Below are 115,343 nucleotides of genomic sequence, written 5' to 3'. Positions count from 1 at the left end.
GCGCCAAGCCCCACCTCCGCGCCCAGGCTGGTGCTCAGCGCGAGTTTGCCCTCTTCGCCGGGGTCGACCGCGCTGCCCGAGGCCCCGGTGGTGTAAAGCGTGAGGTGGCGCGCTGTGAGCCAGAGGCGGCGCGGGGTGGCGGCTACGCGCAACGAGGCGTCGACGAGGAGCTGGTCGCCGGTGGGCGCGCCCTCGCTGTGGGTCTGGTAGCTGACCTGCGCGCCAAGGCGCGCGTCGCGATCAAAGAGGCGGAGGCGCGTGTGCGCGCCCAGCGCCGCGCCTGGCGAGACGTGGTCGGGGAGGCTCAAGAGGTCGCCGGCGTCGCGGTAGGCCCGCGCCCAGGCGCGCACCTCCAGCGAGGTCTGCGCCGCCGGAAGCGCGCGCTGCACCGTCATATACGCGCTCTGGCGCGGCGAGGCCCCGAAGAGGTTGAAGATCGAGGCGGCGTCGAAGATGGGGAGGCGGTGGTCGAGGCCGAGCGAAAAGGTGGTGGTTTTGCCGGCGGCCACCGACCCCTGCATCAGCGCGCGATCAAAGGCCCGGGCCGGGCCGTGAAAGGTCAGGAGGGTGCTGAGGTTGAGCGCGCGCGCCGGTTTGATAAAGGCGCTCATGCCGAAGCGGTGTTCGATCTGCCGGGCGTCGGGAGATCCCCAGCCCTCGGGCGCCGCGCTCTTTCGGGAGGTTCGGGATGCGGCGAGCTCCACGCGGTGGTGGCGGCGGTGGCGCAGGCCCACGGCCGCGCCCATGAGCGTGGCCTGCGCACGCGAGACGTAAGGATCGTTAAGCGGCACGCCCTGCACATCGAAGGTGGCCGGGTCGAATGGACCCAGGCGGTGGTCGACCTTACGGCCCGCCCAGGCGCGCAGGGTCTGGCGGGTGGGGCCCTCGCCAAGCTCAACTTCGGCGCTGAGCCCGTCGAGGTCGACCACGCCCAGCGCCGAGCCGGCCCAGTGGCGGCCGGCGCGAAGCTGCAGCGCCTCAAAGGGGCGCCAGTCCACGTAGGCCAGATCCAGGGTCAGGTCGTTGAAGCGGTCCAGCGCGCGTGGATCGTCGCGCAGCGCGGGCGCGAGCGCCGCGTCGCTAAAATATCGAAAGCTCAGCCGGGCGTTGAGCCGGCCGCTGCGGTCGCCCATCAGGTCGTGGGCGCTTAAGTGCAGGGCCTGGGTCCAGGTGCGGGAGGCCTCCCAGCGGCGGTCGGCGCGCAGGTGCTGGGTGGCGCGGGCGCGCGACTGGGTGCGCACCTGGTAGGTGGTGGCGTGGGCGTCGGCGGGCGCAGTGAGGATGTGGACGCCGGCGGTCGCCAGAAGTGTGGCGATCCAGAGCAGCGTGTGGGTCGCTCGGAGTGGGGCGGTGGTCGGCCAGCGCCATCGAAGTTGTCGACCTGGCACCACGGCGGGCTCTCGACGACAGGGGGGAAGGGCAAAAATCAACACTTCGGGGTGTAGTGAATCGGGGCGCGCTGTGCAATTACTTCAAGGGTATGAAATTTTTTCATAGTATGAAGGGAGGTCCGGATGCGAAGCTGCCGAGGACCGAGCCCGGGATCGCCGCCTGCGCGAGCCACCGATCGGCAGGAGGGCGCCGGCGGTGGGGGAGACTTCCGCGCGTGGTACGAATCTTGCGACCTCCTAAAGCTGTGCTAGAGCTGCCACCGCGATGTTTGACGTGATGCAACGATGAGAGAAGCCATGCCGAAGAGAACACACACCAGATGTCCGCGCAAAGCGCAGGGCTTTACGCTGGTGGAGCTCATGATCGTGGTCGTGATCGTCGGAATGCTCGCCGCGCTGGTGACGCCGACGGTCTCACGCACGATTAAAGAGAACAGCACGCGGGGGCTTAACCGCCAGATTGTGCAGGCCTTTCAGGAGGCCCGGGCCTACGCGATGGGCCGCGGCGAGGTGGTCTTTGTGGCGGTGGAGCGCGGCGGAGGGCCGGGAAGGGTGCAGTTTTTCCGCTCCGAAAACCGCTCACTGACCTGCGCCGAGGGCGTGGTCACCGCGCCCGGTGCTGGCGAGGCGCTCATCGAGATCGACATGAACGCCACCGGGCTGGAGCACGCCATCCTGGGTGCCGACCCGTCCACCGAGGGCACCATCGCCAGGCCGCTGTGCATCTCGCCGGCCGGCCGCGTGCTCGACCGTGACGGGCGTACGCTGAGCAGCGAAGGCGCCTGCCCCGGCTACAACTTCCGCTTCTGGATGGCCAACCCCACTCAGCCCCTGGACGCCGGGGTGAGCGACTGCCCCTCGATGGGCGCCGGCGAAGACGAGCTCTTTGAGTTAAGCGTGCAGCGCCAGCTGGCGAGCTTTTATATGATTCATATTCCCTTCAACGGTCAGGCGCGGGTGATCCAATGATCAAGCTGAGCACAACGAGCGCATCGCCGCGTGGCTTCTCGCTGATCGAGCTCCTGATCGCGATGGTGCTGATGTCGGTGGGAGTGATGGCGACGATCGCCATGCAGTTTATCTCGCTGGGCGGCTACACCGCCTCGCGGGAGGTCACCGGCGCCACCGAGATGGCCCGTCAGGTCGAGGCGCGCCTGCGCGCCGAGGCGATGGCGTGGAACGGCGCGATGGCACCCTCCACCGTCGATGAGGTCTATAACGACGGGCGCGGCTCGGCTTTTCTGGCCGACATCGCCAACGCCGGCGGCGGCTGGGTGCGCCTCTACGACCAGCCTGTCAACCAGCGGATGCGCCCCGATGACGGCGCGGCGCGATTCTGTGTGTTCGGCTCCGCCGAGCAACTTCAGGAAGGCGGCATCGCCCAGCCCTACCTCCAGGTCCGCCTGGCGATCGTCTACCCGGGAGCCAACGGCGCGTTTCCCGGTCAGGACGGCGGCAACCTCAACGGGCGCTGCGATGCGATCGACGCCGGCTTGCTGATCCCGGGCGACGAAGATCTGAAGCTGGAACTCGAAGGCCTGCGCGCGAGCTACTTCGCCAGCGCCATCCGCCCGCGTTGAACCCGATGATGACGCCACATCGACGACTGCGATGTAAGGACACGATGATGAGACACTCCCACCCCCACCGCCTGACCCTGAGCCGCCTGGCCGGTCGTGGCTTCACGCTTGTGGAGCTGATGATCGCCATGACGCTTGTGGGCGGGCTGGTGGCGATGATCTACGGGATGTTCGCCCGCACCTCCGACGCGCTGATCGACGTCGACGCGATGGCCGGCGCCACCGATGAGGCGCGCTTTGCGCTGGAGATGGTGCGTAACGAGCTGCAGTCTGCCGGCAGTCAGGCCACGCCCAACGCGACGGTCGACCCCTGGGTGCGGCCCAACGATTCCCCGATGTTCGGCCTGATCCCATATGAGGGCTGGCAGAACAGCCGGGAGATCTACCAGGGCAACGCCACCCTGCAGGCCATCGCCGCGCGCAACCCGCAGTCGGCGTTCAGCGGCGTGGTGGTGGTCGGCGCCTACGACTTTCCCCAGAGCTTTCTCATCAGCGAGGTGCGCCCGGACGGCGGCCGCGTGGAAAACGTCGAGCGTGGCATGGGGCGGCTCACTCGCATCGATCCTTTTGATGTCTCGGCCGACAGCGCCGTGATCGCCGATGACACCGACCCTCGAGCTCTGGCGCTGACCGAGGCGGCCAGCGCCCGTGGCCTGCGCATCAGTGACCGCCAGGGCTACATGCAATTTGTGCCGGTGCGCCAGGCCAGCATCTCCTCCGGCGCGCTGGAGCTGACCACCGCCGCCATCACCTTCCGCGGCGAAGGGCGCATGACGGGGCTGGAGAGCATCGACGGTGCAGAGAACGATTATGACGCGGCGTTTCTCGACGCGTTCTGGTTTCGCGTACGCGTCGACCCCTTTGATCCGACCAACCTGCAGCTGGTGCGTCACCGCCTCAACTTCGGCCCGCTCATGGCGCTGAACTCGCCGACCCAGACCCAGCTCGAAGGGGTGATCGTGGGCGTCGACGATGCCGAGCGCGAGGCCAACACGCTGGTGATCGCCAACCATGTGGTCGACTTTAGGGTGTGGTTCGACTGTGCCAACGCGTTCGGGGCGCTGGAGCCGACGCCGCTGGCCTCGGAGTGGGAGCCTGCGACCGGCGCCTGTTTGACGCCGCCGGCGATGGGCTCTCAGCCGCATCAGGCGCGCGTGGCGCACCTTCGCCTCTCAATGCGCTCGGAGAACGAGCGCACCAACCGCCCGCATTTTGAGGTCGCCGGCGACGCCGACTGGCTGGGCTTCCAGGAGGTCGAAGGCACCATGCAGACCTACGATGTAGACCCGCGCAACCCCGGGGCAGCCTCGGTGGTGACGGTGCAGTCCAGTGTCGATCTTGCCAACTTCCGTATGCGAGGGCTCTGATGCGACTTCAAGCCAACAATCAACGCGGCGCAGCCCTGGTGGTGGTGCTTCTGGTCATTCTGGTGCTCACCGGCCTGGGAATGGTCGCGCTGGATTCGACCACCGAGGGGGTCTGGCTCTCGGCCAGCCACCGCAGCCGCGCCCAGGCCACTGTCTTCAGTGACGCGGTGGTGCAGTTCGGGCTCTACCGCGCCGGCGCCCGCGCGCCCTCTTACTCCGAGATGCTCAAGGCCCGCGCCGAGGCCGACCTGAGCAGCCTGGGCTCGGAGGACGAGCGTGTCGGGGCGATTCGCCGCGGCGGCTACCAGATATTCAGCCCCGAGGAGAACCCCGGCGGCGGGCAGGCCACGCTTCGCGGGGTGCTGCCCGACGGCAAACTCATCGACTCCGCCTCGACCGGATCGCTGGAGAACGACAGCACCAACCCGGTGAGTTTTCGCTTTATTGTGCGCGATCCCCTCGATGGTCCGCCGGCGCCGGGTTACTCCGGAGAGTTTTGCTTTAAGAAAGTGACGATCGCCTCCGAGGCGATCTTAGGTGATGTGCCCGAGGCCGACACCGACCGCCGGCGCCAGCGCGCGCTCGGCAGGCACAGCACCGAGGCGATGATTGGCCCGATTGATTGTGGTTCGCGCTAACGATTCTTGCCCCTGCGCCCGCGCGTGATGGCGAGTGGATTCGACAATAAAAGCTGCTCGGGGCCCGCAAGGCCCCACAGGCTGAGGTGATGACAATGAACACGAAACGACAACTTCTGGTCAGCGGGCTGGGTCTGGTGATGATCGCCGGCGCCGGCCTGCTGCTCACAAGCTCGCCGCGCGCGGTGCATAGCCAGAGTCCGGTGGAGCTGGGCATCGCCCAGTCACCGGTGGTCACCATCGTGATGGACACCTCCGCCAGCATGCAGTGGACCGAGGAGGGCGAGGGCCGCTACCCGCGGATGAGCATGCCCTCCGGCGATCGCCCCTCCGGTGCGCACAGCGACACCTGGGTGCCGGGCACCCCGCTCAACCTCCCCGGATCGGCGCGTGTGGACGGCTCTCCGGTCAGCGGCACACCCACCACCACGATGGGCCCGTGCATGGTCTGGCACCCCTTCGACGGTGGGGGCAGCGGCCATAAGTGCAACGACTATGTGCGTCCGCCGGCCTGCGGCGATTTCTCGGATTGTGAGGGCTTTGAGAGCGGTAAGGTCACCGACTGGCAGGAAGACGCCCTCGAAGACATGGTCGCCAACCCGAATATGCGCCTGACCGACAGCAACAAACCCCGCCACATCCAGATCAAAGAGATCCTCACCGGCGATATGTACCTGCGCCGGGGATCGGAAGAGCGTGTGGGGCCGGGCTGCTGGTTTGTGCCGCGCTTCCGCGGCGCCTCTCGCGAAGAACAGGTCTGCTGCGGGAGCTTCGACCAGAACAGCTGGTCCTGCAACAACACCGGCGACAGGTTTGAGGGGCTTATCGATCACGATGATCCCCGCCCCCACTATCAGGAAGTCTACAACGAGCAGGAGTCCAACGGTCTGCTCGACGCGATGGGCCGTACCACGATCTTCTCGGTGGCGATGTTCGACGGCTACCGCTTCAACGGTACGTCTTCGGGCGGGTGGGACTACCCGATGAACGACATCGTCACCAATGAGGGGAGCAACGTCGGCGACGGCATCGAGAATCTCGGCTGCTCCAGCCCCCCCTGCTACAACCTGGGGCTCTTCCGCTTCATCGGGCCCACGCGCCTGGCGCTGGGGGCCGACGAGATGGACAACACCTCGGCCTACGTGCAGGAGGCCATCCTCAACGCCGGCCACATCAGTACGCGTAAGGCGTACCTCTCTGGCAGTGTCGATAATGATGGAGGCAAGAAGAAGCGCCCCAAGGGCGCTCAGGGCAACTGGGAGATCCCCATCTTCGACTACCCGCTCAACAGGCAGCCCATCAGCATGGCCAGCCCCTTTGCGGCGGTCTTCCACGACCTCAAGCATTTCTACAGCTACGGGCAGTCCAGCCACGGACCTTTCGAAAATTCCAATACTCCCAGCCCGCTCAACCCCTTCGTCGATGATCGCTACGCGGCCTGTCGCCCCCGCCACGTCGTCTTCTTCACTGACGGCTTCCCCGAGCCGGAAGCTCCCGGTGGTGCGGGTAACGGCATCGGCAGCGAGAGCCTCAACCCGGCCTTCGGTTACGACCCGGCCAAGTACGAGTACGACGTCACTGAGACCGCCATCCTCGACATGATCACCCAGTCCGAGAGTGAGATGCGGGCGGCTAACGACGGTCAGGCGATCGAGGAGCGCTATGCGCCCCGCGTGCACGTGCTGGCGGTCAACCTGGAAGAGGACAGCGAGCGGCGTAAAAACGCCATCAAGAAAGTGGCGACGATGGCCATGCGCGGGGGCACCTGCGCCCAGTATTACCTGCCGCCGGAGATGATTCCGCTGGGCTCGCAGAGCGGCGTGCGCGACAGCGCCGGCAACCGCCCGGCGGGCACCTGCGATCCGGAAGATTTGAGCCAGCCCTGCCTTGTGCCTCAAGAGATGGGCTTTACCTTCCAGCCCCCCGACGGCAGCGCGCCTTTCACCTGCGATCACCCCGCGCTGATCCTCAACAACAACAGCAAAGCCTCCCTGGTGAGCGCATTCCAGCTGATCTTCAACGAGATCGCCGGCTCCTCCGGCCTGGCCGCGCGCACTCGCCCCTCCATCACCAGCTACCTGGACACCGATAGCGAGCAGGGTCAGTACCGCCTATTCTCCGGGATGCAGATCCAGGGCGATAACGTCTTCTGGAAGGGCGTGCTCAACCGCAAGCTCTACGCCTGTGACGGTAGCGAGTCGCTGGTCACCGATGCAGGCACGCTCGACGGGTTGCACGAAGATGTGAACCGGCTGCGTAAGGCCATCGGCGACCCGCTCGATGAGCCGGTGGTGCGGACCGACGTGGAGACCGACCGCCGCCGTGTGTTCACCTCTTTCCCGGCATTCTTGCTCAGCCCGGGTGTGGAAGAGGTCAGCGGTACGGGGCCTGTGCCGGGCTTCTTCCCGATGACCTACGCGCTCAGCCAGGTGCCCACCACCGAAGATGAGTTCGGGGGGACCGGGCTTCTGGCGGCCTCCAACACCGGGCGTGTGGTTGGAACGCGGGTGCGCTTTGAGCACGGCAACCTCCTCAGCGCGTTTGAAGAGGCGACGCAGACCGCCGACGCTTTCTACAACTACTGGGGCGTGCAAGATGATCCGGAGACCGGGGTGACTCGTGAGACGATCATGAACGGGCTGGTCGACGAGTACCGCGGTCGCATCGGGCCGAAGGCCGACCGCGTGCTCGGCGCGATCTACAACTCCAACCCGATCACGGTGGGCCCCCCCGATCTCGATCTTCCCAACGACGGCTACCGCGCCTTCCGCCAGCAGTACGCCGAGCGGCGCACGATGCTCTACGTAAGCACCCTCGATGGGCAGCTGCACGCCATCTACACCGGTGAAGATGAGGTTAAAGGACGCGATCTTCCCGCCTCGCTCTCCACCACCGTCACCGAGCGCGACAACGTGGCTGCTGCAGACCAGCGCGAGGCCTGGGCCTATGTGCCCTTCAGCCTGCACCGCAAGCTGCAGCCCAACCGTCAGCGCGCCGCCCAGCTGATGGATGGCAGCCCGGTGGTCGGCGACATTCGCCTCTGCCACGCCAACCCGGCGCTTAACACCAACCGCCAGGCCTGTGGCGCGTGGACCGGGCAGGTGCCCAAGGCCGCCCAGTGGCGCACCGTGCTCCTGCAGGGCATGGGCGGCGTGGGCGAGGGCTACTTCGCCCTCGATGTCACCCGCACCGGCTCCGGCACCGAGATGCCTGACCCCATCGTGCTCTGGGAGTTCTCCCGTGAATGGGAAGAGCATCAACTCAAAAAGCTCGACACCTGGCGCTACGCCCCCGAAGACATCACCGCCTACGACACCGAACTCGACACCTGCCGCACCGCGCTCGAAGACAGCGTTGTGGGCTCGGTGCTCTGCGGGATCTTCGGCTGCGATGACGGGGACGAAGATGACACCCCCAGCCCCTGGGAGCTCGGCTTCCTGGGCACCTCGGTGAGCGACCCGGCGATGGGCATGGCGGCGATGCGCCTGGGCGACGGCGCCACCGCCGCGCTGCAGCGCCCGATCGCCGTCTTCGGCGCAGGCCTGGCCCCGGATCGCCCCGAGGCGCCGCTCTCCTGCGTGGAAGACATCACCGGCCGCGCCATCTACATCGTGGATCTGCAGACCGGCACGATCATCCGCCGCTTCGTCGAATACCGCACCGAAGACGGGGATATGCAGCGCTTCCCCAGCCAGATGATCGGCTCCCCGGCCCTCTACAGCGACTCTCCCGGTGAGGTTGCCACCCGCGGCTTCATCGGCGACGCCAACGGCCGGATGTTCCGCATCGACATGACCCGCCCCGACCCGCGCGACTGGGAAGTGCAGCTCTTCTTTGACCCGGCCGAGCAGGACTCCCCCTGGATGATCGATCTCAACGCCGAGTACGGCACTGACGTCTTCGGGCCGGCGGCTTACCGCCCGGCGCTCTACATGAATGAGAACCGCAACCTGGTGGTCGTCTACGGCCTGGGCACCCCCGGTGAGACCAGCGAGACCAACACGGTGCAGGCGGTGATCGCGATCGAAGAAGACTTCAAGGTCGTCGAGGTTACCACCGGCGGCGTGCAGCAGACCGTCGACGACATCGTGCCCACACCGCTGTGGCGCTACTTCCTGGAGCCCCGCGAGCGGCTCACCGGTGAGCCGGTGGTCTTTGACGGCGATGTCTTCTTTACGGCCTATGTCGAGGAGGAGGCGGCATGTCTCGCAGGCACCTCGCGCATCTACCGTCTGGAGGGGACGCCCTACGACTACGAGTCCGGCCCGGTCGATGTGGAGGCCAAGGGCGCCTGGACCGAATACGCCGACGGCGGCTCGGGTTCGCTCGACCCCTCGCTCTTTTTGCTCGACACCGGCGATAGCGACGGCGTCCCCCGCTGGTTTGGACCGGCGCAGCCCGCGCTGATTCGGGGCCTCTCCATCACCCTGGGCCCGGTCTGCAACGACGTCATTGATGATGAGGCGCTGGGACAGACGGTGAGTGAGAAGCAGGCCAAGAAGCCGCAGCTGACCTTCACCTCGGTGGGGAACGACAGCAACGGCAACCCGACAACCGGTAACGGTGCGACCAACACCGGCGGCATCGGCGGGTTTAATATCGAGCTTGAGCCGCCGGCGACGCGCTCGGTGCCCTTGAGCTGGACGATCGTGGGGAACTGATGCGACTGCACCTGAGACGACTTCTCATCGCATGTATGTTTCTCCTTGTCGCGGCGGCCTGCCGCGACGAGGAGAAGCAGACCCCCGGCGAGGAGCGCGAGCAGAAGACTTCGCGCGCCTCCGAATCGAAGGTGGAGGCCGAGCCTCGCGAGGTCTTTGGACTTCCGCTGCCTCCGGACTACACCGACCGGCTGGAGATCTCCGAGACGTTGGTCACCGTGCATACGCGCATGACCGTCGAGGAACTCAGCGCGTTTTTCCGCTCGCGCCTGGTCGACTACGAGTACGTCGAGATGTCGGGCAGGGTGCGGGTGTTGCCGCTTCGCCCGCACTCGCCATCGCTGGAGTTCTACACGATCGCCGGCCGCCACGGGCAGCTCGTGATCGACTACCAAGCCGCCCCGGATCTGGCGGCCCGCGAGATCGCCCGGGCGCAAACCCTGGAGGCGATGGCCGAGAAGGACGACGATCTGGCCCGCGCCCTGGAGCACGCCCGCAACAACCCCACGACCAACCGCGGTGAGCGCGCGCCCTGGTTGAGCGCGATGCGCGGCAAGCCCGTGGAGCTGCGCACCTCTGATGGCGAACTCCTGGCCCCGGGCGCGGTCTGGGGAGAGCCCTACACCCCGCCGGCCGGCTCGCCACTCTACGGTGAGCAGAACCGCGAGAACTTCGGCCGACCCTTCGGCGATTGGCGCATGCACTGAGCGCCGGCTCCCTCTATACTCCCCGAACGTCAAAGGTACCGAAGGCCGCAGCTTAACCATCGCCGCGGCCGCGACCGTTGGCCGCGCAGGCCGCGGCCGGGGAGTGAGTCTATGAGATGTGCTGTGCTCGGAGCCCTCGCGCTCCTGATGACGATGATGGTGGGGGCAGGCACCGCTGCGGCCCAGCCGGTCGAGGCGGTGGTCTTTGAGCTTGAAGGCGCCGGCGTCGATCCGGCGCTCTTGAGCAACCTGAGCGCGGTGCTGCGAAACCAGGCCTTGCAGGTCGGGGCCTTTGAGGTGGTCAACGCCACCCCTTTGCAGCGCGAGGAGACCGCGGTGGTGCTGGGCTGTGAGCCCGATGCGCGGACGTGTCTGGAGCAGATGGCCGAGTTTAACGATGCCCGGGTGCTGATCTCGGGCGATGTGCGCCGTCGCGACGGCGGGCTTGTGGTCAGCGTGGCGATCTTTGATCGCCTCCGCAGCGGCGTCGCGATGGAGGTGCAACGCGAGCTTAGCGGCGACGACCCGGTGCTCGCGTTTCGGCGAGAAATCGAAGGGGTTTTTGGCGAAATCGCCGCTGAGATGACGACACACCTGGAGGTTCGCGCGCCCGGGGAGGGCGACGCCATTCGCATCGACGGCGTGATCGTGGGGCATGGCCAGGTCACCCGCCAGGGGCTCCCCGAGGGGCGCTACCGGGTGGAGGTTGAGCGCGCCGGCGCCCGGCCCTATGTCGAAGAAGTTGCGCTGGGCGTGGGCGATCCGGTGATCATCGAGGTGAGCGCGGCTCCTGCGGTGGCGGCCTCCACCGAGCAGCGGGCCGCGGCGACGTCGCCCTCGGTGCAGCCGCAGCTCGGTGGTGCGGGTCCGGTTGCCGAGGAGCGGCCGGAGCGCGGGGTGGCGGCCATCGCGCCGCCGATCGCCCCCCGCAAGCGCTCGCGCCTGGGCGCCTACTCCTCACTGGGCGTGGGAGTGGTGGCGCTGGGCGGCGCCGGCGCGATGGTCGTGTCGATGCGCGGCATCGAGGACGACATCGCCACCGAGAACGCTGCCGGCACCATGACCCCCTCCCGCTACGAGGAGCTTATCGGCCGTGGCGAGAGCTATGAGAGCGCGCAGTGGGTGCTGCTGGGCGTGGGGGCGGGGGCCAGCGCGCTGGGCCTTGGCTGGCTTATTGTCTCATCGGCGCGCGGCGACGATGAGCCCGCGCTGGCGTTGGGCGTGGGGCCGGCCTCAATGTGCGTGCGTGGTCGTTTCTAAGTGTTTGTAAAAGTTCGGCTTTTGGGTGGTGTGGGGCGTGTGCAAGGGCGCAGCGGGCGCTGAGGTGCAAACGACCCTCTCAAAAGATGCAGGCCGGGCGTGGGGCGTTGCGAGTTACCCTCTCAAAAGATGCAGGCCGGGCGTGGGGCGTTGCGAGTTACCCTCTCAAAAGATGCAGGTCGAGCGTGGGGCGTGGCGAGTTACCCGGGGAGGTCGCTGCGCGTCAGGCTTAGATCCAGCGCCCCATCCCGCGCGTCCGGGAAGACGGTCTGCGGGTCGCGCGCCAGCCGTTTGAGCTCTTCGAGCACTTCGGTGGGCGTCTCCAGGCGCGCCAGCGCCTGCGCGTCGACCACCCGGGTGGCCAGCGCTCCGAGCTCCGAGAAAAGCCCCAGGTGCTCCTGCAAAGAACTCTCCTGCGGGCTGACCGCCACCAGCATCAGATACACCGGCGATCCGGCGCGCGCCTGCGTCTCAAAGCCCTCGCGGCGCGTGGCCGCAAACACAAGCGGGCGGTGCACATGCTCACTGCGCGCGTTGACCAGCATCACCCCGTCGATGAGCTCCCGCGAGAAGCCCGGATCGTCGCGCAAGAGCGCATCGACCACCTCCTCACAGTAGGTCTCGGCGCGCTCCTCGCCGAAGTAGCCGACCAACAACGTCTTCAACGCCTCGCGTTCCTCGGGCTCCTCCATCGCCACGCGCACTCGCCGCAACTTAAACGCCTCGGCCAGCCCCTCCTCTTCGGCGGTGACCGGAAGCTGCGCCTCGTCGATGTCCGAGAGAAAGAGAAAGCTCATCGAGTAGTCGGCCAGCGCGTCCAGACGCCCCGGCAGGGCTTCGAGCTCCGGCGACCAGGGCAGGGTGCCGCGGCGCGCGCTCAAGAAGATCAGCAGATCGTGCTCTTCGACGCGGCGCTGCAGCGTCGCCACCAGATCTTCCATGGTATTAAAGCCCACAAAAGACGAGGCGATCTCGGGTTTGATCGTATCAAAACGCCCCCGAATCCGGCGCATCTCATCCTTGAGGCAGAGCCCGGTGAGCAGCGCCCCCATCGCGTTGGTCAGCCGCTTGATGTCGCGCAGCGCGCGGGTGTAGCCCGGGTGGTATTCGATCAGCGGCGGAAAGACGACGATCACCCGCTTGACGGTGTTGATCGGCTGGGTGAGGTGGTTGATGAAGACCTGCTGCTCGGTCTGGGCCAGGAGCTGATCGGTGACCACGCCGAAGTTCGCGCGGCGGGCCTTCGAGCTCGAAAGATCGGGGCCGCTCCAACCCACCACCAGATCGGAGACGCGCCGCTCCATCACCGCGCGCGCGATGCCCGAGGCCAGGTTATGGGCCACCCGCGTCACCGGCACCACCGGCACCTCGGCCGAGGCCCCGTGCACCACCGCCGCCGAGAGCATGCGCTCGGCGCTCGCAATCGCCTGGGCGGTGTCTCCCTCCTCGGGCACAACCGAGAGTGGAAAGACCGGCTCCTCCGAGCCGTGCTCGCGCACCAGAAAGGTAAAGTCGAGCAGCGCCTGGGCGTGCGCGGCGTTGGCCAGGGGCACCAGAAAACGCTGCGGCGCTTCATCTTCGCCACTGCCGCCTTGCTCCTCCTGAGCCAGCGCCATCTTGCGCCCGAAACGCTCGGTGACCATCGGTGAGACAAAACACGTCACCGCGATCATCACGATCGTGCCGTTGAGCACCGCCTCATCAAAAAGCCCCACATCAAAGGCCACCAGCACCACCGCCAGCGTCGCAGCGGCCTGGGCCGCCGAGAGCCCGAAGATCACCATCGCCTCATCGCGGCTGTAGCCGAGCAGCTTCTGCGTGAGCAGCGCGGCGAGCCATTTGGAGAAGAGCGCGGCACCAACCATGGTCGCGGCGACGATGAGGGCGTCCGCCCCGCTGAAGAGCACCCGCACGTCCACCAGCATCCCCACCGAGATCAAAAAGAAGGGAATGAAGAGGGCGTTTCCTACAAACTCAATGCGGTTCATCAGCGTGCTAGACTCGGGGATGAGCCGGTTGAGCGCAAGCCCTGCCATAAACGCCCCGATGATGGCCTCCACCCCGGCAAGCTCCGCCAGAAAGGCCGCCAGAAACACCACCGCCAACACAAAGACGTACTCGACGACCCCCTCACTGCCCACCTTGCGAAAGAACCAGCGTCCCACCCTCGGGATGCTCCAGAAGACCAGCGCCACGTAGATGCCAAGGCCGATCACCAGGGTCAGCCAGAAGTTCATATCCAGTGATCCGCGCGTCGATCCCATCACCACCGCCAGCACCAGAAGCGCGGCGGTGTCGGTGATCACCGTGCCCCCCACCGTGGCTGTGACCGCGTTGGATTTGCTCACCCCCAGCCGGCTTGTCACCGGGTAGGCCAACAGCGTGTGCGAGGCGAACATACTCGCCAGCAGAATCGCCACCATGAACTCCAGCCCCAGAATATACATCCCGGCCAGCGTCCCGATCGTCTGCGGCACCAGAAAGGTCAGCACCCCGAAGACCAGGCTGTGGTTTCGATACTTCGCAAAGCGATTAAGATCGATCTCCAGCCCGGCGGTGAACATAATGTAGAGCAGACCCACCGTGCCCAGGAGCTGGAAGGTGGCGTCGCGCTCCAGGAGCCCCAGGGCGTTGGGCCCGGCGATGACCCCGGCCATCAAGAGTCCGATGATCTCCGGAAGCCGCATCTTTCTCACCGCCAGCGGCGCCACCAGCAGCATCAGCATGACCACCGCAAAGATCAGCACCGGATCGGTAAAGGGGGTCTCAAAGTGGTGGAGAAGATCGTTCATGACATCATCCTCAGGGGCATCCGGGGCAGATCGTAGAGACGCAGACCTCACGTCGAGCGCGCTCGCCAGGCCTTACCCGGGGACGCGTCGCGCCGGTATTGGGCCGTTTTTTCAGGTCTGGGGTCAATCAAGAAGTGCATCGCCGGCCGGCTTTCGAGATAAGGAACATAAGCGGCGGCGCCGGGCCTTTTAGTTCCGCCGGCGCCACCCGGCACAGATGATGAATGGTTCTGGCGAGGATCGCGCGGCACTGCGGCGACTCCCCCGCCGCGAAAGGATGCTATGTCGAAGCGATGGAAGAGCACGGCCGTTTTGATGAGCGTGCTCATAATGATGGCGTGGGTGGAAGCCGCGCACGCCGCCGACGCCGGCGCAGCGATGGTGCTCGCCAGGGGCTCGACCCTCCAGGTGCTGGTGGGCCTGGGGTTTGTGGCCTGCGCCACGCTTCTGGCCTACCTCTCGCCAGGGCTCCTCGGACGTCGAAGCGGCGTGGTCACCGGCGCGCATTATGTGGCCCTGGGGGCGCTCCTGGTGCCCGTGGGCGGGCTGCTCCGTGACGTGGCCCTCCCGGTACTCGAACCGATGATGGCGCTCACCGTGGGGGCAGTGGCGCTCTCGGCGGGGCTTCGCTTAAGCCCGGCCGAGCTTCGCGAGGTCGGCGGGGCGGATCTCAAGCTGGGCGCGGTCATCTCCGCGGTGGGAGCGCTGGTGATGATCGCGCTGCCCATGGCGCTCCTGCGCTGGAGCGCGCCCCCGCAGATCGTCGACGCCTGGTGGCCGGCGCTGGCCGCCCTGGGCGTGCTGGCGCTCACCGCCGACGACGACCAACTCCAACGCCTCACCTCCTCGCTGGGGGTCAACGCCGCGGCGGCCTCGCGCGCCGCACGGCTGACCCGGGTGTGCATGCCGGCAGCTTTGCTCGGGCTGCTGGTCTTTTTCACGTGGCGCCAGGCCCCCGTCGCGGGCCTCCCGCAGAACGCCACCCCGCTGATCGGCCTCGCCATGCATCTGGGCCTGGGAGGGCTTGCCGGGGGTCTGGCCGGCGCACTCCTGCAGGGGCGCCCCGACGATGATCGCATGATCTCGATCGCGCTCGGCGTTGGCGTCACCCTCAGCGCAGTGGCCTGGGCGGCCAACCTCTCGGTGGTCCTGGTCAACGTGATCGCCGGCGTCATTATGGCCGCGATGAGCTCCGAATCGCTGCGGCTGACAAAAGTTCTCGATACGATGAGTGCCCCCCTCTACGTGCTCACCCTCTTTTTTGCCGGCACGTTATGGGCCGGCGGAAGCTCTGCCTGGGTCTGGGGCGCCGCGGCGAGTTTTGTGCTGCTACGTTATGTGGGCCGCATGCTCGGGGAGGTGGCGTATCGCCCCAGGCTGCGCGGACTTCGCCCCGAGCCGGGCACTCACCGCGCGCTCTGGGCGCCGGGCGCGCTGGGCGCGGCCATCGTCATCGACCTGATCCACGCCTTGCCCGCCGAGCCCGCCGTTGCCCCGATGATCTCGGCGCTTGTGCTCGCGCTCTTTCTGGCCGACTTGCTGGCCTGGGTGTTTTTGCGCGGCTGGCTCATTGATATCTCCGAGGTCGACGCCGAGCGTCGCTCGCACTCCCCCTGGGGAAGCTGGCAGGAGGGGCGCTGATGCGAGAGTTTCTGACCCTTACCATTGTGCTCGCGCTGCTCACCCTGGCTCAGCTGGTCTGGCCGGGCGCCACCGCTGCCATGGCCGGCGACGGGCTGGTCGCCGTCGGGCTTATGGTGCTTGTGGCGTTTGCCACCGGTGAGGCGTTTCGTCGGGTGGGGCTCCCCTCGCTGCTCGGCTACATCGGCGCCGGGGTGCTCCTCGGACCGAGCTTCTCCAGCCTGATGCCCGACGCCTACCCCCTGGCGATCATCTCCTCGCGCCTCATCGATGAGCTCGCCGTGGTGCAGCTCCTGGTGGTGGCGCTCATCGGGATGCTCGCCGGCGCGAAGTTGCGCCTGGCCGATCTTCGGGAGCAGGCCCGGCTGGTGGCCCGGATTACCCTGGCGATCGCGCTGGCGGTGATCCCCACCACGGTGATCGCGGTGATGCTCACCACCCGCATCTTCCCCGCGCACCTGGCCATCTTCGCCTCCGAGCCTCTTTCGCAGCAGCTCATCATCGCGCTCTTCTTTGGGGTGCTGGCCTTCGGGCTTAGCCCGACCATCACCGTCGCGTTGATTCAGGAGCTCCGCGCCCGGGGGCCGCTGGCCACCGCGGCGCTGAGCGTGGTGGTGGCCGGTGAGTTTTTGATCTTCGGGTTCTTTGCCGCGCTGATGGCCGGCGCCACCCTGCTCGCCAGCCCCGATCCCGTCACCGGCGGCTCGCTCGCGGGCATGGTGCCGGCGTTGCTCACCGAGCTCGCCCTCTCGCTGGGCCTGGGCCTCGCGCTGGGCGTTGCGATCGCCGCCTACGCCCGCTGGGTGCGCTCCTACCTCTTGTTGATGGTGCTCGCCAGCGGGGTGCTGGCGTACCTGAGCGCGCTGCGGGTCGCCGCCGAGCCGACGCTGATCTTTCTGGTCGCGGGCTTCTTCGTGCAAAACGCCACGCTGCGTGGTCGCGAGCTTGTGCGCGCCCTGGAGCAGGTCGCGCTGCCGGTCTTTGTGATCTACTTCGCCACGGTCGCCGCCGGTCTCGATCTTCGGGCTGCGCCGGCCTATGTGCCGCTGATCCTCGTGCTGGTGGTGGTGCGCCTGGGCGCGCTCTACTTCGCCACGCGCCGGGTCTGCGCGCGGGCGGTCGATACCCGCCAGAGCCTGCATTATCTGCCCACCGCCTTCATCGCGCAGGACGCCGTGGTGCTGGTGCTCGCCGGCGTCGTCGCGGTGAACTTCCCGGCGTGGGGACCGGCGTTTCAGAGCGTGGTGATGGCCACGGTGATCGTCTACTTGAGCCTGGGCCCGATCTTCTTGAAGACTGGCCTGGAGCGCTCCGGAGAGGCCCGCCGCGCCTCCCACGAGCGCCGCGATGAGCGGGTGTTGGGCCTTGAGGAGTTTGAACTTCTCGAACCCACCGACCTCGGGCAACGCCTTGAAGCACCGCGCTTCGACGACGCCTGGCTGCGCGGCCATATCGAAGATCTGCGCAGCGCGCTCATCGATCAGGCCGAGCAGACCTTTCAACAGCCCATCCGCCTGCGACGCGACGGCATCATCGACGCTCTCATCGAGCTGGAGTCGGTGGTCGACGAGCTCATCAAGGGGCTGCGCGAGTGGGATGCCGAGATGCGCCAGCAGACCCCGCCGCCCGAGGCCGGCCCGCGCCTGGAAGCGCTGCGCGGGGTGCAGCGCACCTACCTGGCGCAGGTGGGTCAGGTCTACGAGCGACTGCTGCAGCTGGAGGGTGCCCCCCTGACGCCGGCCTCGGTGGAGGCCTTCCTGAGCGCGGTGCGCGCCATGGAAGACAAACAAACCCTCTACCGCATCGAACGCGAGCCGGCCCTGGAGCAGGTCGAGCCCTCCGACGCCCCCTGGCTTCGCGCGCTCAAGTGGGGGCGGCGAGTGCGCCGTCGGGTGCTGGGCGCGGGCTACCGCAATGTGCCCGTGGGCCGGCTGTGGAGCTACCATATGGAGCTCTCCCTGCCCGTGCAGCTCTTGCGCGTCACCCCGCCGGTAGCTGCCCAGTACGAGGAGCTGTGGCGCGCGTTGTGGCAGCATCTTCGCGAGGTCGACCGTTTTCTGGAGTCGCTGGCCGAGGCGTCTGCCACCGAGCGCGACGCATCGAATCCCCCGGCCGAACCGGACCCAGTGTCGGGCTCGCCCGCCGACGAAACGTCTCCAAACGCCGCGTCGGTCGAGGCCCGGATCGCCGCATTCTATGCGGACTTCTCCGAGAGCCACGCGGAGCTCGCGCACCAGACCCGCCGCAGCGCCGAGGTGGGTTTAAAGGGCTACGGCCAGAGCCTGGAGCAGAGCTACCACGCCTTTGTGCGCGGCGTGGCGCTGGCGGGCACAAGCCAGCTGCCCGCGCTCGTCTACCGCCCCTCATCGCGATTTGCATCGGCGCGCCGCGCTTCAAGCCAACTCGGAGATCGCCTGGCCCGCCAGCACCAGATCATCGAGGGCTACCGCGGGTGGTTGAAACTCGATCATCAGGTCTCGGAGTTTGTGCAGTGGTCCCAGGGCACGCGCCTGGCCGCCGAGCGCGCCGCCCGCCAGACCCTGGGCGCGGGCATGGAGCCTCTGGAGGCGCTGGAGCAGCAGCTCGAAGAGCTCCACGATCGCGCCCGCCGCGCCCCGCTCGACTGGGAGCTGGCGTATACCTCCGAGCTCCGACCGCTCCTCCTTCGCGCCCGGCGCGCCCAGGAGCTCCGGTTGGCCCGCGTGCGTCAGGGCCGCTACACACGCCAACTTCTCGAACTTGTCGAGGCCCGCGTCGAACAGCTCCCGGCCACCATCGCCGTGCTCAGCGCCGACCCCCGGCGAGCCATCGTGGCCGGCGCTCAGCACTACGAGCTGCCGCTGCGCCGCTGGGTCAGCTCCCAGGTCAGCCGCGAGCTCGCGCTGCGCGTGGTCGACTTCAACGAACGCGCCGCCACCCGTCAGGAGGAGCGCCACACCCTGCTCGGCGCCATCGAGCAGCTGCTGGAGTTTCACCTGGTCACCGCCCGACGCCAGCGCACCCGCTCGCCAGGGAATGGCGAGGAGGGCGAGGGCGCCCCGGTCCCGGCGGACCTCGCCGGCGGTGAGGAGGGCGCCGGCGTGCAGGGCATTGAGCGCGCGCTGCGCGCGCTGACCAGCCTGCGCGAGCGCATCAGCCGCGATGAAGAGGAGCTCGTCGCCTGGCTCATCAGCGAGTGGGATCGCCTCATGACCCGCGCCTTTGAACCCATCGAGGAGCGCCGCCTGGGCGAACTTCAGCGCGAGCTCGCGCGCCAGGGCGCCGCATCCTTTGTGGCGCGCGGCGAATCTCTGGCCGGGGAGCTCCTGGAGCCCCTCGCGCGCCACCTGGGCGCCGCGCGCGCCCGCGCAGCGCGATGGTCGGATGAGCTTGGCGAGGAGCTTCGCACCCTGCTGGGCGCCTCGACCTTGCCCGCCGATGATGCCGCCCGCCGCCGCGCCCTGCTGGCCGATGAGCCCGTGGCGCACTCCCGCGCTCCATCGGTCTATCGGCGTCTCTTCGTGCCCAGCCCGCTGGACATCCCCGACTTCTATCGCGAGCGCGGCGTCGAGGAGCAGCTCCTGGCCAGCGCGCGCCGCTGGGCCACCGGCGCCGAAGAAGTTGCGCTGATCCGCGGGCCCCGCGGCAGCGGCAAACGCACCCTGGCCCGCCACCTCGTGCCGGCCCGCATCTACGGCGTCGTCCCGGATCTTCGCGAAGAGAGCGTTGTCACGCTGAGCTTAAGCTCGGTCGCCCGCGAGGAGCCCGCGCTCAGCCGCGCCATCGTCGAAGGGCTCGGCATCCAGGGCGCCGCCACCCGCTCCTTCGATGATCTTCGCCAGTACCTGCAGCGTGGCGAGCTGCGCCGGCGTGTCATCGTCGTCGAAGACGCCCAGCGCCTGGTGCTTCGCACCGAGGTCGGCGTCGCCCTCACCGAGCGCTTCTTCAACCTCGTGGCCGACAGCGCTCAGACGATCTTCTGGGTGTTGCTCATGGATGAGGCCAGCGCCGACTTCGCCGCGTCCCACCTCAACCTCGACCGCGTGGTCACCACCACCGTGAGCCTGCCGCCGGCAGACGGGGCCTGGCTGGAAGCGATGATCCTGGCCCGCCACCGCGTCAGCGGCTTCGGGCTGAGCTTCGAGCCTCAGCCCCGCGGCCGCCTGGAGCGTCTGGCGCGCCTGCAACTCCGCACGCCCGCCCCGGAGCTTGTGCAGCGCGAGTTTTTTGAAGCGCTGGCCGCCCACGCTCGCCATAACCCGCGCGCCGCGCTCCTGTGGTGGCTGCGCGCGGTGCGCCCCGACCCCGGCGACGACGCGCGCCTGCTCGTCTCACCACTTTGCGGCGCACCCCTGCCGGTGCTTGATGCGCTGAGCCTTGAGCAACGTCTGCTCCTGGCCGCAATCACCCTCCACGGCAGCTTAAGCCCGCATCAGGCCCACCTGATCGTGGGGCTCAGCCAGGAGAGCGCCCGCGCCGAGCTCGATGCGCTGCGCCGCAAGGGCTACCTGGAGACCCTGGCCGACAACCCCGACGAGCTGCAGCTTCGCCCCGGCGCCGACGCCGCCATCGCCGACGCGCTGTGCCGCCAGAACCTGATCTAAGGAGCCCGCATGGAACCCACCGAACTCCCCCCGGCCGAGCTCGCCGCGACCTCACCCTCGTGGTTTGCCCTGGCGCTGGTCGTGCTCGCTGCGGCGCTGGTCAGCGTGGGGCTGCGCCGACTCTCCACCTCCGGGGCCGATCGACGGCTTTTACGCTGGCTGCCCCTGGCTCAGGTCGGGGTCTGGTCGCTGGCGTTGATCGTGATCTTGAGCAGCATCGCCCGCCAGGGCATCACCGCCGGACTCCTCCTGGCGCTGGCCGCCCTGGCCGCGCTCATCGTCGCCGCCGCACCTCTGCTTCGCAGCGTCGTCGCCGGGCTGGTGCTCTTTGGCGAAGCCCGCCATCAGGTCGGCGACACCCTGGAGGTTGGCGAGCGCCGCGGCGTCATCGAACACCTGGGCGCGCGCACCCTGCGCCTTCGCGACGCCCGCGGTGAACGCCACGAGATCCCCTACGCCGAGCTCGTCGATCGCCCCTTAACGCACCTCCCTCATGCTGGCGAGGTGCACTGTGAGATGGAGCTGGAGGTCCCGGCAGAGCTGCCGGTGGAGCGTGCCCTGGAGCGCGTGCGCACGCTGGCCTCCCTCACCCCTTACGTCGCCCCTCGCCACCGCCCCGAGGCCTTCCTGGTGGCCCAGGCGGCCCCTGGCGAGCATATTCGCATCCGGGTGCGGGCGCGCGTGGCCTCGGCGGAGCTCGTCGACCACTTCCGCAGCGATCTTCTGCGCCGCCACCGCCAGGCCTTCTCACCCGCCGAGCCCGCCGAACCCCTGCACGCTTGAAAAATCCGAGGCGCCAGAGGCGCCTTCACGTGGATCGCCCCTTAAGGCTCAGCGCCGGGCCATGCTCTGCACATAAAGCCCCGGATCCATGCCGCGAGCCCAGCGCACCAACACCTGCACCGCCCCCTGGTAGGGCGAGTCCTGATCGAGGTTGAGGTGCGTCCACACATCCTCCACCTCACAGATGCGCGTCTCCCCCGACCATTTCACCAGCACATGCTCGCCCTTAACAGGCACACGCAGCGTGTGGTTGGAGCGGGCGCGCTCCACGGTGATCTCGGCATTTTTATCCATGATGACGATCTGGTACATCGCTTCTACTCCGCGCGGGGTTCGGGGCGTTGCCTCCAGGGGCAATTAACGCAAGTATAGGCCAGCCGGCCCCCCTCCCCAAGCCCTTCCGAACCGACCGCTTTTGCCGGTCCACTGCCGACTCGCTGATGATGATTTCCTTCTGGCCTCGCCATAACCCCCTCGTGACGTCGCTCCTGTTTGCGAGCCTCGCGCTGGTCGCGTTTGCGCCTGCGCCGGCCTTCGCCCAGTCCGAGGGGCAGGGCGAGGAGACCCCGCGCCTCAAGACCTTCCCCGAAGATCTGGGTTATGGGGAGCAGCCGGTGCCGGACGACGCTCACTTCAAGCCACTTCAGCAGCACGTCGGCCCGGTCGATGCCCGCGCCGAGAGCAACCCGCTGGCCGGCCGCCTCATCGTCTGGCCCACCGCCACGATCCTCAACGAGGGCGACTGGTCCTACCGCACCGTCGCCTTTGTCGAACATCGCATCGGCTACAGCCCCACGCAGGGCACTGAGCTTCGCATCAGCTCCACCTGGCCCGGCATCAGCCAGTATTACCTGGGGGTGGGCGCGCGTTTTAACCTCGTCGACACCGCGCGCGCCGCGCTGACCTGGGGCCCCTCGGCCCGCTACCGCCGCAGCGGCTTTGACCCCGGCACCCAGGACCTGAGCCTGGGCCTGGAGCTTGTGGCCGACATTCCCTTAAACGATCGCAGCGTCTTCAGCGTGGGCGGCGCGCTCAACCTGGTCGCCGCCTTTGGCTACCGGCCCTACGACCCGAGCACCTGTGAGACCCGCTACGACTTCGGCCGTGGCGAGTGCTACTTCGAGAACACCGAGTACACCTGGGAGTTCCCCTCCGGCGGTCACTGGGGCGCGCTCTTTATGGGCCTCAACATTCACGCCACCGACTACATGGTCTTCAACCTGGAGGCCTTCACCGGCGCGGGCTCCGGCTCGTTTATGGAGCTCAACGATTTCTTCGAGCAGGTCCCCACCTACAGCGATGAGCTGGCCGGATTTACCGATGGCGAGTTGCGCGCCGGGCTGGAGGTCTTCGGGCCGCTGACCCTGGGCGTGGGTACGACCTGGATCTTTGGCAATTTCGCCACCCAGACCTCATTGATGCTCACGAGTTTTATGGGCCAGACGCTGCTTGTTCCCTTCCTCTCCGTCGCCTACCTGGGAGGCCAGTGATGCTCAGCGGTGAGAGTCTTCCAAAAATCGTAAGCGCGATTCCCGGGCCGCAGTCCATCGCGATGGTCGATGAGCTCGCGCGCTCGGAGTGCCCGGCCATCACCGCCCGCCGCGCCCGCCGCGCCGCCGAGACCGGCGTGGGCCAGGACCCCATCGTCTGGAAGCGCGCAAAGGGCGCCAACATCGAAGACGTCGACGGCAACATCTACGTCGACTTCACCGGCGCCTTTGCCGTCGCCGGCATCGGTCACACCCACCCCCGGGTGGTGGAGGCCGCGCAGCGCCAGTCCGAAGAGCTCATCCACGCCATGGGCGACGTCTACCCGAGCGAGGCGAAGATCCGCTTTACGCGTCGCCTGGCCGACGTCGCTCCGGCCGAGCTCACCCACGCCATCCTGGGCCTCTCCGGGGCCAGCGCGGTGGAGGCCGCCCTCAAGACCGCGGCAGTGCACACCGGCCGCCCCGGCGTCATCGCCTTCTGGGGCGGCTACCATGGCTTGAGCTATGGCGCGCTGGGGGCAACGGCTTACCGCGACAACTTCCGCCGCCCCTTCATGTCGCAGCTCAACCCCTGGGTCACACACCTTCCTTACCCCGACACCTACCGCCCGCCTTTTGGCCTGCCCCCCGGCACCGATCCGCAGGCCATCAGCCAGGCGACCATCGCGCACCTGCGCGAGATGCTGCGCGGCCCGGCCAGCGGTGCTGAGATGATCGGCGCCATCCTCATTGAACCCATCCAGGGCCGCGGCGGGGAGATCGAGCCCCCGCCGGGCTTCCTGGCCGCGCTTAAAGAGGTGTGTGAGGAGTTTGGCCTCGTGCTGATCTTCGACGAGATCTACACCGGCTTTGGCCGCACCGGCACGATGTTCGCGTGTGAGCATGAGGGCGTCACCCCCGACATCTTATGCGTCGGCAAAGCGCTGGGCGGCGGCTTCCCCCTCTCGGCGGCCATCGGTCGCCGCGAGGTCATGGACTCCTGGGGCAACTCCTCTGGCGAGTCGGTGCACACCTCCACCTTTTTAGGAAACCCGCTGGGCTGCGCGATGGCCGAGGCCGTGCTCGACGTGCTCATCGAAGAAGACTGGCCCAGGCGTGTGGCACAAAAGGGCAGGGAGGTGCGCACTCGCCTCGAAGCGCTGCAGGCGCGCTTCCCCGAGCGCATCGGCCTTGTGCGCGGCCGCGGGCTGATGCTGGGCCTGGAGCTCATCAAAGACCCCGCGACCCGCGCCCCCGACGGCGCGCTCGGCCTCGGGATCATGGGTTATTGCCGCGACCGCGGCTACCTGGTGCTTCCCTCCGGCCAGCACGGGCACGTGCTCGCGCTCTCTCCGCCCTTCGTGATCACAGATCAGCAGTGGGACGGCCTCTTTGAGGTGCTGGAAGAGGCGCTGGCGCATTTCTGCAGCGCCTGAGATACCCGGGCGCCCCGCGCGCGCGATGAGCCTCAGGAGGCCTTAAGTTGCGCTCGGGCCCGCGCCAGCAGGGGTGAGATCACCAGCGTGGGCAGCGTCTCGTCGGTTTTCGAGAGCAGCTCCGGCGTGGCGCGCGGCGCGCCCCGAAGCTGCGAGGCGTCGATCTTCGACTCCAGGATAAGCTGCTTCTGCGCATCGTCGGCGTCGCTCAACACCAGCCACACAGGCCAGGGGATCGTACGCCGGGTGTCGCTCTCCGGCGGAAGCTCCGTGGTCACAATCCGCGCGGTGGGACGCGTAAGGCGCAGGCGCTCCTTTCCCTGCTCACTCCAGATGAGCGCGTCCCCGTCCCATTGAATGCGCCGCGCCACGCTGACCACCCGCATCGACTGCGCCGTAAAGAAGTTGCGCATCACCACAAAGAGCACCGTCCAGGTCGCGATCACGCTCAGTGAGAGCCACATCGCCGCCACCGGCTCGTTGGCCACCCCGCGGTAGGCGCGCGCGGCGGCGATCAGCACCACCAGCACCCCGCAGGCCAGCCCGGCGACCACCGGGTGCCGCCCGGCAAAGGCCAGCACGGCCCCGAGCACACCCTCGCGCGGGCGTTCCACCGCCACATGGTAGACCAGATCCAGGGGCTCGTTCGTCATGCAGGCTCTCTCGGCTATACGGGCAGGGGGGCAGAAGTTCGCATCAGGGCAGGGCGCGCGCGTCATGGCATCGGGTGGTGGAAGCGCATGGCCAACGCGGTTATCCTCAACCGGTAGCTCCCGACAACCAGCGCGTTCGCCTCACAACATCGCGCGCCCGTTAACCTTGCACCGCATGTGGCGCGGGGCAAGCCTCAAGCCCCCCTCGAAGGATGAGCGACCCGATGAGCACGCAACCTCTCGGCACCCGTATCACCGGCTGCGGCCGCGCCCTGGGCGCGCGCTGCGTCACCAACGCCGAGTTGGCCGCAACGCTGGAGTCCTCCGATGACTGGATCGTCGCGCGCACCGGCATCCGCACCCGCCACTTCATTGAGCCCGGCCAGTCCAACACCTCGCTTGCGCTGGAGGCCTCCCGCGCCGCCCTCGATGATGCGGAACTCGACGCCGGTGAGCTCGACGCCATCGTCTTCGCCACCCTCTCGCCAGACATGGTCTTCCCGGGCAACGGCGTGCTCCTGCAGGAAGCGCTCGGTGTGGCGCCCATCCCGGCGATCGACGTGCGCAATCAGTGCTCGGGTTTCCTCTACGCCCTCTCGGTGGCCCGCGCCTGGATCATAAGCGGCACCTACCGCCGGGTACTCGTGGTCGGCAGCGAGGTTCACTCCACCGGCCTCGACTTAAGCCCGCGGGGGCGAGCGGTCTCGATTCTTTTTGGCGACGGTGCGGGCGCGGTGGTGTTGGAGGCCGTGGACTCCCATGTGCAAAAGGGCGGGGCGCTCGAGCCGGTGCACCTGGGCGCCGACGGTCGCGGCGCTCGCCTGCTCTTCTGCGACCGCCCCGGCGCCGCACACCACCCCAGCATCACCCCCGACGATCTGGAGGCCGGGCGTCACTACGCGCATATGGAAGGCCGCCAGGTCTTTCGCCGCGCCGTCGAACTGCTCAGCGACGAGGTCGCAAGCCTCATCGCACGCTACAACCTCGATCCACAACGCGCGCTGCTCGTGGCCCACCAGTCCAACCGCCGCATCAATGAGCTCGTCGCAGCGCGCACGCACATCCCCGAGGCGCGCGTCCTGCACACCATCGAGCAGTGGGGAAACACCACCGCCGGCAGCATCCCCATGGCCCTCGACCTGGCGCGGCGCGAGGGCCGCATCGCCCCCGGCGACCCCGTCATCATGGCCGCCTTCGGAAGCGGCCTGACCTGGGGCACCGCCCTGATGTGGGGATAATGCTGCCCATAAAAAAAGACGCCCCGATGAAGCATTGGGGCGCCTTAACCTGCTGAACTTAAAATGTTTTCGGGGGCTTCTTAGTTCTCCAGCGAAGTCACGCCCGAGTAGTACACAAGCTCCAGATAAGGCCCCACCCGATCAACGCCCGGAAGCCCCGTCAGGTCTTCACTACACCCCTGATCGACGATCACGCGGTGCATCCCGCGCACAAGCTCCACGCGCCGGGTCGTCTCACTGCCCAGCGCCACCGTCTCGCCAGGGACCACATTGAGAAGGCCCGTCTCAGTCTGCAACCCCAGTGTCAGTGGCGAGCTCAGCTGCAGGCACGCTGCGCTCTCGCGACCCACCTGGCATCCCTCGCTGAGGCGCGCGCTGTAATCGAGCGCCAGATGCGAGGGAATGCTGTAGCCCCGCACCAGATCGATGGTCTCTACCTCCACCACCTCCCCGGCCTGATTCTCGCGCTCCAGGTCGATGGAGATGTTCGCGTACGCGACCTCGCCATCACCGTTGGGCGCGGCAATATCCACAAAGAACTGCACAAAGAGCGGGTTCAAGTCGCTGTTAGGCGTCAGGCGGTTGGCCAGGCGCTCGCTGCCACAGATCTGCCAGTCGCGCTCCTCGGCATCACTCTTCAGCCAGACATCGAAGCATCCCGCTTCCATCGCAGGCTCCACCGAGAGCACCTGCCACTCCCCCCCACTCGGGGGGTAACTCCAGCGCAGCCCCGGCCCGGCGATCCCCGTGGAACAACTTCCCTCATCGACCTCGGCGCTCAGCGCCACCTCCTCAATCGACGACGCCTCCCAGGCGCTCAACTCCACCGCCTCACCGACCGACTCCCAGGAGTAGACCGCTCCCGGGGGAGGCGACAGCGCCTCATTCTGTTCAGCCTCGGTGCACGTGCTCAACTCGCCACTGCACGGCCGGCTGCGCCAGGCACGCCGCTCCGAGAGAGGCGTCTCGGAGTAGTCCGCCCGGAGCACCACCGTGTTCTCACCGGTGGGCACATCGGCCGGCGCATCCACATCCCGATAAAAGGACTTGGTCTCCAGCCCGAAAGGCCACGACACCACCACATCTTCCACCCGGCCATCGGAGGTCCGCAGCATGCTGAGCTGGCATCCCTCCGAGCCGCGTGTTGATAACGATCCGTAGAGCCGCGTCTCCTGGCCGGAGTAGAGCCGCTCGATCGAGATGCTGTTCGTCAGATGCTCGTTGCGCAAAAACTCAGACATGCGCCCGGAGACCAACTCGCAATCGACCGCCAGATCCCCGCGCAACGACTGAACATTGAGCGGCACCACATCGTGCGAGCGGTTGTACACCGTGACCTGCGCCTCTTCCGGCTCCCCGAGCCCCTCAACACTCCGAGGCTCCTGACCACACCCTGCCGCCAGCAGCGTCCCCCCCACCAGCAATGCCGCTGCGACCTTTTTTTGAGTGTTCGGGTGCCTCACAGGCCCGCCTCACGTCGACGCCACCACATCAGCCCCAGGGCCGCCGCAAAGAGGAAGAAGCCCGGGTCGCCCTGCTGCGAGCTGGAGCTGCAGACGCAGCCGGAACCGGCGAGGCTACCGCGAAGCGCCTGCGGTTGGCCCGCGTCATCAACCCCGGCGTCTAAGCCGGCATCGCCGGCATCGCCGCCAGCATCACCGCCCGCATCGTCACCTGCATCACCACCGGCGTCGGGCCCCGGCTCCACCGGAATCTCCACCGGCTCCACCACAACCTCATGCACCTCACGCGGGCTGTTGGCCATGCCATCGCTGACGATGAGCCCGAAGCGGTAGGTCGTCGTCTCACTGAGCGTCTCGGGGAAGGTCACGTTGACCGCGCTCTCCCGATCGGTCTGCGAGATCGTCGGGAAGGGCTGCCCATCCACCAGACTCCACTGGTGGGACTGGATCGCGTCGCCATCCGGATCGCTGGAGCCGGCCCCGTCGAGCAGGATCGTCTCGCCAGCGCTCGCTTCGCTCGGACCTTCAATCAGCGCGACCGGCGGGCGGTTCTCATCGTTGGTGACGAGTACCTCGGTGGTGTCCGGCTCGCTGTCGAGCTCGCCATCGCTGACCACCAGCTCAAAGATCAGCACGACCTCCTCACCGGCCTCAAGCGTCGGCGCCACAAACATCGGGGCGGCCGAGCTGGCGTCATCAAGCTCCACCGTCGGACCGTCGAGCTGCGTCCAGGCAAAGCTCAGCTCATCCTCGTCCGGGTCGCTGCTGGCGGTGCCGTCGAGGGTGACGTCTGCCTCACTGCCCACCGACTGGTCGCTGCCAGCGTCGGCCTCCGGCGCGCGATTCTCCGTGGAGCACGCGCCAGCTTCATCGCAGTAGGCACCTTCGGCGCAATCCTCGTCACTCTCACAGGTGGTGAGGCAGGCGCCGGTATCACAGCGGAAGGGCGCGCAGTCGACGAGCGCACCGGCCGCACAGCCGCCGCTGACACACTGGCCCGCACCCACAAGCTCGGTCTCACTCTGGCAGAAGGGCGCCTGGCAGCTCAGACCGTCGGCGACAGGCTCAAACACGCAGCCTTCCACCGCGTCGCAGCTCCCCACCGTGCAGGGGTTGTTATCATCGCAGGTCACCGGCGCGCCGGCCTGGCAGACGCCGCTCTCGCAGACGCCGCTGGTGCATACATCGCCGGTATCGCAGCTGCTGCCATCGGCCAGCGGCTCACTCTCACAGGCGCCCGTCTCCGGGTTGCACACACCCACGGCGCAGGCGCCGCCTTCGGCGCTGCAGTCCACAACCTCGCCAGCCTCACAGCTACCCGCCTGGCAGGTATCGCCGGTGGTGCAGAGGTTGCCGTCGTCGCAGGAGGTGCCCGTCTGCGGCTGCGTCGGCACACAGGCACGCGCCGCGTTGGAGCAGACCACCCCGCCGTAGCACTGCTCGGTTTCACAGACGCGCGCCTCGCCAGCTTCACACTGGCCGACCGCGTTGCAGGTATCGTTGATCGTGCAGAAGAGCCCGTTATCACACGCCGAACCGGCCGCCTTCGGACTCCAGCTCGTCGTCGACTGCTGCGGATCGCATACGAAACACTCCGCCGAGGGGTTGGTCGCCCCGGAGGGGTAGCAGGTCTCCGAGATCAAGCATCCACTATTGATCGGGTGGGTGCACGCACCGTCCTGACACACATCACCGGTGCAGCTCAGCCCGTCGTCTTCACAGACTTCACCATCCTGCGGCGCAGTCTCATAGACACAACCCTCGATCGGATCGCAGCTATCCTGGGTGCAGGGGTTGCCATCGTTGCAATCGATCTGGGTGCCGGTGCACTGACCGGCCTGGCAGGTCGCCACCGTGCAGGAGTCACCCCCATCACCACAGGCAAGCCCGTCGGCGGCGTTGGACCACCCGCTGGTCGACTGCGCCGGATCGCAGAGCTCACACCCGTTATCCGGGTTGGCATCGCCCTCCGAATAGAACTCCCCGCCGATAAAGCAGTTGTCGCGCCCCGGATACATAAAGATCTGACCACCATTGGCGATCAGCCCATCGTAGGCGCGCGCGCCCACCAGCAGCTCGTCGTTGCCATCGCCGGTCAGATCGTCGATGCCTCGCACCGCGATTCCAAACTCCGAGCCCGCCTGACCCGAGAGAAGCGTCCAGTCCGGGGTGTTACGCAGCCCGTCAGGAGAGCCCAGATAGACCAGCACGCCGCCCTCGGCGACCCCGGCTTCGTTTTGCAGGTTGTAGGCGCCCACGGCCAGGTCGCGGTGGCCATCGTTATTGAAGTCACCGTTGGCGGCGATGCGCTGACCAAAACGTGCGCCGGCGTGCGGAGCGTTGACCGTCCAGACCTGCTGGTAGGCGCTGCTGGCGGTGTCCCACTCATAGATCGAGACCGAGCCGAAGCCACCTCCGCCTCCACCGGCACCGACGACCAGGGCGTCGATGCGACGTCCGTTGATCCGGGTGCCGTTGGGGCTGGGCATGGTATCCAGGCTGACCCCGAAGCTGCTGCCGCTGTTCGGGCCGTTGAGGCGAGTGGGGGGCAGAGCGATCGCGTTGCTGGCGTCATGGTCAAAGATGAACACGGCACCGGTGAAGCCCGAGGGGTAGGGCGTACCCACCGCGAAGCTGTCGCAGGTCGAGGAGGAGCCGCGGGTGTCGGGAAGGGTCTGAACGGTCCACCCCAGGGCGAGCCCCTGAGTGTTTTCCTGGTAGCGAAAGCCCGGCGTCGACTCGTAGATGCCGCTGGCGGCATCGTGGTGGTAGATCTGAACCTCGCCGGCAAGGTTGTATGTGGCATTGTCATTGACAGCGGTTTGGCTGGGAGCTCCCACCAGCAAATCATCCTGACCGTTGCAGTCGTAGTCGCCTACGCTCAGCGAGCGCCCAAGGCCTGCCAGAGTCGGCGACTCTCGAGACCAGACCAGTGGCGAGGGGTTAAGCGCACCCGAGGCGCACTCAAAGGGCCGGAACATCAGCACGCGTCCGAAGCCGCCGTTGTAACCCGGCGAGCCGACCACGAGTTCGTGGCAGCCGTCCTCGTTGGCATCGCCGCTGATCGAGAGCCCGATGCTGAGTTGTTCGTTGGGCGTGTCTCCGACCACCACAAATCCAGCGGTATTTCCAAAGCCGTTGGCGTTGCCCAGGTAGACCAGCGCGCGCCCCTGCAGCGATTGACTTACCGAATAGTTGGACTGGCTGATGGCAATGTCGGCCACGCCATCGCCGTTGACATCTCGGGGCTGACTGATGCTGTCGGCAAAGTTGGAGTTGGGCTGGGTGGAGGAGCCCTCCCAGATCGGCTGGCTCGCCAGAGGGTCGATCGTCAGCGGGTAAACCGCGTCGCGATCATCGACCTCAAACCAGAAGCGGGAATCATCGCTCGCAAGACGGACCGGCACCTCATTATGGCGTGCGTCGTAGGCGATGACTCCCGACCAACGAAAGACCACCTCCCCGTCATGCAGAACTTCCAGGTCGCCCTTATCGCTCTGGTAGGTCTTCATCCGCCCATGGTGAGCGAAATCCACGCGCACCGGACCCTTGCCGCGGGGAGGCTCCGAGAGTGTGGTAAAAAGTTTGAGCCCGGTGGCGCGATGCTCCAGGCTCACGCGCACGCCCCCGGCGTACTCCAGATGGGCCTCGGAGCTATCTTGAAGGCGTCCCTCTACCTTGCCCACATCAACGGTCGTGTCACCTCGGCCCACCCCCGCCAGTGCGAAATGATAGTCCCAGTTCTGGACGATCGGCTTCCCGCTGGCATAGAGCCCCGGCGTCGGCTCGATCGTGATTTCGCCGTCTGACCCGATGGTGACATCGCCAAGGGCCAGTACCGTCGCCTCTAAGCCTGCGGAAGTCGCATCGAAACCCTGAGGCCAGGCCGCTGCCAGTTCCTCGGGGGGGGCCATCGCTTTGAACCGGCTGCTCACCTCGGGGCGGTATGTCTCCCCGGGCGTTCCATACTCATTCTGCGCTTGAACGCGCGTGGTGGTTGCCTCTCCCTCATCACCGCTGCAGGCGCTCACGGCCATAAGCAACGCCATCGCAATCATATGAGCTCGCCTGGGGGCGAGTCTCCGACATGCCTGTACAGATTCTGTCATTGTGTTTTCCATATGTTTGTTGGCCTGCTTTAGATCATCGCGTGTCGACAGTACCTTGAGAACGCTCTATGGGGCTCCGGCTGGCATGAGCTGATTGTGTTTACCGTACGTGAGCACTTGCCGAGCTTCGCCGAGACTACGTAGACTTGATCCGCGCTTCAAATAAGCGCAGTTCGCAGCTATTCGCGGGTAGAGTAGGCCAAACGCATGAGTGCGCAAGAGAAAGTTCCGCTGAAGGCGACGCTTCCAGGCGCTATCCTGCCCGTCGGAGATCTCCTCATTCAGGGGCATTGTGGCACCCCGGAGATCCTCGTCAGAGGGCCGGCCGTCTATCAGCTCGCGCTGATCGCGCAGGACAACTCCGGCTGGCTCTGCATTCTGGGGCCTCCATCTGCGGGCGAACCCCTGCTGGACCCGACGTTACCGATGCATCAGCGCCTCGCCCGACTGCACCATCTGACGTCGCGTAGCCATCATGCCCGGGGGCTGGCTCAACTTCCCGACCTGGGAGTGGCAGTGGCCCTGCGATGGGACGCACGGCGTCGCGAACTCAGCGTGCGCAGAGATGCCTTCGGGCGCGTTCCCCTGGTGCACTCGAAGCACCCGGAGCAGGTGGCTGAGGGGGGCCTTGTCAGTACTCGCCCGGTCTTACTGGCTCCCTTCTCAGCACCTCTTCGGCCACCAGACGCCTGGCACTACTTCTCCCGCGCTCAAGACGCGCCTCTCCGAGACGACTTCTGGCCCGGGGTCCAACGTTTTTTCCCCGGCGAGGAGCGACGCTTTGTCGCGGGAACCTGGGAGACGACGCACAGGCTGTGGAGCCGCAATCGGCACCCGAGGTCGGGGCGCCCGCACGACGACCACGCGGAAGAGCGCTTCGCCCAGCTGCTCGCACATGCTACCCGCGCCGCAATCCGGGAGCCGGGGCCTGTCTTTACGCTGAGCGGTGGCCTCGACTCCACCTCACTGGTCGCGCTGGCTCGTGAGCAGAAGGGCCATCGCAACCTCGCCACGGCCTCGATGGTGTCATCACGCCATCCCGGCTTTGATGAACGCCCTACCATTGAGACCTTGGTTCATCGGTGGCGCACGTCGCATCGCTTCGTCGATATCGGAGCTCCCGAACTCTGGTCGCCGCAACGCGCTAACCCGGGCGTTGAAGACTGGGGACCGGTGGTCGTCTGGGAAGCTCCCTATATGCGCTACTTTTTCGCTACGCTGCGCAAGGGGATGGCCCCAGACACCTGCACCCTCGTCTTCGGGTTCGGGGCCGATCAACTCCTCTTCGCCAACGAACTTCATTACCTGGAGCAGATCGCAGCTCACGCCACTCCGGAACTTCTCCGCTCCCTTCTCCTCCAGGCCGCAACGCGCCGGCGATGGCGTCGGGCCGCTCGCGTACTCGCCGCAAGAACGGGACTTCTCACGCGTTGGCGGGCTCGCTTTCGTCCCGACAGCGACCCACGCCAGGGTCTGCTGGAGGGGTGGAAGTGGGAGGCGTCGATGCGCGCCTTCGAGCGCTACCGCCGGGATCAGGGGGTGCGTCTGGCGTTTCCTTTCCTGCAGCGTGATCTCTGGGAAACGATGCTCGCAAGTTCCCCCGGCGAGCTGCGCCACGGAGGACTTCCCAAAGCGCATTTGCGTAAGATCCTTCACCACCGCGCTCCCGACGCGCTGACCTTCGCCCCCAAAGGTGGACTCTTCGACGAGGTCGTCGCCTGCGGACTCCATCGCCTCTTTGCACCGAGCGCGGCCTGCTCCCTGTCTCAACAGCCACCCTCGCACTCGCCATTCACCGCCGAGCAACGACGTGTCGCTCTGGACTGGCTTCGCCAGGGAGCTCCCCCCGAGAAGCGCTATGAGGCGGCGGTCACACGCTACCTCACCTCGTTCGAATCCTGGCTTCTGACCGTGCAGTAAAGCGCTGACGGTTTGACACGACTTTGCGTTTGGGCCATCCTCCCCGATGCAAATGTGTACGTTTATCTTGCCCACTCACTTTGCCGGCACTCGGCTGGCGCAGTGTAACCCGGTGCCAATAACCGTTGAGAGAAAACGCTTATGTCCCGCAATACATCGACGTCCTGCTCCGATGCCAGGCCTTCTGACCAGGTGTCCGACACACGTCCGCCCTCCGATGCTCCTCGTGCGACGTATCAGCCGCCGCAGTTGCAAGAACTCGGGCAGCTGCGCTCACTTATTCGTGGGTTCAGCGGCCCCGGAAACGACGGCGGCGGAGAAGGCACCGGATTTGGTGATCCCTGAGATCGCCTCATCAGGGTCTGCGACGTTGACCCGCTTGCCCCGCACCGGAGGGTGCATTGCCCCCCCAAGCACTACTCCGACATTTCCGGCCCCGCTGGCTGATCCTGGCCACCACCTCGCTGATCGTCTCGCAAATCATCGGCCTGGCCACTCCCTACCTGATCAAGCTGGCCATCGACGAAGGCATCGCCCGGGCCAACGCCGATCTGCTCTGGACGCTGGGAGCTGCCGGTCTCATCCTCTACACCCTGGGGGCGCTTACCCGCTTCAGCGGCCAGTGGTACGCCACTCTCGCCGGCGAAGACTTCTGGGAGGGCGCCCGCGACGAGGTCTTCCAGCACGTCCAGAAGCTCTCGCTCGCTACCCTCGCCACCCAGCGCACCGGCGAGCTGGTCAGTCGCATCTACAGCGACACCTTTCATATCAAACAGCTCGCCACCTCGGTGCTCCCCGCCATCACCTCGCTTCTGGTCGGCGTGGGCGGCACCGCTGCGATCCTCATCTGGCTCGATCCTCGCCTGGCGCTCCTGGCCGCCATCCCCTTGCCTGTAGGTTGGCTTCTTTTGCACATCTTCCGCCGACGCGTTCGGCCGATGAGCCGGGCGCGTCTGGAGACGATGGCCGCCCTGCACAGTTCGCTTCACGAGGGTCTGGCAGGGATCGCCGACATTCAGGCCCTGGGGGCCCGCGAGATCTTTGCTCGCCGCGTTCGGGACGCCGGCCGCTCTCTCAAAGCTGCCGAGCTCGCCCTGGCCAGCCACCGCGCGCGCCTGGGCCCCGCAGTTGACCTGGCCCTCTCGCTGGTGCTCCTGGCAACGCTCGTCATCGGCGGCCAGTACGTCATTGACGGAAGCCTGAGCGTAGGCACCCTGGTGGTCTTTTATTTTTATGTGGGCCGCTGCTTAGGACCGCTGCGTGGCGTGCCCGGCATCCTCTACGGCTGGCATGGCGCGCGCGCCGCCGCCGAGCGCATCGACGCGCTCCTCGCCATCGAGCCTCGCAAGCCTGCCGAGCCCTCCCAACTCACCCCACGGCCCGGCCCGCTGACCGTGCGCGTCGAGTCGCTGAGCTTTGCCTACCCATCCTCAAACATCGCGGCCTCCTCAACCTCCCCGGGCGTCATCGCGGGTCTCGACCTGGAGATCGCCCCCTCGGAAGCCGTTGCGATCCTCGGGCCGTCCGGAGCCGGCAAGAGCACCACGGGCCGACTTCTCCTCAACCTCTTCGATCCCGAAGAAGGCCGCGTCATCCTCCAGGGCATCGACGCTCGCCAGTGGCCGCTGGCCGAGCTGCGCCGGCGTGTGGGCTATGTGGGCCAGGAGATCTTTTTGTTCGACGGGTCGCTGCGCGATAACCTCTTCATCGCCATGAACCCCGAAGAGCGCCGGCGTGCCGAACCTTACCTCGACGCCATCTTAAAGCTGGCCGGTCTTCAAGACTTTGTGCACGATCACCCCGACGGGCTCGATGCCCCGATGGGCGAGCGTGGCGCGCGGCTTTCCGGCGGCCAGAAGAAGAGGGTGGCGCTGGCTCGTGCTCTACTGCGAGATCCCGACCTGATCATCATCGATCAGATGGCCACCGACCTTGAGGAGTCGCTCAACGCGCGCATCTTCAGTGCGCTGCGTGACCGAAAGCTCACCATGATCTATCTGGGGCACCGCGTGCCGGCAGGCCTCAACCCCGAACACGTCTTCTGGATGGAGGCGGGCTGCCTGCATCCCGGTCCCCCCGATCTCTACCAACCCTGATGCCTCGCGGAGCTTTGCGCCCATGACTTTCACCGACTCCCAGCGTTTTACCGCCCGCGAAGATCTCGTCGTCGAAGCGATCGACGATCAGATCGTCATCCTCGACTTAAACGGCGATCGCTGCTTTGGTCTCAATGCCCAGGGCGTGCTGCTGTGGCAACGCATCCGCGAAGACGCCCCTACGGTCGCCGAGCTCATCGCGCTGCTCCAGCAGACCTACGCCATCGACGTCGAGCGTGCCCGCACAGACCTCCTCGCCTTCTTGAGCGCTCTGCAGAGTGCCGGCCTCCTGCTGGAGCACACCCAGACCTCATGAGCGCCTTGAACCACTACCGCATCTACGACCAGCCCATCGCCTGCGATCGCCCCCTGAACTTCGCACCGATCCCCTCCTCAGAGCGCGAAGATCACACGGGCATCTGGACGATCGAAGAGCGCGATCGCCCTTCAATAGAGGGCGATCGCATCCACGATCTCGAAGATCACCCCGGCGGCGATCGCCTCGAAGTCTTCCAATCCGCAGCAGGGCAGGGCGAGATCACCTACGCCGACTGGCACTTCGCCTTCGATCTTCCCAGCCACCAGATCGCGTACGAGCCCCCCGAGAACTCCGCCTGGGCGCTCGACACTCTGCTGGAACGCATCGTCCTCCCCATCGCGCTGCTCACCACCGATCGCCCCCTGGTCGCCCTCCACGGCAGCGCGCTGCGACTTCCCGACGGCGACACCATCGCCATCATCGGCGACTCCGGCGCCGGCAAGAGCACCACTGCGCTGGGGCTTGTGCGTCGCGGCGCCACACTGCTGGCCGACGATCTGGTGCTCGTCGATGTCGAGCGACGCCTCCTGCTGGCCGGCGCCCCCTCACTCCGACTGGCCCTCCCGCAGGACGCCATCCCCGAGGCCAGCATAAGCCTTCCCACACCCTCGCCCGATCCCAAACGCATCTTCGTACTCCCCGACGCCCCCGCCTCCGGCCGCGCGCTGCCCCTGACCCACCTCTTCAGCCTGGGCGGCGAGCCGCACTCCGATCGTGACTTCGAGCTGACCCAACCCCGCGGCGGACACGCCGCCGCGCTCCTCCTCGACCAGTGTTTTGCCTTCTCCCAGGCCGATCCCGCTGCCGACGAGGCCCGCTTTCGCCGCGCGATGCGCCTGCTGCGCACCTCGCCACTGACCCGCGTGGAGTTTCGCCGCGGCGCAAACACCCTCACCCAGCTCGACGCCATCGCCCACGCCCTGGGCACCAACGCCGAGGCGCACTGATGCCCCTTCGACGCCTCGTCGCCGCCGGCGTCCGCCACGCAGAGGCTTTTGCCCTGGTCGCCGCCGCACACCTTCTTATCGAAACCACCGGCTGGGATCGCGCGCGCGCCGCAAGCGATCGCCTCCTGCCCCGGCGCGGCCGCGATCGCGCCCCCTCACTACCCGAGGCGCATCACGCGCTCGCTATTGCCATCGAGCAAAGCGTTCTTCGCACAAGCCGCCTTATCCCAGGCGCCCGCTGCGCCCCCCGCGCGCTGGCCGCCCGCCACATGCTCGCCAGACGCGGCATCCCCTCAAAGCTCATCGTCGGCCTGCGCCTCAAGCCTCGCCCCGAAGGCCACGCCTGGCTGGAGATCGGCACTCCTCCCGACCTCGTGCGCCTCTTTGCCCGCGATCCCTCCACCTACACCCCCCTGGACGCTCTCACCGGGAAGAGGCCCGCATCGCCCCGATCTCCAACGCCCACGCCATCTTCTGCGTAGCCACTCTATGCCTTGCGATCCTCGATCACCGCTCCACAACGATCCACGCTTGACATCGCAAGACGCCTTTCTATAATCCGCCGTCCGAAGCCCCCCGGTCTGGCCTTTGTCATGCCCGACCACACGCTCCTCGGTGGCTTCCGCAAACGAAATTCGCCGCTCTAAGTTGCCCGTCACCATCCGATGGGGTAAGCAGCCCCGCAGACGGTGATGTCTCCGATATGGTGCAACGCGCCTCTCGTAGGTGCGACAAACAGGTACATGTATGCCCACGATTAACCAACTGGTTCGCAAAGGTCGCAAAAAGATTGTCTCCAAGACGACGGCGCCGGCTCTTAAGAGCTGCCCGCAGAAGCGTGGTGTCTGCACCCGCGTCTACACCACGACTCCCAAGAAGCCGAACTCCGCGCTTCGTAAGGTCGCTCGTGTTCGTCTGACCAACGGTATGGAAGTCACCAGCTACATCCCCGGTGAGGGACACAACCTCCAGGAGCACAGTGTCGTGCTCATCCGTGGCGGTCGTGTCAAAGACTTGCCCGGTGTGCGCTACCACATCGTTCGCGGCACCCTCGACGCCGTCGGCGTCCAGTCCCGCCGTCAGGGCCGCAGCAAGTACGGCACCAAGAAGCCGCGCTAAAACGCCCCGGATTTCTCGCGATTTTTCGCCCGGTGGCTCGCTTTGGCGACCTGTGTCGGGCCTTCGCACCTACGAATTGAGAGCTTAAGTCATGCCAAGAAGAAGAGTGGTCCAGAAGCGCCCGATCCTCCCGGATCCCAAGTTCAACGACAAGCTGATCACCCAGTTTGTCAACGTCATGATGCGCGACGGCAAGAAGTCCACCGCCGAACGCATCATGTACGATACCCTCGATGTCATCGAGTCGAAGACTGGTGGCGAAGATCCCCTCCGCGTCTTCAAGCGCAGCATCGACAACCTGCGTCCGATGGTTGAAGTTCGCTCGCGCCGCGTCGGTGGTTCCACCTACCAGGTGCCCGTCGAAGTCCGCCCCGAGCGCCGCACCGCCCTGGCCATCCGCTGGCTGATCCAGGCCGCGCGTGCCCGCAACGAAAAGACGATGGTCGACAAGCTCACCAACGAGATCCTCGACGCGTCGAACAACCGCGGCACCGCCGTGCGTAACAAAGAGAACGTGCACCGTATGGCCGAGGCCAACCGCGCGTTCGCGCACTACCGCTGGTAATACCCGCGCCGGGCTCCCCCCGACGCGCACATGCTCCATCAGGCGCATCGGACGGTGCCCTCCGAAGACCCGGTGAGGTCCTTATCGCTCCCTTCCGAGCCGATAAGGCCTGACCGGGTCTTCGCGTTTTACTTTCCTTCGGGCTGGAATGATCCACCTTCCAGTCCCGCTCCATCTGCTCTCGCTTCCCCCGAGAACCGGGGACATAAGCGATCCCAACTGCGACCTTCACACAGGCAGGGCGACCGTGGCACGAAGTCTATCTCTCGAAAAGACCCGCAACATCGGCATCATGGCGCATATCGACGCCGGTAAGACCACGACCACCGAGCGCATCCTCTTCTACACAGGGAAGTCGCATAAGATTGGCGAGGTCCACGACGGCGCGGCCGAAATGGACTGGATGGAGCAGGAGCGCGAGCGCGGCATCACCATCACCAGCGCCGCGACCACCTGCTACTGGTCGACCAACGACGTCAAACACCGCATCAACATCATCGACACCCCCGGCCACGTCGACTTCACCATGGAAGTCGAACGTTCGCTGCGCGTGCTCGACGGTGCCATCGCGGTCTTCTGCGGCGTCGGCGGCGTTGAGCCCCAGTCCGAAACGGTCTGGCGCCAGGCCAACCGCTACAAGGTCCCCCGGATCGCCTTCGTCAACAAACTCGACCGCATCGGCGCCGATCTCGATCGCGTCGTGCAGATGATGGTCGATCGCCTCAAAGCCCGCCCGGTGCGCATGCAGATCGCCATCGGTGCCGAAGACGGCTTCCGCGGCGTCATCGATCTCGTCACCATGAGCGCCATCGTCTGGCACGATGAGTCGCTCGGCGCCGAGTACGACATCCTCGAGATCCCCGAAGAACTCAAAGACGAGGCCCAGGCCGCGCGCGAAGAACTTCTGGAGATCTGCGCCGAGCTCGACGAAGAGCTCATGGACAAATACCTCGAAGGTGAAACCCTCACCGAAGACGAGATCCGTCGCGCCGTGCGCAAGGGCACGCTCGCGCTTGAGATCGTGCCGGTCTTCTGCGGCTCGGCCTACAAAAACAAAGGCGTCCAGCCCCTGCTTGACGCCGTCATCCGCTACCTCCCGGCCCCGGTCGATGTCCCGGCGATCGATGGCGTCACCCCCGACGCCTACAAGCGCCTGACCGAAGGTCTCGGCGAGCCCGGCGAAGATGACATGGTGCGCCGCGCGGCCTCCGACGATGAGCCCTTCAGCGCGCTGGCCTTCAAGATCATGAGTGATCCCTACGTGGGCCACCTCACCTACTTCCGCGTCTACTCCGGGGTGCTCTCCAGCGGCAGCTACACTTACAACGCCACCAAAGGTAAGCGTGAGCGCATCGGCCGCATCCTCCTGATGCACGCCAACCGCCGCGAAGAGATCGATGAAGTCCGCGCCGGCGACATCGCCGCCGTCGTCGGCATGCGCAACACCACCACCGGCGACACCTTAAGTGATGAGCATCACCCGGTGGTCCTCGAAGCGATCGACTTCCCCGAGCCGGTCATCGAGATCGCCATCGAACCGCAGACCGTCGCCGACCAGGGCAAGCTCTCCGACAGCCTCCAGAAACTCGCTGTCGAAGATCCCAGCTTCCAGGTCAAAGTCGACGAAGAGACCGGCCAGACGATCATCGCAGGGCAGGGCGAACTTCACCTGGAGATCATCGTCGATCGCCTGCTTCGCGAATTCAAAGTCGGCGCCAACGTCGGTAAACCCCAGGTCGCCTACCGCGAAACAGTCGGAAACACCGTCACCCACCGTGAAAAACTCGAGAAGCAGTCCGGTGGCAAGGGCATGTTCGCCGAGGTCGAGATCAAACTCTCGCCCAACGAGCGCGGCCAGGGCATCACCTTCGAAGAGTCCATTAAGGGCGGGGCCATCCCCAAAGAGTTCTTCGGCGCGATCGAACGCGGCGTGCGTGAAGCCACCGAGGCCGGCGCGATCGCTGGCTACCCCGTCGTCGACATCCACGTTGAGCTCGTCGATGGATCCTTCCACGAGGTCGACTCCAACGAGCTGGCTTTCAAGATCTGCGCGCTCATGGCCGTCAAGTCCGCCATCCGCGATGCCGATCCGCAGCTCCTCGAACCGATGATGAGCGTCGAGGTCGTCACCCCCGAAGAGTTCATGGGTGATGTGATCGGCGATATCAACGCCCGCCGCGGATCGGTCGGTGGCATGGAGCCCCGCGCCGGATCACAGGTGATCAGCGCCCAGGTGCCCCTCTCGGCGATGTTCGGCTACTCCACCGATCTGCGCAGCCGCAGCCAGGGTCGCGCCAGCTACTCGATGCACTTCTCGCACTACGAGATTGTGCCCAGAGCGATCAGCGTAGCCCTGATCAACCGCATGATGGGCATCTACCCGGACTGACCCTTCGATGGGCCGCAAGGGGTGCGGACAAAAGGCGATTTCCACCTTGATCTGTTGACACCCCTACTGTATGGTCCGCACTCCCTGAGCCTGGGCGCCGGGGATTACTACCGCTTACGACGGCCCGAAACGCCGCCAATGACGCGGTGTTACGGGATTTTTGGTTCCCTCAGGTCAAGCCCGCTTGACCCACGGCAGCTGCTGCCGGTGAGGGAGCCTTGAATTTTGCGCTAACCGCTGGGTTTCGCACTTTCTGGCCTGAAGTCCTCAGGTCAGTCGACGAGGTTTGTGACATGGCGAATGAGAAGATTCGAATCAAGCTGAAGGCGTACGACCACAAGCTGCTCGACGCGTCGGCTGCCGACATCGTAGAGACGGCTAAGCGCACCGGTGCGCGCGTTGCGGGGCCCATACCCCTTCCCACGCGCATCAACCGCTGGACGGTCCTGCGTAGCCCCTTCATCGACAAAAAGTCTCGCGAGCAGTTCGAGATGCGCACCCACAAGCGCCTTCTCGACATCCTCGATCCGACGCAGCAGACGCTCGACGCTCTGATGCGCCTGGATCTCGCTGCGGGCGTGGACGTCGAAATCAAGACCTGATCGCGCCTTTGGGTGGGCCTCGGCAGGTCCGCCTTAACGCGATCTTGTACTAAAGCCGGTCTCCTGAACCTCCCTTCGCTCGTTGTGAGCAGGGCGGGGCGGGCGACCATGGACCCACTCTTTCGCCCGTCCGAGCCTTAGTCAGGGCGGCGCAGGAGAAGTTATGAAAATTGAAGTCGTCGATTTGAAGAACAAGGCGACCGGAGAGATCGAGCTCGCTGAGAGCGTGTTCGGTGTTCCGGTTCGTGAGCATTTGTTCTGGGAAGTGGTCAACTGGCAGCGTGCCAAGCGCCGTGCCGGCACCCACCAGACCAAGACCCGCGGCCAGGTCCGCGGCGGTGGTCGCAAGCCCTGGCGCCAGAAAGGCACCGGCCGCGCCCGCCAGGGTACCACCCGCGCGCCCCACTGGGTCGGCGGTGGCACCGTCTTCGGCCCCCAGCCCCGTGACTACGGCTACGCGATGCCCAAGAAGAAGCGTCGCGCCGCCCTCTGCTCCGCGCTCAGCATGAAGTTGGGTAAGGGGCAGCTCAAAGTCGTGGACAACTGGGAACTCCCCCAGATCAAGACCAAGCTCGCCATCGAGACGTTGAGCAACCTGGAAGCGCCCCGCGCCCTGGTTGTCGATGTGACCTCGCGCAATGAAGGCGATAACTCGGTCACCCACAACGATAATCTTCGCCTGTCGGTGCGCAACCTCAAGGAAGCCAAGTACCTGGCTGTTGAGGGCCTCAACGTTGAGGATATCCTGCGTTATGACTACGTGATTCTCTCGCGCAGCGCCGTCGAGCAACTCCAGGAGGCATTGCAGTCATGACCAACCTCTACGACATCATCATTCGCCCGGCGCTCACCGAGAAGACCACCCAGCTGGCTGAACACAACCAGTACGTGTTCCGCGTCGACCGCAAAGCGAACAAGTACCAGATTCGCCAGGCCGTCGAGAAAATCTTCGGCGTCGACGTTGTCAAGGTCAACACTCTGGTGATGCCCAGCAAGCCCAAGCGTGTGGGACGAAGCCTCGGACGCCGCGCCGCCTTCAAAAAGGCGATCGTGACGGTAGCCGACGGTCAGACCATCGACCTGTACGCGCTCGAGGGGACCGAAGCCGGCGGTGAGGTCTAATCGACCCCCGACCCGTTGCTTTGAGTCCAATTGCCAGGATATCGCAATCGCGTTTTAGAAGGCAGGTATAACGATGGCCATGAAAGAGTTTAACCCCACGTCTCCGGGACGGCGCTTCCTGCGTCTTCCGGATTCCAAAGAAGTGATCACCAAGAGCAAGCCTGAGAAGGCACTCACCGAGAAGATTACCCGCTCCGGCGGCCGTAATCAGTCCGGTCACATGACGGTCCGCCACCGCGGCGGCGGCCACAAGCGCCGCTACCGTCAGGTTGACTTCAAGCGCACCAAGACCGGTGTGCCGGCGAAAGTCGCCGCGATCGAGTACGATCCCAACCGCACCGCCTACCTGGCGCTGCTCCACTACGCTGACGGTGAGAAGGCCTACATCATCGCCCCGCAGAAGCTTGCGGTCGGTGACACGGTCGTCTCCAGCGCGCATGCCGACATCAAGCCCGGCAACTCCCTGCGTCTGCGCTACATCCCCACCGGTACGGTCATCCACAACGTGGAACTGCGCCCGGGCAAGGGTGGCCAGATGGCTCGCTCCGCGGGCACCTGGGCCCAGCTGATGGCCAAAGAAGGCAAGTACGCGCTTCTGCGTCTTCCCTCCGGCGAGATCCGCCAGGTCCTGATGACCTGCCGGGCCACCGTGGGCGCGGTCTCCAACCGCGAGCACGAGAACACCTCGCTCGGTAAGGCCGGTCGCACCCGCTGGAAGGGCTTCCGTCCCTCGGTTCGTGGCGTCGCCATGAACCCGGTCGACCACCCCCACGGTGGTGGTGAAGGCCGCACCTCCGGTGGTCGCCACCCGGTGACCCCCTGGGGCCAGAAGACCAAGGGTAAGAAGACGCGCAGCAACAAGCGCACCGACAAGTTCATCGTCAAGCGTCGTAAGTCGCGCAAGTAAACCGCTCGCCCCACGCCGGCGAGTCACTCGCCGGCCGGTCGGGCACACACTGCGCCAAGGAGATAGATCGTGCCACGTTCAGTCAAAAAAGGGCCCTTTGTCGACACCGGGCTTCAGCGTAAAGTCACCCGCGCTCGTGAAACCAGCGACCGCCGTGCGATCAAAACCTGGAGCCGCCGCTCCATGATCGTGCCCGAGTTCATCGGCTTGACTTTTGCCGTCCACAACGGCAAAGAGTTTGTCCCCGTGTTCGTGACCGAGAATATGGTCGGGCATAAGCTCGGTGAGTTCGCGCCTACCCGTACCTTCTACGGGCACGCCGCCGATCGCAAAGCCAAGGGTCGTCGCTAAGCGGGTCGCCGCGGCGGAGTCTCTCCGCCTCGGCCCTCTCTAAGACGCGCTTCCCCGTCACGAGATCAAAGTTTCCCGTCGACCGCTGCCCGCTCTCAAGGGCACAGGCGGCGGCTCATCGAGTTGAGTTTTTGCCATGAGCAAACCAAAACAAAAGACGCATCGTGCGAACCAGGCGTCCGCACAGAACATTCGCATCGCGCCGCGCAAGGCGCGCATCGTCGTCGACCTGGTCCGTAACCGGCCGGTCGAAGAGGCGCTGCAGATCTTGCAATTCACGCCCAAGAAGGCCGCCCCGCTGGTCGCCAACCTCATTGAGTCGGCGATTCACAATGTGATGAACAGCGAACAGCTCGACTGGGACACCGACGATCTGTACGTCGCTCAGGCCTACGTCAACGAAGGCCCCACGCTGCGCCGCTTCATGCCGCGCGCTCAGGGTCGAGCGACCCGGATCAACAAGCGAACCAGTCAAATCACCGTGGTCCTGCAGCCCCGCGTCTAACGCGTCGCCAGGTCCCACACGGTCTCAGGAGGTCGATTTTGGGTCAAAAAGTACATCCTACGGGATTTCGGTTGGGGATCATTCGCCCCTGGAGCTCCAAGTGGTACGAGGAGAAGAACTACGCCAAGTGGCTCCACGAAGATCTCGCGATCAAAAACTACATCAACAAAAACCTCGGCTCGACCGGCATCAGCTCGGTGGACATTGAGCGCCTGGCCAACAAGGTCAAGGTGACCATCCACTCCGCCAAGCCCGGTATCCTTATCGGTAAGCGTGGCGCCGGTATCGAAGGCCTTAAAAACGAACTTCAGAAGAAGACCGAAGGCGAAGTCTTCGTCAACATTCAGGAAGTCCGTAAGGCCGAGCTCGATTCCAAGCTCGTCGCCGAATCCATCGCCCAGCAGCTGGAGCGTCGTGTCAGCTTCCGCCGCGCGATGAAGAAGGCCGTGCAGACCACGATGAAGTTCGGTGCCAAGGGCATCCGCGTCAACGCCGCCGGTCGCCTGGGCGGCGCGGAGATGGGTCGCCGTGAGTGGTACCTCGAAGGTCAGGTCCCGCTTCACACCCTGCGCGCCGATATCGATTACGGCACCGCCGAAGCCAAGACCACCTACGGTATCATCGGTATCAAAGTGTGGATCTACAAAGGCGAAGTTCTCGAACGCTGATGCGTCACTGGACCGCCCTTAAACAGGGCGGTCCGACGCCATAGATGGATATCAAGGAGTCCTACAATGCTTAGTCCCAAGCGCGTCCGGTGGCGTAAGCCACACAAAGGGCGTACCAAAGGCAAGGCCTACCGCGGCAGCACCGTCTCGTTCGGCGAGTACGGCATGATCGCCCTGGAGCCCGGCCGTCTGACCGCCCGTCAGATCGAGGCGGCGCGTATCGCCATGACCCGTCACATTCGCCGTGGTGGGAAAATCTGGATCCGCGTCTTCCCCGACCGCTCCATCACCCGCAAGCCCGCCGAGACCCGAATGGGTAAAGGTAAAGGCTCGCCTGAGATGTGGGTCTCGCTCGTCAAACCGGGCCGAGTCCTCTACGAAATGGACGGTGTGCCTGCTGACATGGCCAAAGAGGCGTTCCGCCTGGCCGGTCACAAGCTCCCGATCAAGACCAAGTTCGTCGTGCGAGGAGAAGTGCTATGAAATCCGCAGAACTGCGTGAAAAGAACGAACAGGAACTGCGTGAACTGGCCGGTCAGCTTCGCGATGACCTCTTCCGTATGCGTCTGAAGCACTACACCGGTCAGCTCCAGCAGACCAGCCAGCTGCGCCAGACGCGTCGCGACATCGCCCGGGTTGAGACTCTCCTTCGTGAGCGTCAGGGCTGATCGCGTCGTCGACGCGTACCAAGTTTAGGAGCAAGAAATGGAAGCGGAACAGCAGGCAACCGAACGCGGCCAGCGCAAAACGCGCGTCGGTCACGTCGTAAGCAACCAGATGGATAAGACGGTCGTCGTCGCCGTCATTCGTCGCTACATGCACCCCAAGTACAAGAAGTACGTCAAAGAGCGTCTCAAGTACAAAGTGCATGATGAGACCAATGACTGTGGCATCGGCGACAAGGTCCTCATTGAAGAGACTCGTCCCATGTCGCGCCACAAGCGCTGGCGAGTTAAGCAAATCATCGAGCGCGCCCCGGCGGTCTAATCCCCCCAGGGAGTACTCTATTGAGCGCCGCCAACCCGGCCCTCTCACACACTGTGCGAGGGCCAGGCGCGGCCTCGACGGACGAGGTAGGTCATGATTCAAATGCAAACCCGACTCGGCGTCGCGGACAACTCCGGCGCGCGTGAAGTCCAGTGCATCAAAGTGCTGGGCGGCTCCAAGCGTCGCTACGCTTCGATCGGCGACACCATCATCGTGTCGGTCAAAGAAGCGCTGCCCAATTCCAAAGTGAAGAAGGGCGACGTCAAGCGCGCTGTCGTCGTGCGTACCAAGAAAGAGATCGCACGTCCCGACGGCACTTACATCCGCTTCGACGACAACGCGGCGGTCATCATCGATAACCAGAATCAGCCGGTGGGCACTCGTATCTTTGGGCCGGTGGCCCGCGAGCTGCGCGCCCGCGAATACATGCGCATCGTCAGCCTGGCGCCCGAAGTCCTCTGAAGGGTTGCCAGCCGGCGTCCCGGCGCGGGAAGAGGGAGATTGAGATGCAGGTAAAGAAAAACGATAAGGTGATCATCCTCACCGGAAAGGATCGCTCGCTTACCGGCGAAGTGATCGCTGTCGATCGCAAGAACGGCAAGGTGAAGGTGGCTCGCCGCAACATGATGGTCAAGCACCGCAAGCCCAACCCCATCACAGGGGAAGCTGGCGCGCGCATTGACATCGAAAACTGGATCGACGCCTCCAACGTCGCGCTCTACAGCGAGAAGAAGGGCGGTGCGATTCGCACCAGCGCTCGCTGGCGTGGCAAGGACGGTGAGCTCTTCACCACCAAGCGCGACGCTGTCGCCAGCTTCGGCGGTGACGAAGGCGCCCAGGTCAAGAAGGTGCGCTACAGCACCAAGACCGAAGAAGTCTTCGAGTAAGATCTTTCACAGCGAGCGTCCCCGAGATCCGGGGGCGCTCGTTGCGCTTGACACATCCGGGCGCGTTCGTTAAGTAGGGCGCCCTCTGTACGGCGATGAAGATCGTCTTCATCGTCTTTTTTGTGTGAGGCGCCAACCTCCGGGGCTCTTCAAGCGCTTCTGCGCTTGCTCCCCGGGTGAGAAAACCGTTTTAGGCTGGTGGTACAGAAACCTGCCAGCGATGGAGAACCCAAAATGGCGTTTTTGGAACAGAAGTACCGTAATGAGATCGTCCCCGCGCTGATGGAGGAGCACACCTTCTCCAACCCGATGAGGGTTCCGCGCATCAAGAAAGTCTCGGTGAACATGGGCCTGGGCGAAGCCGTCCAGAACTCCAAGATCATCGAAGGTGCCGCCGCCGAGATGGCCATCATCACCGGCCAGAAGCCCGTCGTCGCTCGCGCTCGTCGCTCCATTGCGACCTTCAAGCTGCGCGAAGGGATGCCGATCGGCGTCAAAGTCACCCTGCGCGGTGAGCGTATGTGGGAATTTCTTGAGCGCCTGATCTACGTTGCGCTTCCCCGTGTTCGCGACTTCAAGGGCATCAGCCCCAAGTCGTTCGACGGCCACGGAAACTACTCGCTCGGTGTGCGTGAGCAGATCATCTTCCCGGAAATCGACTACGATAAGGTCGACAAGATCCGCGGGATGAACATCACGATCGTCACCAGCGCGGAGAACGACGAAGTGGGCCTGGCTCTGCTGCGCAAGCTGGGCATGCCCTTCCGCAAGTAAGCACTGTGAGCGCGTTGGCCGGCCGAGGCCGCGCGCTCCCAATCGTTTGGTTCGGCCCGACACGCGGAGATACGTGTGGCACGCAAAGCTCTTGTAGAAAAATCGAAGAAGAAGGCGAAGTTCGCCGTGCGCGAGTACAACCGCTGCCCCCGCTGCGGTCGCTCACGGGCGTACCTTCGTAAGTTCGACATGTGCCGGATTTGCTTCCGTGAACTTGCCCTGCGCGGCGAGCTCCCGGGTGTGACGAAGGCCAGTTGGTAAGTTAACCAGAACTCGCGACGAGGGATTCGGCCAAAGGTGGTCGCTTCAACCTCGCCGCACACTTCGGTAAAGGCCTCTCATCCTCACCGCGTCTGCGGGCTTCCACTAAGCCTGCAACCCTGTGAGCGAGAGGAACCGGACCGAACAAGGAGTGATCATGGGAGTGGTGCAAGATCCGGTAGCGGATATGCTCACCCGTATTCGTAACGGCCAGCAGGCCGGTCACGCCACGGTGGAGATGCCCGCCAGCAACCTGAAGTACGCGGTCATCCAGATCCTGGCCGATCGCGGCTACGTCGGCGGCGTGGAGCGCCTCGATGAGGGCCCCCAGGGCAAGCTCGTCGTCACGCTTCGCTACGACAAGGATGAAGTCGGCATGATTCGCTCGCTTAAGCGAGTGAGCAAGCCCTCTCGCCGCGTCTACGTCGGTGTCGGTGAAATCCCCAGCGTGCTCAATGGCCTCGGCCTGGCGGTGCTCTCCACCTCGCGTGGTGTGCTCTCCGACGCCGACGCCCGCGCGGCCAAGGTCGGCGGTGAGCTGCTCTGCACCGTTTACTGAGCCTTTGACCTCGGGAGAATAAAATGAGTCGAATTGGTAAACAGCCGGTAACCATCCCGGAGAAAGTCGACGTCAAACTCGACGGTCACACGATCCTGGTCAAAGGCCCCAAGGGCGAGTTGAGCCGTGAGCTCAGCCAGGAAGTGGAAGTGAAGATCGAAGATGGTGAGATCATCATCTCGCGTCGCGATGAGGGCCGCACCGCCCGCAGCTTCCAGGGCCTTGTGCGCAGCCTGGTCGCCAACATGGTCGAAGGCGTCTCCGAGGGCTACAAGCGCTCGCTGGAGATCAACGGCGTTGGCTACCGTGCCGAACAGCGCGGTCAGTTCATTCGCTTCGACCTGGGCTACAGCCACCCGATCATGTTCGAGCTGCCCGCTTCGGTCAGCGCCACCATCGAGCGTCAGACGCAACTGACGCTGGAGAGCGTGGACAAAGAGCTGCTCGGTCAGGTTGCAGCCAAGATCCGTGGCCTGCGTAAGCCGGAGCCCTACAAGGGCAAGGGCATCAAGTACAGCGACGAAATCATCCGTCGTAAGGCTGGCAAGTCCGGCGCCTAATCGCACCCCCTCGCCTCCGGGCGAAGGGTTCACTGAAGAGGTCTCATCATGCTTAGTAAGAGCGATAAAGCGAGCAACCGGCTTCGCCGCAAGCGTCGCATTCGCAAGAAGATCACGGGTACCGCCGAGCGTCCGCGCCTGACGGTGTTCCGCTCCAACTCCGGCATCTACGCGCAGCTTGTCGATGATATCGACGGCCGCACGCTCGCCGCAGCTGGCAGCAACGATAAAGAGAAGCGCTCGGAGTTGTCCGAGCTCGACAAGACCGCCCAGGCCAAAGAAGTGGGTAAGCTTCTTGCCGCGCGTGCCCTCGAGAAGGGCATCGATCAGGTGGTCTTCGATCGCAACGGATTCATCTACCACGGTCGCATCGCGGCGGTGGCCGAGGGGGCCCGCGAAGCGGGCCTCCAGTTCTGATAGGGAGGCACTGTGGCACAAGGACGACGTAGAAGAAGCGCCGACTCGGATCTCCGTGATCAGGTCGTCGCCATCAGCCGAGTCTCGAAAGTCGTCAAGGGCGGCCGTCGATTCAGCTTTGGCGCGATTGTGGTCGTCGGCGACGGCGACGGTCGCGTTGGGGTTGGACACGGTAAGGCCAATGAGGTCCCCGAGGCGATCCGCAAGGCGAACGAGCAGGCCCGCAAATCCATGATCACCGTGCCGCTTCTCGATGGCACCATTCCCCACGAAGCGCTGGGCCGTTTTAACTCCGGTCGCGTGCTCCTTCGTCCGGCCAGCGCCGGTACCGGTATCATCGCCGGTGGGGCGGTGCGCTACATCCTCGAGCTTGCCGGTGTCGGCAACATCCTCTCCAAGAGCCTGGGCTCCAACAACCCGCACAACGTCGTGCGGGCCACCATGGACGCCCTCAAGCAGCTCAGCGATCCGGATGATTACCGCCGCCGTCTCGGTCAGGATGTCAGCGAAGAAGCCAGCGCCTGATTCGGGTAGAGAGTCCCGCGTGGCGCGATGCAAACCATCGCGCCGCGCGGCCGCTCTCACCCCCACCCATGAGCCGATCGCCGGTGCGCTTGATTTGCACTGTGCGTTCGATATAGGAGCACACCATGGCTCAGCTTAAAGTCACTCTGGTGCGTGGCCTCGCCGGTAAAACCGAGCGTCAGCGCGCCAACGTACATAGCCTGGGACTGCGCAAGATTCGCGACAGCGTGGTCGTTACCGATCATCCCACCACCCGTGGCCAGATCGCCAAGGTCCAGCACCTGGTGACCGTGGAAACGATTGAGGAATAATCATGACTGATCTCACCAACCTTAAAGCCCCCAAAGGGGCGAACCGAAAGCGCAAGCGTGTCGGTCGCGGTCATGGCTCCACCCTCGGCAAAACCGCCGGTAAGGGTCAGAAGGGCCAGAAAGCCCGCAGCGGTGGTTCGGTGCATGCTCGCTTCGAGGGTGGTCAGACTCCGCTCCATCGGCGCCTGCCGAAGGTCGGTTTCTCCAACCCCTTCGAGAAGCACTACACCATCATCAATCTTCAGGACCTTGAGCGCGTCTTTGAGGACGGCGATACCGTCGATCTCGAGTCGTTGCGTTCCAAGGGCCTGGTCAAGCGAAACCTCGACGGCGTGAAGATCCTGGGCAACGGTGAACTGACCAAGAAGCTTTCGGTCAAAGCCACCAAGTTCAGCAAGTCCGCGAAAGCGGCGATCGAAGGCGTCGGGGGCAGCGTAGAGGTTATCTGACGTGGCAGGTAAGTTTCGAGATATACCGAAGATCCCTGAGCTGCGTCGGCGGTTGCTCTTTACGGCGGGGCTCCTGGCGATCTATCGGATCGGCGTGTTCATTACCGTTCCCGGTGTCGACCGAGGGTCGATGTCCGAGATGATGTCGGGCGACGGTGGTGGGCTTCTGGGCCTTGTAAACCTCTTTACCGGCGGCGCGCTGGAGATGATGAGCATCTTCGCGCTCGGGATCATGCCCTACATCTCGTCCTCCATTATCTTTCAGCTGATGCAGGTGGTCGTTCCGGCCATCGAGCGTCTTAAGAAAGAAGGGGAGTCGGGGCGTAAGAAGATCACTCAGTACACCCGCTACGGTACGGTGGTTCTGGGGATCATCCAGGGTTTCGGCATCTCGCTCTACCTGGAGAACATGCACAACTCCAACCCGGAGCTAGGCCTGCTGGTCTCGCCCGGGTGGCCTTTCCGTCTGTTGACTGTGTTGACGCTGACCGCGGGCACGGTGTTTGTGATGTGGCTCGGTGAGCAGATCACTGAGCGGGGTATTGGTAACGGGATCTCGCTTATCATTACCGGCGCGATCATCGCCTCCTTCCCCACCGCGCTCTTCCAGACCTATACGCAGTACACGACCGGCGCGATGAGCACCTTCACGGTGGGTATTCTGCTGGTGGTGGCGATCGGCGTGACGGCCTTCATCGTCTTGATGGAGACCGCGCAGCGTCGCATCCCGCTTCAGTACGCCAAGCGTATGGTCGGGCGTAAGATCTACGGGGGGCAGGCACACCACCTGCCGCTCAAGGTGAACATGGCCGGCGTTATCCCGCCGATCTTCGCCATGTCGCTGCTGATCTTCCCGACCACCATCGCCAGTTACTTCCAGGATCATCCCATCGGTCAGTTCATTCAGACCGTGCTCGTTCCTGGCGACTGGCGCTACAACCTGATCTACGTCGTTCTGATCATCTTCTTCTGCTACTTCTACACGGCCGTCCAGGTGAACCCGATGGACATCGCCGATAACCTGAAGAAGTCCAACGCTTTCGTGCCCGGCATTCGCCCCGGCAAGAAGACTGCGGAGTACATCGATCAGCTTCTGACGCGACTGACCACCGCCGGCGCCATTTACGTGGCTGCGGTCTGCGTCCTGCCTTACTTCCTCATCGATGAGCTCGGCGTGAACTTCTACTTCGGTGGAACCAGCCTGCTCATTCTGGTGGTCGTCGGTCTGGATACGGTCGGTCAGATTGAGAACCATCTCATCACGCGCCACTATGAAGGTTTCGGCGCGCGGCCCGGTTCGGCCGAGGGTAGCTCCCGCATTAAGGGACGTACCCTGGATGAGCCCGAAAACACCTGAGCGCCTCTCGGGGCGTTGCGCTGAACGAACAAACCCACCGCATGCGGTGGGTTTGTTCGCTTGCGCCCCGGTAAAGCGCGCTCATATTGAGCCCTACGAGGAACGTATGTCGAAGAGACGACTTATGATGCTGGGCCCCCCCGGGGCCGGCAAAGGCACCCAGGCCAAGCGGATCGCCACTGAGAAGAGCATCCCGCATATCTCCACCGGCGATATGCTGCGAGAAGCGCGGCGCAAGGGAACGGAGATGGGCAAAGAGGCGGCGCGCTATATGGACGCCGGTCAGCTTGTGCCCGATGAGGTGGTGATCGGCATTGTCCGCGATCGCCTCGACGAGGATGACGCCAGTCAGGGATTTATCCTCGATGGCTTCCCCCGCACCCGTGCTCAGGCCGAGGCCTTGCAGCAGATGGGCATTGAGCTCGATGCGGTGCTCAATATCGTCGTCAGCGATGAGGCCGTGATCGGTCGTCTCGGCGGTCGAATCAGCTGCCCCTCGTGCGGTGCGGTGTATCACGAGATGTTCAACCCGCCGGCCACCCCGGATGTCTGCGATGCCTGCGGATATCAGGGGCTGATCAAGCGTGATGACGATCAGCCGGCGGCGATCAAGAAGCGTCTGGAGGGCTACCACGCTCAGACAGCTCCGCTGATCGCGTTCTATCAAGAGATCGGCGCGCTGGTGGCGATCGATGGCGAGCAGTCGCCGGAAGAGGTCCACGACGCGATCGCGGAAGTGATCGGATAAAGATCAACACTCCTCGCTCCACCCGGATTCTCTCGCCATGTGGCATCTGGAGGATCCGGCGAGAGCAGGGGTGGTGATCATGCGCTGTGTGGGGCTTGACTTCCCACAGGGCACTGTGTATGAAACGCCCCCTTGCCATGCCCCGGTTGCGAGGGTGAAGTGCGCCCGTTGCGGGCATGTTGAGATCATAAGTTCATCATCGAGGAAACGATTCTATGGCGAAAGAAGAAGCCATTGAGGTACAGGGTAAAGTCATCGAGCCACTCCCCAACGCGATGTTTCGTGTTGAGCTGGAGAACGGCCACCAGGTTCTGGCACACATCTCCGGTAAAATGCGTATGCACTTTATCAAGATCTTGCCCGGAGACACGGTGACCGTGGAGCTCTCTCCCTACGATCTTACCCGCGGCCGAATCGTTTACCGCGAGAAATAATTTACGCAGCCGCGCGCTCCGACATCCGGGGTGCGTGTCGCTGGGATTGAAGGCCCATAGACAGGCCACGAAAGGAGTCGACGATGAAGGTACGTCCCTCGGTCAAACCCATGTGTGACAAGTGCAAGATCATCCGCCGCAAAGGCGTGGTTCGCGTGATTTGCGAGAACCCCCGCCACAAGCAACGGCAAGGCTAATCAACATTCGCGACGCCGGGGCCTCCCTTATGTATGAGGCGCTCTTGAGGCGGCGGATTTAAAAGAGTTCGATAGGAGAAAAACGTGGCACGTATTGCTGGTGTTGACCTGCCGCGCCGAAAGCGCGTCGATATCGCCCTGACCTACATCTACGGGATCGGCCACACGCTGGCCAAAGAGATCCTGGAGAAAGCCGAGGTCGATCCGTCCACGAGCACCGATGTGCTCGATGAGCTGGAAGTGCGGCGAATTCGCGAAGTGATCGAGCGTGGCTACCAGGTTGAAGGTGACCTGCGTCGTGAAGTCCAGATGAACATCAAGCGTCTCAAGGATCTGGGCTGCTACCGCGGTCTGCGTCACCGCCGGGGCCTCCCGGTGCGTGGTCAGCGTACCCGCACCAACGCCCGTACCCGCCGTGGCCCGCGCCGCGCGATGGTTCGCAAGAAGCGCTAAACTTTAGAGCGATAAAAGAAACGACGATCGCACCGATTCAGGTGAGCGTCGCGTCGTAGAGATGGCCGCGCGAGCGGCCCTTTACGGCGTTGAGCGGACCGGCGGGCGAAGGAGAATGAGATCATGGCAAAGCCGAAACAACGAACCAAGCGTCGCGTACGCAAGAATGTCCAGAACGGCATCGCGCATATTCACGCGACCTTCAACAACACCATCGTCACCCTGACCGACACCTCGGGCAACGCCCTGTCGTGGTCGAGCGCCGGTTCGCGTAGCTTCAAGGGCTCGCGTAAGTCGACGCCCTACGCCGCCGGCATCGCCGCGGAAGACGCCGCGCGCAAAGCCCAGGAGCACGGGCTGAAGTCGGTTGCGGTTTACCTCAAGGGCCCGGGCCCGGGTCGTGAGTCCGCGCTGCGCTCGTTGCAGTCGGCTGGCCTCAAGGTCACCGTGATCCGTGACGTGACCCCCTTGCCGCATAACGGGTGTCGTCCGCCCAAGCGTCGCCGCGTCTGATCGAAAGACTCGGTGTAAGGTGGATGCACTCGGGCCCCACGCCCCGCGCGTTGGGGCCCGCTGGTTGATGATTCTGTGGTGCGGAGGCAATGGAAATGTATCGAAACTGGCGCGACCTGATTAAACCTCGCGAAGTTGAGATCGATCAGCGCTCAAAGACCGACACGTACGCCAAGTTCGTGTGTGAGCCTTTCGAGCGTGGCTACGGCATCACCATCGGCAACGCGCTGCGGAGGATTCTCCTGAGCAGCATCGTTGGCGCGGCGGTGACCAAGATCAAGATCGACGGAGCGTTGCACGAATTCACCAGCCTGCCCGAGGTTAAGGAGGATGTCACCGACATCGTCCTCAACCTCAAGGAACTTCGCCTGAAGCTGCATGGCGATGAGTCCCAGGTGGTGACGATCGATGTGGAAGGACCGGCCAAAGTGACCGGCGCCGATATCCAGACCGGCCATAACGTGGAGGTCCTTAACCCCGACCACCACATCGCGACCGTTGGCGAGAACGGCAAGCTTCGCATGGAGCTTACCGTCGGTTCGGGCCGCGGCTATGTGCCGGCCGATGAGAACAAGTCGGAAGACGACAGCCTGGGCGATATCGCGATCGATGCGTTGTTCAGCCCGATTCGCAAGGTGAACTACCAGATCACCAACGCGCGTGTCGGCCAGCGTACCGACTACGACAAGCTCACCCTTGAGGTCTGGACCGACGGCAGCGTGCTGCCCGAGGACGCGGTGGCGTACGCTTCCAAGATTCTCAAAGAGCAGGTTGCGATCTTCATCAACTTCGATGAGACCGTCGAGCCGCCGGAGGTGGTTGAAGAGGAGACTCCCGAGTTTAACGAGAATCTTCTCAAGCCCATCGAAGATCTGGAGCTCTCGGTTCGCAGCTTCAACTGTCTGCAGACCGCCGGCATCAAGTTTGTCGGTGACCTGGTTCAGAAGACGGAAGCTGAGCTGCTGAAGACGAAGAACTTTGGGCGTAAGTCGCTCAAAGAGATCAAAGAGATCCTCGAGCGGATGAGCCTGGAGCTTGGTACCAAGCTCGAAAACTGGCCTCCGAAAGAGTTGGATAAGAAGACGGCCGAAGGCAGCTGAGAGCTGAATCGGGCGAAGCGCGGCGAGATGCCGCAAGCGCGAGAGGAATAAGATGCGACATAAAGTAAATGCACGGCGCTTCGGCCGGGAGACCTCCCACCGTAAGGCGCTCTTCAACAACCTGGCCAAGAGTCTGATCCGTTACGAGATGATCCAGACGACCGACACGAAAGCCAAAGAGCTTCGTCGTGTGGCCGACCGGATGATCACCCTGGGCAAGCGCGGCGACCTTCACGCTCGTCGTCAGCTCCTGGCGCGTCTCGGTGATAAGGAGCTCGTCTCCAAGCTCATCGACGACCTGGCTCAGCGCGACGATATCTCCGGGCGTCAGGGCGGCTACACCCGTATCGTCAAGATCGGGAACCGCCAGGGCGACAACGCTCCGATTTCGCGTATCTCCTGGGTGGGTGCCACCCTTGAGAACACCGAAGCGCTGCGTTACCCGGCTCACATTCGCGATCAGTTCGTCACCGACGAAGGCGAAGAAGAAGCCGAAGCCTGATTCGGTTTCCTGATCGACTGAAGTGTTGAAAGCCGACCCCCTTCTCGGGGGTCGGCTTTTTTTGTGGCGTGGTTTCGTGGGTCATTTTGAAGATATCGGCTTCGATTTCGTCAGATATGCAGGGCAGGGGCGTGGTGTGCGCTCCGATCGGCTACCACGGTTGAGGACGCTATGATGTGGACACGGGCACTTTTTCGGCTGGGGAGCATCGCGCTGCTTGTGTTCGGTGTGGGGTGCGCCCACGGTCGCTCGATTAAGCATGGTGACGAGTACTTCGAGCGGGGCAATTACGAGGCGGCGCTGCGCTCGTATCGCGATGCGCAGGTTGCTCGGCCGGGTTCCGAGGAGGCCCTCGCTCGGGCGCGTCAGGCGGAGCGCTTGCTCGCCGACGATGCGACTGAGAGGCTCCGGGCCGCTGTCGACGGGGAAGGGCGCGTGGGGCCGGCGCTCCAGCGGGCCGATGAGGTGCTGGGGCTTGTGCTCTCCGAGGATCTTCAGCGGAGGGTTGTAACGCAGGTTGAGTCGTCCGTGCTCACGCTGGTGGAGCGGTCCAGGGTGGGGGGGCGCCTGGCCAATGCGCTGGCCATTCTCGATCAGGCGCAGTTTGTGGCGAATTCGCATCCCGGGGCATTCGGCAAGGGGTATCGGGTGTTTTCCCATCGTGTCGATGAGCTTGAGGGGCAGTGGTCTGAGGAACTCGTAGAGCGTTCCCGGGCCGCGGCCAGCGGTGGTCGCCTGGCAAGCGCTGCGCTCTATGGCGCGATGGCGCAGTCTTTAATAAGTGGTGCTCCGTCACCGGTGGGGGAGCCGGAGGGCTTTGCACGCCAGGTGCGTGTGCAGCATGGCTGGGCGGTGGTGGCGCAACAGGTGGGTGGGGATCGGGCTTCCAGCGTGGAGGAGACGCTGCGTGCGCGGGAGCCTTTTGCGGCGATCGGGTTCGGTGCGGATGCCCGGCAGTATCAGTTTGAGGCGGTCATGAGCCTGGAGGGGAGTGAGCCTCGCGTGGAGCGATGGGAGGAAGTTGAGCAGCGGAGCGAAGAGTATCAGTCGGGCACGCGTGAAGTTCCGAACCCGGCGTACCTCTCGCAGCGTGATGAGCTCATCGAGGCGGAGTCGTATGTCGTGCGCCTGGAGCGTGACATCGCAAAGTCCGAACATGAGCTCCATGAGTACCGTCGGGAGTTTCGGAAGGATAAGCGCGAGGGGATGTCGACCTCGCTCTCGTCGATGGGGATTGAGAGGGAGGAGGAGCGTCTGAGCCGTCTTCATGAAGACATGATCGACGCGCGCTACCGGGTAGAGCGGGAGTATCTCGAACTGCAGCGCATCGCGCCTACGCTCCTGGAGGCGGTGTATTCGATGCACAGCTACGAGGTGGTGGCGCAGTGGGCGGAGTTGGCGGCCACGTACGACGTGGTCATCGACGCGCCTGCTTTGGCATTTGAGCACATCGGCAGTGTGGATGTCGCCGAGCGGGAGGTCAGCTTTCGACACAGTGCGCAGCCGGTGATCGATCTGCGCGCGCGGCGAGATCCCCTGCCGCGGGCGGCGGTGCTCGGTGAGCTCTTTGAAGCGTCGCTTGCCGAGGGCGTGGCAGATGAGCTGCTGACGGGCTTTGAGCGTTACCGACGTCAGTTCGTCGATCGTCCGGGGTCTGCGGTGGAGCGGGTCGAGGCGCTTGCGACTTACATCCTGCTCTCTCCTCAGCGGGTGGATGCATCCCTGGCACACGAGCTCGCGGAGCTCAGTGGCGTGCCGGCACCGGAGGCCGTGCTGACCCGGCTCGTCGCAACGCCCGGGGCGCGTGTGGCCGTGCGCTAATAGAGCTGTCACGATCGCGTCACCTGTGCTCAATTGTGCCCGGGGTGGATTTCGCTTAGGAAGTCCCTCGTAGGTTGCGGGCGTGCCGGTCCTCGGCGACGCCTGCGCATGTGCAGGCGAATGAGGTCAGCGATGAAGTTCGATATCAGGTGGCTCGTGTGTGCGACTGCGGCGTTGGTCGCGTGTCAGTCAACGCCGAACAGCTCCGCCGATAGCTCGGCGGTTGGCGAAGGCTTCTCGAAACAGGTGATGGAAGCCGGGCCAGCGCCAATCAGTCCTGCCGACTTTCCGGTCTCCGATCGCGTGAACTATCAGGCGCGCCCCTCTCGGATGATCGTCTTTATCGGTGACGGGATGGGGCACGCCGCGGTAACGGCGGCGTCGTACGCACAGAGCGAGCCGCTGTCGATGCTGAGCATGCCGGACGTGGGGTTTATGACGACCCACGAGCACGAGTTTCTCACCACCGACTCGGCGGCCGGCGCCACGGCGATCGCCACCGGTCATAAGACGCACTTTGAAGGGGTCTCGGTTCGTCCCGGCACGACACGCGAGCAGGAGAGCGAGCCAGAGCACCAGCTCTCGACCCTCTTTGGCGCGGCGGCGTCAGCGGGGCGGGCGACCGGTTTGATCGCGACGAGCCGCATTACGCATGCCACGCCTGCGGCCTTTGCGGCCCATCGCAGCAACCGGGGCCAGTATGACGATATTGCGCTGGATTACCTGCGCTACAAGCCCGCGGTGATGCTCGGTGCCGGCACGCGTTTCTTTGAAGAGCGCGCCGACAAGCGCGACCTCTTCGCCGAGTTTGAGGCTGAGGGTTATACCGTTGCGCGCAGTGCCGACGAGGTGCGCGCGGCCAGCGGGGGGCAAGGTCCTCTGCTGGGGTTGATGCACCGCTCGGACATGCCCTCTGCAAGCTCCGGGGAGCGGGCGATGTCGCTCGAAGAGATGGTGAAGGTTGCCATTGAGGTGCTCGATCGCGAATCGCCCCAGGGCTATGTGCTGATGGTGGAGGGCTCTCAGATTGACTGGGCCGGCCACGATCTGGATGGCCCGGGCGTTGTGTCTGAGACGCTGGACATGGACCGGGCGGTGGCCCACGCCCTTGGCTACGCCCGCGAGCGCACCGACACGCTGGTGGTGGTGACCGCCGATCATGAGACCGGGGGCATGAGTGTGCTCGATCCGCCCTATGCCTCGCGCTACATGATGCTGCTCGGCGGCGAGGAGCGCGCCTACCGGATGACGCTCCCGGATGACTACGATGTTTCGGCGCATGATGAACCTCTCCCCCCCTCGGTGGTGCATCACCCTCTGCCTCGCGTCGGACGTTTCGGGCCGGTGGAATCTGCCGACCCACGGATGACGACTTCGTTCGGGTTTATGTCGGTGGGCAGCCGGGCGTTCTGGGATGGCTCGCGGCGTTACTCCGCCTCGCATACTGCGGTGATGGTTCCGATCTTTGCCGAGGGTCCGGCGGCCGCTGAGGTGGCCGCCGCGCGCGATAACGCACAGCTCGGGGCGACACTTCAGAAGTTGGCGGCCGCACCCGATGACGAAGCTGCGAGGCAGCCGGGCAGTGCGGGCCCGGAGCCGCGCCCGAAGAACGTGATCCTGCTGGTCGGCGATGGGCTGGGGCTGGCGTCTTTGAGCGCCGGGCTCTACAGCCGCGGCGAACTGGCAACGCTCTCGATGGAGCACCGCGCGCTGATGGCGACGCATGCGCTGGATCGCCTTGTGAACGATTCGGCGGGGAGTGCCACGGCGATTGCCAGCGGGCGTCGCAGTCGGGTCGGTGTGGTGGGGATGGCGCCGGCGACCGCCGGTGGCGACCTGCTGCCCGTGCGCTCCGCCCTGGCTGAGGCAGCGCTTAAGGGGAAACGCACCGGGATCGTGACGACGACCTCTCTGACCCATGCCACGCCGGCTGCCTTTTTTGCGCACCGGGCGTCGCGCGCGCAGGAGGCCGCCATCGCCGGCGACTTTTTGACCTTCGGTCAGCGTCTGGGGCGAAGCCACGGCGTCGACGTGGCCATCGGCGGTGGGGCGCGCTACTTCCGCACCTCGCACCTCGATGCGCTGCGCGCGCAGGAGTATGCCGTGAGCACCGAGCTTCCCGAGCGCCTTGCCGCCGGCCAGCCGCACCTCGTGGTGCTCGCCGATGAGGGGCTTCCGCCCGCCGCGGAGCGCGGCGCCGACAACCCCGGCGCCCCGACGCTTGAGGCCATGACTGAGCGCGCGCTCGACTACCTCCACCAGGACGAAGCGGGCTTTCTCCTGGTGGTGGAGGGCGGGCAGATCGACTGGGCGCTGCACGGCCTGGACCGCGGCGAGGGTCTACTGGCCGAGATCGCCGACTTTGATGCAGCCGTCGCCCGGGCGCTGGCCTTTGCTGAAAGCGAGGGCGACACCCTGGTCATTGCGACCTCTGATCACGATCACACCCTCTCGGTGCTCGATAACCACTACGGCTACCACAGCGGCCACTGTGGCGTGATGAGCGCCTGCGGGGGACCTTTTGAGGGGATTGCCCTTCCGGTGGCCACAGAGGGGCTCACAAACGCGCAGGGCTTCGCTGCGACGGAACTTCAGGGGGAGTTCGGGGCGCCGACGATGACGCTTCAATATGATTGGATCGTCCAGGAGGTCGCACGCCGCGTGCAGATGGGCGGGCCGCATTCGGGGAATATGGTGCCGCTCTTCGCCAGCGGTCCGCGTGCCGCGGAGCTCGGGCGTCTGCGCGATCAACCTCAACTCGGGCAGTGGCTGACGCGCTGGGCATCCGGCAACTGATCGACAGCGCTACTTCTGGCGAGGTATGCAATACGAAAAAGGCGACGCCCCCCGGGGCGTCGCCTTCTTTTTAGGAATGATGGCTCGGGACGCGGTGCTACGTAAGTGCGCTGCCCCGCGCGCCACGAAAGAGGTAGACGAAGAGGGAGATGACCAGCATCGCCAGGGCGATGTAGAAGACGATCTGAGCGACGGTAGCCGCAGCCGAGGCCAGCGTGCCGAATCCGAGCACAGCGGCGATGATTGCGACGACAAAGAACGCGAGTGCCCACCACAACATTGCGTACCTCCGGGCTTAGGGGGGCAGAAGTAGGGCCAGAACGCGATGTTGCGCGGTCTTGCCTACGGCGAGTTGACTTCTTACGCCTAGAACGTAAGGCGGCAGGTGCGTCGGTCAATTCAAAGGGGCGCCAGAGTAAAAAGCCCCCCGGCGCGCGCAGCGCGCCGGGGGGCTTTTGTCGGAAGCGAAGATAAGCCGACGTCGCTACCCTTTGAGCGTCTCGTCGATGGCGCCCTCAGTCGCCCTGGCAGATCGGGGCGACCTCCGAGCAACGAAGCTCACCCTGCTCGTTGGGATCGCAGCGTCCGGAGCGACACTCCTGGGCGCGGTAGCAACTGGAACCGGCGCGAAGCGTCTGTCTGCAGGTGTAGTCGATGCTATCGCAGAAGGTGCCCGTCGGGCACGAGCTCATGGAGCAATCGTCGCCCACGCCGCTCATCTCAGCACAGACGTCGGCGGCGTCCTCCTCGAACACATTGCGGTGGCAGTAGCCGCTGATGCACTCCTCATCGAGGATGCATTCGTCGCCGTTCTCGCTCTGAGGAATCAACATCTGGCGACAACCCGGCAGCGTCGTACGGATCGCCTCCCGCTCGGTGAACTCCGAACAGGACTGGGTGGTGAAGGCGTTGACGCACATATCGGCAGCATCCCAGTCGACGACGATGCGCTCTGAGACGATCGCCTCATTGAGCATCGCCAACCCGAGTCCGGAGGGCAGCAGACCGGCGTTGGTCAGGCACTCTTCCTCACTGTAGGAGATGCCCAGGCGCTCGATGCGCTCGCGCGCATCACAGCAGTTGAAGAGCACCTGGCACTCCGCACGGCGCACCTCGTCGGCAAATGCACGAAGTTGGGGGTCGATCTCTTCGTAATCTTGGTCGTCTTCATTCTGGCGGTTGTCGATCTCGACGGTGGAGCCGCCACATGCCCAACTCAGCGCCATGCTGAGCGCCACGAGGCTCATCGCGAGTCGATTTTGAAACGTCTTCTGAATCATGGGGTTCGGTCCTTACACATAACCCTGGGGGCCTGAGGTGTGATGAAGGCGGAAGCAGCGCGACCCCGGTTGGGGGCCGCGCTGTGATGAGGAGCCGGGGCGGTCGCATCCGGCCGACCCCGGACGGGATTAGCCGTTCGGCACGCAGATGTTGAAGGCCTCATTGCCGTAGACCTCCGCCTCACAGTTCATCCCGTAGGAGGAGCAGTCGTACTGCGAGCGACAGGGAATGGTGCAGACCCCGTTTCGGCAATGGTTCTGCTCGCATTGCGAATGCGTCGAACAGCTCTGGCCGACGGCAGCGCCGCCACTGTTCGGTTCCACGCAGACGCGTTGAGGGTTGGAGTCGCCCGAGACGCTGCACACGCGCTCAGGATCCTGGGAGCTATTGCCCACGTTGCAGTCGTCGTCGATGTAGCACTCGTCCTCGTCGATGCAGGTGAGTCGAGACGCCGAGGCTACGGAGACGCTTCGACACCTTTGATCATTGTTGCCGGAGCACTCCATATTGACGATGTTGCACTCATTCTGAAGACACTCACCAAAGACACACATGCCTCCCCCGGGGCAGGTGGCGCCCTGGGTGTTCCGAGAGCAGACGCCCGGCTCGACCTGGACCACCTCCCCCTCACAGACAGCCACCGGGTAGTTGGCAAGATCCAAGTCCGGGTTGATGGCGTTGGCCGTCAGCGAGTTCACGTAGGCGGTCATGCTGGTGTTCGGGGGCAGCGAGCAATCAAAGTCGTAGTGATTGCGCGTGCGCGAGCCGGTCTGATCACAGGTTCCGTCAAAGTCGTCACAGCTGGTCCATGGGCCGATGAAGGGATCGGGGCAGGCCTCGCATCCCACCAGGCGAGTCTCGTGATTGGTGACGTTGTAGCGGCACTTCTCGCTGGTGCAGGAGTACTCGCGGTACTCGTAGAGATGGTAGCTGCAGACGCTGCGGTTGCCGCAGTCCTGGAGGACGTCGTTCTCATCGGTACCAGCAAAGTACCAGCCGTCGTACATCGCGCAGCCTCCACAGTCGGTTTCCTGCATCTCCCCGCAGCTGTCGCGTCGACGAACGAGTCCGCATCCCAGGTCCGCCGGAGGCTCCTCGCAGGAGCTGGAGTTGCAGCCGGTGCGCTCAAAGTCCTCCGGCTCGTTGCAGATCTCCTGAGCGGGGTTGGAGTCGCCACCGCCGCAGCAGATGTTCTGATCGGAGCAGGTCACACCCTCGGAGCATCCTCCGCAGTCGATCGTGCGCGTGTTATTGCAGCTGTCGATCACCTCCCGGGTGCCACATTGGTAGCCCCGGGATGCGCAAATCTGAGCATCCGTTTGCTCGGTGCAAACGCACTGGTTGTTCTGGCAGGGAACCCCCACGTCGCAGGCGCCGCAGTGGACCGACTCGCGGGTGACGCCGCAGTTATCCACCGCCGAGAATTCGCCGCAGGCGTTGCCGGCTTCTTCGCAGAGCTGGCTATCGTAGACGGGGATGCACTCCTCGTTCTGTTCGATGACACCGTAGCGATAGAGCGTGGTCAGTGAGCGCGAGCCCGCTACACCGGAGACGTGACCGGTCAGGGCAGCGGATTGTTCGTTTTGTCCGTAGATCGAGATCTCGTACTGAACCGGCTCCGGGCTGCCGTTATACCGGCCGGAGGTGTTCTCCACCCAGACGCGGTAGACACCATCGATGACCGGATGGTCGACCGTGGCGATCTCAAGGTAGGGGGGAAGACCGCCACCGAGGGGGCTCCACTGGCAGGTGTCGGCCTGGGCGCAGGCGTCTTTACCGAAGACCCCGCAGCGAACCACCCCGCCGGTACAGCTCTGGCCATTGGACGCAAGAGAGCATCCCTGCGGGCATTGGCCATCGGTGGGTTCCTCGGCGGCGCAGTCAACGCGCAGATCACCGATGCACATGCCGCAGTCCTCACACTCGCCGCCACCATTGGAGACCAGCGTGATGCTGCCTCCGGCTCCCCGCCGGTTAGCCACCGAGAGGATCTCCTGGCTGGGCAGCTCCACAAAAAGGTTGAGATCGGCGTTGGCGCTCCAGTCGGCAACCAGGCGCATCGGAGCGGCGACGTCGCAGATTCCGCGGAAGCAGATCATATCACCTTCACAATCGGCATTTCGTTCGCAGTAGAGCGGCTCATCCCCCTCATTGATGCTGCAGCCGGGGGCGTCTGAGACGATCTCATTATGTTCAAAGAGCCGTCTCGACTCGCTGGTGTAGCGAATCGGGGAGGAGACCGCCGGCTTGGAAGCGCCGGCGTTGACCGTCAGGCGGCCGTAACGGGGGCAGTAAGGCGGCCGCATGGTCATCGTGCTTCTGTAATTGACGCGCAGGGGCTCAAGCGAGGTGATCGGAGAGGCGGTGGCGGCGTTGGGAGTATCGACCAGCGCTGCGCTCACACCGAAGAGCGCGTCAAACGAGATCGCGCCTTCGCCCCGGGTCTGATAGCCCCGCTCCTCGGCGTGAACGCCCTGGAAACGTGGCTCGCGTTGCATGGCGCGGCAATTCTGGGTGCCGCCTGTCTGCTGGGTGCAATACACACCGGCGAAGGCATGACCCTCGGCGACGAAGCCGGCGGTCAGCTCAGCGTCGCCCTCGGTTCGCACATCGTAGGCCACCGTCAGATCGCCGGTGAAGTAGAAGCTGCGCTGAAGAAACGAGAAGAGCGGCTGAGAGCCGTGCGCACTATGAAGTCTGAAGACGTGGCGGTCGGCGTGATCACCTGTCGATGTGATCAGCCACTGCGGATCGGTGTCAACGTGAGCCAGAGCCGAGGTCTCTTCCTCCACGATCTGCCCGGCGGCGATCTTCATTCGCGAGATGAAGGTCACATCCACATCGAGCTGACCCTGGGTGACCTCCACGGTATAGCCGGCGGTGGAGACCTCACCGGCGTGGGTGCTGGCCAGGTCGTAGGAGTAACGAGGCCCCCGGGTGCCGCTGAGGTTCTCCAGGTCGATGACCGTCGTGTCGTCGCCGGCCGATGGCGGGCTGGGATTAGGCGTGTAAACACGGCCGCCTCCCCCTCCGGCGTCTTCGATATACTCTTGCTCAAGAGCTGCACGGTGCTGGCCGATATCATCGCTAGCTCCCATCTCGATGAGGAGATCCCCCTCTTCGATCAGCTCCAGAAACTCGGCATCGCGGGTGTGAATGATCAGCTGACCGTCGCGGCGTTCCGTCCGTTCCACGTGGCGCCAGTATCCGGTGTCACGTTGCGCAACAAGAATGGTGCCGGCGGTCCATGCCGAGGCCTGGGAGGCGTACGCATCGGGCAGGACGATGGTCTCGGGGGTGAAGCTGGCCGCTTGCGCAAGCTCCGCAGGCATCAACCGCACGTGGGAGCGCAGGATGAGGTAGGAGCCATTTGGCGAGACCGCCATCACGCTTGTGCCTTCCTCTGAGGCCGCGGGCTGTCCCTCCTGGCCACAGCCTGTCATCACAGATCCGGCCAGTGTGAGGGTCAGAGCCAGCGCGCTGACAACTGAGGTTGGACTTAAGCGGGAGTGGGGGGATGTCGTCTTCATCATCAAATCCATTGTGAAATCTCCAAATCGGGTCTGGCTTTTGAGCACTCGAAGTATCACCTCCGGTGCTCCCCGAGGGTTGATCGTTTCCTCTCAACCCTCGGGGAGAAGCCGGACGTCAAAGAACTAGAACTCGTTCGGAGACTCAAAGACGTCGTCATCGTCGCTGGGCAGATCGTGCTCGGCGATGATCCCGGCCTGCGCCTGGCAGCGGGCGCTGGTCGCGTCGGGGCTGCAGATCGCAAATCGAACGACGGATTGATTGCTGGTCTGTGAATCAATGCGGCCTTCAATGGTTTGCCTCATCGCGCCATCACCAAACTCAACCTCGAGGGTGTAGATGATGTCGGTCTCGGTGGCGTCATTGTTGGCAGCTTCATTGAGCACGACCCAGGCCAGCCATTCCCCTTCGTCGTTGTAGGGGAAGGTGAAGTTTTCGATGAAGGGGCCCACCTCTTCGGAGGTGCAGGTGCCGCCGCAATCCTGACGGCTGAAGAGGTCGGGTTGGGTGGCGCGGTTGTAGACCGCCCCTTCGGAGGGCTTGTTGATGTAGAGGTCGAGATCCTGGTTGGCGACCCAGCCCAGGCTGACGCGCACATTGTCATGCTTGACGCACTGGCGCTGGAAGCAGCGAGCCATCGTGCCCGGCTCGGCGTCGTCCATGCACTGCTGATCGTTGCTGCATCCGCTGCGCTCGACGATGTAAGGCTCGGAGGGAATGAACTCGCCGCAGCCCAGGAATCCGCTGAGGGTGCCGTCATCGCCAAAGAGTTTGATCGGGCCGTAGAGGCGCCACTCTTTCTTGATGTGGCCGACCAGGGGAAGACCGATGCCAATTCCCGCTGCGCCCCCGAGGTAGAGGCCGTAGTGGTAGTTACACAGCGGCGGGGCGATGCGAATACCGGCCTGCAGGGAGAGCTGCAGAGGCTCGAAGTAGAGGTTGTACTCCCCGGGGCCGGCCAGCGGGATCGCCGCGCCGGGAGCTCCCACGCCGATACGCGCGCCGACGCCCACATTAAGCCCGACGCTGGCGGATGCCTCCGCCTCAAACTTCACCTTGCGGAAGCCGTCGAAGTTGCCGGGAACCCCGAGTGAGTCTGGGCCTGGTAAGCCGCACATTGTCTGGCCGGCTGCTTCATCCCTGGTCTTCCACTCACCCCCGTCGCCCTCTTCGTTGGATTCCCAGCGGGAGCGGTAGAACTTGATGAAGGAGGAACAGCCACCCACGCAGATGTTGATGCAGAGGTAGTTTACGTTGCTGCGCCAGTAGTCGTACCCGATGCGTCCTTCAATGCTGAGACGGAAGTTCACCTCGAGGCCGGCGTAGACATAGGCGGAGAGGTTTACGAAGAAGATATTGAAGCTGAAGATCAAGAACTCGTAGTGTTTGCTCCAGTTGTACTGCACGGCCAGCTCGGCGCTGAGCGTCATCGTCGCGCCGTAACCAAAGCCGGTGTAGACCCCGGCGTAGGCTTTCACTTTCGGCTTCCAGATCTTGACCTTCATGCCTGCTTTAAAGCCCAGGGCGACCTGCACGCGCGGGATAAGTTTGAACTCAAAGCTGGCCGTGTAGCTGCCGTTGCCTCCTCCAAAATCACTGCCGGTCTCACCGCTGAAGGTCAGATCGATGCCTCCGATCGAAAGATCGCAGAGCTGTTCGAAATCAGATTCAAACTCCGCAAGGTCTTCCTCATCAAAAGGGTTGAGGCAGAAGGTGAACCCTGCACCGACTCCGCCGCCGCCGGGAGGACCTGCTTCGGGCTCGTTCTCCGGATCAAAGGGCTGATCGAATCCATCGTCGATCTCGCACATGTCCGAGCAGATGATATCGGCGCACTGTTCATCGGTGAGCCCCTCGGGGCAGAGCAGGGGGCCGGAGAGATCGTCGGCGTAGACTGAGCGGTTATCGCGAACCCAGTCCATGCATGCGGTCGCAGGATCGACGGGCCCCTCTTCGATGACCTCGCCAGTGTCCGGGTCGAACTCCGCCTCCTGAGAGGCGCCCTCCTCCCAGTCCGAGCAGGGGATGTCGCAGGTTTCAAGCTCGCAGGTTTCGCGCTCGCCACTCTCCTGTTTGAGCACCCGGCGGTTGATGTCGTACATCACCAGACGACGCTCGTAGAGGTCGTGACGCTGGGCTTCAATGGTCGGGTAGAGGTAGGTGTCCACGATGTCGAAGTCTTCCGGGATCGTGCTTCCCGGCAGAACATCCATGTGGAACTCACCGTGGATGACGACCTCCTCCAGCTCGGCCTCACGGGTGTGCCAGATGATCTCCTTCTCGCTCAGCTCCACCCGGGTGATGTGGCGGCGCAGGACCGCGGTGCGCGAGAGCACGACGTGCCCGGCGCGGTAGCCCCTCATATGCTCGTAGCCGTTACGAGGAAAGCGGATGGTCGTCTCGTCGACGGTGGAGGCGGCCACATCCTCATCGGCAAGCCAGTAGCTCTCAGCCGAGAGGATCAGGGGCTCACGCTCGTTGAGATCCGGGTTGACGACGATCAACCCCGGGTCGTCAAAAAACTGATCTTCGGGCGCTTCAAAGTAGCGAGGCCCGTGGTTGATAGCTTCAAAGCCCCGGTGGATGATGTCCGGATCTTCGGAGGCCTCGAGAGGATCGGCAGCCTGGCCACAGGCACTCGCCACGAGAAGCATCAGCATAAAGCCGAGCCCCGCCAACGATGTGGTCCACGAGCGGACAGGAGTCTCGGTTAAAGGGGGCCGGCGCATAGGATCTCCGCTATTCATTTTCATTTTAATTGATCCTCGTCAAAAAGAGGCGTGTCGTGGCAATCAGGAGGTCGGTCTGTCGCTAGTTTAAGCTGTCGTTTGTTTGCATGGATGTGTGCACGTAAGTGCTTCCGCCATGGCTGTAGATGACAAGTTTCGTCAGCCGGTCTTCGCGGGTGAAAACATGAATATCTACCTGCCGGCCCTCAAAGTCGACGTTTGTCTGGAGCTCGTAGAACGCATCATTTTGAGGGAGCGCCTCCCAACCGCGAGAAGCCAGCGCTTTGTCATAAAATTCGACGATCTGCGCCGGACTGTGGCTGGTCATGTAGATGTTGCTCTCAAAGATAAAAGAGCTCTCATCGGTGAGGTCTTCGAGACGGTTGAGGCGTACGCAACCCGGGCATGAGGGAATCATATGATCGGCACCCGCGCCGTAGCCTACCCGCAGCTTGTCCGGGTGCATGCGACCGTACATAAAGCTCTCATCACTCCAGCTTGCGATGACCGTGGTCTGGTTGTGGTCGGGAGAGCGGAAAGCTTCGATCCACCGATGTCCGCGAAAGAGTGAGGAGGGGCTCGGGGATTGAAGGTAGTCGCGGCGTAGTTCTTCGGCGTTTTGAGCGCGTCCCCGTGTGATCATCCCTCCCATCGTGACGTGTTCGGGGTCGACGCTATGCGGGACGATGCCGCCGGTAAGCGCGGTGATCATCCTGGCTTCGCCTTCCGCTTCGTCGATCGTCGTATACACGCGGTCGTTAAGACCGTTGGCAGCAAAGCGTTGCTGATACGTGTTGAGGATCTGCCCGGGGGTCTCGTTCGTGTGCCGGACTGAGAAGTAGATGCGGTTGTTGTTGATGGCGTACGTTCGCGGTTCGGGATGACCCAGATCCTGGAGGGTCTTTGCGAACTCTTCAACCGGGTTGGCGCGAGCTGAGAAGCGCAGATCGAAAATATCGGCATGGCTCTCCTGGACATCGCCGTCGAGATCAAAGACGCCGACGCTCCATGCGATGAGCACGATAAGCCCACCGGCCAGACCGGTCTTCAGGAGGTTGAGGAGTATGGATGAAACACTATTCGCATTCATGGCAGCGGTGCCTTTTTTAGACAGGATTCGGTACGTCCCGTTCGTGCCGTGTGAGGGTAAAACTTTCAACGCTTGAACAGAAAACGTTTGAAAAAAACGCGTTGAGAGCAGCCCTTCCAAAGAGCGTTACTTTTTAAACATCAGTAGAAGTCGTCACCGTAGTTCAGGGGCAGTTCGAAGTGATCTTGCAGATCTTCGTCAGCCGGGTTGGGGACTTCGTACTCGTCGGGAAGAATGGGAAGCTCAGGGTTGGTTCTAAACGCGAGGATGTCGCGGTAGGGCTTGTGGTTATTGCCCTCGATCGTCAGCCGGCTTGCAAAGGTTGCCATCTGCCCGTTCTTGCGATCGTCGCTGTGTGCGTAGGTGGGCGCGAGCACGCTGTACCAGGCGCTCACTTCCACATCGCCCACCGAGGCAATATGGACGGAGTTATCAAAACGTCCGGTGAGCGTTCCGTAGCGAATGTTTGCTGCCAGCGCGCTTCTCGCGCCGGCCGAGGTAATGGTCTCGTTGACCTTGTTCGCAAGCGTCTGCAGCAGCGAATCGCCCTGTCCGCTCATGGAGGTATCGAGCCTGTTTTGAGGACGGTCGTCGAAGAGCTCGCTGGCAAGGGCAGACGGTCCCACAAAGAGGGTTAAGTCGTGGGTGATCATATGATCGACTGCGGTGACCTCCACGCCGGCCTGTCTGGCGAGGTTAATACGGCCAAGTGCTTCGCCCAGGCTGCCGTGCTGGCCCAGGCCAGAGGTCTGCGAGTACGCCTTGAGGTCGCGCTGGGCCAACACCTCCCGCACGCCGGCGCGCTGGTTCGGAGGGGTGCGAAAGAGCTGGGAGGTGGAGTCCACTGAAGCGCTAAGTGGCGAGATCGCTTTGCGAGCCAGGCCGTTTGATGTGATCGCGTCTCGAAAAGAGGTGTCTTGAACCTGTCGAAAACGGCTGATGGTGTCAGTGAAGGCCATTCCGCGTGCGCGAAGTGAAAAATCGTAGAGTCGTCCCAGCTCGAAGATGCCCACAAAGATGAGGACAAAGACCGGCAGAAACATGACAAACTCCGTCATGCTCGTACCACGCTGGTTTAAATGCAGCGTGCGCATAACGTGAAGCAGTCCGCCTCCGGCCCTATGTGGAATGTTTGAATTCATTTGACGATGCCTCCAATCGTGGAATTCCCCATAGCGTGGCTGGCGGCCTCCATGCGTGCGAAGTCAACGCCAATGCGATCAAGAGGCCACTGGCCGGTCGCCCCCATGGTTCGTGAGAGGACCATGTAGGGCAGCGCATCATGAAAGACTTCATTCATGTTGTAGTGGGCCTCATCCCATTCATTACCCAGCACAATCGGGCGCATCCGGGAGGACCAGGAGGGGCTCCAGAGATCCGGCCCGAACTCGCCGGTGTGAAAGATCTCGGCGCGGGCCATCCCCCAGGTCGAGCCAGCGCGGTAGGTGTTCTTCTCGGCGATAGCGTCCGCGGAGATGGGAGCGGGGCGATCGGCGAAGCTCTCACCATAGAAATGGTTCTGGTAGGAGACCGAGCGAGCGTCGCGCCCGTAGTAATCGCTCTCCGGGAGGATCTGATACTTCTGGCGGCCCTGGGCGATGTTGAACGCAGTAAAGTCGGCGAGCAGCGTCAGGACGATGTTCGAGGTGTTAACCTGCCACTCGCCAGCGGTGGCAAAGGGGCGCAGTTCCCAGGGTTCGGCGGCGATTCGGTTGCCAGGAAGCGCGCGCGTGGCCGCGTTTCCGGTAAAGCGCACGCCCTGGTTTTTGAAGGCCGAGGTGGCCGCCAGCAGGTTCACAGCGATGCTGGAGGCATGTTCCAGCGGGCCATCCCCTCCGAATCCGACCACCGTTCCGGGCGATGAAAAGATCACGGTGGCCAGATTGATCAGGTGCTCCAGCAGGAAGGGGTTCTCCGAGGCGCAGGTTGCTCCGTCGATGCAGTTTTTGAGGAGGCTGGTCAGGTTGCCGGCGCTGAGTGCGGAGTTGAGGTGACTGCCCATCGAGCCAATCCTGGCCGGACGCACGGGCAGTGAATCGATGTAGCTACTGTGGTTGTGGATGGCCGAGTCGGTAGTGACGGGTGAGGCGTCGAGGTAGTGGTTGATGATCAGATCGGTGATCGATCTGCTCGACTCGGGGATCACACCCGGGGGCACGGGAAAGCTACCGGAGAGGGTGGCTCCGTTTCGCATCGCGCGCATGGCCTGCTCGGTCCATCCCCACCAGGGCGTGATGGCGAAGATGTAGCGCTGGTAGTTATCCATCGCCATCAGGTCTTTGCCGAAGAAGCGGGTCGACCATGAGGGGTCATCGCCGACACGAAAGGTGTAGTCGGGCTGGGGAGTGATGGTGTCGCCCATGAGCATTTTGGTGGCGAGGTCGCTCTCGGCGAGTTTTGGGAAGTCCGCCCCCCGGTCGATCTTCATGAGCTCGTGGGGGAAGATGTTGTGGTCGTGACCGGTGAATCGATAGAAATCGCCCCAGGTGTCGGGTGTATCCGCATCGCAGATTGTGTCGGAGTCGGGGTATTTGCAGGCAACTGCCTTCCATGCCTGCCGGTTATTGTTCATGAAGTTGCAGACGTTGCAGGACTCGTTGTCGGATTCGTTTTCGCCAGAACTGTTGAAACAGATCTCGCACATCGTATCCATGCTGAAGAGCCCGCTGAGATCGAGGCCGGCGATGGTGTAGCTACCGTGAATCCACTGGGCGACGGCATACATGTAGGAGGGGTAAAGGCTGTGGATTCCCCAGACCGAGCGTTTGGTGACGTTGGCGTAGGCCAGAAGGTTCATCGAGCGCGCTTTGACGGTGGCCTGGCTAAGCGCGGCGGTATCTGCGGCGATCTGCGCATCCATCTTCTTCTGCGCTGAGGCGCCGGCGTCGTAAACGATCCAACTGGCCAGTAGAAGGATCAGAGCTCCTGCCATTGCGAGAATGGCGATCGCGCCCCGCTGGTGCTCATGCAGGCGTCGAGCGCCTTTGAGCAGATGGGGAGGTCGGGAAGGGAGTTTGATCATGATCAGCTCATACAGGTGAAGCAAAAGGTCATTGGCGACCCGGGCAGGGCAAACCGGGAAACTTAGAAGAGATAGGGCTCAGCGCCGCCGCCGCCGGGTAGCATTCGTGGGAACTGCGTGCGGTCCGGTGAGGGCCGTTGACGTTCAATCGAGAGCACGCGCGTAATCGGGACGTGATATCCCTCGCGTCCTGCGCGTTCATAGTTCTGACCGAAGAGTCCGGCCACCAGCGGAAACGCGTTGAGGTGGTGGTAGGTGGTCGTGACTTTGAGCAGGGAGTTGGAGGCGGCGTCTGGCTCAAAGCTCACATCGATCGAGCCGTACGCGCTGGTGAGCTTTCGCACGGTGCGGTGCGAAAATGCCGCCGTGTCGACCGCTGAGACAAAGTCGATTGGGGGATTGAGCCCGGCCATCTCGTCGGCGAGTCGATCGCCGATATTGCGTCCCTGATAGCCGGAGTCGGCTACGGGCCAGGGAAACTGCGAAGCGACGAAGATGCCCCGATTCTCACTGTAATCGCTCGAGGATGTGGAAGGCTGCGCGGCGTACTCGCCGGGAACTACCGGCGCGACGACGCTCGCGGCCTGGATGACCGCTTTACGCTCGATCTCGTCGGGACCGACGGGTTCTCGCTCCCAGATCCATACGGTGCGCGTGGCCTGAAAAGCGGCGACGGTGGTGAGCATGCTCGCGATGTTGAGCACCGCGAACTGAGCCAGCCCGAAGATCAGAAGCAGGAAGATGGGAAAGACGACGAGCGTCTCAAGAATAACGTTACCCCGGGCGCGCACGATTGTTCGGGAAGGCCTGGGACCCCGGGCTTTGCGCTCCTGGCGTGTGATTTGAAACCAGCTCCAGCTCAAATAGAGCATCGCCCAAAAACATGCGGCCAGGCCTACGTGAACGAGGGTCTCCAGGCTGAAAATGGCCTGGTGGATACCGGCCTCCCGCGCCTGAAGCGCCAGCCCGATTGTGCGTTGACTCACAAAGGGGAGAGCCATGATCAGCGCTACCGAGGCGATGCCGCCCAGATGAATCAGGATGCGGGCACCGCCCAGGAGCAATCGCGGTCGGGATTGTACCGCAGCTGTAGGTACGAGGTTCATGGCGCGTTCCGTGCGAAATGGATGAAGCAACAGGGTATCATCAAATGCAATCAGTATGCCACTTAGACTGAGCGGTTAGGGAGCGTAAGATCTTGTTTAGAAGTGTGTCACTTTGACACGGTTGTGGCGTAATGCCCGCACTTTCGGACGGCAGACGTGAGCGAGTCGGCGAAGCTAAGCTGCAGCGTTAAGACAGCATATAAGAAAAAAGCCCCCTGACCGCAAGGTCAGGAGGCTGGGGCTCGTTTTACGCGGGGATCAGGGGGCCGAGGGATAATCGGGCAGGGGCTGGAAGCCGCCGGCGGTGACGTCGTCGCCGGTCGACCACTGCGCGATCTGCGGGCCTGGATCACCGGCGGGGAAGCCGTAGAGGACCCAGAAGAGGTGGTCGCCGGCGCTGCCGCTGACTTCACCGTCGACGAAGCTACCGTTGGCGTGCTCTCCGGTGAAGATGTTGCTGAAGTCGGAGAAGATGCGGAACTGAGCCGCGCAGTCGCCCGCCGAGTTCCCGAAGTTTTCGGGATAGTAGTGGATGAAGGTGTTTTCGACCTCCGGGGTGAAAACGATGCCCTGGTAGGATTTGGGAAGCAGGCACTCGGCTTCGGCCTCCGGGTCACCGCCGGCGTCGGCGATGCACGTGACGACTTCGGCAGAGGGCGGGTCAGTGGTGACAGTGCCCGATTGGAAGTCGACGCGCGGGAAGTCCACAGTACCTTCACGGCCAACCCAGACCGGGATGAGCACACCTTCGCTCTCTTCTTCTTCGGAGCGGACCAGGAAGAAGTAGGGATGGTCTCGGACCGCGGTCAGGAAAGCACCACCGCGGGGATCGCTGGGCAGGTAGCCGCCGGTGGCGATATCGTCGAAGCGAAAGCCCGACATGAAGTTGTACTGACCCAGGTTGGCCGAGGGAGTGGAAAGGGCGTTACCGAAGACGATGCGGCAGCCCTCCGAGATTGAGCGCACGTGGCGGTACATCTGCAAAAGCGCGCCCTGACCCTGTCGGCGGATCAAGAAGAGCGTGGCCGTCTCATGCGGGTAGAGCGACCAGGCCTCGGCCGGAAGCTCAATCGGGGTGGGGGAGCCGTCAAGCAGCAGGGTGAAGCCGCCCGGGAGGCTGCGATCAAATGCCACCGGCTCGCCATTGCCGACATCGAGGGTCGACTGACCAAAGGGCAGCGAGTTGACCAGCGCGCCGGTGGGCCCGTAGAGGCTCATCTGAGCGCTGCCGGCGTAGCCGTTATAGATGTGGAAGTAGACGACTTCGTCGCCCACCTCACCATCGCCGCAGCCGAACTGCAGGGCGAAGATCGTCAACATCAACGTGGCGAGGCGTCTGGTTACGCGAGACACTGGCGTCATTACAGCCCTCAAAAGCATGCAAGTCATCCCAAAAGTGGCAACGTGTTGCTCTACTGCCGCATACAAACCCGATGAGCCGGAAGCGTAACCCGTGGGCTCTGGCGGTGTCAATCCGGCAGTGCGTAGCTCAGGTGTCGAAGCTCACTGGCCCGACGGTCAGTGTGCCGTGATGGCCGCAGAAGGGGACCTGAGGATCGGAGGGGCCGGAGGGGCCGGTGCGCGCCTCAAAGAGCTGCGGTCCGACCTGAAGCTGGGCGCCATCGGGAAAGGGCGACTGCTGAAGGAACATGGTGGAGGCGATGTCCATCAGGCGGAAGTAGGCCGCGTTTAGGCCGTTGTTGTGACGCGTCTCCAACTCGGGGAGACCGAAGAGGGTGAGCCCGCGGGTGATCATCCATTCGTCGTCGTTCCAGGCGCTGACAAAGAGGTTGATCACGGCGTCGGGCTGGTTGAAGTCCATCGAGAGGTGGCGCAGAAGCGCCGGAGGGTGAAGCTGGACGCAGGCCGGCAGAAAGACCGCCGGTGCGCCGGCTTCGACCGCGGTGGTGAGCAGGCGCGCGAAGGAGGCCGCAAGACGGCGCGGATCCTTATCGGCCCCCTCAAGCACCAGACGCCAGATGGCCTGCTGGTTCTCGATCTGATGGACCTCGGCGGCGGCGAAGGGATGTTTGGCGGTAGGCGCCAGGTCGACGAGCTCCGGGATGGGCTCGTCGACCTTGAGGGTCACGGTGTGACCGCTGCGCAGCGTGATGGTGCCGCGTTCGCCGGGAACCTCCCAGGCGACGTCGAGATCTTCGACCCAGGTCTCCTGATGAACTTCTCGCAAGAGCTCCAGGCCATCCTCGCCCCAGGGAACCGGGAGGAGGGCGACAAGGGAGTGCATATCGGCGGCTTCAGCGCGGTGGGGTTGTGAACTCATAGGTGTCTTCAGGGGGAAGGGGGGCGATCGAAGCGGTAGAGTTCGATCCGGTCGGGGAGCTCGTGCATCACCGGCGTAAAGTCCGGTCCGTCGGCGCTCCAGCGGGTGTTTTGGAGGTTGGTCAGGGAGAGTGATTTGTCGATAAGCAGCAGCGCGGTGTCGTCGGGGGCATTGAGTGCGAGGGGGGCGCTGCCGTCTTTCGGGTTGAGAAGAGGAGTACGTGCGATGTGGACGCCGCGGTGGGTCCAGCGGAACTCCTGCCAGGGCTCCTCGGGGGAGGGGCGCCAGCGGCCGTCGACCAGCGCGGTGAGGCCGTCGAGCTCGGAGGTGGGAACACCGGTGAGGTTGATGATGTCGTCATCCGCCGGGGTGAGCAAAACGTGCATCTCGCAGTAATCGCCCGGCGGGGGGGCAATGCCGCCGACCATGCGTGTGGCACGCGCCGGGCCCAGGAGATCTTCGACGTAAGGGGTGCCCTGACGGGTGGCGGAGCTGGGGACGTGGGCGTGGGCGGTGGGCAGCAGAAGATCGTAGAGTGTTGCCCCCAGCGTGTTGGTCGGAGCGCAGAGGTGCAGCTCGACGGCGGAGGTCACCACCAGAAGTCGTGTGAGCACCGCCTCCTGCCCATCAGGCCCTTCGATGCGAACCTCGCCTTCAGGCCAGTCCTGGCCGTGATGATGCAAGTAGCCCATCGAAACTTCGATCTGGGGCGCGCGTTTGCTGGCGCGGGCCTCAAGTTCGCGGATGGTCTGGTCGGTGCCGTCGGCGGGTGCACCCTCACAGCCGACCAGCAACGCGAGCGCTACGAGCGAGACGAAGGCGGTAAGGGAGCCGGCGTGGGGGAGAGGCATGATGGGTTCCTGCGAAGACTACGGGGCAGCACTGACGCCGAAAGGCCGCGCTGGTGCTAGCGCGGCCTTTCGGGGGTGTCAATGTGGCGAAAACGCTCAGGCGCCGGTGACGATCGCCCAGGCGTCGTCGTAGTCCGGCTCAGTGGCGATCTCCGGGACAAGTTCCCGGTAGAGAACCGTGCCGTCTTTATCGATCACGAAAACGGTACGCGCGAGCAACCCGAGTTCATCGATCACAAGCCCGAAGGACTCGCCGAGCACGCGATCTTTGTAGTCCGAAAGCGTCTTCACGTGGCGGATGCCGGCCTGTTCCGCGAACCTGTCCAGGGCGAAGGGAAGATCGCGGGTGACGAACCACAGCTCAAAGTCGGCGTCGTCGCCGGCCTCGGCCAGGCGAGCCTCAAAGGTGCGAAGTTGAGCGGCACAGACGCCTGTGTCGACCGAAGGGGCGGTCGTCAGCAGGATGCGCTTGCCCGAGGCGCTGCTCAACGCGAGCGACTCACCGGGATTTTTGTGGACATGAAACTCGGGGGCCTTTTCACCCACGGTGGGCGGAGTGCCGCTGAGGGTGACCGGGTTGCCTTTGAAGGTGATGTTCGTCATCCGTACTCCAATCATTCAAGAGAAGTCTGGTAAGCGATGTGGCGAGGTCGTTGCAGCGCGGTCAACATGCGCACCGCGAAGCTCTCGGCAACCCGATTCTCGACAGCCATTTTTTTTAATGAAGCGAGGGGCGAGTAGCTTTCAGCAGATCATCGACGCTCAGCGTATTTAAGATGGCGTCGGGGCCAAGCCAGGCGCGGCGGGCCTGCTGGACGGCAAAACGCAGATCTTCCAGCCCGGTGGTGGAGTGAGCATCACTTCCCATAACGAGCATCGCGCCCTGGCGGTGGGCCTTTTCGGCGAGCTCCGCGTTGAGATCGAGTCGCCCGCTGCTGCCGTTGAGCTCCATGGCCACGCCGAGCTCCACGCAGGCCTCGACCACCGCGTCGAAGTCGTAGCGGTAGCCGTCGCGCCCGCCCAGGATGCGCCCGGTGGGGTGCCCCAGGCAGGAGAGCAGGCCGGTGCGCATGCCTTTGAGAAGGCGCTCGGTCATCTGGTCGGGCTCCAGGTTGAAGTGACTGTGGACGCTGCCCACCACCCAGTCGCACTCGGCCAGCAGATCGTGATCCATATCCAGGCTGCCATCTTTGAGGATATCGACCTCGATGCCGGAGAGGATGCGGATGCCCTCGACCTGCGAATCGGCCTGGCGAATGCGCGCGATATGATCGCGGAAGCGCTCCGGCGTCATGCCATTGGCCACGCGCACCGCCTGGGAGTGGTCGGTGATGACGATGTAGTCGTAGCCGAGCGCTTTTGCGGCTTCGGCCATCTCTTCGATGGAGTGGCGGCCGTCGGTCTCGGTGGTGTGCATGTGCACGTCGCCGCGGATCTGCTCGGGCTCCACCAGCACAGGCAGGTCGCTCTTCTCCGCCGCCGAGATCTCGCCGCGTCCCTCTCGAAGCTCGGGGGCGATGAAGGGAAGGCCCAGGGCTTCGTAGAGATCCTCCTCGGTGCGGGAGGCGATGGGCGTGTCTTCGCCTTCTTTAAAGACGCCGTACTCACTCACCCTCAGGCCCTGACGCTTGGCGCGGGTGCGTAGCTCGATGTGGTGTTCTTTGCTGCCGGTGAAGTAGTGCAGGGCGCTGCCGAAGACGTCGTCCGTCACCGTGCGAAGATCGACCTGGATGCCGTTATGAAGGCGCACCGAGGTCTTGGTGTCACCGCTGACCAGGACCTCCTTGACTTCTGCCAACGCCACAAAAGCCTCGTGAATCGGTGCCGGGTCGTCCGTGGAAACGAGCAGGTCGATGTCACCGATGGTCTCCCGTCCGCGGCGCAACGAGCCAGCGATCGCGACTCGAATGGACTGGGGCAGGGCGTCGAGTTGATCGCGAAGCGACTCGGCCACGCGTCGGGCCTGCGGCAGCGGGGCGCGATCGCCTCCCTGGGCCAGGCGTTCAATCTCAGTGAGAACTTTTTCCTCGGTTTTTGCGCCCAGACCCTTAAGCTCTCGAAGGCGCCCGGCCTCGGCGGCCTCTTTGAGCGCGCCGAGGTTGGAGACACCCAGCTCGTTGTACACCAGCTTGATGCGCTTGGGCCCGAGCCCCTGAACTTTGAGCATGTCGAGAAGCCCGGGGTCCAGGCGCTCAAGCAGCGCCTGGTGGATATCGCAGGTGCCCCGCTCGCGGATCTGGCGAAGATCGCTGGCGATGCTTGAGCCGATGCCTTTGAGGTCTTCGAGCTCACCGCGCTCGATGATCTGATCGAGCTCTTCGGGGAGCGTCTCCACGGTGCGTGTGGCGTTCTCGAAGGCGCGGATTTTAAAGCGGTTTTCGCCGCTGATCTCCATTAGTTGGGCGATTTCCTGGAGGACGCGGGCGTAGTCACGGTTGTTCATCAGCAGACTCCAAACAGAGGCAATGCGGGCCCGGGCGGAGGGATCGCCGCCGGGCAGGCAAAATTTGGGGCAAGATAGATGCTTTGGGCTTGATTTTCCACGCGAAGATGTTAGTAATTGCGGCCCGCTTTCGGGCGGTGAATTTTTCGGTAGCGACACCCAAACTCTGTCAGCAGGTCCCGGAGCCGCACGCCTCACTTAAGCGGGCGTGGCACAAGCTCGACGTCGGGAGACGAAAGACAAGCTGAACAGGGGGCGAAGCCAGTCTTCAGGGTATGCCCTCGCCAGGCTACGGCTGGAGACGCGAGTGAACTCACACCACGGTGATTTATGCGCACGATGGTAACGAACTTCGCTCTGGACCAGGCTCCGTTGGCGAGGTCGCTTCGAGGCGAGTCCGATGACTAGCTCATCGGCTCGAGAGATGCCGAGAAGGGACCAACACGGAGCGTGGATTCGGAGCGACCATCCACGAGGTAAAACGAATTGGAAGCTCTCGGACGTCAACTGATCCTCGAGTACTACGGGTGCCCTGCAGAACGACTCAACGACGCATCGTTCGTCGAAGAGGTCATGGTCGCAGCGGCTGAAAGCATGGGTGCCCATATTGTCTGTGTGAACTTTCACCAGTTCAACCCCCACGGTGTCAGCGGGGCGGTTGTGATCAGCGAAAGCCACCTGACCATTCACACCTGGCCTGAATACGGCTATGCGGCCGTCGATGTGTTTACCTGCGGTACGGTCATCGATCCGTGGGAAGCGCACGCCTTCCTCAAAGAGCGTTTCGGGGCGACCCGTGAGAGCACCGTGGAGTTTCGTCGCGGCTGCTTCGATGTGGCTCCGGGCACGTTGCCCTCGGCCTACGGCGTGACCCGCGAAGATCTCGACAAATAAGTCATCACAATCAGCAGCGCGTCTGCGGCAGCTCACCCGGGAGGTGGCGAGTCGTGGCGCGCTTGAGGTTCGGGCTGTGCCAGCGCTCACGCCCCGGGTGTGTCTGTCCGGGGTGTGGGCGGGCCTGTGCGTGCGCCCGCGCCCTTCAAGGAGAAGATCATGGCCAAGATCGTCTTTCGCGATCCCCTTAATCGCAACACCATCACCGAACATACGGTGAGTGAGTGGCTGTTCAGCCAGGAGACGCCCTACCAGCAGGTCGACGTCTTCCGCACCCCGGAGTTCGGTACGGTGTTGGCACTCGGGGGCGTGATCAACGTCTCGGAGCGCGATGAGATCGGCTACCACGAGATGCTGGCGCATGTGCCGCTCTTCGCTCACCCGAACCCCCGTCGTGTGCTGATCATCGGCGGTGGTGACGGCGGGACGTTGCGGGAAGTGGTCAAGCATCCGCAGGTTGAAGAAGCGGTGATGGTGGAGATCGACGAGGTGGTCGTCGAGCAGTGCAAGAAGCATCTTCCGCAGGTCGCCAGCGCGTTTGACCATCCAAAAGCCGAGCTCATTATTGGCGACGGCCTGGCGTATGTGAATGAGGCCCCCGACGCTTCGTTTGATGTGATTCTGGTCGATTCGACCGATCCGGTGGACGCGGGTGTGGTGCTCTTTACGCCGGAGTTTTACGCGGCGTGTCACCGGGTGCTTCGCGCCGACGGCATCCTGGTACCGCAGAGCGACTCGATCGTTTACCAGCCTGCGCGCGTGGCCGGGGTGGGCAAGATGCTGCGCGAGCAGTTCGAGCGGGTTGATTTCTACACCTCGATCGTGCCGACCTACCCGGGCTCGCTCTGGGCGTTTGCGTTTGCGTCGAAGGGGCCGCACCCGGTGGAGGGGCTGGACTCCGAGCGGATTGCCGCGCTCGATGATCAGCTCTCGTATTACCACGAAGATCTGCACCGGGCGGCGTTTGCGCTGCCAAAGTATCTGCGTGACCAGCTTCGCGGTTGAAGCGCGGGGCCAGTCGGCGTAGGTTGGCCGGCCCGGAGTGCTGCGCGCTCCGGGCCGGCTCTTTTCTTGACGCGTTCGGCACTTCGTCAGACGCTGGAGGGACGATGGGGGCCAGGCAGGTGATGAATACTGCCCGGCAGTGGGGCGTCAAAGCTCGGGTCGGGGCTCTTGAGATCGCCCGGTAGGTCAAGTAGTCTGCAGCCGATTTGATGATGAGAAACCACGCTTGCGTGGACGCGTGGCGGGGACGTGCATGCGTGACCGAGATAAAATCGACGTGAGGAAGCCGTTTATGCAACGACGAATGTGGCCTGGCGTGATCCTTTTTGCGTTGCTGTGGTGCGTGGCACCGGGCAGCGCCGTGGCGCAGCAAGAGAACGAGCCGGCGCCGGTGGAGGAGACGCAGCCGGCGGATGCGACGCCGCAAGAGGCAGCGCAGGGGGCGGAGGGCGAAGCGCCCGAAGAGGGTGAGGACCCCGAAGCGGGTGCGCCCGCCGAGGGGCAGCCTGATTCGGCCGATGCCGACGCCGCAGCTGGCGAGTCCGAGGAGCAGGCCGCCGCGGAGAGCGAGGGGGCGGCGGAGCCGGTCATCGGACCGGGCGGTCGCGAACTACGCACCGACTACCCGGGCACCGAAGAGTCGCTTCAGGCTCGCATGGACACCGATCGTATTGAAGGCATTGAGATCCCTGATGGCGAGAGCCCCGAGGAGGTCTATGATCTTCGGGTGCGCGACCTTGAGACCAAGATCGACGACCTCAAGGAGCGGGTCTTCCGCTCCAAGAGCCGCATTGTCCTGCTCAAAGAGACTATCCTCAGCGGTAACCTCGCGGGCAGCCGCGCGGTGATTCGTTTCGAGAACGACCTGGGCTCGGCCTACAACATCCGACGCGCGCTCTTCAGCGTGGATGGCTCGCAAATCTTCAACGAGCTCGATCGCGACGGCAACCTCAGCCGCGCCAACGAGCTGGAGGTCTTCAGCGGCCCGGTCAACCCTGGCACGCGAACCGTCTCGGTGAACCTTGAGTTGCAGGGCAGCGGCTACGGCGTCTTCTCGTATGCGCGCGGCTACGAGTTCGATCTTCGTTTCTCGTGCAACTTCACCGCCGAGGAGGGCCGCACCACCGTCGTCACCGTGCGAGCCTACAAGGGCGGCAACGCGTTTACCGCCCACGAAGATCGTCCCGATGGGGTCTGTCAGGTGACGATGGTCGAGCTTAACCTCGAAGACCTGGACGAAGACCAGGCCGAGGCGGCCGGCGAGTAAGCCGGAGAAGTGGGAGTGTGCAAGCGGCACGCTCCAATGCAGTGGTGCTCGATTCGAGGTCGCGCGATGCGATTAAGGTGTTGGCAAGCGATGGTTCATCCTGTCATGACAGCCCGGAGGATGGTGGCGATAATGCTTCTGGGGGCGCTCTGGCTGAGCGCCCCGCAGGCGCATGCTCAGGAGGCCATCGCTGCCTCCACGGCGCGCGAGCGCGTTGAGCAACTCGACGCCCAGATCGACGAGCTGGAGGAACGCTATTTGGTGCCAGCAGTCCTCGAGAGCCGTTTTCGTCTGGAGACGCGCTTTAACGACGCCAAGGTGGCCTACCTGCTCGGAGACTTTCCGCGCGCCAGCGTGCTTTTTGTAGCGGTGGTCGACAACAAACAGGTGCGCCAGTTCGACAGCTATGGCGAGGCCCTCTACCTGCTGGGCGACAGCCTCTACCAGATGCGCAGTTTTCGGGCGGCGCGCACCTTCTTTCGGCGAGTTGTGGAGCTGGGCCCGGGAGGGTTTTACCAGCCGGCGATTGTACGCCTCCTGGAGATCGCCGGCGAAATCGGCGACTACAGCGGGGTCGATGCGCTCTACGCTCGCCTGGACAACCTCGAAGAAGTGACGCCGGCGCTGCATTACACCCGCGGCAAGACCCTCTATCAAGAAGGGCGGTATCGCGCGGCCAGGCCCTGGTTCCAGCGCGCCGCCCGCGATTCGGAGTACGCGCTGATTGCCCGCTATTTCGAGGGCGTTACCCTGGCGGCCGATGGCGACATCGCCGAGGCCCGCGAGGTGTTCACCGGCCTGGTCGCTCAAAACCCCACTACGCCCGAAGACAGCCGCGTGGTCGATCTCGGCCATCTGGCTCTGGGCCGCCTGGCCTACGAGGAGCAGCAGTTCGATCTGGCGATCGACCACTACCTGCAGCTTCCACGCACAAGCCCATATTTTGAGCGTTCGCTCTACGAGCTGACCTGGTCGCTGGTGTCGAAGGAGAGTTATCAGGCGGCGCTTCGCAACCTTGATATTCTGCTCATCTCCGACCCGGACCCGCGTTTTGTGCCCGAAGCCAAACTCTTGATGGCCGATCTCTCCATGCGCCTGCGCCAGTACGATCAAGCGCGGCTCTGGTTCAACGACATCATTGCGACATTTACGCCGGTGCGTACCGAGCTGGTGAGTTTCATCGAGTCGCAGCCCGACCTGCAGAGTTTCTTCGTGGAGCTCGTCCGTCAGGACCTCGAGGGCCTTCGCCCGGACTACATGCCCGAGATGGTCTCGGAGTGGGTCGAGGGCGAGCCGTTGATGGCCGACGCTCGCCAGCTGGTGGCGGACGGATCCCTGACCCAGGCCGATATCGATGAGGCTCAGAAGGCCCTCGCCGAAGTCGAGCAGATGCTCTCGTATGGCTCAAACATCGAGGCGTTCCCGGTGCTCTCCGAAGGCTGGAAGCGGGGCATCGCGCTTGAGGCCGAGCTGATTTCATTGGAGGAGCGTCTGGTCGGAGCAGAGCTTGAGGGGGCCCGTGAGGTCCTGGGGCCCTCGGAGCGACAGCGTCTCGCCACGTTGGAAGCCGAGGTCGAGACGTTGCGCGTCCAGCACCAGAGCGGACCGCAAACCCTGGACGAGTTGCAGAGCCGCAACAGCGCCATCCGCGAAGACTTCGGCCGCCTCAACAGTGAACTTGAGCGCGTCGCCTTCGACATTGAAAGTCTGCAGGTAAACCTCGACGGAATCGACACCTACCTTCGTCAAAATCCGGTAGAGAGTTTCAGCGCCGAAGACCGCCAGAAAGTGCGCCAGATCCGACAGGACCTGCGCGAGGAGGTACGCAGACTGGAGGAGGAGCACGCAGGCCTGAGCCAGGAGATCGTTGCGGTGCAGCGTCAGTTCGGTGCGCGCGATGCCACGCTCGTGCAGCAGCGCGAGGCACGTGAGGTCTACCACCGTCGTCTGATGGAGCTCGGCGAGCTGATCGATGAGCAGCGCGCCCGACTGGCAAGCTCCAGTCGTGGTGATGCGCTGGCGATCGCCGAGCAACGTCGCCGCCTTCCCGAGCTTAAGGCGCGCCTCAATACGTATTTTCAGGGCATCGATCAGGTCATCGAGGAGCGGGTCGTCGATATTCGCGCTACCGTGGAAGTGGAACGCCAGGAGCTGGCCACCTATCAGCGGGAGCTCGACGCCTGGCGCTCCGAAACCGAACGCGCCGTATCGTCCATCGCGCTGTGGAACTTCACCCGGGTTGATGGTGAATTCGACGCGCTGATCCGGCGCGGTCACGTGGGACTGCTCGATGTGGGCTGGCAACGAAAGGAAGATGCCACGCGTGACATCAACCAGCTCTTCGAAGATCGCTCCACCGAGATCAATGTGTTGCGCGAAGCATTTCGCGAGGTCCGGTGATCATGGGCCTGAGAGCAGTGAGGCAAAAGATGGCTGAATCGTCACACCTGAGACGTCGAGGGCGCACCTCAAGCCTGTTGGCGTTGCTCTGCGTTGCGCTGATCTCCGCCGGAGAGGCGCGCGCCCAGGACCCGGTAGACGAGGAGCTGCGCGAGGCCGACGTTGAGGTCGAAGCCCCCGATGCGCAGGAGACGTCAGAGACGGAGACGGAGGGTGATGAGCCTTCCGACGCGTCGTCCGATGAGGAGCAGGGCGCAGCGGAGGCCGCTGAGGAGGAGCGCCCGCTGGGGGCTCCCGTTGAAGAGAGCGAAGACCTCGAGGCGCAGAGCGAACTCGAAGCCCCACGCTCCTCCGATCCGGCTTTTCGCCAGGCGTTGAGCGACTACAGCGACGCTTACGAGCGCTACGCCACCGCCATTCAAGACTATCAGGACACCATCAACGGCATCGTAGAGGCGGAGTTCAATCGCCGGCTGGCCGAGATCAACCGGGCCTACGACTCGAAGATCCGCGCCGGTGAGGTCATTGAGCGCGAGCGTCGCGTGGAAGCGATCGCCTCGTTCGAGCAGTTTCTGGTCGATGTCCCCAACGATCCCGACTACACGCCTGACGCGCTCTTTCGCCTGGCGGAGCTGCAGTTTGAGAAGGCCAACGACGATTACCTGATGGCCGATGAGGGCTATCAGGCCGAACTTGAGCGCTACGACCGCGGGGAGATCGCCGACGAGCCGGCCCCGCCCCAACGCGACTTCCAGACCAGCGCTGCGCTCTTTCGACGCTTGATCACCGACTGGCCCGACTACCGCTCCGCCGATGGCGCCTACTACCTGCTCGCCTACGTTGAGCTGCAGATGGGACGCCCGGATGTCGCGCGCGATCTCTGGGCCGAGCTCATCGTGCAGTACCCGGAGAGCCGCTTCGTCAATGAGTCTTGGCTGCGCATAGGTGAATACCACTTCGAGTACGCCGAGGCCGAAGGCCCCGACCAGATCCTTGAGAATCTCAACTTGGCGCGCCAGGCCTATGAGAACGCCATGGATACTGAGGGCAGCGCCTTCTACTCCGAGGCTCTCTACAAGCTGGCGTGGACCTACTACCGGCTGGGCGACTACCACCAGGCGATCACCAACTTCAAAGAGCTTGTCGAGTACAGCGATGAGGTCCAGCGCCGTACCGGCCGCTCCGGCGCCGCGCTGCGCCAGGAGGCCGTGCAGTACATCGCCATCAGCCTCGCCGAAGAGGATTGGGACCTGGGCGAGGAGGACTACACCCAGGAGTTCGATCCGGATGCGGATCCGATGATGGATCGGGTGCGCCAGTACATCTCCAGCGGTCAGCCTTATGAGCGTGAGGTGATGGCGCAGCTGGCCGATTACGTCTTTGAGCGCTCGAACTTCACCCAGGTCGTCGAACTCTACGAATACATGCTCGAGCAGTATCCGCAGCATCGCGACAACCCCAAGATCCACGAGCGCATCATCGTCGCACTGCACCGTGACGGGCAGCCCGAGGCGGCGTTCGCTGTGCGCCGCCAGATGCTGGAGTACTACGGCCCGGAAAGCACCTGGTTTGCGTACCACGAGCGTCTGGGCAACGAGGAGGCGCTGCGCGGTGCTGACTCACTTGTTCGCGATAACCTGCTCACCGCGGCGACCTGGTACCACGAGCAGGCCCAGAACCTGCGTAACGAGGCGCTCGTACGTCGCGATCCGGCTCTGCTCGCGCTTACCGAAGAGCGCTACGCGATGGCTGCCGACGCCTACGAGCAGTTTTTGCGTCGCTATCCCAACGATCGCGAGGTCTTCCAGTGGAACTTCTTCTACGCCGAATGTCTTTATTATTCGGCTCAGTACGAAGAGGCCTTCCAGCAGTATCAGGTGGTCCGCGAGCTCGACATTGCGGACAACGAGTATCAGGAAGTCAGTGCGTTCAACGCGATCAAGGCGTTGGAGTTTATGATCCGCGATCAGGTTGAGCGCGGCGAGTTGACGCCTACGGCGATGGCCGGTGCCAACATCGATCAGGCCCGCGAAGCCGCCCAGGAGCTTGAAGGGCAGCGCGAATACGATGAGTCCCGCGGTGACCAGGCGATTACGGTGGAGGGTGAGCCGGTTCCGCCGCTGGTAGAGCGCTTTGTGACCGCGATGGATCGCTATGTGGTACTTCGTCTGCAGAACAGCGAAGACGCCTTCCTGGGCGCGAAGTTCGCCTTCCAGGCGGCCAAGGTCTATTACGACTTCCAAAACTACGAAGAAGCTCGTCGCCGCTTCGCCTGGGTCGTTGAGAGCTACCCGGAGCACGAGGTGGCTTACCTCGCCGGTAGTTTGATCCTGGAGAGCTTCCGCGACGAGAACAACTACGCGGCGATGGCCGAGTGGGCTGATCGTCTTGCGGAGGTCATCCGCGGCGAGCAGGCCGAAGCGGTGCGAGCTGAGGTGCGAGAGTTCCGCCTCGGTGCGCTCTTTAAGTCCGCAGAAGATCTCTACGCGGCCGAGAAGTACGAAGAAGCCGCCGAGGAGTACCTGCGGCTTGTTAACGATGCGCCCGACCATCAGTACGCGCCCAAGGCGCTCAACAACGCGGCGGTCGCCTACGAGGTTATTCGTAAGTTCGACTCGGCGCTGCGTCTCTACGAGCGCGTCTACCGCGAGTATCCTGACGACAACCTCGCCGGCTATGCGATCTACCGGGTGGCGGTGAACTCTGAGCAGTTCTTCGAGTACGAGAAGGCCATCCAGCACTACCAGCTCTTCTACGATCGCTACCGCGGCGAGAGCCCGCCTGAGTTGGCGGGGATGGGCTTTGATATTGAGGACCGGCGAAAGACCTCGCTGATGAGTATCGCTGTGCTCAACGAGAGTCTTCAAAACTACGAAGAAGCAGCCCAGACCTACTCGGAGTACTCACGCGTTTACGTCGAGGATGAGAACGCCGCCGATGCGCTCTGGAAAGCTGCCGAGGTGTGGGAGAAACACAATGCGCTCGACCGCATGGTCGAGACGCTCGAGCGTTACATTCAAATCTACGGCGGGGCTGAGGGACAGGAGGAGCGCTCGATGGAGGCGCGCCTTCGCATCGCCCAGGTCTACGAAGATCGCGGCGATACCCGCCGCTCGGCGCGCTGGTACACCGATGCGCTTGAGACCTTTGAGCGCCTGGGGCTCGAAGCGCCCAACTACTTCGCGGCTCAAGCCCAGTTCATGCTGGTAGAGCATGAGTTCCGCGAGTGGGAGCAGATCACGATCGAAGGATCGGTGGCGCAGCAGGGGCGGATCCTGCAGCGCAAGATCGAGGAGTTGCAGGAGCTGGCCGCGGAGTACGGGAAGGTCTTCGGTTACCGGAGCTTTGAGTGGACGCTGGCGGCCAACTACCGCATCGGCTATTTGGCGCAGAGCCTTGCCGAGTCGCTCTACGAGGTCCCGATTCCCTTCGATGAAGACTCCGACGAGTACTACATCTACCAGGGCGAATTGGAGAATGTGGCGTATCCGCTCGAAGAGCAGGCGATCGAACGCTACGAGCGCACGATCGCCGAGGCCCGAAACGCCCGGGTGGTCAACGAGTGGACCAAGCGCACCCTGGAGCAGCTTAACCGCTACCGACCGGCCGATTACCCGCTCTTCAAAGAGGAGCGTCGCTTGCGGGAGGGGATCGCGACACAGGGGATCCCCTACCTTACCGAGGAAACGTATCAGGCTCGCCAGGAGCGCGAGGAGCCCGGTGCCGAGGAGGACGCGCAATGATTAACCTGCCTCGCAAGACACGCCAGGCGATCGGTATCGCAGGCGTACTCCTGGTCACATTGAGCGCGTGCTCGAGTGGTGAGCCCAAACCCGACGAAGTCCCGGTAGAAAGCGAACTTCCGGGGCCGACGGGCGCCGAGTCCGACGACCCCTCGGCGCCGGAGCAGGCCGGGCCGACCCCCCGGTCCCAACCGGATCCCGCCGAGGTTGCCGGTCATGTTCAGGCACGCATCGATGCGGCGCTCTCGCGAATTGAGGAGGGCGACCGCGCCACAGCGATCGATATCTTGACCCAACTCGTTGAGGAGCCCGAGGGCGGCTACCTCGCTGCGTTCAACCTCGGCGTGCTCTATGATCGCCAGGGTGACGGAGAGAACGCCGTTCGCCGTTATGTGCAGGCGCTCCAGCTTGAGAAAGACTTCTCCCCGGCGTTGGTCAACCTGGTGCGTCTCTACATTCGTGCCGGGCAGATCTCGGAGGCCGACGCCGTCGCCCGACGCATGATCGACGCGAGCCCGGAGAATCTCGATCACCGAGCGGCACAGCTTGAGGTGACGATCGCCCAGGGCCGTTACGAAGATGCGGTACGAGGCGCGCGCGACATCCTTCGAAAAGATGAGCGCCACGTTGAAGCGATGTTTCAGATGGCCCGCGCCAACGTGCGCCTGGAGCGCTACGAGCTCGGGCGATCGATCCTGACAAGCGCTCTTAAACTCGCACCGGAGCGAGCGGATCTCTACTACCTCTTCGGCGTCATCGAGTGGGAACTCGAAAACACCGACGGGGCGATCGCTAACTTCGAGAAAGCCGTCGAGCTGCAGCCCTTCTTTCCCGAGGCGCGCAACAACCTGGCGGTGCTCCTGCACGAAGCGGGCGACTACCCCGGGGCGATCGCTCATCTTCAGAAGGCCGTTGAAGACTTTCCGGAGTTCAAACAAGCCTACGTCAATCTGGGGAACTCCCTGAAGGGCGCGGCAAAGTACGGCGAGGCGGAAGAGGCCTTTAAGCGTGCGATCGCCATCGACAGCGCATTCGCTGATGCGCACTTCAACCTGGGGATCCTCTACCTGGAGAGCGAAGTGCCGGGCTACGAGGAGATCGAGCGCTACACAAAGGCCATCGAGTCCTTCAACGCCTACCGCACCGCGGCACGCGATCGCCTGAGCGACAGCGATCCCGTCAACGCGTACATCAACGAAGCCAACGGCGCGATTGAGCAGGCGCGGGCGCGAGAGGAAATGTTGCGCCGCCAGCAAATGCTTCAACAGGAACAGTCCGAGCCCGAAGATGGTGATGCGTCCAATGAAGACGGAGGAAACGATGCGTAATGTGTCCAAAACGATGGGCTTTGCACTGCTCGCGGCTGCAATCGTCACGATCGGATCGCCGGGCGACGCGTCGGCTCAGCAGGCGATCTTCGAGTTTGATGAGATCGTGGTTGAGGGACGTATTCAGAAGCCTGAAGCATTTTATATCATCCAGGCGGCCAACCTCAGCTACGAGCCAGTCGATCCCAAGCCAACCTTCCTTCCGGAGCTTCTGGAATCCGTAGAGGAGGAGCCCTTTTAAGGGATCGTAACATCGCGTTAAGTGGCGAATTTTCGCGGGATTCTCGCGTTGCACAGGCGCAAAAAAGCGCTTTGCTGGCCCAAATTCTTTGTGTTATACCTTCATCCCTCAGTGGGCGCTTTCAAGCAGGTCCACCGGCGCCATGGGGCGTCAAGGCTCGGCAAGCCAACAGGGTTTCCGAGACCAAAGTTCGCACGTAGGTCACTTCGAAAAAGCATTGCCGAGCAAGCTACAATCACAACACGTACGGAGGTAATCGGACATGGCTGCGATCGCTGAAGCCTTTCGCGACGGTGGGATCTGGATGTACTCCATCCTTCTTGTCAGTGTCGTCGCGCTGGGCGTGACTCTTGAGCGTTTTTTCTTCCTTTTCTTCAAATACAACATGAATGCGCAGGCGTTTATGGCCCAGATCCAGAAGCTGGTGATGGCCGATAACGTCGACCGCGCAATCAAGTTGTGCAACGCGGCCCCCTCGCGCGTGGTCCCTCACGTCATCAAGGCTGGTCTTACCCGCGCCAACAAGGGCGAGGTCGAGATTCAGAACGCGATGGAAGAGGCCACCCTGGAGATCGTGCCCAAAGTTCAGAAGCGCACCCAGGCGCTGCTGACCATCGCTAACGTCGCCACGCTGATGGGTCTTCTCGGTACCATCGTCGGTCTTATCGAGGCTTTCGAAGCTCTCGAGACCGCGACCCCTGAGAACCGCCAGCGCATGCTCTCTCGCGGTATCGCGATGGCGATGAACACCACCGCCTTCGGTCTTATCGTGGCGATCCCCACGATGGTTGCGCACCTTCTTCTCTCCGGTGTCACCAAGAAGATTCTCGACGACGTCGATATGTACAGCGTCAAGCTTGAGAACCTCCTTGTGACCCGCGGGAAGGGCGGTCCGGTCGAGTGAGTGTCCTCCGTGTCCGGTAGAGTAACGGGGCGCCCATAGCTGGCGCCCCGTGCTTTCCCGGCCATCGGCGAACAGTCGCATAAGTAAGTACGTCTAAGATTTCGTTAAGGAGGCCAGATGGCTCGCCGACCGCGTGAGGAAATCGAGGTAAACCAGGATCTCAACCTGGCACCGATGATGAACCTGGTCATCATCTTGATTCCAATGCTTTTGCTCTCTGTCGTCTTTATGGAGGTTAGCGTCATTAACGTGACGATGCCTCTTGGTGGTGCGACGACGTCGGATCGCACGGAGCCCGAAGAGGACAAGCAGCCTCTTAACCTGGCGATCAGTATGACGGCTCAGGGCTTCTACATTACGGCTGCTGGAACCAAGATGCAGCCGATGCCTGGCTGCCCTACCGGTGGACCCTCGATTTGTCTGGAGGATGACTCCATCGATCCTGCTGCTCGATTCGAAGAGTCTCGTCGACTCTACGCCTCGGGCGACAAGATTCGCGGTGAAGAAGTGCTGCTGGAAGGACTCAGCGCCTACAACTACCGTGAGCTTTACAACCGTCTCTCCACCATCAAGAATGAATTTCCGGAAGAGACGACCGTCACACTGACTGCCGACGCGGAGCTTCCTTTCGCGCTGACGACTCGTGTGATGGACGTGGTGCGCTTCCGCCTTGAGGAGGACTCGTACGATTCGAACGAGGACTTCTGGGCTGCTAAGCCGCGTACCGAAGGCGACACCTATTCGATTCTCTTTGGCGACCCGGCTTTCGGTGTTCTCTAAAAGAGCAGTCGACCTGAAAACTCGCAAAAGAAGAACTCATCTTACGAGTGTGATCCATGGCAGATAATCAACAAGGTGGCTTCGGTCACGACGACGAAGAGTGGATCAAGGCGCAACGCGCTCGTGATGCGAAACGCGCAAAGAGTGCTTCGCGTCGCAAGTCGGATAAAGAGGCCAGTCTGAACATCAACTCGTTGATGGACATCCTGGTTATCATGCTCGTCTTCCTGCTCAAGAGCTACGGGGAGGAGCCGCTTAAGGCGATCGACGAGGACCTCAAGGTTCCTCAGAGCGCCTCGCAGCTGGCCCCGGAAGACTCCACGACGGTGACGGTGACCCGTACCGCAATCCTGGTGAACGATAACCTCGCGGTCGATGTGAAAGACGGCGCGGTCGATCCCAGCCAGAAGAGCGGCGGCGGCGAGTCGGGTATGAGTATTACCCCTCTGCTCGACGAATTGAATAGGGCGGTTGAGCAGAAGAAGAATGAGCAGCGTCTTCTTCAAGAGGACTATGTCCCGGAGGCGACGATTATCGCCGACCAGACCACGCCGCATCGCTTGATGCTCGAGGTGCTCTTTACCGCATCGCAGGCACAGCTGAACCAGTTTCGCTTCGCGGTCATTAAGTCGACTTTCTCATCGCTTGGTGGTCAACCCGCCAAATGAGGCCAGATTTAATCTCCTGCCCTTTTCTACCGGGGCATCGCCACGAGTATCGAAGGGCAGGGGATGGATCGGATGGACCTCGTCGTTTAGGTTCGCGAGACTTGGCGTAGGAAAATTGGCGGCTTTGACGAGGGCGTGATTGCCTATCGATGTGTCAGGCTCCGAGGAAACGCACCATGGCAAAAGCATCCGGTCGAAAAATCTTGAGGGTTGGATTGATCCAGAACGAAAAGGTTCTGGAAGAGCGCCTTCTCCGAAAGGAGGAGACGGTTTCGATCGGCTCCGACTATAAGCGCAACCTCCTGGTGCTGCCGGCATCAAACCTTCCGAAATCTTTTGCGCTCTTTGAGCCGGCCGGTGGCAGCTATACGCTGCAATTTACCGACAAGATGGAGGGGCGGGTCTCGCGTGGCGGCTCGGTGCAGTCGTTTGAAGAGCTGCGTTCCAGCGGGGTCGCCAAGAAGAAGGGCGATGTCTACCAGGTCAAACTCGACGCTACGATGCGCGGTCGAGTGGTGATCGGGGAGGCGACCGTCCTTTTTCAGTTTGTGACTCCCCCGCCGGTGCGTCCCGCGCCGGTACTGCCTGCGTCGATGCGCGGCGGATTTATGTCGAGCATCGACCGCCCTCTGGCGATGCTTCTCTTGCTCTCAGCGCTGATCCAGATTGGATTTGTCGTCTTTGTTGAGAACCAGGATTGGCCGGTTCCCGAGGAGACGGAGTTTCGCATTCCCGATCGCATTGCGCGGATCATGGTGGAAGAGAAGCAGGACGAGCCCGAGCCAGAAGAGATCGAGCTTGAGGAAACTGAAGAGGGGGAAGGGGAGAATGAGGGCGAGGCTGCTCCGCAGCAGGCTGAGCCTGCGCCCAGCAAGACCCCTGAAGAAGTGGCCGATGCGCGTCAGGAAGAGCGGCTTCGCCTGACAGAAGAGGTGCGTGATGCAACCGTGCTTCGCGTTCTTACGGCCGATGGTGAAGGCGGGGAGTCAGCGATTGCTCGCGTGACCGACAGCCTGCGAAACCTGGGCGCTGATGAGGCATTTGCCGGCTCTTCTCGTGTTGAGTACCAGGCCGGTGGTGGCGACCGTCTGGCGCTGGGCCGCGGTGATAGCGAGGCCGATGGCGTTGGTACCCGTGCCGATATCGGCGAGATCGGATCGACTAAGGGAGCGTCCAAAGCAAAGGACGGTGTCGATACCGGCAAGCGTGAAGAGACGACGGTGCGCGCACGGCCTGTGCAGATTCAGAATCCGGATGACGCCATCGGCGGAACGCTTGATCAGGCGGCAGTTTCTCGCGCGTTGCGCCAGATTCAGCGCAATATCCAGGACTGTTATGAGCGTGAGCTTCGTCGAAACAACAGCGCTCAGGGTACGGTGCGCGTTCTGGTGACGGTCTCTGCGGCGGGCTCTCGAGGACGCGTCAGTGACGCCAAGGTTGCAGCAGACGGCGTCGGCGGTGGCGTCGGTCAGTGCGTCGCCCAGGAGATTCAGCGTCGTCTTCGCGTCCCCGCTCCAGAAGGGGGCGACTCGATGTTCACCCTGCCTTTCGTGTTTTCGCCGGGCGGCTGATCGTCGGCTGCGGGCGGGGGGGAACGCCCTTTCTTGAAGGGCATGCATGTGATCTTATAATTAATCGGAGACGATCACGACGACGGGGGATACCCGCTGCGAATCTGCAGAGAGTTGGGAGCCGTCGTAACTGATCGGGCCGCGCAACGTGAATTGACGATAGGGCGCGGATCGATCCTAGATCCCAGGATATGGCATGAACACCACGATGCGATGGGCGACGATGTTAGGGCTCTCGTTACTACTTGTCGGGCCGAGTGCGCTGGCTCAGCAAGACGGTGATGGTGAGCGCCTCCTGACCGATTTCAACGATCGCAACGGCGGGGGGGTTATTGACGAAGATCTCGACAATCTCTCAGCAGGAGAGATGGGTGAGCGAGCGGCGAATAAGATCGACGCGATGCGCGTCACTCTCGAGAGTACCACCCAGTTGTTGGATAGCGCGCGTGATGAAGAGCGCGATATTCTGAAGATTAATTGTGTGAATGAGAAGTTGGCTTCGATCAGGGGCTTTGTGAAGGTCAGTGAGCAGAGCTACGTCAGTCTCTCGGACAGCGTGGCTGCCAATGACCTTGAGGCGTCCAAGCACCATTACACGCTGATCAGCATCGCCGGTCAGCGCGTCTCCGGATTGGGAGAGGAGGCGCGAGTGTGTGCCGGGCAGGAACTTCGTTATGCCGATGATGCGGTTCTGGAGGTCTCAGTAGACCCCGGGATCGGATCTCCCGACGAGGAGTTCCTGGGCGACGAGCGTGATGTGCTCGATCGCCTTCCGGAGCTGACCCCCTATCAATAAGCCGGTTGGGACGCATGATGTGCTGCGTCCCACGTTCAGATAGATGAGAGTGCCCATGACGGGACGATGGATGAAAGCGGCCGCGCTCTGTGCGGTGGCCAGTGCAGTGCTCTTGACTTCGCCCTCCGCTGCGGCGGAGTGGGGCGATGGTGTGGGGGGAGGCAACCTGCGCCTACACCCGGGGGTGACACTCGGGGCGGGGTTTGATTCCAACCTCTACTACTCATCGAGTCGGGAAAGCTCGAGTATCAAACAGGTTCCCGAAGGCTTTGTGCAGCCGGGGTTGAGGCTCGAGACACTCGATCCGGGAATGTGGGATATCAACGGGGACGCGTCTGTTGGTTGGCGGCAGTATTTGAGTTCGGAGGAGACCGTAGCCTCTCAGAGCGGTCTGTCGGCGAACCTGGGCGCGAACCTGACATGGAACCCGCGCGGTGCGGTGAGTCTGCGTCTGTCCGAGACTTTCGTGCGCACCAACGAGGCTCCGAGCTACGAGTCCGCCGACGCGGTTAATCGTATCTTCAACCGTGCCGGCGTGATGCTTGGTTTTCACCCGGGCGGACGAGTTCTCGAGACCTATCTGAGCTACGACCTCTCGCTCTATCGCCATAATCTCTACCGTGAACTCGATCGTTACACGCATCATATCGGGTGGAACGGACACTGGTCGTTCCTGCCCAAGACCGCGCTTGTGGCATCGGCGGATTATCGCCGTATTAACTACGCCAGCCCGGTTCAGGGCGGCCCCTCCGGTGAGGTCATCAGCGCGGATGGTCGGTTGTTGAATACCAACAGTAACCCTTTGCGCTTGTTGGGTGGCCTGCGGGGCTTGATCACGCAGCGCGTCAGCGTGGGGTTGCAGGCCGGTTACGGGTGGGGTTTCTATCAAGACCCGAACGGGCCCGATTTTCAGGGCCTGTTGGTAAAGGCGGAGGCCAGCTATCAGTTCGGTCCGGTCAATCTTGATAGCCGCATTCGTGCGGGCTACCAGCGCGACTTCGCGGACTCGACGATCGGGAACTTCTACACCTACCATCGCGCGCTGGTCGGGTTTCAGCAGGGTTTGGTCGGGGGGCGTCTGAAGTTAGGTTTGGAGGCAGACGCGCAGATGCGAGATTACGCTGACCTCGGCGTGCGTCAGGTTCAGACTCAGGACAACGTGGTCACGATCCCTGAAGACCTCTCCGACTTGCTCTTCGGTGTGAAAGGTGAGGCATCGATGGAGCTACGTCGTGGCTGGGATCTGGGCCTGTCCTACCGCTTTGTTTCCAACTTTACCGATAACGTCGTTCAGGTGGATGGTCCGGGGGAGAGTTCAGTGCGGGACTACCAACGTCACCATGTGGTGCTGACGACGACGCTTACGTATTAATCAGGGCGCATTGGTGTTGCAGCCGCGGTCCCTGGCCACGAAATCCGGGAGAGTGTCCTGTGAGAAAGGTTAATGGGTGTGTGCCCTTTCTGGCGGTATGTCTCTTGCTGGCGGGGCTGCTGAGTGGGTGTGCTCACGAGCGTGTTGATCCGGCTTATCTGGCGCTGGTTGAGCAGCAGGCCGAACTTCCGCCTACCGGCGAACTCGGTCCCGGCGATCGATTTTTGCTGAGAGTCTACGGGGAAGAGGCGCTCAGTGGTGAGTTTACTGTCGGTGCCGACGGGACCATCAACTATCCGCATGTGGGGCGCTTTAAGGCCGAGGGGCTGACCTGCACCGATGTTGAGGTTCAACTCACGCTGGGGCTCGGGGAGAAGTTTCTCAAAGAGCCCAACGTGCAGTGCACGATTGTTGAGTACAACTCCAAGCGTATTTTCATCTTCGGTGAAGTCCGAGAGCCGGGGACTTTTCCTTATAAAAATAACATCAGCATCATCGAGGCCTTTGCGCTGGCCGGCGGCTTCAACGAGCGCGCGAGCACCAACAACACCAAACTTACGCGTGTGGTTGACGGTGTTGAGATTCAGGTCCGCGTGCCGCTTCAGGAAATCGTAGAGGGGCGTCAGCGCAACCTCAGGCTCTTGCCCGGCGATATTATATTCGTGCCTGAGTCTGCGTATTGAGCCAGGCGTCGTATTGAGCCGGGCATCAAGGCGCAGAGCGCGGCCGCTGGCGCGACGTTCTCTCCGCGATTTGAAGTCGTAAAGCCGAGCTGTCTACTATCTGATCAGGGGACTGATGAAGCGTGCACGGGTGAAGTCATTCACTCGTGTGCGTGCCTGACGGTAGGCATTGCCGCTCTGAGCTGGCTGCATTAGGCTTGGGCTCTCATGACAGCATGCAAAACGCAGGCGCGGAGAGTCGAGTAATGAGTGAAGGTACCGTCGGAGCGACGCCGCCATCGGGGGCCACCGAGGATGAGTTTCTCGAGGTGGTTCGAGAGCGGTACGGGTTGATTCGTGTGCTAGGAGAGGGTGCGCTCGGGCGAACCTATCTGGCACGAGACCTGGACGCCGATGAGAGGCTTGTCGCGGTAAAGGAGCTCTTGCCGAGTCGCATGAAGCGCTGGAAGGACTACGAGCTCTTTCATCGTGAATGCGAGATGTTGCGCAGCCTCGAGCATCCGGGGATTCCTCGATACTACGCGCACTTCACGATCGAGGATGAAGAGGCCGACGCGCCTGATCGGCTCTTTCTTGTTCAAAGTTATATTGAGGGGCGAAACCTCCAGGATATGCTGGATGAGGGGTATCGTTTTGCCGAGGACGAGGTGCGCGATGTCCTGCGTCGAACCCTCGAGGTGCTCGACTACCTTCATCGGCTTAACCCTCCGGTGATTCATCGCGACATTAAGCCTGCCAACCTGATGCTCCGGTCGGATGGTTCGCTGGTGGTGATTGACTTCGGGGCGGTTCGTGAGTCGGTGACAGCCGAGGGGTTGGGTTCAACGATCGTGGGGACGTTTGGCTACATGCCGCCGGAGCAGTACGCGGGGGCGGCGCGTGCAGCAACGGACATCTTTGCGTTGGGCGCCAGTGCTGTTCAACTTCTCAGTGGGACACCGCCCGGGGAGCTTTTTGACGGGCTGCATACCTTCCGGCTGCCGGATGACCTTCCTGTGACGATCGGGCTGGAGCGGGTGCTCCTGGCGATGACGGAGCCGGAAGTTGAGCGACGCATGCAAAGTGCCGCAGCGGTCCTCCAGGCGCTTGAGGATGAGTTTTTGATGATCCCGCGGGAGACGGTGGTCGGACGACTTCCGGTGCCTCACGAGATTCTGCCGGCGCCGCGTCCCTTCCCGGGCTTTTTCTTGCGGGACGCTTATCTAGGCCGAAGTCATCTGGGGGTGGTGGTGGTCAACATCATTGCGTGTCTTGCCACCTTGAGTTTTCCGATTGCGGTATGGATGGCGGGGATGGTGGGCTTTGCGGTGCTGGGGGCCTTCGTATTTTTGTGCACGCTTGGTATGGCGCTGGCCGCATGTGGGCGAGCGTTTCAAGACATCTCGGTGTATCGCGCGGGAGAGTATACGCTGGGTGAAGTCACCGGGCGCTTTTCCGATCTTGGCGGGGGACGGTCCAGCGGGGTTCATCTGACGTACCGCTATCCGGTGAATGGGCGTTACATTTACGGGAGTCTGGCGACGGGGGACAGGGCTTTTGCCGGTCTGAAGCCCGGGGATCCCCTCGGGGTGATCTACCTTGCGGAGACTCCCGAGGAGCATGTGATGTACGCGGTGCCTGCGACCTGGTCGAAGCGTCAGGAGAACTCCCAGCGTCGGTTGGCGGTGGAGAGCTAAGGCGCGTTTTGCTTACGAGGCGTCTGGCGTGGGTGTGAGAGTGGGCATAGAAAAGCGCTGCCGGCAGTTGCCGGCAGCGCTTCTTTCGTACAAAGAGCCTACTTAGAGGCGCTGATTAGCTGCGAGCCGCCGAGGAGTCGGTTCCCTGGGGAATCGCCGCCTCTGCGTTCTCCCGCGTCTTACGGCTGACCTCGTTGAGTTTCTCGGAGCCGCGCTCGCGGAGATCTTCGAGGGAGTGGCGCAGCTCGTCGCGCAGCTCATTGCCGCGCTTCGGAGCGAAGAGCAGGCCGAGGGAGGCTCCCACGGCGATGCCGGCGCCGAAGACGCCGAGCATCGGCAAGACGACGTCCATGGTGCTCTTGCGATGTTCGAGGCCCAGGCGGTCGAGGACGTTTTCGATGGAGGCGTCATACGTGGTGCTGACGTTTCGGTTGACGTCGTTCATAACTTTTTTCCAGTCCATGGTGCTCTCCTTTTAGCGAAGGTTCGGGCGCGAGGGCGCGAGGGCGCCAGAGCGCGGAGCGATGGGCGTGCTCAATGCGCGGAGGGGTCGCTCTCGTTGTTGGTGAGTGAACGTAAGTGTGAGGCGGCGACAGGCAAGACCATCGCCTTGATCCCGACCCGCATCAGTCGGCGCGTAAAGGGGGTGAAAAGCCCTCCGCCAAGTACGTAGCCGACGCCCGCTGCGGCGGCCAGGACAGCGTAAGGGTTGCGCTCGTAGATGTGGCCCAGGGGATTGTCGCGGCGAAAGTCATCGTAGAGATGACGGGCGTCGTCGACGATGCGGCGCGATTCATCCAGGTAGTCCCGGGTCTGTTCGAGGTCTTGCTTGAGGTCCGACATAACAAAGCTCTCAGCATCGGGGTCAGCGCAAAGGGTGGCGAGCGGCTTCAGGCGAGCCAGCGGCGGCTGGCGAGCCGGCCAATCACGTAGCCAGCGGCCACGGCGCCGGCGATGGCCAGGCCGGGGTTGGTGCGGATGAAGTCGACGGCCTGGTCGTTGAACTCCTGCAGACGCTGGCGGGTCTGATCGTAGTTCTGCTCGATGTCGTGGTACTGCTGCTCGATGCGCGCGCGAGCTTCCGCCGCGCGTTCGCCGACACCGGGTTCGGACTGGGGCTGTTGGGGCGTGGTAGCGGTGGTGGGTTTTGCCTCGGTCATGATGGGAAGTCCTCATCGAAGTCAAACGCGCCGGCAGCGCGACAGCGGTCCGTAGAAATAGAAGTGTGCAGCAATGTGTGCACGGCGGCGCCAGGAGCAACCGGGATCAGCGTAGCGCGAAGTAAAGTCCCACCCCGAAGGCGATGCCGACGGCTTTTCGAGGATGATCGTGGACCCACTGACGCCAGTCAAGCGCGCGGTCCATGGTGGAGCGGACCTCGTGCTGGAGCATGTCCAGACTGGAGGCAATCTGGCGACGTGAGGCCTCAATCTCGAGCCGAATTTCTTCGGGAGTGCCCGCCGGTCGGCGGGCGCTTACGAGGGCTCCGCCGGAAGTTGCGGGGATGAGCTCTTGCGAAGTTGCTTTATCCATTGCTTGTTCCTCTCAAGCTCTTCCGAAATCTGAGGCAGGCTCACACCGCTCTCGCTGAGCTGGCTGGAGAGCCGCGCGATGGCCACGCCGGAGACGGCCAGGTGCAGGCCGGCCAGGATGGCGCAGGCGATGAACATCGGCCCGACCCCGCCGAGCCAGAGTGCGAGCAGCACGATGGCGGCCAGCAGCAGGAGGTAGCCCACCAGGGCGATGGCCCCGAAGACGACCAGCCCGATGACCTGGGTGGCGACCTGCTTGAGCTCGTCTTTGGCCTCGTGGCGCGCAAGCTCGACGTGCTGTCGAACCAGATTGGAGAACCCCTCGGAGAGGCCCTGGATCGCAGCGTTGAAGCCGGCCGCCGACGGGGAGTCTGGTTGGCGTTGCACGGAACCTCCGGTGAGAAAGAAAAACGCCTGTTCGCTCGATGTCATGAGCGTCTCTGGCGAGCGGGCTGACGTGCCAAACTCTAAGCGCGTCGCCGCGCGGGTCTACCCACACCCTGAAGACCGGGGTTAAGCCCGAAGCGTGTGGAGATGCCGGCGCGAGGGCCTCGGCGGCGGTCGTTGCCCGGGGGAGGGCGCTTATTCGATTTCGATGGTTACCGTGGCGAGGTTATTCTCGGTGATGGAGGCGGTCGCCGACTCGACGGTAGCGCCGATGTTGTGGACGCCCGGCTCGAAGTCGGTGAACCAGCTCTTGGCGATGCCGCTGAGTACCACGACGTTGCCCTCGACGACGACGTTCTGGGGCTCGGCCTCCACCCGTGGATCCTGGGTGAAGACGGTGACCTGGTCGATCTCATCGGCGAAGTTGATCACGGTGAGTTCGACGGTGAAGAACTCGTCGGTCATGCCGGTCTCGGAGGTCGAGATCACATCCGGGGTGATGGACATGGAGACGATGCCCGGCTCGGTCGGGTCGAGCAGGCAGCCCGAGAGGGTGACGAGGGCCAACACGAGAAGGAGAGCCGAAGCTCGGGAAAACACAGATCGCAGCATAAAAGTCTCCAGCGCAGCCGCCTCAACAAGGGGGTCTGGTGATGGTGATGTGATGACTTCGCCTTGAGCCAACGTTGACGTCATCTCTGCTGCCTTAAGAGCACTGTGAGCTGCGTTGCACATCCTCGACGATGCCCAAGCATCGCCTGTGGTTTGCGCCCTGCTCAGGTCACTCTCGAATTCGCATTCAAAGGCGTCAAAACTGCCTCACGGCGTTATAAAAAAAGGCCCTGAACTCCTATCATGCTTTGAGAGCCGGGTCCAACGGCGGGCCGCGACGGTTGGCCTCGGTGGGGGAGCTGGGTTAAGCTGAGGGCGACGAATTCTGCAGGCATTTCTTGAGAGCGACGGTCGCGATGGCAGCACAGTACTGCGTCAAAGTATCCGCCGGGGAGGCCTCGGTGGAGGTGGGGGAGTTGGCCGCGCGGGTGGCGCGGCTGTCGGGGCGAGGTGCAGCCGAGATCGAGGGGATGCTGAAGTTGGGGGATGTGGCGATCGCTGATTCGCTCAGTTACAGCGAGTCGTTGGAGCTGCAGCGGGAGCTGATGCGCTTGAAGATTCCATCGAAGGTGGTCTCGGAGGTGGGTGAAGGCAAGGGGGGAGCGCTTTTGCAGCGTGGTCGGTCGCCGGCCGGGGTTGAGGCGGTGAGCGCGACGCAAGAGGCGGGGGCGAGGGATGGGGTCGACGCTTATGTTGACGTGTCGGAATCGCGAGGCGCTGGCGTGAAAGGTGGTCAGGGAGCCGAAGAGGAGAATCCCTGGGCGGAGTTTTTTCCGGATTTGCAGGCTGGCGAGGAGTCGGCGGCGGAGCGTGTGCGGGGGGGCGCGCCGGAGGTTGAGTCTGCCGGGGCGGCGAGGGCGCAGGAGGAGGTTCGGTCGTCGCCGGGGTCAGGTGGCGAGGGAGCGAAGGGAGCTGAGCGCGAAGCGCGGGCCTCCGAGCTTCGGCCCACCTCTCCCGAAGATCCCGAACCTTCGCCCGCCGGGCCCGACCGCGCCCGTCTGGCCGAGGCGCTTCAGTTTTATGAGGAGCGTCCTCCCTATGCACCTCGTGGCTACGACCCGCGTCCGGATCATGTGCCGCTCCTCGCCGCGTGTTTTAGCGCGGTGGCGCCCGGTGCGGGGCAGATCTTCAACGGGCAGCCGGAGAAGGCCCAGCGCTACGCGCTGACGTTTTTTTTGCTGCTGCCCTGGTACCGCGCGGTGCGCGACGCCTGGATCTATGGCGAGCAAGTGCGGCGCTATTATGCGCCGCGTCCCGAGCCCGGAGAGGCGCGCCGCGCGGCGTCTTTTGCGCTGAAGTGGTGGCTTGCTGTGGGGGTGGTGGCCTCGCTCTCGGCCTACACCTATGGCCTGATCGAGGATCAGCGTCAGCAGGCTCGCGAGCACGCTGAGCGCGAGCTTGTCGCGGCGATGATCGATGTCGCGGTGGTCGAGGTCGATGAGGCTCTTGAGCCCGCCACCATCGCCGCCCGCGAAGCTCACGAGAAGCTCGCCGAGCAGAGCGCGGCGTTTACGATGAGCCAGGAGGAGCGGGCGCAGCGCCTGTATATCATCGGCTACCAGAGCTGCGTGGAGCGTGACTATGAGGCCTGTGAGGCGACGATGCGGCGCGTGACGGCGTTGCGCGCCGAGAGCCGCGACGCCTTCAGGTTGCAGGCCTGGGCCAGCGTGCAGGCACGGCGCAACGATCCTGAGGCGCCGATGCCGGAGGTCGCGCCGGTGCCCACGCTGGAGGAGTTTGAATTGAGCGCGGGGCCCGGCCCCCGGCACCCCGACGATTTGTGATGAAGGCCGGGCACGCGCCCGGTGATGGTGATGGCGAACCGGTGAACCCGGCATGAGGTGGATGCGATGGCCTGGCGACTGCGGTGGGTAAGTGAGGGGCAGGAGGAACGCTACGCGATGATGGGCGAGCGTGTCTCACTGTGGACAGACGCCACCGGGGCGTTGTCGCTGGAGCGCGGGCCCGAGGGGTGGGAGTGGGCGGCGCTGGTGGACGACGGGCTTGAGGGTCCGCGTCTTGTCTGGCGTCACGCGCCCGAGGGCGTCGTGTTGTACCGGGGCGATAAGGTTGCCACCCCGGAGGCGCTCGACGAGGAGACGGTTCACTGGGAGGTGCAGGCCGGCGATCGCGTCGTCTTTGAGGGCGCCGACGTCACGCTGGAGATCGTCGCGACCTCGTTTGGCGGGCAGCGCGAGTTGGAGGTTGTGAGCTTGAGCCGCGCCGAGACTCCGGGGGAGTCCGAGGCGAAACGATCGTTGGAGCTGCATCGTCAGATCGCTGAAGGGGCGGGCTGGGGGATCGTGTTGCGCGCGTTTGAAGACGCGCTCTCAGGCGACGGAACGTTTGAGCGGGTGGAGGCCTCTGCGGCGATTTTGTGGGCCGGAGAAGAGACTTTTTTTCATGACGTGATCTGGTGCGATCGTGTGGAAGACGTGGCGGCAAGCGCCCCGGGAGGTCCGCTGGCCGCGCCCCTCTCCAGCCTGCTGGCGCGGGATCCTCAATTGCGCGAGCACCTCATCGACCGTGGCGAGGCGGTCTGGCGTCATCATCACGGAGAAGGCGCGGAGCTCTTTTTGCCCTTTGGCAACGACGAGCAGCGCTGCGGTGTGCTTTTTGCGTCAGGACAGCTCGGGGCGCCGGTGGAGGCGCTAAGCGCCGCGTTGAGCCCACTCGTAGACACCTTTGAGACACCGGCGATGGTGCTCGCGGAGCGGCGTCGGCTGCGCCAGGAGCTTGCCGAGGCCATTGAAGAAAACCGCTATTTCAGGGAGCGGGAGCGGCGCCACTACCTCTTTAAAGATCTGGTCTGTGAGAGCGCCGCGATGCGCGAGGTCTATGAGCAGGTCAACGCGCGGGTCGACGACTGCGACCCGGTGCTGATGACCGGGGAGGCCGGCACGGGCAAAGAACTTCTGGCGCGTGCGCTCCATCATCTGGGCGGGCGTCAGGGCGGGATGCTTATTCGCATGAACTGTGCCGAGGTGCCGCGAGAGCTGGTCGATATTGAGCTCTTTGGCTGTGTGGCAAGTGAGCTCATCGGCGCGGTCGCGCCACGGGAGGGCATCTTTGAGCTCGCGCGCGATGGCACCGTCTTTCTCGATGAGATCGACCGCCTCTCGCCAATGATGCAGGGGAAGATCGTGCGGGTGATTCAGGAGCGCGAGGTGCGACGTATTGGCGAGGGGGTGGGGCGGCGCATTGAGACGCGGTTGATCGCCAGCACGCATCACGACCTTGAAGAGCTGCGCGAGCGAGGTGTGCTGCGTGAGGATCTGTACCAGCTGCTCAAACCCGGAGTGCTGGATGTGCCGCCGCTGCGGAAGCGGCGCGAGGATATTTTGCCGCTGGCGCGCATCTTCCTGGCGAAGTTCGCGCATCGCCACAGCGCGGCCTGCCGCAGCGTGGGCCCCACGCTGGCGGGCTGGATGGAGGCGTACCGCTGGCCGGGCAACGTGCGACAGCTGCAGAGCTTTATGGAGTCGGCCGTGCTGATGGCCCGCGATGATGAAGAGCTTGATGAGCAGGTGTTGCGTGTGGGCGATCAGCGCTGAAGCACCCCGTGAGTGATAAGCTCGTCGCGCAATTGGTCGGCGCTCTCAAAGACAATGGCGCGCATGCCCACCTGACGGGCGGCCTCGCAGTTTTTGAGGCGATCGTCGACGAAGATGCAGCGTGCCGGGTCGACTCCCAGGGTTGAGGCCGCGCCCAGGTAGGCCCGGGGGTGGGGCTTTCGCACGCCGGTGTTGCAGGAGACGAAGGTCCAGGGCAGGTAGCGCGAGAGGGTGAGGCTGGACTCGATCACCTCGTACCACACCGGGTAGTTGGAGAGGGTGTGCATGGCGATGTTGGCCTCGCGAAGCTCAGCGAGCAGCTCCTCGATGCCGTCGAGCCAGCGGTAAGCGTCGTGCAGCACCGCTTTAAGGCGCTCCCCATCGACCGGTCCGTAAGGCGGAGGCAAAAAGATGTCATAGAAGTCATCTTCGGTGAGCTCTCCGTGCTCAAAGTCCACCCAGGCTGTGGGATGTTTGACCTCAAAGAGGCGCGGCAGCGGAAGATCGAAGAAGGCCGGGATCTCGTGAGCGATGGGGTCGTAGACCAGCGTGCTCATCACGTCGAGGAGCAGGATCGGGGTGTCGGACATGGACGGAGCTCTTTGGGTTACAATTGTTTACGTTGGGGCGAGTGCGCTCTACGATGGGCCTGAAGCGTAACACGGACTCGCACGCAGAGGAGTATGGCATGGTGGCAGCAGCACAGGAGACATCGTGGTTGGCCCGGGCGGATGTGTTTGCCGGGCTCTCCGAAGAGCAACGCGCGATGCTGGCGCCGGTCTTCCGCACTCGCGATCTGCAGGCTGGCGAGGTGGTCTGTAAGCAGGGCGACGCGGGGGATTATCTGGCCGTGGTCACCGCTGGCGAGCTCAGCGTGCGGGTGCAGCGCGAGGGACACGAGACGGAGGTTCGCGTGCTGGGGCTGCACGAGGTGTTTGGGGAGATGAGCTGTCTGGATCCGGCGCCCCGCTCGGCGGCGGTGGTGGCGCGGGTGGACTCTCGGGTGAAGATGCTCTCGCGAACGATGCTCAACGCGCTGCATACCAACGCCCCGGCGCTCTTTTCGGGGGTTGTGCGTGGGGTGGCCAACCGGGTGGCCGAGCGTCTGGAGGCCACCAACGCGCGCATTGAGGAGCTTTTGGCGACAAAGCGCTCGCCGACGCAGCCGCGTCAGCCGAGTCTGGCGCAGCTTCAGAGCGATTTGAGCCGGGGGCGCCCCCATCAGGGGGAGGTGATGCTGGAGGCGGTCGGCGCGCTCAAACCCTTTTCGGCTCGGGATCTGGAGGTGCTCAAAACGGTGTCGGTGGCGCGGGCTTTTGCTCCGGGTGAGATCATCTGTTTGCAGGGCGAACCGGCGCGCGCGGCGTTTGTGGTGGCGTCGGGGCGAGTGGATGTGCTGCGGGCGGTGAATCAGAAGATCTACCAGCTGGCGCGGGTGGAGGAGGGGAGCCTGCTGGGGCAGCTCGCGCTTCTGCGCGACGCGCGGCGCTCGGCCACGTTGCGCGCGGTGGATGATGTGGTGATCCTGGGGCTTGCGCGCGATCGTTTCGAGGCGTTGCTCGCTGCGCAGAGTCCGCTGGCGATCGCGTTTCAAGAGATCGTGACCATCGCCGGGATTCAGCAGCTGCGCATGGCCAACGATCTGGTGGGGTATCTGGACGGACGTGAGGCCAAGCGTCAGATCCCGGACATCGCCAGGCGCATCGTGCGCAAAGAGGTCGCCGATACGATCGATGAGGCCGATGAGGTGGAGGCCATCGCGGCGGCGTATCTGCAGACCACGCTGCAGAACTGGGACATCTCCCCCTCAGAGCTTAAGCGGGTGCGGGTGGTCAAGAGCGAGGGCGTGATGAGCGCCGCCGAGATCGCCGCGCGCCTTAAAAAATAGCGGTCCGATCGATGCGCGGCGTTGGGGGCTTGCGAGCCCGGAGAAGCCCGCACATAATCCGCCCAACTTCGAGGGTCCGCCCAGGCGCGGGCCGAGCTTTGATGCGACTTCACTACAACCCAGGGTTGGTACGTTGAGCGATAATAAGATCATTTTTTCGATGGTCGGCGTCGGCAAGATTCACCCGCCGAACCATCAGGTTCTCAAAGACATCTACCTCTCGTTCTTCTACGGCGCGAAGATCGGCGTGCTGGGCCTTAACGGCTCCGGTAAGAGTACGCTTTTGAAGATCATCGCCGGTGAAGATCCCAACTACGTGGGTGAGATTCATCGCGATAAGGGCGTGAGCTTTGGCTACCTGCATCAGGAGCCGGAGCTCGACCCGAACCTCACGGTGCGCGAGGTGGTGGAGGAGGGCGTCCAGGAGACGGTGGACCTGCTTAAGGCCTACGAGGCGATCAGCACGCAGTTTGCCGATCCGGATGCGGACTTCGATGCGCTGATGGCGCAGCAGGCCAAACTTCAAGACAAGATCGAGCATCTCAACGCGTGGGACCTCGACAGCAAGCTGCAGATGGCGATGGACGCGTTGCGCTGCCCGCCGGGTGATACGAAGATCGAGGTGCTCAGCGGTGGGGAGCGCCGTCGTGTGGCGCTCTGCCGGCTGCTTCTGCAGGAGCCCGACGTGCTCCTGCTCGACGAGCCGACCAACCACCTCGACGCCGAGTCGGTGGGCTGGCTGGAGCAGCACCTGGCGCAGTACGAGGGCACGGTCATCGCCGTGACCCACGATCGTTACTTTTTGGATAACGTCGCCGGCTGGATTCTTGAGCTGGACCGCGGCCAGGGCATCCCCTTTGAGGGCAACTACTCCTCGTGGCTGGAGCAGAAGCAGAAGCGTCTGGCCCAGGAAGAGAAGAGCGAGTCGAAGCGTCAGAAGGCGCTGGCCGCTGAGCTCGAGTGGATTCGCTCCTCGCCGAAGGCCCGCCAGGCCAAGTCCAAGGCGCGTATCAGTGCCTACGAGAAGATGGTCGCCGAGCAGCAGCAGACCAAAGAGCGGGAGCTGGAGATCTCCATTCCGCCCGGGCCGCGCCTGGGCGACACGGTGATCCGCGCCGAAGGCATCATGAAGGGCTTTGGCGACCGGCTCCTTTATGAAGATCTGAGCTTCAACCTGCCGCCCGGGGGCATCGTGGGTATCATCGGGCCTAACGGCGCCGGTAAGTCGACGCTCTTCCGGATGATCACCGGCCAGGAGACCCCCGATGAGGGCACGATCACCATCGGGGAGACGGTCAAGCTGGGTTATATCGACCAGAACCGCCCGCTGGATCCGGAAAAGTCGGTGTGGGAGGAGGTCAGCGACGGTCAGGATGTGATTGAGCTTGGCAACCGCACGGTGAACTCTCGCCAGTACGTCTCCTGGTTTAACTTCGGCGGCAGCGACCAGCAGAAGAAGACCGGCGTGCTCAGCGGTGGGGAGCGAAACCGCGTGTATCTGGCCAAGGTGCTTAAAGAGGGCTCGAACGTGCTCTTGCTCGATGAGCCTTCCAACGACCTCGACGTGAACACGTTGCGTGCGCTGGAAGAAGCGCTGCTGGACTTTGCGGGCTGCGCGGTGGTGATCAGCCACGATCGTTGGTTCCTCGACCGCATCGCCACCCACATTCTGGCCTTTGAGGGCGACAGTGAGGTGGTGTGGTTCAACGGCAACTACTCCGAGTATGAGGCCGACCGCCGCAAGCGCCTGGGCGCCGAGGCGCTTCGCCCGAGTCGCATCAAGTACAAGAAGCTCAAGCGCGACTAAGATCGAGCATGCATGTCGTGTGAACGACGTGTGTGATCCACGTGCAACGCCAGAAGGCGCCGCGAGAGCGGCGCCTTTTTCGTTCTAGCCTAGCCTCACGCCCAAACGAAGCACCGGCCATTGCCGTGTAGTTTCAGGAATGTGAATCGCGGTAGGCCAACAGTCGCAGCGCATTGAAGACGACAACGACCGTCGAGCCTTCATGCAACGCGACAGCAGGTCCGATGTTCAATCCCAGAAGTGTGGCGGGGATCAGGAAGGCCACCATGCCCAGGCTCATCCATAAGTTCTGGCGAATAATGGCACTGGTCTTTCGACTAAGCCCCACGGCGTAGGGAAGTTTGCTCAGGTCGTCGGCCATCAGCGCGATCTGAGCGGTCTCCAGGGCGGTATCTGAGCCGGCGGCGCCCATGGCGATGCCCACGGTGGCGTTGGCCATCGCGGGCGCGTCGTTGACACCGTCGCCAACCATAGCGACCTTCCCGTGCTCCGCGAGATCTTTGATGAACCTGACTTTGTCGTCGGGCATCAGATCGCCTCGAGCTTCGTCCAGCCCGACGTGTTTGGCGACGGCATCGGCGACGGACTGGTTGTCACCGGAGATCATGATCATGCGGGTGATTCCCAGTTCCCGAAGTCGTGTGATCATGGCCGCCGCAGTCTCACGCGGGGTATCCATCAGGCCAATTGCTCCGAGGTAGCGCTCGCCACGTCGCACGATCATCGTGGTCTGACCGGATGTTTCGAGCTCGCGCACGCGCTGGCGAAGATCGTCGGGAAGTGCCTCACCCTCGGCCTCGTCGAAGAGATCTTCCTTGCCAACGAGTACCCACTCGTCTTGGATACGCGCGCGGACACCACGGCCGGTTACGCTCTTGAGCTCGCGAGCCTCATACGTCACCTGACCCGGGCTATCTTCACCGTGGCGAACAATCGCTGCCGCCAGAGGGTGGTCGCTGAGCCGTTCGACGGCCACGGCCACGGAGAGCAACTCCGCGGAGGTTGTGTCACGGTAGGGCTCAACCGAAGTCACTCGGGGTTCGCCCTCGGTCAGCGTTCCCGTTTTGTCGAAGGCGATGGCGCTGAGCTGTCCCAGATGCTCAAGCGGGGCGCCGCCTTTGACGAGAACGCCCGACTTTCCAGCGGCAGCCACGCTACTGAGAACCGCGCTGGGGGTCGCGATGGCCAGCGCGCAGGGGCTTGCGGCAACGAGTACTGCCATCGCGCGGTAAAAGCTCTCGGAGAAGGTCTCATCCAGCACCATGAACGCAAAGAGTAGCAGGACGACAAGGGCGAGCACCGAGGGCACAAAGTAGCGCTCAAATGTTGCGGTGAACTCCTGGGTGGGTGAGCGCATCGTCTCGGCTTCGGTGACCATTTGCACCACTCTGGCAAGCGCGGAGTCTGTGGAGCGTTTGGTCACTTGAACCGTCAACGCGCCCTCACCATTGATGGTTCCGGCAAACACACGATGCTCCGGAGCGATGCTCTCGGGATGCTTTGCGGCACGTTCGGGCTCGTCGACCGGTCGCTTGTCCACCGGCACGCTCTCACCGGTGACCGGCGCCTGATTGATTGCGCTCTCTCCCTCAACGACGAAGCCGTCGGCCGGAACGCGTTTGTTGGGTTTGATGCGGACACGGTCACCGACCTGAAGATCATCGACCGAGATGACCTGTTCGCTGCCATTGCGAATCACGGTCGCGTCCTGGGGCGTCAGATCGGAGAGCGACTCGATTGCGCGCCTGGCCCGGGCCATCGCGAAGTGCTCCAGCGAGTGGCCCAGGCTGAACAGAAAGAGCAGCAGCCCACCCTCAACCCATTGGCCCAGAATCGCCGCACCGATGGCAGCGACGAGCATGAGGAAGTCAATCTCAAACGTGCGGTTTCGGATATGCTCGAAGGCTTCTCGCGCCGTAAAGAAACCCCCGAAGCCATAGGCCGCCCAGAGCGGAAGAAGGTTCATCCATTCCGCAGGAAGAGCCACGAGTTTGGGGAGCAACCATCCGATGAGAAGAAAGACACCCGAGGCGATGGCGAATCCGAGCTCGGCGCGCGAGTTTCCGTGCCGGTGAGCGTGTTCGGACTCTTGCTCCGGGTGCGCGTCTTCGCCGTGGTCGTGCTCTACGTGCTCGGCACGTTCGTGTCGCGATCCAGGACGGCGCTCGGCGTACTCGTGACTCAGATGAAGGCCGAGCTCACCGATGGCCGCTCGTAGAGCCTCCTCGGAAACCCGATCGCGGTCATACTCGACGCGGAGCCCACCGGCGCCGGAGACCTCGGCCTCCAGCACCCCTTCGATGCTACGGAGTCTTTCAGCACGGCTGCGCGCTCGCCCCACATGGGAGGTCTCCGAGACTTTTGCCAGAAAATGCCCGTACTTTTTCGTTAACCGGGCACCCGCAGCCTCCGCGAGCTCGCGAACTCGCTGGAGGCTTATTCGGCCGGGCTCGTAGTGGATACACAACGTCGAGGGCGCGGTATCGGTGACAACATGAACTTCGGTGATGCCGTCCTGGTCGCCGAGCATGGTCTCCATGCGTGTGAGGCATTGATCGCGTTCATCGGTGACCTCGGGCAGCAACACGGGAATTTTCAGGCGCAACTTTTCCGTCATGGGACTTCCTGTTCATCACCGAGGCTTACGCCGGAGGTGTGTTTGTGGCTCGGCGCTCCAAGTCATCGTGGTCCGTAGCGTCATCCTCATCCAGGACGTCGCCGCCGAGGAAACTGTAGACTGCCGGGAGTACGAGCAGGGTCAACACGGTGGCCGTCACCAGGCCACCGATCACGACTGTGGCCAGGGGGCGTTGCACTTCTGCGCCGGCGGTAGAAGAGATCGCCATGGGCAAGAAACCGATACCATCGGTAAGTGCGGTCATCAGAACGGCTCGGAGGCGAAGTCGCGCACCTTTCTCAGTGGCGTCCATCAACGAGAGTCCTTCGCGTTGCAAATCGCGGATGTAGGTGACCATCACGACGCCGTTGAGCACGGCGATGCCCGAGAGGGCGATAAAGCCGACCGCAGCCGAGATCGAAAAGGGCATCCCGCGTATCCAGAGTGCGAGGACCCCGCCGACCGCCGCCATGGGGATGTTCAAATAGATGATCAACGCCGGGCGAAGGGAGCCAAACGTGGTGTAGAGGAGGAGGAAGATCAGCAGGAGCGCGGCGGGTACTGCGAGGGCCAGGCGAGAGGTGGCGGCCTGGAGGTTCTCGAACTGCCCTCCCCAGGTCACGAAGTATCCGGGGGGCAGGTTGCCCTCTTCGCGCAGGCGCTCCTGCGCTTCGCTGACAAAACTGGCGATATCGCGCCCGCGCACGTTGACCTGGATGGTAACGCGCCGCTGCGCGCTCTCACGACTGACGACAGCGGGGCCCTCGTCGAGCATCACCCGGGCGACCTGTCCCAGGGGAATGCGTTGGCCGCCGGGGGCCGAGATGAGCATGCGTTCGATGGCGTCGGGGTTCTCGCGAGCGCTCTCTTTGAGGCGAACTTGCAGCGCAAAGCGCCGCTGCCCCTCAAAGACCACGCCCACCTGACGCCCGCCAATAGAAGACACCGCGTCGAGCACTTCGGCAGCATTGATGCCGTAGCGCGCGGCCGCCTGGCGATCGACGATGATTCGCAGCGCCGGGAGACCGGCCACCTGGTCGACGTTCACGTCGGCGGCGCCTTCGATGGAGTTGATCACCTCCATGACGCGGGCGCTGGTGCGCTCAAGCTCCTCGAAGTCAGGGCCGTAGAGATTGACCGCGATGTCTGAGCGCACGCCGCTGATAAGTTCGTTGGTGCGTAGCTCGATGGGCTGCGAGAAGGAGTAGTTCTGGCCGGGCACACGTAGCTCAAGCTCTTCCTCGATCGCGGCGACAAGCTCCGTCTTGGATGTAACGCGTGTCCACTCCGAGATGGGGTCGAGCATGATGTAAATATCGGAGATCTCCACGCCCATGGGGTCGGTGGCGATCTCGGCGCGGCCGGTGCGCGAGATGATCGTTTCGATCTCATCGGGGAAGGCCGCAGTCAGAGCACGCTCAATGCGGCCGGTGGCCTGCACAGATTCTTCGATTGATACGGAGGGGGGGCGAACGGCCTGCATCGCGATGGCCCCCTCGTCGAGGGTGGGGATGAACTCGGCCCCCATCGTCGACGCGACAATGCCACCGAGCGCCATCGCGGCGATCGCGCCTGCGATGACCCAGGCGCGAAAGCGAAGCGCGAAGCGCAGCGCCGGGTCGTAGAGGCGACGCGCGACACGGGCAAGGAAAGGCTCTTTCTCGGACAACCCTCGTCGGAAGAGCCAGCTTGCTCCGGCCGGCACAAAGGTGACGGCCAGTACCAGCGCTGCCGCAAGAGCCGAGAGCACCGCGATCGCCATCGGGGTGAACATCTTCCCCTCAATCCCCTGCAATGTGAGGATCGGGATGTAGACGATCATGATGATGGCCGTACCGAAGAGCACCGGTCGGATCACCTGGGAGGTGGCGCGTCTTACCTCGCCTTTGACCTCGTCGCCTTTTGCGCCGCTCTCGGAGAGTCGTCGGGAGACGTTCTCGACGACGACGATGGCACCGTCGATGATCAGACCGAAGTCGAGCGCCCCCAGGCTCATCAGGTTGCCCGAGACGCCGAAGTAGCGCATGGAGATAAAGGTCACCAGAAGCGAGATGGGGATGACGGCGGCCACCAGCAGTCCACCGCGCAGGTTACCCAGCATCAACAGCAGCACGACGATGACGAGGATGCCGCCTTCGATGAGATTCGTGGCCACGGTGCGGATCGTGCGGTCTACCAGCACAGATCGGTCGTAGTAGGTCTCGATGGTGACGCCGGGGGGAAGCCCCAGCGCGAGCTCGTCGAGACGCTCGCGCACCGCGTTGGAGACCTCCCCAGAGTTTGCCCCCATGAGCATCATAACCGAGGCGGTGACGACCTCTCCGCGCCCGTCTCGAGTAACCGCACCCTGCCGAATCATCGGGGCGAAGGCCACCTCGGCGATATCTTTGATGTAGATGGCGGTTCCGTCGCGCCGCGTTGTCACGCGCACGTTTCCAACATCGTCGAGACTGGTGATGAGGCCCTCACCGCGGATCACGCGTTGCTCGCCGCCTCGAACGATGTAGCCGCCGCCGGCGTTGGCATTATTGGCCTGCAGCGCCTCAAAGACGTCGCCCAGGGCCAGACCAAGGGCATTGAGGCGCGCCGGATCGACCTGGACTTCATACGTCTTGAGTTCGCCGCCGAAGGAGTTGACTTCCACCACGCCGGGAATCGGCCGCAACTGAAAGGCGACGTACCAGTCGAGGATCGTGCGCAGCTCCATCAGCGTGTAGCAAGACTCGGTGTCAGGGCCTCCCTCAGGGCACATCGGGTCGCCACGAACTTCGAACTGGTAGATCTCGCCGAGCCCGGTGGAGATCGGCCCCATCTCCGGCGAGCCATAGCCCTCCGGGATCGCCTCACGAGCCTCAGTGAGTCGTTCGGAGACCATCTGCCGGGCGAAGTAGATATTGGTACCTTCCTCAAAAACGACCGTGACGGCGGAGAGGCCAAAACGCGAGAGGCTGCGTACTTCCTCCACCCGCGGTAGCCCGCTCATCACCGTCTCCACGGGGACCGTGACGTAGTGCTCAACTTCGACAGGTCCGAGAGAGGGTGCGTTGGTAAGCACCTGAACCTGCACATTGGTGACGTCAGGCACGGCATCGATCGGAAGCTGCTGTGCGGCGCGCACACCGAGTGCGCCGACGAGCAAGACGCCGAAGATGACCAGGAAACGATGCCGTATACAGAATGCTACAAAGCGGTCCATGGTATCCTCAGTGCGCGTGTCCGTGACCCAGTTCGCCACGCATCAGCTGTGATTTGATGATGAAGGCTCCGTTTACCACGATGGGTGTGCCTGGCTGGAGCCCCTCAAGTACCTCGGCTTGATCATCGCTTTCTCGGCCGAGCGTGACCGGGCGCGCCTCGAATTCGCCCTCAGCGTCGCCGGGGACAAAAACCACCGTGCGGTTGTCGAGCGTTTGCACCGCCGAGAGCGGCACGACGACGCTGGATCCCTTGGGTTCCCCTGACGCCAGCCGTAACGAGCCAAAGAGGCCTGGCCGCAACAGCCCGTTGGGGTTGTCGATCTCAACGCGGATCGGCAACGAGCGTGTGGCCTCATCGAGTCGGGCTCCAACGAAGTCGACGGTTCCCGTCCAGGTGCGTCCGGGATAGGCGTTCAGGGTGAGGGTTGCGTTCATGCCTTCGGCAACTTCTGCGATGTTCTGCTCGTAGACACGCCCGATCACCCAGACGCGTGACAGGTTCGCGACGATAAAAAGGGTGTCGTCAGGGGAGACGTTTTCACCACGGGTGGCGTGGCGCTCAACGACCACCCCGTCAATGGGGCTGAGCAGCGCCATATCCGGTCCCGAGCCGCCTTCCAGACCAAAGACACGGAGACGAGAGAGCGCGGCGTCGCGCTCGGCGTCCGCTTGCTCGTAGGCCAGCTCCGCTTCCAGAAGACTGCGCTGGGAGTTGATATTCTCGGCGCGAAGTTGGCGCTGCCGTGCGAGGTTCTCCTCAGCGACGTTGCGCATGGAGGTTGTGCGGCTGAGCTCGGCGCGGGCCTGTCCGAGCTCGACGCTTCTGAGCCGCGCGAGTTTGTCTCCGGAGTCGACTCGGTCGCCCAGAAGGGCGTCCACACTGAGAAGCTGACCCTCGACAAGGGGGCTGATATGGGCCACCAGGTCGGGGTTATGTTGCACCTCGGCGGGCACTTCGAAGGCCCCCGTTACGACGCCGGCTGTTGCATTTCCTATGACAATGCTGCTCGATTCCAGCGCCTCGGGCGATAGTGTGACGACGGACTCTTCGTCGGCGTGCGATGCTTCGTCGTGGGTCGCATCGTCGTGATTTTCTTCCGGATGACCGGCTTCAGCGCCCGACTCTTCATGGCCGGCGCCGTGTTCTTGATGGTT

Annotated in this window: 99 protein-coding genes (2 of these 99 cut by a window edge); 70 read left to right on the top strand and 29 right to left on the bottom strand. The window is 63.7% G+C overall.

The window, feature by feature from the left end; genetic code table 11:
- Positions 1 to 1,391, bottom strand: the 5' portion of a protein-coding gene (locus FRC98_RS16640; RefSeq protein WP_146982559.1) for a hypothetical protein. The gene continues 100 nt to the left of window position 1, outside the view; 1,391 of the gene's 1,491 nt are visible here — the first part of the coding sequence; its start codon is at positions 1,389 to 1,391; its stop codon lies off the left edge, out of view.
- 297 nt (positions 1,392 to 1,688) lie between these two features.
- Here FRC98_RS16640 and FRC98_RS16635 point away from each other — a divergent pair, with 297 nt between their 5' ends.
- The 7 genes from FRC98_RS16635 to FRC98_RS16605 all read left to right on the top strand — a co-directional run bounded on the left by FRC98_RS16635 (position 1,689) and on the right by FRC98_RS16605 (position 11,604).
- The gene (locus FRC98_RS16635) at positions 1,689 to 2,360 is read left to right on the top strand and encodes a prepilin-type N-terminal cleavage/methylation domain-containing protein (RefSeq protein ID WP_230467702.1); all 672 of its coding nucleotides are present in this window, start codon (positions 1,689 to 1,691) and stop codon (positions 2,358 to 2,360) included.
- On the top strand, positions 2,357 to 2,971 hold the full coding sequence (locus tag FRC98_RS16630) for a type IV pilus modification PilV family protein (protein WP_146982557.1): 615 nt from the start codon (positions 2,357 to 2,359) through the stop codon (positions 2,969 to 2,971). The genes FRC98_RS16635 and FRC98_RS16630 overlap by 4 nt, the downstream gene beginning before the upstream one ends.
- 47 nt (positions 2,972 to 3,018) lie before the next feature.
- Entirely contained in the window at positions 3,019 to 4,338 is a 1,320-nt protein-coding gene (locus FRC98_RS16625; RefSeq protein WP_230467701.1) for a PilW family protein, read from the top strand.
- On the top strand, positions 4,338 to 4,976 hold the full coding sequence (locus FRC98_RS16620; protein WP_146982555.1) for a hypothetical protein: 639 nt from the start codon (positions 4,338 to 4,340) through the stop codon (positions 4,974 to 4,976). The genes FRC98_RS16625 and FRC98_RS16620 overlap by 1 nt, the downstream gene beginning before the upstream one ends.
- A 95-nt stretch (positions 4,977 to 5,071) precedes the next feature.
- Positions 5,072 to 9,637: a pilus assembly protein gene (locus tag FRC98_RS16615; protein ID WP_146982554.1), complete on the top strand. Its 4,566-nt coding sequence runs from the start codon at positions 5,072 to 5,074 to the stop codon at positions 9,635 to 9,637.
- A 35-nt stretch (positions 9,638 to 9,672) separates the two neighbouring features.
- Positions 9,673 to 10,344, top strand: coding sequence for a hypothetical protein (locus FRC98_RS16610; RefSeq protein WP_146982553.1), 672 nt, complete (start codon positions 9,673 to 9,675; stop codon positions 10,342 to 10,344).
- A 123-nt stretch (positions 10,345 to 10,467) separates the two neighbouring features.
- Entirely contained in the window at positions 10,468 to 11,604 is a 1,137-nt protein-coding gene (locus FRC98_RS16605) for a PEGA domain-containing protein (RefSeq protein ID WP_230467700.1), read from the top strand.
- A 200-nt stretch (positions 11,605 to 11,804) separates the two neighbouring features.
- On the opposite strand, the gene FRC98_RS16600 is transcribed toward FRC98_RS16605, so the two are convergent.
- Entirely contained in the window at positions 11,805 to 14,396 is a 2,592-nt protein-coding gene (locus FRC98_RS16600) for a cation:proton antiporter domain-containing protein (protein ID WP_146982551.1), read from the bottom strand.
- Positions 14,397 to 14,678: 282 nt separating this feature from the next.
- Here FRC98_RS16600 and FRC98_RS16595 point away from each other — a divergent pair, with 282 nt between their 5' ends.
- The 3 genes from FRC98_RS16595 to FRC98_RS16585 are packed head-to-tail and all read left to right on the top strand — an operon-like array spanning position 14,679 to position 21,403.
- The gene (locus FRC98_RS16595; protein ID WP_146982550.1) at positions 14,679 to 16,037 is read left to right on the top strand and encodes a hypothetical protein; all 1,359 of its coding nucleotides are present in this window, start codon (positions 14,679 to 14,681) and stop codon (positions 16,035 to 16,037) included.
- Positions 16,037 to 20,620 carry a cation:proton antiporter gene (locus tag FRC98_RS22070; protein WP_146982549.1) on the top strand — a complete coding sequence of 1,528 codons (4,584 nt, stop codon included), beginning with the start codon at positions 16,037 to 16,039 and terminating at the stop codon, positions 20,618 to 20,620. Before FRC98_RS16595 ends, FRC98_RS22070 begins: the two co-directional genes overlap by 1 nt.
- Positions 20,621 to 20,629: 9 nt before the next feature.
- Complete coding sequence (locus FRC98_RS16585; RefSeq protein ID WP_146982548.1) at positions 20,630 to 21,403, top strand: mechanosensitive ion channel domain-containing protein; 774 nt, start codon at positions 20,630 to 20,632, stop codon at positions 21,401 to 21,403.
- A gap of 48 nt (positions 21,404 to 21,451) precedes the next feature.
- Here the strand turns inward: FRC98_RS16585 and FRC98_RS16580 are convergent, their stop codons facing one another.
- Entirely contained in the window at positions 21,452 to 21,715 is a 264-nt protein-coding gene (locus FRC98_RS16580; RefSeq protein WP_146982547.1) for a hypothetical protein, read from the bottom strand.
- A 128-nt stretch (positions 21,716 to 21,843) separates the two neighbouring features.
- Between FRC98_RS16580 and FRC98_RS16575 the strand changes: the two genes are divergently transcribed.
- Both FRC98_RS16575 and FRC98_RS16570 read left to right on the top strand, forming a co-directional pair.
- The gene (locus FRC98_RS16575; protein WP_146982546.1) at positions 21,844 to 22,893 is read left to right on the top strand and encodes a hypothetical protein; all 1,050 of its coding nucleotides are present in this window, start codon (positions 21,844 to 21,846) and stop codon (positions 22,891 to 22,893) included.
- Positions 22,893 to 24,308 carry an aspartate aminotransferase family protein gene (locus FRC98_RS16570; RefSeq protein WP_146982545.1) on the top strand — a complete coding sequence of 472 codons (1,416 nt, stop codon included), beginning with the start codon at positions 22,893 to 22,895 and terminating at the stop codon, positions 24,306 to 24,308. The genes FRC98_RS16575 and FRC98_RS16570 overlap by 1 nt, the downstream gene beginning before the upstream one ends.
- Positions 24,309 to 24,340: 32 nt before the next feature.
- Here the strand turns inward: FRC98_RS16570 and FRC98_RS16565 are convergent, their stop codons facing one another.
- The gene (locus FRC98_RS16565; RefSeq protein WP_146982544.1) at positions 24,341 to 24,961 is read right to left on the bottom strand and encodes a hypothetical protein; all 621 of its coding nucleotides are present in this window, start codon (positions 24,959 to 24,961) and stop codon (positions 24,341 to 24,343) included.
- A 224-nt stretch (positions 24,962 to 25,185) separates the two neighbouring features.
- Between FRC98_RS16565 and FRC98_RS16560 the strand changes: the two genes are divergently transcribed.
- Positions 25,186 to 26,199, top strand: a complete 1,014-nt coding sequence (locus FRC98_RS16560; RefSeq protein WP_146982543.1) for a 3-oxoacyl-ACP synthase III family protein — start codon at positions 25,186 to 25,188, stop codon at positions 26,197 to 26,199.
- Between the two features lie 80 nt (positions 26,200 to 26,279).
- On the opposite strand, the gene FRC98_RS16555 is transcribed toward FRC98_RS16560, so the two are convergent.
- Together FRC98_RS16555 and FRC98_RS16550 are read right to left on the bottom strand one after the other, a co-directional pair.
- On the bottom strand, positions 26,280 to 27,662 hold the full coding sequence (locus FRC98_RS16555) for a hypothetical protein (protein WP_146982542.1): 1,383 nt from the start codon (positions 27,660 to 27,662) through the stop codon (positions 26,280 to 26,282).
- Positions 27,659 to 31,576: a PKD domain-containing protein gene (locus tag FRC98_RS16550; RefSeq protein WP_230467699.1), complete on the bottom strand. Its 3,918-nt coding sequence runs from the start codon at positions 31,574 to 31,576 to the stop codon at positions 27,659 to 27,661. Before FRC98_RS16550 ends, FRC98_RS16555 begins: the two co-directional genes overlap by 4 nt.
- 402 nt (positions 31,577 to 31,978) lie before the next feature.
- On the opposite strand from FRC98_RS16550, the gene FRC98_RS16545 reads away from it, so the two are divergent.
- The 38 genes from FRC98_RS16545 to FRC98_RS16360 all read left to right on the top strand — a co-directional run bounded on the left by FRC98_RS16545 (position 31,979) and on the right by FRC98_RS16360 (position 60,932).
- Positions 31,979 to 33,691, top strand: a complete 1,713-nt coding sequence (locus tag FRC98_RS16545; RefSeq protein ID WP_146982540.1) for an asparagine synthase-related protein — start codon at positions 31,979 to 31,981, stop codon at positions 33,689 to 33,691.
- Positions 33,692 to 34,092: 401 nt separating this feature from the next.
- Positions 34,093 to 35,787 carry an ABC transporter ATP-binding protein gene (locus tag FRC98_RS16540; RefSeq protein WP_146982539.1) on the top strand — a complete coding sequence of 565 codons (1,695 nt, stop codon included), beginning with the start codon at positions 34,093 to 34,095 and terminating at the stop codon, positions 35,785 to 35,787.
- A gap of 22 nt (positions 35,788 to 35,809) precedes the next feature.
- Entirely contained in the window at positions 35,810 to 36,103 is a 294-nt protein-coding gene (locus tag FRC98_RS16535) for a PqqD family protein (protein WP_146982538.1), read from the top strand.
- Complete coding sequence (locus FRC98_RS16530) at positions 36,100 to 37,053, top strand: HPr kinase/phosphorylase (protein ID WP_146982537.1); 954 nt, start codon at positions 36,100 to 36,102, stop codon at positions 37,051 to 37,053. The genes FRC98_RS16535 and FRC98_RS16530 overlap by 4 nt, the downstream gene beginning before the upstream one ends.
- Positions 37,053 to 37,535 carry a lasso peptide biosynthesis B2 protein gene (locus tag FRC98_RS16525; protein ID WP_146982536.1) on the top strand — a complete coding sequence of 161 codons (483 nt, stop codon included), beginning with the start codon at positions 37,053 to 37,055 and terminating at the stop codon, positions 37,533 to 37,535. Before FRC98_RS16530 ends, FRC98_RS16525 begins: the two co-directional genes overlap by 1 nt.
- 265 nt (positions 37,536 to 37,800) lie before the next feature.
- On the top strand, positions 37,801 to 38,172 hold the full coding sequence (rpsL, locus tag FRC98_RS16520) for a 30S ribosomal protein S12 (RefSeq protein ID WP_115604737.1): 372 nt from the start codon (positions 37,801 to 37,803) through the stop codon (positions 38,170 to 38,172).
- A 91-nt stretch (positions 38,173 to 38,263) separates the two neighbouring features.
- Positions 38,264 to 38,737: a 30S ribosomal protein S7 gene (rpsG, locus tag FRC98_RS16515; RefSeq protein WP_115604735.1), complete on the top strand. Its 474-nt coding sequence runs from the start codon at positions 38,264 to 38,266 to the stop codon at positions 38,735 to 38,737.
- A 247-nt stretch (positions 38,738 to 38,984) separates the two neighbouring features.
- Positions 38,985 to 41,126: an elongation factor G gene (fusA, locus tag FRC98_RS16510; protein WP_146982535.1), complete on the top strand. Its 2,142-nt coding sequence runs from the start codon at positions 38,985 to 38,987 to the stop codon at positions 41,124 to 41,126.
- Between the two features lie 293 nt (positions 41,127 to 41,419).
- The gene (rpsJ, locus tag FRC98_RS16505; protein ID WP_115604733.1) at positions 41,420 to 41,728 is read left to right on the top strand and encodes a 30S ribosomal protein S10; all 309 of its coding nucleotides are present in this window, start codon (positions 41,420 to 41,422) and stop codon (positions 41,726 to 41,728) included.
- 163 nt (positions 41,729 to 41,891) lie between these two features.
- Positions 41,892 to 42,542, top strand: coding sequence for a 50S ribosomal protein L4 (rplD, locus tag FRC98_RS16500; protein WP_146982534.1), 651 nt, complete (start codon positions 41,892 to 41,894; stop codon positions 42,540 to 42,542).
- Positions 42,539 to 42,850: a 50S ribosomal protein L23 gene (rplW, locus tag FRC98_RS16495; RefSeq protein ID WP_127781020.1), complete on the top strand. Its 312-nt coding sequence runs from the start codon at positions 42,539 to 42,541 to the stop codon at positions 42,848 to 42,850. Before rplD ends, rplW begins: the two co-directional genes overlap by 4 nt.
- Positions 42,851 to 42,923: 73 nt before the next feature.
- Complete coding sequence (gene rplB / locus FRC98_RS16490) at positions 42,924 to 43,757, top strand: 50S ribosomal protein L2 (RefSeq protein ID WP_146982533.1); 834 nt, start codon at positions 42,924 to 42,926, stop codon at positions 43,755 to 43,757.
- 69 nt (positions 43,758 to 43,826) lie between these two features.
- Positions 43,827 to 44,108, top strand: coding sequence for a 30S ribosomal protein S19 (gene rpsS / locus FRC98_RS16485; protein ID WP_146982532.1), 282 nt, complete (start codon positions 43,827 to 43,829; stop codon positions 44,106 to 44,108).
- 136 nt (positions 44,109 to 44,244) lie between these two features.
- Positions 44,245 to 44,613, top strand: a complete 369-nt coding sequence (gene rplV, locus FRC98_RS16480) for a 50S ribosomal protein L22 (protein ID WP_146974725.1) — start codon at positions 44,245 to 44,247, stop codon at positions 44,611 to 44,613.
- A gap of 38 nt (positions 44,614 to 44,651) precedes the next feature.
- Positions 44,652 to 45,281 carry a 30S ribosomal protein S3 gene (gene rpsC / locus FRC98_RS16475; RefSeq protein WP_146974724.1) on the top strand — a complete coding sequence of 210 codons (630 nt, stop codon included), beginning with the start codon at positions 44,652 to 44,654 and terminating at the stop codon, positions 45,279 to 45,281.
- Positions 45,282 to 45,347: 66 nt separating this feature from the next.
- A complete protein-coding gene (gene rplP / locus FRC98_RS16470; protein ID WP_146974723.1) occupies positions 45,348 to 45,764 on the top strand; it encodes a 50S ribosomal protein L16 in 417 nt (138 codons plus the stop codon).
- Complete coding sequence (gene rpmC, locus FRC98_RS16465) at positions 45,761 to 45,949, top strand: 50S ribosomal protein L29 (RefSeq protein ID WP_115604717.1); 189 nt, start codon at positions 45,761 to 45,763, stop codon at positions 45,947 to 45,949. The genes rplP and rpmC overlap by 4 nt, the downstream gene beginning before the upstream one ends.
- A gap of 37 nt (positions 45,950 to 45,986) precedes the next feature.
- On the top strand, positions 45,987 to 46,268 hold the full coding sequence (gene rpsQ / locus FRC98_RS16460; protein ID WP_146974722.1) for a 30S ribosomal protein S17: 282 nt from the start codon (positions 45,987 to 45,989) through the stop codon (positions 46,266 to 46,268).
- Positions 46,269 to 46,361: 93 nt separating this feature from the next.
- Positions 46,362 to 46,730, top strand: a complete 369-nt coding sequence (rplN, locus tag FRC98_RS16455) for a 50S ribosomal protein L14 (RefSeq protein WP_115604713.1) — start codon at positions 46,362 to 46,364, stop codon at positions 46,728 to 46,730.
- Positions 46,731 to 46,774: 44 nt separating this feature from the next.
- A complete protein-coding gene (gene rplX / locus FRC98_RS16450; RefSeq protein ID WP_146974721.1) occupies positions 46,775 to 47,155 on the top strand; it encodes a 50S ribosomal protein L24 in 381 nt (126 codons plus the stop codon).
- A 234-nt stretch (positions 47,156 to 47,389) separates the two neighbouring features.
- Entirely contained in the window at positions 47,390 to 47,929 is a 540-nt protein-coding gene (rplE, locus tag FRC98_RS16445) for a 50S ribosomal protein L5 (protein ID WP_146974720.1), read from the top strand.
- A 75-nt stretch (positions 47,930 to 48,004) separates the two neighbouring features.
- On the top strand, positions 48,005 to 48,190 hold the full coding sequence (locus FRC98_RS16440; protein ID WP_111728205.1) for a type Z 30S ribosomal protein S14: 186 nt from the start codon (positions 48,005 to 48,007) through the stop codon (positions 48,188 to 48,190).
- Between the two features lie 157 nt (positions 48,191 to 48,347).
- Positions 48,348 to 48,749, top strand: a complete 402-nt coding sequence (gene rpsH / locus FRC98_RS16435; RefSeq protein ID WP_230467698.1) for a 30S ribosomal protein S8 — start codon at positions 48,348 to 48,350, stop codon at positions 48,747 to 48,749.
- Between the two features lie 23 nt (positions 48,750 to 48,772).
- Positions 48,773 to 49,309 (top strand): 50S ribosomal protein L6, encoded by a 537-nt coding sequence (rplF, locus tag FRC98_RS16430; RefSeq protein WP_146982531.1) that lies wholly within the window; start codon positions 48,773 to 48,775, stop codon positions 49,307 to 49,309.
- Positions 49,310 to 49,357: 48 nt separating this feature from the next.
- Complete coding sequence (gene rplR / locus FRC98_RS16425) at positions 49,358 to 49,726, top strand: 50S ribosomal protein L18 (protein WP_146982530.1); 369 nt, start codon at positions 49,358 to 49,360, stop codon at positions 49,724 to 49,726.
- A gap of 12 nt (positions 49,727 to 49,738) precedes the next feature.
- Positions 49,739 to 50,251, top strand: coding sequence for a 30S ribosomal protein S5 (gene rpsE, locus FRC98_RS16420; RefSeq protein ID WP_146982529.1), 513 nt, complete (start codon positions 49,739 to 49,741; stop codon positions 50,249 to 50,251).
- A 125-nt stretch (positions 50,252 to 50,376) separates the two neighbouring features.
- Positions 50,377 to 50,562, top strand: coding sequence for a 50S ribosomal protein L30 (gene rpmD / locus FRC98_RS16415; protein WP_115604701.1), 186 nt, complete (start codon positions 50,377 to 50,379; stop codon positions 50,560 to 50,562).
- 2 nt (positions 50,563 to 50,564) lie between these two features.
- Positions 50,565 to 51,011, top strand: coding sequence for a 50S ribosomal protein L15 (gene rplO / locus FRC98_RS16410; RefSeq protein ID WP_146974716.1), 447 nt, complete (start codon positions 50,565 to 50,567; stop codon positions 51,009 to 51,011).
- A gap of 1 nt (position 51,012) precedes the next feature.
- Positions 51,013 to 52,368 carry a preprotein translocase subunit SecY gene (secY, locus tag FRC98_RS16405; protein ID WP_146982528.1) on the top strand — a complete coding sequence of 452 codons (1,356 nt, stop codon included), beginning with the start codon at positions 51,013 to 51,015 and terminating at the stop codon, positions 52,366 to 52,368.
- Between the two features lie 106 nt (positions 52,369 to 52,474).
- Entirely contained in the window at positions 52,475 to 53,116 is a 642-nt protein-coding gene (locus tag FRC98_RS16400; RefSeq protein WP_146982527.1) for an adenylate kinase, read from the top strand.
- Between the two features lie 215 nt (positions 53,117 to 53,331).
- Entirely contained in the window at positions 53,332 to 53,550 is a 219-nt protein-coding gene (infA, locus tag FRC98_RS16395; protein ID WP_111728197.1) for a translation initiation factor IF-1, read from the top strand.
- Between the two features lie 83 nt (positions 53,551 to 53,633).
- Complete coding sequence (gene rpmJ, locus FRC98_RS16390) at positions 53,634 to 53,747, top strand: 50S ribosomal protein L36 (RefSeq protein WP_111728196.1); 114 nt, start codon at positions 53,634 to 53,636, stop codon at positions 53,745 to 53,747.
- A gap of 84 nt (positions 53,748 to 53,831) precedes the next feature.
- Positions 53,832 to 54,200 carry a 30S ribosomal protein S13 gene (gene rpsM / locus FRC98_RS16385; RefSeq protein WP_146974713.1) on the top strand — a complete coding sequence of 123 codons (369 nt, stop codon included), beginning with the start codon at positions 53,832 to 53,834 and terminating at the stop codon, positions 54,198 to 54,200.
- Positions 54,201 to 54,323: 123 nt separating this feature from the next.
- On the top strand, positions 54,324 to 54,713 hold the full coding sequence (gene rpsK, locus FRC98_RS16380) for a 30S ribosomal protein S11 (RefSeq protein ID WP_115604691.1): 390 nt from the start codon (positions 54,324 to 54,326) through the stop codon (positions 54,711 to 54,713).
- A gap of 95 nt (positions 54,714 to 54,808) precedes the next feature.
- Positions 54,809 to 55,813, top strand: a complete 1,005-nt coding sequence (locus FRC98_RS16375) for a DNA-directed RNA polymerase subunit alpha (protein ID WP_146982584.1) — start codon at positions 54,809 to 54,811, stop codon at positions 55,811 to 55,813.
- A gap of 52 nt (positions 55,814 to 55,865) precedes the next feature.
- Entirely contained in the window at positions 55,866 to 56,315 is a 450-nt protein-coding gene (gene rplQ, locus FRC98_RS16370) for a 50S ribosomal protein L17 (RefSeq protein ID WP_146982526.1), read from the top strand.
- A gap of 171 nt (positions 56,316 to 56,486) precedes the next feature.
- Positions 56,487 to 58,136 carry a hypothetical protein gene (locus FRC98_RS16365; RefSeq protein ID WP_146982525.1) on the top strand — a complete coding sequence of 550 codons (1,650 nt, stop codon included), beginning with the start codon at positions 56,487 to 56,489 and terminating at the stop codon, positions 58,134 to 58,136.
- 132 nt (positions 58,137 to 58,268) lie between these two features.
- On the top strand, positions 58,269 to 60,932 hold the full coding sequence (locus FRC98_RS16360) for an alkaline phosphatase (protein WP_230467697.1): 2,664 nt from the start codon (positions 58,269 to 58,271) through the stop codon (positions 60,930 to 60,932).
- Between the two features lie 97 nt (positions 60,933 to 61,029).
- Here the strand turns inward: FRC98_RS16360 and FRC98_RS16355 are convergent, their stop codons facing one another.
- The 13 genes from FRC98_RS16355 to polX all read right to left on the bottom strand — a co-directional run bounded on the left by FRC98_RS16355 (position 61,030) and on the right by polX (position 79,266).
- A complete protein-coding gene (locus tag FRC98_RS16355; RefSeq protein ID WP_146982523.1) occupies positions 61,030 to 61,212 on the bottom strand; it encodes a DUF1328 domain-containing protein in 183 nt (60 codons plus the stop codon).
- Between the two features lie 235 nt (positions 61,213 to 61,447).
- Positions 61,448 to 62,212, bottom strand: coding sequence for a hypothetical protein (locus FRC98_RS16350; RefSeq protein ID WP_146982522.1), 765 nt, complete (start codon positions 62,210 to 62,212; stop codon positions 61,448 to 61,450).
- 129 nt (positions 62,213 to 62,341) lie between these two features.
- Positions 62,342 to 65,743 (bottom strand): hypothetical protein, encoded by a 3,402-nt coding sequence (locus FRC98_RS16345; RefSeq protein ID WP_146982521.1) that lies wholly within the window; start codon positions 65,741 to 65,743, stop codon positions 62,342 to 62,344.
- A 126-nt stretch (positions 65,744 to 65,869) separates the two neighbouring features.
- Positions 65,870 to 68,404, bottom strand: a complete 2,535-nt coding sequence (locus tag FRC98_RS16340; RefSeq protein ID WP_146982520.1) for a hypothetical protein — start codon at positions 68,402 to 68,404, stop codon at positions 65,870 to 65,872.
- Between the two features lie 151 nt (positions 68,405 to 68,555).
- Complete coding sequence (locus FRC98_RS16335; RefSeq protein WP_146982519.1) at positions 68,556 to 69,683, bottom strand: hypothetical protein; 1,128 nt, start codon at positions 69,681 to 69,683, stop codon at positions 68,556 to 68,558.
- Between the two features lie 20 nt (positions 69,684 to 69,703).
- The gene (locus tag FRC98_RS16330) at positions 69,704 to 70,621 is read right to left on the bottom strand and encodes a TadE family protein (protein ID WP_230467696.1); all 918 of its coding nucleotides are present in this window, start codon (positions 70,619 to 70,621) and stop codon (positions 69,704 to 69,706) included.
- Positions 70,622 to 70,701: 80 nt separating this feature from the next.
- A complete protein-coding gene (locus tag FRC98_RS16325) occupies positions 70,702 to 72,585 on the bottom strand; it encodes a Tad domain-containing protein (protein WP_146982517.1) in 1,884 nt (627 codons plus the stop codon).
- A 62-nt stretch (positions 72,586 to 72,647) separates the two neighbouring features.
- Positions 72,648 to 73,691, bottom strand: coding sequence for a TadE/TadG family type IV pilus assembly protein (locus FRC98_RS16320; protein ID WP_146982516.1), 1,044 nt, complete (start codon positions 73,689 to 73,691; stop codon positions 72,648 to 72,650).
- A 258-nt stretch (positions 73,692 to 73,949) separates the two neighbouring features.
- Entirely contained in the window at positions 73,950 to 75,053 is a 1,104-nt protein-coding gene (locus FRC98_RS16315) for a hypothetical protein (RefSeq protein ID WP_146982515.1), read from the bottom strand.
- 127 nt (positions 75,054 to 75,180) lie between these two features.
- Positions 75,181 to 75,972 carry a hypothetical protein gene (locus FRC98_RS16310; protein ID WP_146982514.1) on the bottom strand — a complete coding sequence of 264 codons (792 nt, stop codon included), beginning with the start codon at positions 75,970 to 75,972 and terminating at the stop codon, positions 75,181 to 75,183.
- A gap of 8 nt (positions 75,973 to 75,980) precedes the next feature.
- The gene (locus tag FRC98_RS16305; protein ID WP_146982513.1) at positions 75,981 to 76,823 is read right to left on the bottom strand and encodes a hypothetical protein; all 843 of its coding nucleotides are present in this window, start codon (positions 76,821 to 76,823) and stop codon (positions 75,981 to 75,983) included.
- Positions 76,824 to 76,919: 96 nt separating this feature from the next.
- Entirely contained in the window at positions 76,920 to 77,426 is a 507-nt protein-coding gene (tpx, locus tag FRC98_RS16300; protein ID WP_230467695.1) for a thiol peroxidase, read from the bottom strand.
- Positions 77,427 to 77,541: 115 nt separating this feature from the next.
- Positions 77,542 to 79,266, bottom strand: a complete 1,725-nt coding sequence (gene polX, locus FRC98_RS16295; RefSeq protein ID WP_146982511.1) for a DNA polymerase/3'-5' exonuclease PolX — start codon at positions 79,264 to 79,266, stop codon at positions 77,542 to 77,544.
- Positions 79,267 to 79,752: 486 nt separating this feature from the next.
- Here polX and speD point away from each other — a divergent pair, with 486 nt between their 5' ends.
- The 15 genes from speD to FRC98_RS16220 all read left to right on the top strand — a co-directional run bounded on the left by speD (position 79,753) and on the right by FRC98_RS16220 (position 98,594).
- Positions 79,753 to 80,160, top strand: a complete 408-nt coding sequence (gene speD / locus FRC98_RS16290; protein WP_146982510.1) for an adenosylmethionine decarboxylase — start codon at positions 79,753 to 79,755, stop codon at positions 80,158 to 80,160.
- A gap of 159 nt (positions 80,161 to 80,319) precedes the next feature.
- The gene (speE, locus tag FRC98_RS16285) at positions 80,320 to 81,165 is read left to right on the top strand and encodes a polyamine aminopropyltransferase (RefSeq protein ID WP_146982509.1); all 846 of its coding nucleotides are present in this window, start codon (positions 80,320 to 80,322) and stop codon (positions 81,163 to 81,165) included.
- Between the two features lie 292 nt (positions 81,166 to 81,457).
- A complete protein-coding gene (locus tag FRC98_RS16280; RefSeq protein WP_146982508.1) occupies positions 81,458 to 82,432 on the top strand; it encodes a hypothetical protein in 975 nt (324 codons plus the stop codon).
- A gap of 132 nt (positions 82,433 to 82,564) precedes the next feature.
- Positions 82,565 to 84,832: a tetratricopeptide repeat protein gene (locus FRC98_RS16275; RefSeq protein ID WP_230467707.1), complete on the top strand. Its 2,268-nt coding sequence runs from the start codon at positions 82,565 to 82,567 to the stop codon at positions 84,830 to 84,832.
- A gap of 29 nt (positions 84,833 to 84,861) precedes the next feature.
- Positions 84,862 to 88,575 carry a tetratricopeptide repeat protein gene (locus FRC98_RS16270; protein ID WP_146982506.1) on the top strand — a complete coding sequence of 1,238 codons (3,714 nt, stop codon included), beginning with the start codon at positions 84,862 to 84,864 and terminating at the stop codon, positions 88,573 to 88,575.
- On the top strand, positions 88,572 to 89,903 hold the full coding sequence (locus FRC98_RS16265) for a tetratricopeptide repeat protein (protein WP_146982505.1): 1,332 nt from the start codon (positions 88,572 to 88,574) through the stop codon (positions 89,901 to 89,903). The genes FRC98_RS16270 and FRC98_RS16265 overlap by 4 nt, the downstream gene beginning before the upstream one ends.
- The gene (locus FRC98_RS16260; RefSeq protein WP_146982504.1) at positions 89,896 to 90,144 is read left to right on the top strand and encodes a hypothetical protein; all 249 of its coding nucleotides are present in this window, start codon (positions 89,896 to 89,898) and stop codon (positions 90,142 to 90,144) included. Before FRC98_RS16265 ends, FRC98_RS16260 begins: the two co-directional genes overlap by 8 nt.
- Positions 90,145 to 90,406: 262 nt before the next feature.
- On the top strand, positions 90,407 to 91,048 hold the full coding sequence (locus FRC98_RS16255; RefSeq protein ID WP_146982503.1) for a MotA/TolQ/ExbB proton channel family protein: 642 nt from the start codon (positions 90,407 to 90,409) through the stop codon (positions 91,046 to 91,048).
- A gap of 117 nt (positions 91,049 to 91,165) precedes the next feature.
- Positions 91,166 to 91,828: an ExbD/TolR family protein gene (locus tag FRC98_RS16250; protein WP_146982502.1), complete on the top strand. Its 663-nt coding sequence runs from the start codon at positions 91,166 to 91,168 to the stop codon at positions 91,826 to 91,828.
- Between the two features lie 56 nt (positions 91,829 to 91,884).
- Positions 91,885 to 92,496, top strand: coding sequence for an ExbD/TolR family protein (locus FRC98_RS16245; protein ID WP_146982501.1), 612 nt, complete (start codon positions 91,885 to 91,887; stop codon positions 92,494 to 92,496).
- Positions 92,497 to 92,672: 176 nt separating this feature from the next.
- On the top strand, positions 92,673 to 94,067 hold the full coding sequence (locus FRC98_RS16240) for an AgmX/PglI C-terminal domain-containing protein (protein ID WP_230467694.1): 1,395 nt from the start codon (positions 92,673 to 92,675) through the stop codon (positions 94,065 to 94,067).
- A gap of 196 nt (positions 94,068 to 94,263) precedes the next feature.
- Complete coding sequence (locus FRC98_RS16235) at positions 94,264 to 94,863, top strand: hypothetical protein (protein WP_146982499.1); 600 nt, start codon at positions 94,264 to 94,266, stop codon at positions 94,861 to 94,863.
- A 55-nt stretch (positions 94,864 to 94,918) separates the two neighbouring features.
- Positions 94,919 to 96,235: a hypothetical protein gene (locus FRC98_RS16230; RefSeq protein WP_146982498.1), complete on the top strand. Its 1,317-nt coding sequence runs from the start codon at positions 94,919 to 94,921 to the stop codon at positions 96,233 to 96,235.
- A 59-nt stretch (positions 96,236 to 96,294) separates the two neighbouring features.
- Positions 96,295 to 96,918: a polysaccharide biosynthesis/export family protein gene (locus FRC98_RS16225; protein WP_146982497.1), complete on the top strand. Its 624-nt coding sequence runs from the start codon at positions 96,295 to 96,297 to the stop codon at positions 96,916 to 96,918.
- 215 nt (positions 96,919 to 97,133) lie between these two features.
- Positions 97,134 to 98,594 carry a protein kinase domain-containing protein gene (locus tag FRC98_RS16220; RefSeq protein ID WP_146982496.1) on the top strand — a complete coding sequence of 487 codons (1,461 nt, stop codon included), beginning with the start codon at positions 97,134 to 97,136 and terminating at the stop codon, positions 98,592 to 98,594.
- 115 nt (positions 98,595 to 98,709) lie between these two features.
- Here the strand turns inward: FRC98_RS16220 and FRC98_RS16215 are convergent, their stop codons facing one another.
- The 6 genes from FRC98_RS16215 to FRC98_RS16190 all read right to left on the bottom strand — a co-directional run bounded on the left by FRC98_RS16215 (position 98,710) and on the right by FRC98_RS16190 (position 101,125).
- Positions 98,710 to 99,057 carry a YtxH domain-containing protein gene (locus FRC98_RS16215; RefSeq protein WP_146982495.1) on the bottom strand — a complete coding sequence of 116 codons (348 nt, stop codon included), beginning with the start codon at positions 99,055 to 99,057 and terminating at the stop codon, positions 98,710 to 98,712.
- 71 nt (positions 99,058 to 99,128) lie between these two features.
- Positions 99,129 to 99,437 carry a hypothetical protein gene (locus FRC98_RS16210; protein WP_146982494.1) on the bottom strand — a complete coding sequence of 103 codons (309 nt, stop codon included), beginning with the start codon at positions 99,435 to 99,437 and terminating at the stop codon, positions 99,129 to 99,131.
- Between the two features lie 47 nt (positions 99,438 to 99,484).
- Complete coding sequence (locus FRC98_RS16205) at positions 99,485 to 99,754, bottom strand: ElaB/YgaM/YqjD family protein (RefSeq protein ID WP_146982493.1); 270 nt, start codon at positions 99,752 to 99,754, stop codon at positions 99,485 to 99,487.
- A gap of 106 nt (positions 99,755 to 99,860) precedes the next feature.
- Positions 99,861 to 100,127, bottom strand: coding sequence for a DUF3618 domain-containing protein (locus tag FRC98_RS16200; protein WP_146982492.1), 267 nt, complete (start codon positions 100,125 to 100,127; stop codon positions 99,861 to 99,863).
- Complete coding sequence (locus tag FRC98_RS16195) at positions 100,070 to 100,513, bottom strand: phage holin family protein (RefSeq protein WP_230467692.1); 444 nt, start codon at positions 100,511 to 100,513, stop codon at positions 100,070 to 100,072. Before FRC98_RS16195 ends, FRC98_RS16200 begins: the two co-directional genes overlap by 58 nt.
- Before the next feature lie 195 nt (positions 100,514 to 100,708).
- Positions 100,709 to 101,125, bottom strand: coding sequence for a hypothetical protein (locus FRC98_RS16190; protein WP_146982490.1), 417 nt, complete (start codon positions 101,123 to 101,125; stop codon positions 100,709 to 100,711).
- A 356-nt stretch (positions 101,126 to 101,481) separates the two neighbouring features.
- Between FRC98_RS16190 and FRC98_RS16185 the strand changes: the two genes are divergently transcribed.
- The gene (locus tag FRC98_RS16185) at positions 101,482 to 102,909 is read left to right on the top strand and encodes an ICP22 family protein (RefSeq protein ID WP_146982489.1); all 1,428 of its coding nucleotides are present in this window, start codon (positions 101,482 to 101,484) and stop codon (positions 102,907 to 102,909) included.
- Between the two features lie 66 nt (positions 102,910 to 102,975).
- A complete protein-coding gene (locus FRC98_RS16180; RefSeq protein WP_146982488.1) occupies positions 102,976 to 104,679 on the top strand; it encodes a sigma 54-interacting transcriptional regulator in 1,704 nt (567 codons plus the stop codon).
- Here FRC98_RS16180 and FRC98_RS16175 read toward each other — a convergent pair.
- The gene (locus FRC98_RS16175; protein WP_146982487.1) at positions 104,670 to 105,269 is read right to left on the bottom strand and encodes an HAD family hydrolase; all 600 of its coding nucleotides are present in this window, start codon (positions 105,267 to 105,269) and stop codon (positions 104,670 to 104,672) included. The two genes, FRC98_RS16180 and FRC98_RS16175, sit on opposite strands and share 10 nt — an antisense overlap.
- 98 nt (positions 105,270 to 105,367) lie before the next feature.
- On the opposite strand from FRC98_RS16175, the gene FRC98_RS16170 reads away from it, so the two are divergent.
- A complete protein-coding gene (locus tag FRC98_RS16170; RefSeq protein WP_230467691.1) occupies positions 105,368 to 106,567 on the top strand; it encodes a cyclic nucleotide-binding domain-containing protein in 1,200 nt (399 codons plus the stop codon).
- Between the two features lie 133 nt (positions 106,568 to 106,700).
- Complete coding sequence (ettA, locus tag FRC98_RS16165) at positions 106,701 to 108,374, top strand: energy-dependent translational throttle protein EttA (protein ID WP_146982485.1); 1,674 nt, start codon at positions 106,701 to 106,703, stop codon at positions 108,372 to 108,374.
- A gap of 133 nt (positions 108,375 to 108,507) precedes the next feature.
- Here the strand turns inward: ettA and FRC98_RS16160 are convergent, their stop codons facing one another.
- The 3 genes in view from FRC98_RS16160 to FRC98_RS16150 are tightly spaced (at most 25 nt apart) and all read right to left on the bottom strand, a layout consistent with a single transcriptional unit that may run on beyond the window.
- Complete coding sequence (locus tag FRC98_RS16160; RefSeq protein WP_146982484.1) at positions 108,508 to 110,991, bottom strand: heavy metal translocating P-type ATPase; 2,484 nt, start codon at positions 110,989 to 110,991, stop codon at positions 108,508 to 108,510.
- A gap of 25 nt (positions 110,992 to 111,016) precedes the next feature.
- On the bottom strand, positions 111,017 to 114,187 hold the full coding sequence (locus tag FRC98_RS16155) for an efflux RND transporter permease subunit (RefSeq protein WP_146982483.1): 3,171 nt from the start codon (positions 114,185 to 114,187) through the stop codon (positions 111,017 to 111,019).
- A 7-nt stretch (positions 114,188 to 114,194) separates the two neighbouring features.
- Positions 114,195 to 115,343, bottom strand: the 3' portion of a protein-coding gene (locus tag FRC98_RS16150; protein ID WP_230467706.1) for an efflux RND transporter periplasmic adaptor subunit. Its footprint extends 96 nt past the window's final position; only the last 1,149 of its 1,245 coding nucleotides appear in the window; its start codon lies beyond the right edge, outside the window; it ends in the stop codon at positions 114,195 to 114,197.

The sequence above is a fragment of the Lujinxingia vulgaris genome, from assembly GCF_007997015.1.
Taxonomy (GTDB): domain Bacteria; phylum Myxococcota_A; class Bradymonadia; order Bradymonadales; family Bradymonadaceae; genus Lujinxingia; species Lujinxingia vulgaris.
This window is presented reverse-complemented; position numbering and strand designations above follow the sequence as displayed.

Excerpts from the sequence above, each read along its gene's own strand:
- FRC98_RS16635 (WP_230467702.1), top strand. The coding sequence starts at position 1,689 with ATGCCGAAGAGAACACACACCAGATGTCCGCGCAAAGCGCAGGGCTTT.
- FRC98_RS16630 (WP_146982557.1), top strand. The coding sequence starts at position 2,357 with ATGATCAAGCTGAGCACAACGAGCGCATCGCCGCGTGGCTTCTCGCTG.
- FRC98_RS16625 (WP_230467701.1), top strand. The coding sequence starts at position 3,019 with ATGAGACACTCCCACCCCCACCGCCTGACCCTGAGCCGCCTGGCCGGT.
- FRC98_RS16620 (WP_146982555.1), top strand. The coding sequence starts at position 4,338 with ATGCGACTTCAAGCCAACAATCAACGCGGCGCAGCCCTGGTGGTGGTG.
- FRC98_RS16615 (WP_146982554.1), top strand. The coding sequence starts at position 5,072 with ATGAACACGAAACGACAACTTCTGGTCAGCGGGCTGGGTCTGGTGATG.
- FRC98_RS16610 (WP_146982553.1), top strand. The coding sequence starts at position 9,673 with ATGTTTCTCCTTGTCGCGGCGGCCTGCCGCGACGAGGAGAAGCAGACC.
- FRC98_RS16600 (WP_146982551.1), bottom strand. The coding sequence starts at position 14,396 with ATGAACGATCTTCTCCACCACTTTGAGACCCCCTTTACCGATCCGGTG.
- FRC98_RS16595 (WP_146982550.1), top strand. The coding sequence starts at position 14,679 with ATGTCGAAGCGATGGAAGAGCACGGCCGTTTTGATGAGCGTGCTCATA.
- FRC98_RS22070 (WP_146982549.1), top strand. The coding sequence starts at position 16,037 with ATGCGAGAGTTTCTGACCCTTACCATTGTGCTCGCGCTGCTCACCCTG.
- FRC98_RS16585 (WP_146982548.1), top strand. The coding sequence starts at position 20,630 with ATGGAACCCACCGAACTCCCCCCGGCCGAGCTCGCCGCGACCTCACCC.
- FRC98_RS16580 (WP_146982547.1), bottom strand. The coding sequence starts at position 21,715 with ATGTACCAGATCGTCATCATGGATAAAAATGCCGAGATCACCGTGGAG.
- FRC98_RS16575 (WP_146982546.1), top strand. The coding sequence starts at position 21,844 with ATGATGATTTCCTTCTGGCCTCGCCATAACCCCCTCGTGACGTCGCTC.
- FRC98_RS16570 (WP_146982545.1), top strand. The coding sequence starts at position 22,893 with ATGCTCAGCGGTGAGAGTCTTCCAAAAATCGTAAGCGCGATTCCCGGG.
- FRC98_RS16565 (WP_146982544.1), bottom strand. The coding sequence starts at position 24,961 with ATGACGAACGAGCCCCTGGATCTGGTCTACCATGTGGCGGTGGAACGC.
- FRC98_RS16560 (WP_146982543.1), top strand. The coding sequence starts at position 25,186 with ATGAGCACGCAACCTCTCGGCACCCGTATCACCGGCTGCGGCCGCGCC.
- FRC98_RS16550 (WP_230467699.1), bottom strand. The coding sequence starts at position 31,576 with ATGGCCCCCCCCGAGGAACTGGCAGCGGCCTGGCCTCAGGGTTTCGAT.
- FRC98_RS16545 (WP_146982540.1), top strand. The coding sequence starts at position 31,979 with ATGAGTGCGCAAGAGAAAGTTCCGCTGAAGGCGACGCTTCCAGGCGCT.
- FRC98_RS16535 (WP_146982538.1), top strand. The coding sequence starts at position 35,810 with ATGACTTTCACCGACTCCCAGCGTTTTACCGCCCGCGAAGATCTCGTC.
- FRC98_RS16530 (WP_146982537.1), top strand. The coding sequence starts at position 36,100 with ATGAGCGCCTTGAACCACTACCGCATCTACGACCAGCCCATCGCCTGC.
- FRC98_RS16525 (WP_146982536.1), top strand. The coding sequence starts at position 37,053 with ATGCCCCTTCGACGCCTCGTCGCCGCCGGCGTCCGCCACGCAGAGGCT.
- rpsL (WP_115604737.1), top strand. The coding sequence starts at position 37,801 with ATGCCCACGATTAACCAACTGGTTCGCAAAGGTCGCAAAAAGATTGTC.
- rpsG (WP_115604735.1), top strand. The coding sequence starts at position 38,264 with ATGCCAAGAAGAAGAGTGGTCCAGAAGCGCCCGATCCTCCCGGATCCC.
- rpsJ (WP_115604733.1), top strand. The coding sequence starts at position 41,420 with ATGGCGAATGAGAAGATTCGAATCAAGCTGAAGGCGTACGACCACAAG.
- rplD (WP_146982534.1), top strand. The coding sequence starts at position 41,892 with ATGAAAATTGAAGTCGTCGATTTGAAGAACAAGGCGACCGGAGAGATC.
- rplW (WP_127781020.1), top strand. The coding sequence starts at position 42,539 with ATGACCAACCTCTACGACATCATCATTCGCCCGGCGCTCACCGAGAAG.
- rplB (WP_146982533.1), top strand. The coding sequence starts at position 42,924 with ATGGCCATGAAAGAGTTTAACCCCACGTCTCCGGGACGGCGCTTCCTG.
- rplV (WP_146974725.1), top strand. The coding sequence starts at position 44,245 with ATGAGCAAACCAAAACAAAAGACGCATCGTGCGAACCAGGCGTCCGCA.
- rplP (WP_146974723.1), top strand. The coding sequence starts at position 45,348 with ATGCTTAGTCCCAAGCGCGTCCGGTGGCGTAAGCCACACAAAGGGCGT.
- rpmC (WP_115604717.1), top strand. The coding sequence starts at position 45,761 with ATGAAATCCGCAGAACTGCGTGAAAAGAACGAACAGGAACTGCGTGAA.
- rpsQ (WP_146974722.1), top strand. The coding sequence starts at position 45,987 with ATGGAAGCGGAACAGCAGGCAACCGAACGCGGCCAGCGCAAAACGCGC.
- rplN (WP_115604713.1), top strand. The coding sequence starts at position 46,362 with ATGATTCAAATGCAAACCCGACTCGGCGTCGCGGACAACTCCGGCGCG.
- rplX (WP_146974721.1), top strand. The coding sequence starts at position 46,775 with ATGCAGGTAAAGAAAAACGATAAGGTGATCATCCTCACCGGAAAGGAT.
- rplE (WP_146974720.1), top strand. The coding sequence starts at position 47,390 with ATGGCGTTTTTGGAACAGAAGTACCGTAATGAGATCGTCCCCGCGCTG.
- rpsH (WP_230467698.1), top strand. The coding sequence starts at position 48,348 with ATGGGAGTGGTGCAAGATCCGGTAGCGGATATGCTCACCCGTATTCGT.
- rplF (WP_146982531.1), top strand. The coding sequence starts at position 48,773 with ATGAGTCGAATTGGTAAACAGCCGGTAACCATCCCGGAGAAAGTCGAC.
- rplR (WP_146982530.1), top strand. The coding sequence starts at position 49,358 with ATGCTTAGTAAGAGCGATAAAGCGAGCAACCGGCTTCGCCGCAAGCGT.
- rpmD (WP_115604701.1), top strand. The coding sequence starts at position 50,377 with ATGGCTCAGCTTAAAGTCACTCTGGTGCGTGGCCTCGCCGGTAAAACC.
- rplO (WP_146974716.1), top strand. The coding sequence starts at position 50,565 with ATGACTGATCTCACCAACCTTAAAGCCCCCAAAGGGGCGAACCGAAAG.
- FRC98_RS16400 (WP_146982527.1), top strand. The coding sequence starts at position 52,475 with ATGTCGAAGAGACGACTTATGATGCTGGGCCCCCCCGGGGCCGGCAAA.
- infA (WP_111728197.1), top strand. The coding sequence starts at position 53,332 with ATGGCGAAAGAAGAAGCCATTGAGGTACAGGGTAAAGTCATCGAGCCA.
- rpmJ (WP_111728196.1), top strand. The coding sequence starts at position 53,634 with ATGAAGGTACGTCCCTCGGTCAAACCCATGTGTGACAAGTGCAAGATC.
- rpsK (WP_115604691.1), top strand. The coding sequence starts at position 54,324 with ATGGCAAAGCCGAAACAACGAACCAAGCGTCGCGTACGCAAGAATGTC.
- FRC98_RS16375 (WP_146982584.1), top strand. The coding sequence starts at position 54,809 with ATGTATCGAAACTGGCGCGACCTGATTAAACCTCGCGAAGTTGAGATC.
- rplQ (WP_146982526.1), top strand. The coding sequence starts at position 55,866 with ATGCGACATAAAGTAAATGCACGGCGCTTCGGCCGGGAGACCTCCCAC.
- FRC98_RS16365 (WP_146982525.1), top strand. The coding sequence starts at position 56,487 with ATGATGTGGACACGGGCACTTTTTCGGCTGGGGAGCATCGCGCTGCTT.
- FRC98_RS16360 (WP_230467697.1), top strand. The coding sequence starts at position 58,269 with ATGAAGTTCGATATCAGGTGGCTCGTGTGTGCGACTGCGGCGTTGGTC.
- FRC98_RS16355 (WP_146982523.1), bottom strand. The coding sequence starts at position 61,212 with ATGTTGTGGTGGGCACTCGCGTTCTTTGTCGTCGCAATCATCGCCGCT.
- FRC98_RS16350 (WP_146982522.1), bottom strand. The coding sequence starts at position 62,212 with ATGATTCAGAAGACGTTTCAAAATCGACTCGCGATGAGCCTCGTGGCG.
- FRC98_RS16345 (WP_146982521.1), bottom strand. The coding sequence starts at position 65,743 with ATGAAGACGACATCCCCCCACTCCCGCTTAAGTCCAACCTCAGTTGTC.
- FRC98_RS16340 (WP_146982520.1), bottom strand. The coding sequence starts at position 68,404 with ATGCTGATGCTTCTCGTGGCGAGTGCCTGTGGCCAGGCTGCCGATCCT.
- FRC98_RS16330 (WP_230467696.1), bottom strand. The coding sequence starts at position 70,621 with ATGACGGAGTTTGTCATGTTTCTGCCGGTCTTTGTCCTCATCTTTGTG.
- FRC98_RS16325 (WP_146982517.1), bottom strand. The coding sequence starts at position 72,585 with ATGATCAAACTCCCTTCCCGACCTCCCCATCTGCTCAAAGGCGCTCGA.
- FRC98_RS16320 (WP_146982516.1), bottom strand. The coding sequence starts at position 73,691 with ATGAACCTCGTACCTACAGCTGCGGTACAATCCCGACCGCGATTGCTC.
- FRC98_RS16315 (WP_146982515.1), bottom strand. The coding sequence starts at position 75,053 with ATGACGCCAGTGTCTCGCGTAACCAGACGCCTCGCCACGTTGATGTTG.
- FRC98_RS16310 (WP_146982514.1), bottom strand. The coding sequence starts at position 75,972 with ATGAGTTCACAACCCCACCGCGCTGAAGCCGCCGATATGCACTCCCTT.
- FRC98_RS16305 (WP_146982513.1), bottom strand. The coding sequence starts at position 76,823 with ATGCCTCTCCCCCACGCCGGCTCCCTTACCGCCTTCGTCTCGCTCGTA.
- tpx (WP_230467695.1), bottom strand. The coding sequence starts at position 77,426 with ATGACGAACATCACCTTCAAAGGCAACCCGGTCACCCTCAGCGGCACT.
- polX (WP_146982511.1), bottom strand. The coding sequence starts at position 79,266 with ATGAACAACCGTGACTACGCCCGCGTCCTCCAGGAAATCGCCCAACTA.
- speE (WP_146982509.1), top strand. The coding sequence starts at position 80,320 with ATGGCCAAGATCGTCTTTCGCGATCCCCTTAATCGCAACACCATCACC.
- FRC98_RS16280 (WP_146982508.1), top strand. The coding sequence starts at position 81,458 with ATGCAACGACGAATGTGGCCTGGCGTGATCCTTTTTGCGTTGCTGTGG.
- FRC98_RS16275 (WP_230467707.1), top strand. The coding sequence starts at position 82,565 with ATGCTTCTGGGGGCGCTCTGGCTGAGCGCCCCGCAGGCGCATGCTCAG.
- FRC98_RS16270 (WP_146982506.1), top strand. The coding sequence starts at position 84,862 with ATGGCTGAATCGTCACACCTGAGACGTCGAGGGCGCACCTCAAGCCTG.
- FRC98_RS16265 (WP_146982505.1), top strand. The coding sequence starts at position 88,572 with ATGATTAACCTGCCTCGCAAGACACGCCAGGCGATCGGTATCGCAGGC.
- FRC98_RS16260 (WP_146982504.1), top strand. The coding sequence starts at position 89,896 with ATGCGTAATGTGTCCAAAACGATGGGCTTTGCACTGCTCGCGGCTGCA.
- FRC98_RS16255 (WP_146982503.1), top strand. The coding sequence starts at position 90,407 with ATGGCTGCGATCGCTGAAGCCTTTCGCGACGGTGGGATCTGGATGTAC.
- FRC98_RS16250 (WP_146982502.1), top strand. The coding sequence starts at position 91,166 with ATGGCTCGCCGACCGCGTGAGGAAATCGAGGTAAACCAGGATCTCAAC.
- FRC98_RS16245 (WP_146982501.1), top strand. The coding sequence starts at position 91,885 with ATGGCAGATAATCAACAAGGTGGCTTCGGTCACGACGACGAAGAGTGG.
- FRC98_RS16240 (WP_230467694.1), top strand. The coding sequence starts at position 92,673 with ATGGCAAAAGCATCCGGTCGAAAAATCTTGAGGGTTGGATTGATCCAG.
- FRC98_RS16235 (WP_146982499.1), top strand. The coding sequence starts at position 94,264 with ATGAACACCACGATGCGATGGGCGACGATGTTAGGGCTCTCGTTACTA.
- FRC98_RS16230 (WP_146982498.1), top strand. The coding sequence starts at position 94,919 with ATGACGGGACGATGGATGAAAGCGGCCGCGCTCTGTGCGGTGGCCAGT.
- FRC98_RS16220 (WP_146982496.1), top strand. The coding sequence starts at position 97,134 with ATGCAAAACGCAGGCGCGGAGAGTCGAGTAATGAGTGAAGGTACCGTC.
- FRC98_RS16215 (WP_146982495.1), bottom strand. The coding sequence starts at position 99,057 with ATGGACTGGAAAAAAGTTATGAACGACGTCAACCGAAACGTCAGCACC.
- FRC98_RS16210 (WP_146982494.1), bottom strand. The coding sequence starts at position 99,437 with ATGTCGGACCTCAAGCAAGACCTCGAACAGACCCGGGACTACCTGGAT.
- FRC98_RS16205 (WP_146982493.1), bottom strand. The coding sequence starts at position 99,754 with ATGACCGAGGCAAAACCCACCACCGCTACCACGCCCCAACAGCCCCAG.
- FRC98_RS16200 (WP_146982492.1), bottom strand. The coding sequence starts at position 100,127 with ATGGATAAAGCAACTTCGCAAGAGCTCATCCCCGCAACTTCCGGCGGA.
- FRC98_RS16190 (WP_146982490.1), bottom strand. The coding sequence starts at position 101,125 with ATGCTGCGATCTGTGTTTTCCCGAGCTTCGGCTCTCCTTCTCGTGTTG.
- FRC98_RS16185 (WP_146982489.1), top strand. The coding sequence starts at position 101,482 with ATGGCAGCACAGTACTGCGTCAAAGTATCCGCCGGGGAGGCCTCGGTG.
- FRC98_RS16180 (WP_146982488.1), top strand. The coding sequence starts at position 102,976 with ATGGCCTGGCGACTGCGGTGGGTAAGTGAGGGGCAGGAGGAACGCTAC.
- FRC98_RS16175 (WP_146982487.1), bottom strand. The coding sequence starts at position 105,269 with ATGTCCGACACCCCGATCCTGCTCCTCGACGTGATGAGCACGCTGGTC.
- FRC98_RS16170 (WP_230467691.1), top strand. The coding sequence starts at position 105,368 with ATGGTGGCAGCAGCACAGGAGACATCGTGGTTGGCCCGGGCGGATGTG.
- FRC98_RS16160 (WP_146982484.1), bottom strand. The coding sequence starts at position 110,991 with ATGACGGAAAAGTTGCGCCTGAAAATTCCCGTGTTGCTGCCCGAGGTC.
- FRC98_RS16155 (WP_146982483.1), bottom strand. The coding sequence starts at position 114,187 with ATGGACCGCTTTGTAGCATTCTGTATACGGCATCGTTTCCTGGTCATC.